The organism is Micromonospora sp. NPDC049274 (assembly GCF_040678875.1).
In the GTDB taxonomy this organism is placed as follows: domain Bacteria; phylum Actinomycetota; class Actinomycetes; order Mycobacteriales; family Micromonosporaceae; genus Micromonospora.
The window spans coordinates 229,999-311,469 of sequence record NZ_JBFAQS010000007.1; the positions used below are offsets into that span (position 1 = coordinate 229,999).

Sequence of the window (81,471 nt, forward strand, 5' to 3'; positions counted from 1 at the left end):
TGGAGTCGCTGGACGAGCTGGCGGCCGAGGTGGGCCGGCAGGCGCCTGTGTGGTCGGTCATGACCCGGAGCGCGGCGGGCGGCGCGGTTGCCGATCTCGCCGGCCGGCACGGGCTCCGGGAACGCAGTGAGCTGCCGCTGCTGGGCTGCATGGCGGACGAGTTGGTCTTCCGGGCCGACCCGGCGCGGCGCGAGTTGGTGCGGCGGGTCGGCGCGGCCGAGAGTGATCGGTACACGGACGTCCTCACCAGGGGGTTCGAGGTCCCGGACGGTCTGTTCGGATCGCTGATGGGCGGCGACGTGCTCGACGCCGAGCGCATCGTCGGTTACCTGTGCGAGGAGGCCGGTCAGCCGGTCGGGACCGGGCTCGGAATGTGGACCCGGGGTGTGGTCGGCGTGTTCAACATCGCCATCCTCCCCGGTGCGCGGGGTCGCGGTCTGGGTCGGGTGCTCACCGAGGAGGTGCTGCGTGACGGCGTCGCGGCCGGCGCGGATGCGGCGTACCTGCAGTCCAGCGCGCTCGGCCGGCCGTTGTACGAGTCGATGGGTTTCCGCCTCCTGGAGAACTGGACCGCCTTCCGTGCCTGACGGTGGGCGGAGGCAACCCGGGCCGCGGCGGGAACACCGCGCCGACGCGACCGGGCACGACGCACGAGAGGGCGCCATTCGTGAGCTTCAGTGACGACGTCCGTTCGGCCTTCCGGCGTGGTGAGACCGGCACGGTGGTGCGGATGAGCACCGCCGAGATCGAGCGGGCCCGGGCGGTCGGCGATGCGGCGGGCGAGGTGGAGGCCCGGTACAGCCTGGCCCGGGTGGCGATTCGTGGCGGTGACCTGCCGCTCGGTGAGACGCGGGCCCGGGAGGCACTCGACGTCGCGGTGCGCTCCGGTGATCGCGCCTTAGAGGAACGGCCGCGGCACGTGTTGGCCGCGGTGGCGCGGATGGCCGGCGACCTGGCGCGGGCGCGGGACCTGTACCGGGAGAGCATCGCGCTGAACGAGGCTCTGGGCCAGCCGGAGATCGTCAACTCGGAGACGCACAACCTGGCCTTCTGCGAGCTGGGTCTCGGCAACCTCGCCGAGGCGAGGAGGTTGTTCGGGGTCAGCCGTGCCCGCGTGTTCCTCCAGGGGTGGGACGATTTCGTGCCGTACGTCTGTGTGGCCGGCGCGGCCCTGGCCTCGGCAGAGGGTGATCACGCGCGGGCGGCGCGCATGGTCGGCCTCGCCGACGCGACGTTCGCGGCGCTCGGTCAGGTGCCGGACCCGGACGACGCGGCCGACCTCGCCGCCGTGCGGGACGCCGCGATCGAGGCGCTCGGCCCGGACGGTTTCACCGCCGAGCACGAGCGGGGCCACCGTCTCGATCCCCGTACCGCTTTCGACGACTGAGACATCCGGGCCCGGGCCGCGGCTGCGGGTGCGGGTGCTTCACTACCCGTGGGCCAGCGCCCTTCGCCGCAACCCCGGCCCCGCCGTGAATGGGGAGTTACTCGTCTAGCCGTTCGCGCCGGCTCGCGCGGTGGCGACGGCTCGGCCCCGCTCCGATGCGGGAAAGCGGTCGAGCATCGCGCGCACCTCGTCGGCGCTCACGTTCGCGCCGAACAATTCGCTGCCCGGTTCGAGTCGTACCCCCTCGGCCAGGGGTCCGGCGACGACCGGGTCGAAGCCGAGGGCGTCCACCAGGGACGCGACCGGGGCGAGGTCCGTCTCGTCGTCACCGGCGATCGCGATGGCCTTGCGGCCGGCCGCGCCGGGCGGCCGCGCCTCGTCCTCGAGGTCGTGGTAACCCATGTGGTTGAACGCCTTGACGACCCGCGAGCCGGACAGGAACGCCTGGACGATCTCGCTGGACGAGGTGCGCGGGTCGGTCAGGTCGTCGCGGATGCCGTCCACCTCCCACCAGTAGTTCATCGCGTCGACGACCAGCTTGCCGCGCAGCGCCTCGGCGGGGAGCGCCCGGTACTTGCCCAGCGGGAGGGCGAGGATGACGATGTCGGCCTCGGCCACGGCGTCCGTGGCGGTGGTCGCCACCGCCCCGGGCGTGAGCACCTCGATGGTCAGCGCGATCTTCGCCGGGTCACCCGAGCCGGCGACGAACACCCGGTAGCCGGCGGCGAGCGCGAGCCGGGCGAGTACGGTGCCCACCTTGCCGGCGCCGAGGATGGCGAGGGTCCGGGGTGGGTCGGTGGCGCTGTCGAACATGTCGTCCTTTCCAGGGTGGCGGCCGGCGGGTCAGCCGGCCAGGATGTCGCGGACCATGGGGATCACCCGGGAGCCGTACAGCTCCACGGCGCGCATGCGGGCGCTCACCGGCTGCGCGCCGGCGGTGTAGATGAGGTCGAACCGACCGACGCCCAGGCTGCGGATGGCCTTTGCCATCCGGCGGGCCACCGTCTCCGGCGAGCCGATGTAGAGCGAGCCGTGCTCGACCTCGGAGTCGAACTCCGTACGGCGGATCGGTGGCCAGCCCCGCAGCGCGCCGATCCGGTCCCGCATGACCCGGTAGTGCGGCCAGAACAGCTCCTTGGCCTCCTCGTCGGTGTCGGCGACGAAGCCGGGCGAGTGCATCCCGACCGGGTGCGCGGTGGTGCCGAGCTGGTCGGCCGCCCGGCGGTAGAGGTCGATGTAGGGCGCGAAACGCTCGGGAGCGCCGCCGATGATGGCGAGCATGAGCGGCAGGCCGTACCGGGCGGTGCGCACCACCGACTGTGGTGAGCCGCCCACGCCCACCCAGGTGGTGAGGTGCCCCGACTCCGTCTTTGGGAAGACGTCGGCGTCCTTGAGCGGCGCGCGGGTGGTGCCGCTCCAGGTGACCGGCTGCTCGTCGAGCAGCTTCGCGAACAGCTCGATCCGCTCCTCGAACAGCACGTCGTAGTCGGCCAGGTCGTAGCCGAACAGGGGGAAGGACTCGGTGAACGAGCCCCGGCCGAGGATGACCTCGGCCCGGCCGTGTGACAGGGCGTCGACGGTGGCGAAACGCTGGAACACCCGGATCGGATCGTCCGAGCTCAGCACCGTCACACCGGAGGACAGTCGGATCCGCGAGGTACGAGTGGCGATGCCCGCCAGCACCGTCTCCGGCGTCGACACCGAGTACTCCGGACGGTGGTGCTCGCCGAGGGCGATGACGTCGACGCCGAGGTCGTCGGCCAGCACCGCCTCGTCGACGACCTGCCGGATCGCGGCGGCGTGCGACACGGGCCTGCCGGAGTCGTCCTCCGGTACGTCACCGAAGGTGTCGAGGCCGAACACGAGATCAGACATTGGTGGGCTCCTTCGCCAACAGCTCCCGGACCCGCGGCGCGACCTCGCTGCCCAGCAGCTCGATGGTGCGCGCCCGTGCCTCGCGAGGCAGGTGCATGATGTCGTACTTCAGGTCGAACCGACTCAACCGCAGGTCACGGGCCATCGTGGCGATCTTGCGGGCGACCGTCTCCGGTGAGCCCACGAAAAGTGCCCCATGGTCGATCTCGGCCTCGTAGCGCGCGCGGTCCGGTTTGTAGAAGCCGCGCTCCTCGGCGAGCCGCGCCACGGTCGGTTGCCAGTACCGCCACCAGGTCTCCACCGCCTCCTCGTCGGTGTCCGCGACGAGGCCGAGCGAGTGCTGACCGACCGGTTGCGCCGGCTGCCCGAACTGTTCGAGCGCCTGGTGGTAGAGGTCGACGTGGCCGGCGAACCGCTGGGGACGCCCCCCGATGATCGCGAGCATGAGGGGAAGCCCGTGACGGGCGGCGCGGACCACCGAGTTGGGGCTCCCGCCGACGCCGATCCAGGTCGGAATTCCACCCGGTCGCATCCGTGGATGCAGTCGCTGGGCGACCAGGGGACTGCGCACCGTCCCGGACCAGGTGACCGTCTCCTCGCGCTGGAGCCGTAGGAAGAGGTCCAGCTTCTCCTCGAACAACCGCTCGTAGTCCGCCAGGTCGTAGCCGAACAGCGGGAACGACTCGGTGGCCGATGCCCGACCGAGGACCAGTTGGGCGCGGCCGTCGCTCACCGCGTCGAGGGTGGCGAACTCGTGGTAGAGCCGCACCGGATCGTTCGTGCTGAGCACCGTGACCGAGGTGCCGAGGCGGATCCGCTCGGTCGCCGTCGCGATCGCCGCGAGCAGGACGGGTGTGGCCGAGTCGTTGTGGCCCTCCCGGTAGTGCTCACCCAGGCTGAACACGTCGAGCCCGACCGACTCCGCGAGCCGGGCCTCGTCCACGAGCAATCTTACGGTCTCGGCGTCGCTCAGGGTCCGGTCGCCGTCGGTGGCCACCTCGCCGAACGAGTTGAGCCCCAGTTCGAAGCCTTCCGCCGTCATGTCTCCTCCTCGGCGATCCTCGCCGCCAACCACTGGGAAGCTCGGTTGACGTGTCAATCATGCTAACCTGCTGATTGACGCGTCAATTCCCCGGGAGATCCGCATGGCGAGCGCCACACCCGAGCGGCGGAGGGGCCGCCAGCTGCCGACCGCGGAGGAGCTGCGGATCTGGCGGGACTTCGTCGAGACGACGGAGGTGCTCACCTCCCGGGTCGCCGCACGCCTCCAGCTCGACTCTTCCCTCTCGTCGGGGGACTACGCCGTCCTGCTCGCACTCACCGAGGCGCCGGACCAGCGGATGCGCTCGTCCGCTCTGGCCGCACACATCGGCTGGGAACGGAGTCGGCTCTCGCACCACCTGGGGCGGATGGAACGGCGCGGGCTCATTCGTCGCGAGGAGTGCGCGACAGTGCCCCGTGGGGCGGAGGTGCACCTCACGCCGAGCGGGGCGGAGGCGTTCGCGCAGGCGACCTACCCGCACCTGCGCGCCATCCGCGAGCTGTTCGTCGACGCTCTTGCACCGGATCAGCTCCGCGCGGCCGGCGACATCGCGGCGGCGCTGCGCGAGCACCTCGGACCGCGTCCCGAGGAGTAGGCCGGGTCGGCATGCGACGCGGCACAGCGGGTACGCGGCTGCGGCCCCACACCCAGTGCCGCGCAGCCGGAGGAGCACCGACATGTCGATCGCGGGGCGGCCACGACTGCCACCGACCGTCTCCCTCGTGCTGCTCGCGTCGATCCTGGTGTCGTTCCTGGCCGCGTCGGCGGCGCCGACCCCGCTCTACGGGATCTACCAGGAGCGCTGGCACTTCTCGCCGGTCACGACGACCCTGGTGTTCGCGGTCTACGCGCTCGCGGTGCTGGCCTCGCTGCTCATCTTCGGCAGGTTGTCCGACCATGTCGGCAGGCGTCCGGTCCTGGCAGTCGCGATCGCCGTGCAGATCCTCTCGCTGGTCGTCTTCGTCCTCGCCAACGGCGTCCCCGCGCTGTTGGCCGCCCGCCTCGTGCAGGGGCTCGCGGCCGGGGCCGCCACGGGCGCCGTCGGCGCCGCCATGCTCGACATCGACCGTGCGCGCGGCACCCTGGCGAACTCGATCGCCCCCGGTCTCGGCACCGGCAGCGGCGCGCTGCTCTCGGCGCTGCTCATCCGATACCTGCCCGCGCCGACGAGGCTGGTGTACGTCGTCCTCATCGTGATCCTGCTGATCCAGGCCGTCGGGGTCACCCTGATGCCGGAGACGGTCACGCCGATGGCGGGCGCCCGACAGAGCCTGCGGCCGGAGGTCAGGCTGCCCCGCTCGGTACGCGGGCCGGTGCTGGTAGTCGTTCCGGTGCTGTTCGCGGTCTGGGCGCTGGCCGGTTTCTTCGGAGCGCTCGGCCCGGCGCTCGTGCGCAGCCTCATGGACACGTCGATCGTGGTCGCCGGTCTGGTCCTCTTCGTCTTCGCACTCTTCGGGTCGGTCGCCGTTCTGGTGCTGCGCAACACGGCGGCACGGACCGTGATCCTGACCGGGATCGTCGCCCTCATCCTGGGCATGGTCGTCACGGTCGTGTCGGTGATGGCCCAGTCCGTGCCCGGATTCTTCGTCGGCCTCGCGCTCGGCGGGGTCGGTTTCGGTGGGGGATTCCAGGGCAGCCTCAAGACGATCATGCCGCTGGTCGAGGCGCACGAACGCGCGAGCGTGCTGTCGCTGCTCTACGTCGTCTGCTACGTCGGCTTCGGCCTTCCCACCGTGATCGCCGGCTTCCTCGTGGTTTACGCCGGTGGCCTGCCGAGGACCGCCGACGAGTACTCCGTCGCCGTCATCCTCCTCGCCCTCGTCGCCCTGTTCGGGGTGCGCAGGGCGACGAGGGCGGCACCCCGCTGAAGCCGGAAACGCCGCACCCGGCGCCCGAGCGGCACGTAGCGTGGTGATCGCCGATGGCAAGTGCCGCACCCGATCCAGGAGGCCACGATGAGCCCGAAGGCTGGGCAGGGCGACGCGAGCGCCACGCCGCGTGTCGACAGCGTCGAGGGCGTGACGTCGTTCGCGTCCGCGAGCGACCTGGCGAGCGCGCTGCGCCGCGCGGCCGCCGCCCACGGCCAGCACGAGGAGCGCACCGGTGAGCGGGACGACAACTGGCCCGACTGGTACGCGACGTACCTGGTGAGCGAGCAGTCGGGGGCGACGCCACCCGAGTGAACGCGTCGACGGTCGCCTGATCGCCCCCGAGGCCGACGTGGTGGCACCCGCCTCGACTGTCGTGAGAATTCATCAGATGTATTGACGCCGTGCCGGTGGCGCTGCCTCCCTGCGCTCAGGTCGAGGCTGTGCCCGGAGTGGCCGGCACCCCTCATTCGTCTCCGCCAAGAGGCGTCCCCGCCGCCGGTGATCCTCCCGGCGATCGACCGTTGCCTATTGCGTGACACCGGAGTAATCTTCCCGAAACACATCGGACGTTTGGTCGTCTGAGGGTCTGCCAACGGCCTGCGCAGCGAGGTCGTACCACCGCGCGGATCCACCATCGGGGGTCGTCGTTGTCGCGCTTGGGTGGCCGGATCGGTCACCGTTTGGAGGATCGATGTCAGACCTGACCCGGCGGCAGGCCCTCAAGATCGGCGCAGCCGGTGCGGGTGGCGCCATGCTGCCCCTGCCCTGGACGGCGACCGCCCGAGCCGACTCGGTCGCGCCGCCGCAGGTGCTGGCCGCCGGTGACCTCGCCCTCTGGTACGACGAGGGCGCCGGCACCGACTGGCTGCGGGCCCTGCCGATCGGCAACGGCCGGCTCGGCGCCATGGTGTTCGGCAACGCCGACACGGAACGGCTTCAGCTCAACGAGGACACCGTGTGGGCCGGCGGTCCACACGACCCCAGTAACACCCGAGGCGCGGCGGCGCTGACCGAGATCCGGCGGCTGGTAAACGCAAACCAGTGGACGCAGGCCCAGGACCTCATCAACCAGACCATGATGGGCAACCCCGGCGGGCAACTGGCCTACCAGACCGTCGGCAACCTCCGGCTCGCCTTCGGATCCGCCAGCGGCGCGTCCCAGCACAACCGGACGCTCGACCTCACCACCGCCACGACCACCACGTCGTACGTCCTCAACGGGATCCGATACCAGCGCGAGGTCTTCGCCAGCGCGCCGGACCAGGTCATCGCGATGCGACTGACCGCCGACCGCAGCAACTCGATCAGCTTCACCGCCACCTTCGACAGCCCGCAGCGCACGACCGTGTCCAGCCCGGACGGTGCCACGATCGGCCTCGACGGTGTTTCCGGCAGCATGGAGGGTGTCACCGGGCAGGTCCGCTTCCTCGCGTTGGCCAACGCCACCGTCAGCGGGGGCACCGTGTCCAGCTCCGGCGGGACCCTGCGGGTCACCAACGCGACAAGCGTGACGGTGCTCGTCTCGATCGGCTCCAGCTACGTCAACTACCGCAACGTCGGCGGCGACTACGGGGGCATCGCCCGACAGCGTCTCAGCGTCGCCCGGGCCAGCAGCTACGACCAACTGCGCAGCCGGCACGTGGCCGACTACCAGGCGTTGTTCGGTCGGGTCACCCTCGACCTGGGCCGCACCTCGGCGGCCGACCAGACGACTGACGTCCGGATCGCGCAGCACAACAGCGTCAACGACCCGCAGTTCTCCGCGCTGCTGTTCCAGTTCGGCCGGTACCTGCTGATCTCGTCGTCGCGGCCCGGCACCCAGCCGGCGAACCTGCAGGGCATCTGGAACGACTCGCTGGCCCCCTCCTGGGACTCGAAGTACACGATCAACGCCAACCTGCCGATGAACTACTGGCCGGCCAACACGACCAACCTGGCCGAGTGCCACAACCCGGTCTTCGACCTGGTCAGAGACCTCGCCGTCACCGGGACGCGGACCGCCCAGGTGCAGTACGGGGCCGCCAGTGGCTGGGTCACCCACCACAACACCGACGCGTGGCGGGCCACCGCGGTGGTGGACGGCGCGTTCTGGGGCATGTGGCAGACCGGCGGCGCCTGGCTGTCCACGCTGATCTGGGACCACTACCTGTTCAACGGCGACATCGAGTTCCTGCGGACGAACTACCCGGCCATGAAGGGCGCGGCGCAGTTCTTCCTGAACACCCTGGTGACCGAGCCGACCCTCGGCTACCTGGTGACCAACCCGTCGAACTCGCCGGAGCTGAGCCACCACGCGAACGCCAGCGTGTGCGCCGGCCCCACGATGGACAGTCAGATCCTGCGGGACCTCTTCGACGCGTGTGCCCGGGCCAGCGAGATCCTCGACGTGGACAGCACCTTCCGGGCCCAGGTCCGGGCCACCAGGGACCGCCTCGCACCCATGAAGATCGGCTCGCGCGGCAACATCATGGAGTGGCTCTACGACTGGGTGGAGACCGAGCCCAACCACCGGCACATCTCCCATCTGTACGGGCTCGCTCCCAGCAACCAGATCACCAAGCGCGGCACGCCGCAGCTGTTCGAGGCCGCCCGCCGGACGCTGGCGCTGCGCGGCGACGACGGCACCGGCTGGTCGCTGGCCTGGAAAATCAACTTCTGGGCGCGGATGGAGGAGGGTAAGCGGGCCCACGACCTGATCCGCTACCTCGCCACCACCGCCCGGCTCGCGCCCAACATGTTCGACCTGCACCCGCCCTTCCAGATCGACGGCAACTTCGGCGCCACCGCCGGCATCGCCGAGATGCTGCTGCAGAGCCACATCGGGGAGCTGCACATCCTGCCCGCGCTGCCGCCGGCCTGGCCGAGCGGGCGGGTGACAGGCCTGCGGGGTCGCGGTGGGCACACGGTCGGCATCACCTGGGCGAGCGGTCAGGCGACCGAGGTGCTCGTCCGACCGGACCGCGCGGGCACCGTCCGCCTGCGGGCCCGGATCCTCACCGGCACCGTCACCGTCGTCGACACCGCCGACGGCACCTCGCCCCGGGTCACCCGGATCGAGTCCGACCTCATCGAGGTCGCCGTGCAGGCCGGACGCACCTACCGGGTCACCAGCACGGGCGTCGCCACGCCGACGTTGGAGCAGAGCTTCACCAACGCGGGCATCACCAACGACAGCAACACAAACGTCGGCAACTTCGACGGCAACGGGGCCAGTCTCTCCGCGCAGGCCCTCGCGCAGGCCGGCGCCAGCCCGGGCAGCACGGTGAGCCGCAACGGGGTGACCTTCCGCTGGCCCAACGTCAGCCCCGGCACGGCCGACAACGCCATCGCCTCGGGACAGACCATCGGCATCAGCGGCACCGGCAGCACCCTCGGCTTCCTACTGACCGGCACGTACGGCGCCGTGTCGGGCACCGGCACGGTGGTCTACGCGGACGGTACCCGCCAGACGTTCACGCTGAGCACGCCCGACTGGTACGGCGGCCCGGCGTCCGGTGCGACCGCCGCCATCGTCTCCGCGTACCAGAACCGGCCCAACAACGGGCGCCAGGCCACGGCGGCCTGCGTCTACTACGTGGGTGTCACGTTGCAGAGCAAGGCGGTGACCCAGGTCGTGCTGCCCAACATCAGCGCACGAGCCGCGGCCAACGTGCCGACGATGCACGTCTTCGCCATCGCGATCGGGGGCTGACGGCGACGGATCCCGCTCGGGGAGCGCGACCGGGCCCGCCCACGGGACGGGCCCGGTCGCGGCTCTCGGCCTGTCCGCTCAGCCAGGGTCGGCGCAGAGTTGGAAGGTCAAGGCGGTGCGAGCCCATTCTTCCCAGGTGTCCGGTGACCAGTCGCGGTCGCGGACGAAGATCAGGTAGAGCTGCGGGCTGAGCAGGCCGAACAGCAGGTCCGCCGCCATCTCGACGGACAGGCCGGGACGGGTGTCGGGCTTGCCGACCAGGGCTTCGGCCGCTGCGTACTGCACCGTGTAACGCGGGTCGGGGCCGTCGGGCCACTGTGCGGCGATCTCAGGGTCGGTGGCCGCGGCAGCCGCGATCAGCGGCATGATCGGGGCGACCCGGCCCAGGATCTCGCGGGTGCCGTGGACGTGCGCGCGCAATTGCCCGGCTGCGGTGGGTTCGGCGCACGCGGCGCGGAACCACTCACGTTCCATTGTGGCGATCGGCTCAGTGTCGCCGGCGATGGACGTGTCGACGACGTCCTTGAACAGCGTGCGCTTGTTGCGGAAGACGAAGTAGACCGTCTGGACGGCCACGCCCGCCCGGTCCGCGACCTCCTGCAGGCTCGTCGCCCCGTAACCCTGCGCGACGAACAGCTCGCGAGCCGCCTCGACGACCTTCTCACGGGTGCGGCGTGAGCGCTCGGCTCGCTTGTCCGGCCGCTTGACGGTGTCCATGTCGCGAGTCTAACTTTAGAGCGTACAACTAGAGTTGAACTCTATATTCTTGGAGGACGTCATGGGCCAGCCCAACGCCACCCAGAAGCCAGAACCGGACCCGGCCTCGGCGCAGCGACACCCGGAGGAGGAGGCCGTCCGCCGTGCGCTGGAGGGCTACTACCGCACCGGCAAGCCGCCGTGGGACACCGGCGTGACGCCACCCGAGCTGGTCGACCTGGTGGAGGGGCCCGAGGCGTTGCCGCCCGGCCGCGCCCTCGAACTCGGCTGCGGCACAGGGACCAACGCCACCTACCTGGCACGGCACGGCTGGGAGGTGGCGGCCGTCGACCTGATCGACCGCGCCGTCGACCAAGCCAGGGAGAAGGCCGCGGCGGCGGGAGTGACGGTGCGGGTGCTGCACGGAGACGCCACCCGCCTCGACGAGCTGGACGTGCCGGGCCCCTTCGACCTGTTCTTCGACCTGAGCTGCTACTGCGGGGTGCCGCTACACCGCCGCGACGCCTACGCCGCCGGGCTCACCCACCGCGCCGCTCCCGGAGCGCTGTTGCTGATGTTCGGCTATGGCCCCGAGCCGCTCGGCAATCCGACCCATGAAATCACGTCGTGGGCGGCAGGCGTCACAGCCGACGAGCTCCGCGTCAGGTTCCCCGGCTGGGAACTGCTCGACGTCACACCGGGCACGAACTCCGTGCCGACCTTCTGGTTCACGCTGCGCCGCGACGCCTAGCCCGCGTTGGCGATCATCGACGGCGCGGCGCGACAAGTCCCGACTCGTACGCCCACACGACGAGCTGGGCCCGGTCACGGCAGTGCAGCTTCGTCATCGCCCGGTTCACGTGCGTCTTGGCGGTCAACGGACTGATCACCATCCGCAGGGCGATCTCGTCGTTGGTCAGCCCTCGGGCGACCAGCTCGACGATCTCCTGTTCGCGGGCGGTCAGCACGTCACGGCCCGCCGCCGGTACGGCCGGCGGTGGGCCGGCCACGAACTCGCTGATCAGCGTACGGGTGACGGCCGGCGCGAGCAGCGCGTCGCCGCGTGCCACGACGGCGACGGCCTGCAACAGGTCGGCGGGGTCGGCGTCCTTGAGGAGGAAACCGCTCGCGCCCGCTCGGAGTGCGGCGAAGACGTACGAGTCGAGCCCGTAGTTCGTGAGGATGAGGATCCGGATCGTGGCGAGGTCGGGGTCCGTGGCGATGCGCCGGGTCGCTTCGATGCCGTCGAGGCCCGGCATCTGCACGTCCATCAGCACGACGTCGGGGCGCAGGCGTCGCGCGAGGTGCACGGCCGACGCGCCGTCGGTGGCCTCGCCGACGACCTCCAGGTCGTCCTCGGCCTCCAGCAGCGCCCGGAACCCGGCTCGCATCAGCGCCTGGTCGTCGGCGAGCAGAACCCGGATCATGCCGGCTCGTTCAGGGGGAACGTGGCCCGCACCCCGAACCCGTGGTCGTCGCGGGCGGCGGCGTGCAGGGTGCCGCCCAGTCCGGTGACTCGTTCCCGCATACCGCGCAGTCCCACTCCCGGTATCTGCGGCAGCGCCGGCGACGCCTGCCCGTCGTCGGTGACCGCGACGGTCAACCCGGCCGGGGCGTACTCGACGTGGACGTGCGCGCTCGCGGGGCCGGCATGGCGGGCCACGTTCGTCAACGCCTCCTGGATGACCCGGTAGCCGGCCTGGTCGACCTCGTCGGGCAGGTGCCGGGGCCGGCCGGTGACGGTGACCTGGACCGGCACGCCGACAGCTCGGGTCCGCTCGGCGAGCTCGTCCACCCGGGCCAGCCCGACGCGGTCGTCGTCGGGTGCGCGCAGGACGTCGAGGGTGGTGCGTAGTTCCCGCATCGCCGCGCTGCTGGCCTCCTGGATCGCCAGCAGCGTGGCCGACGGTTCGTCGCCGTGCTTGCGGGCCAGGTGCACGGCGATCCCGGCCTGCACCTTGATCACCGAGATGCTGTGGGTCAGGGAGTCGTGCAGGTCGCGGGCGATACGCAGACGTTCCTCCCCGGCTCGCCGCAACGCCATCTCCTCCCGGGTGCGTTCGGCCTCGATGGCCCGCTGTTCGACCTGCTCCAGGTACGCCCGGCGTTGCCGACCGACCAGCCCGGCGACGTTGGCCGCCACGAACCAGCCCAGCAACAGGGCCGTCCGCTCGACGATCAGCTGGTTGGGCCGGTCGACCGCCGCCACCGAGACGTCGCGGGCCAGGAAGCCACCGAGGAAGGCGAGGCTGGCCACGGCGGCGGCCGCTCGGCGACCCCGCCAGGCGGCGACGTAGACCACGCCGAGGACGGGAAAGGCGGCGGACACCCCGGAGTGCACCCGGATGTGCAGGGCCAGCATGGTGGCGGTCACCACGCCCAGCGCGACCACCGGGTACCGCCGGCACACCGCGAGGGCCGTGGCCATGGCGAGGACGAGGGCGACGTCGAGGGGCTCGACGGGCGCGGCGTCCGGCGCGAGCGCGGCGTTGCCGAGCAGGAGGCCGCCGAGGGCGAGGCCACTGAGGGCGTACGGCAGGTCGCGGCGCATGGTCGCACTGTAGAACGGCAGTCGTTCGTGGAGCATCCCGCGCGCGCGGTAGATCAGACGTACCACGGGCGTGGTATCGCGCCGGGGCAAGTGTCTGCGGCGGCACGACGTTTTGCCAGCCCGCCACGACAAGCATCGAGCCATGACATACCGCTTCTTCACCCCCGTCCCCCCGAAGGCGGCCACCGGGCGCACCGCGGAGGTCTACCAGCAGTCGCGGGACGACTTCCTCGGGCCGCTGCCCACCTTCCAGGTGCTCTCGGCCGTGCCGGAGGTGCTGGCCGCGACCTGGTCGCTGCTGCGCGAGGCCCTGCTTGCCGGGGACGCGTCCCGGGTCGAGCGTGAACTCGTCGCGGCGACCGTGTCCCGGGCCAACCGCTGCCAGTTCTGCGTCGACGCGCACGTGTTGCTGCTGCACGCCCTGGGCGAGCACGGGCTGGCCGAGGTCATCGCCCGGGGCGGGACACCAACCGACCCGAGGCACGCCGAACTCGCCCGCTGGGCCCAGGCGAGCCGCAGCCCGCGCGCCGCCGACTGGAGCAGCGCGTACGGCCCGGAGGTCACCGGCACCCTGCTCGCCTTCCATTTCATCAATCGGATCGTCTCGGCTCTGCTCGACCCCGACCTGCTCCCCGGCGGCCTGCAACGCTCCCCGCTGGTGCGTTCGGTCGGGGGCCGGCTGTACGCCAGGGCTGCCCGGGAGCGCAAGGAACCCGGACGTAGCCTCCCGCTCCTGGACGCCGATTCGACGCCGCCGCCGGCCTGGGCGGGGAACAGCCCGGTCGGTGTCGCCTACGCGTCGTTGCGAGCCGCCGCCACCCGGGGCGAGGACCTGCTGGGCGACGTGGCCCGCCAGACCGTGACGGCCACCGTGCGCTGGGAGGACGGGCGGTTTCCGGCCCGGCCCGCGGACTGGGCCGTCGACCTGGTCCGGGACGTGCCCGGCAGGGACCGCATCGGAACCCGGATCGCGTTGCTGGCGGCGTTCGCGCCCAGCGCGATAAGCGTGGGGGACGTCGCCCTCTGGCGACTGTCGCACCCCGCCGACGCCGACCTCGTCGCCCTGGTCGCCTACGGGGCGATCACGGCCACCGACCACGTCGCCCAGACCCTGGCCTCGGCGCACCTCAGGGGAGGTCACCATGCGTAAAGCATTCGTCGTCAGCGCCGCCCTGCTGCTCGTCGCGTTCGCCCTCCAGTTCGTCTTCGCCGCCGTCGGCGGGTTCACGAAGCCCTCAGGCGACGGCGCGTACGCCCTGCACAGCGTCAACGGCATGGCCGTCATCCCCGTCCTCACCCTGCTCACCGCCCTGTTCGCCGCGCTGGCGAGGGCGCCCGGCCGACTCGTCGGACTGGCGGTCCTGCCGCTCGGCCTCGTCGTCGTGCAGGCGCTGCTCGCCATGCTCGCCACCGCCTCCACCGACGCCGCGGGCGTCAGCACCGCGTTCGGCCTGACCCTCGGTGGCTTGCACGCGCTCAACGGCATCATCGCGGTGCACGTCGTGGTCGGCGTCCTGCGAGCCGCGCGCAGGCTGGGCGGTCCGGTGCCGGTGGGCGACACCCGCGAGGCCGTCCGGGAGGGGGAGCCGGCATGACCACCGGCTCGCTGCTCGTGGCGGACCTGGTGCTCGCGGTCCTCGCCGCCGGCGGATGGCTGGGCGGCGGCGCGGCGGCGGCCGCCGGGCGTCGTCCGCTCGCACGCGGGCTGGCCGCCGTCGCGCTGCTCGCCACGGTCGGCCGCGCGATAACTGTGGTCGCGCTCACCCGCGCCGGCTGGTGGTTCGCCGCGGAGAAGGTCCTCATCGCCGCGCCTCTGTCGCTCGCGGCGGTGGCCGTCGCCGGGCCGCGGCTGCTGCGGGCCGCGGGCGACATCCGGTCCGTCGCGCTCCCGCTCCTCTTCGCCGGGTACGCCGTGAGCGGCGCCCTGCTCGTGACGATCCTGCACGGCTATCCGGCGTCGGCGTCGGTGGGGCTGCTCGCGGTCGCCGGGGTCGGCACGGCGACGGCTGTCACGTGGCGCTTCCTCGACGCGCGCCCGTCCCGGACGGCGTCTCGGGCGGCGGTCGCGGTGACAGTCGCGGCGCTGTTGGCCGGAACCGGGCTGGCCGTCGCCCCGGGCGCCGCGCCCGCCGTACCGCATGATCATGGCTATCCGCAGGTCCGGACCTCCGACGAACCGACCCGGCGGTTCACCCTGACGGCCGGGACCGCCACGGTGCGCGTGGACGGCCGCGACGTCGCGGCGTGGGCGTTCAACGCGCAGGTACCCGGGCCGGAGCTGACCGCGACCGTCGGCGACGTCGTCGAGGTGACGTTGCGCAACCGGGACATCGGACGGGGCGTCACCCTGCACTGGCACGGGTACGACGTGCCGAACAGCCAGGACGGCGTACCCGGGGTGACGCAGGCGGCGGTGCTGCCGGGCCAGGAGTTCGTCTACCGGTTCCGTGCCGACCAGGCCGGGACGTACTGGTACCACACCCACGCGGTGTCCGACGTCGGTGTGCGGATGGGCCTCTACGGCGTCCTGGTGGTGCGCCCGGGGCCGCCGACCGGCGTCGACGTCACCGTGCCGGTGCACACCCTGGCGGGTGGTCCGCTGCCCGCGGCGAGAAGGGAGCGGGTCGAGGCCGGCGTGCCGGTACGGCTGCGCCTGATCAACACCGACAACACGACGCACCGCTACGCCCTGGCCGGGACCGCCTTCCAGGTCGCCGCGATCGACGGTTTCGATCTGCGGGGTCCGACGCCGCTCGCGGACACCGCCGTGCTGATCCCGGCCGGGGGCCGCTACGACCTGACGTTCAACGCGCCGGCCACGCCGGTGGCCCTGTTGGTCGACGGACGGATGGTCTACGCCACCGGGGAGGTGCCGACGGCGACCGGCGGGTGGCCCGTCCTGGACCCGCTCACCTACGGCGCGCCGGCGCCGCCGCCGTGGACCCGGTTCGACAGGGAGTTCACCCTCGTCCTCGATCGTGGCCTCGACCTGCACGGACTGCTTCCGCGCTACGCCCACACGGTGAACGGCGCGGCCGACCCGGACATCCCGCCGCAGGTCGTGCGCCGAGGCGACGTCGTCCGGTTCACTATCGTCAACCGGTCGCAGACCGTGCACCCGTGGCACCTGCACGGCCACCACGTCCTCGTGCTGTCCCGGACGCGGAGGGCGGCGGTCGGTAGTCCGTTGTGGCTGGACTCGTTCGACGTCCGGCCGGGAGAGGTGTGGGAGGTGGCGTTCCGGGCCGACAACCCGGGGATGTGGGCCAACCACTGCCACAACCTGGGGCACGCCGACGCCGGGATGACGCTGCACCTGATGTACTCGTGATGTCCCGCGCCGTCCCCGGTTTCGGCCCGGCCCGGGCGGGAACCCGTCGCGCCCGTGCAGCAGAGGCAGGCGACGAAGAGGTGGCTATGACCCTGGTCAACCCGGCTCCCGACTATTTCCGGCCCGAGGACGGCATGTTCCTGGCGACGCTGCTCATCGTCCGTGACATCGATCGGTCGCGGGAGTACTACGAGCGGGTGTTCGGGGCGACGTGCGTCCACGACGCCAACCCGTTGATCATGAGGTTCTTCAACAGCTACATCATCATCAACGTCGAGGGCGGCCCGACGGACGACAAGCCCACCGTCCAGGCCAAGGCCCCGGATGACTCCAACACCCTGAGCTGCGCGATGAATATCCGGGTCCGGGACATCCGCACGCTCTACAGCGAGTGGAAGGCGCGCGGCGCGGACTTCCTCACCGAGCCGAAGGACCACGGCACGGAGATCCGTTGCTACCTGCGCGACCCCGACGGCTATCTGGTGGAGGTCGGGCAGGGCCTGTAGCGCCGGCGGAGTCGTACCGCGAGCCGGATTGGGCCGGCACGGCACCCGGCCCCGCCGCGAGGCGGCGGGGCCGGGTGTCGGTGCGCGGGGTCGGTCGGGATCAGCCGGTGGTGCAGCTGATCGTCGGCCAGTTCCAGTTGCCGTTGGCCATGACGGTTATCCCGAAGTTGTTGCCGTTGCCGTTCGGCCGAGCGGTGACGGTGCCGCTGGTGCCGCTGACGGAGGCGTTCCAACTGTTCTGAATGCTCTGGCCGCCGCCGAGGCCGAGGCTGACGACCCAGTTGTTGGTGCCGCTGACCGCGACGTTGAGGTTGAAGCGGTCGCCCCACTGCTGACCGGCGGAGATCGTCGCGTTGCAGTTGCCGGTCCCGGGGTTGCCGGTGGTGGGCCCGGAGGTGGGCCCGGAGGTCGGGTTGCCACCGCTGCCCTCGCGGACGGTGACGTCGGAGCTGCCGCTGCTCTGGTAGCCCTCGGTCGCCATGATCTGGTAGGCGTGGTTGGTGCCGAGGTTCAGGCCGGCACGGGCCCAGGCGTCGAAGTGGTTGGCGGTGGTGATGGTGCCACTCGAACGCTTCTGCTGGCGGACGCTCCAGTACTGGTAGAACGTCTGGTTGCCGTCGATCGACGGGGCGTTGACCCGCTGGCTGCGCAGGATGTCGTAGGTGCCGCCGTCAGTGGTCACCGTGCCCATCCGCTGGGCGCCGTTGCTCGGGTTGTAGCTGCCGAAGTTCTCCACCACGTAGTACTCGATGAGCGGGTTGCGCGTCCATCCGTACAGGGCGAGGTAGGTGTTGTTGTTGCCCGGGTTGTAGGTGGCCGAGTAGCTGACCGTCCGGCGTGAGCCGGTGGCCCAGCCCTTGCCGCCGACCCAGTTGTTGGTGCTGCGGTCCCAGCTGCTGGAGTACCGGCCGTCGGCGCGCAGCGTCATGCTGGCGTTGCCGCCGTCCTTCCAGAAGGAGAAGTAGTAGCCGTTGTGGGTGCCGGTCAGGCTCGAGGTGAGCGTCCGATCGGCCTCGGCGTACGCGTTTGTCGCCGTCACCGTGCCGGCGACGGCGAGGACGGCGGCGCACGCGGCGCCCAGGAGCAACCGGATGCGGCCGCGCCTCCCTGGCCTGGTGGGGGTGTGGCTGGTGTCGGTCATGTGGGTGGTTCCTCCTCGTAACGGCCACGGCGTCGTGCCGCGTGGTGGTGGTTGGCCGGTCGTCCTGCACGACGACCGGAGGAGTGGGCCGTGGTGGCGGGTGGTGACGCCGATTGAGCGTCATCGATGGCGACCGTATTAACCCGGTCGTCGACTTGTCAACAATTTCCGGAAACACCGTGGCAACATCGCCCTCGCCCTCCGTCCGTACCGGGGGCGTGTCGAGCCAGGTCAGTAGTCACTCAGCTTTCCGTATCGTCATACCAATGCCCGCGCTCGCGGTCGCGCCCAAACGATGCGTGACCGAAATTTCCGAGGACTTTTCGGGGGGCGGTGGCTGCGGAGAGCGGGCCGGGGAGGGGTGCGCCGCCACCCCGGCGCGCCGGATCGAATGAAACTTGATTCGTTCCAGAAAAGTGAGCTAGTGTTCGTCGGGTGATGTCCGACTTCGAGGCGCAGCTGCGAGCCGCCTCGCTGCGCGTGACCCGGCCCCGACTGGCGGTGCTCGCGGCCCTGCGCGATCACCCCCACGTCGGCACCGACGCGGTGATCGCGTTGGTGCGGGCCGAACATCCCAGGGTTTCCCACCAGGCGGTGTACGACGTGCTGCGGGTGCTCACCGACGCCGGTCTGGTCCGCCGCATCCAGCCTGCCGGCGCCACCGCCCGCTACGAGTCCCGGGTCGCGGACAACCACCACCATGTCGTGTGCCGCTCCTGCGGCGCCATCGCCGACGTCGAGTGCGCCGTCGGTCACGCCCCCTGTCTCACCGCCTCGAACGACCACGGGTTCGTGGTCGACGAGGCGGAGGTCGTCTACTGGGGCACCTGCCCCGGTTGCGCGGCCGCCAGCACCTCCCAGTGATCCGCCAGTTCGGAAGGAAGTACATGAGCGACACCCAGGACAACGGTCCCACCAGCGCGCAGGGCGTGGACCAGAAGGCCGCGGCCGGCTGCCCGGTCGCGCACGACTCGGTGACCGCGCACGGCAGCGAGAGCGAGAACCCGGCGATCGACTCGCCGACCCCGAAGACCGGCGGTCGTCCGCGCACCAACCGGGACTGGTGGCCCAACCAGCTCGACCTCTCGGTGTTGCACGCCCACTCGTCGAAGGGCAACCCGCTGGGTGCGGACTTCAGCTACGCCAAGGAGTTCGCCAAGCTCGACGTCGAGGCCCTCAAGCGGGACATCACCGAGACCCTCACCACCTCGCAGGACTGGTGGCCGGCCGACTTCGGCCACTACGGCGGCCTGATGATCCGGATGAGCTGGCACGCCGCCGGCACGTACCGCATCGAGGACGGCCGCGGTGGCGCCGGCGACGGCGGTCAGCGGTTCGCCCCGCTCAACAGCTGGCCGGACAACGCCAACCTGGACAAGGCCCGTCGGCTGCTGTGGCCGGTCAAGCAGAAGTACGGCCAGCAGATCTCCTGGGCCGACCTGCTCGTGCTCGCCGGCAACGTGGCCCTGGAGTCGATGGGCTTCAAGACCTTCGGCTTCGGCTTCGGCCGCGAGGACGTGTGGGAGCCCGAGGAGATCTTCTGGGGCCCGGAGGACACCTGGCTCGGCGACGAGCGGTACGCCTCCGAGAAGGAGATGGCGGCCGGCGTCGGCTCGACCGAGATGGGTCTGATCTACGTCAACCCGGAGGGTCCGCGCGGTAACGCCGACCCGGCGGCGGCGGCGCACTTCATCCGCGAGACCTTCGGCCGGATGGCGATGAACGACGAGGAGACCGTCGCCCTCATCGCCGGTGGTCACACCTTCGGCAAGACCCACGGCGCCGCCGTGGCCGACAACCACGTGGGCCCGGAGCCCGAGGGCGCCCCGATCGAGGCGCAGGGCCTGGGCTGGCTGAGCACCCACGGCAGCGGCAAGGGCGGCGACACGATCACCAGCGGTCTCGAGGTGACGTGGACCGACGTGCCGACGCGGTGGAGCAACCGCTTCTTCGAGATCCTGTTCGGCTACGAGTGGGAGCTGACCACCAGCCCGGGCGGGGCGAAGCAGTGGGTCGCCAAGGACGCCGACGCGATCATCCCGGACCCGTTCGACCCGGCGAAGAAGCACCGGCCGACGATGCTCACGACCGACCTGTCGCTGCGCGTCGACCCGGCGTACGAGAAGATCTCCCGCCGCTTCCTGGAGAACCCCGACCAGTTCGCGCTGGCCTTCGCCAAGGCGTGGTACAAGCTGCTGCACCGCGACATGGGCCCGATCGAGCGCTTCCTCGGGCCGTGGGTGGCCGAGCCGCAGCTCTGGCAGGACCCGGTGCCGGCCGTCGACCACGAGCTGGTGGGTGACGCCGACATCGCCGCGCTCAAGTCGACGATCCTGAACTCCGGCATCCCGACCGACCAGCTGGTCTCCACCGCCTGGGCGTCCGCCGCGAGCTTCCGGCACACCGACAAGCGCGGTGGCGCCAACGGCGCCCGGATCCGCCTGGAGCCGCAGCGCAACTGGGAGGTCAACCAGCCCGATCAGCTCGCGTCGGTGCTGAGCACCCTGGAGGGCATCCAGCAGGAGTTCAACGCCGCCGGTGGTGCGAAGATCTCGCTCGCCGACCTGATCGTGCTGGCCGGCTCGGCCGCGGTCGAGAAGGCGGCGCGCGACGCGGGTGTCGAGGTGACCGTGCCGTTCCGGCCGGGCCGCACCGACGCCACCCAGGAGCAGACCGACGTCGAGTCCTTCCGGGTCCTCGAGCCGCGCGCGGACGGTTTCCGCAACTACCTGCGCGCCGGCGAGAAGACCCAGCCGGAGGTGCTGCTCGTCGACCGTGCGTACATGCTGAACCTGACCGCGCCCGAGATGACAGTGCTCATCGGCGGTCTGCGGTCGCTCGGGGCCAACACCGGCGGCAGCCGGCACGGCGTCCTCACCGACCGGCCCGGTGTGCTCACCAACGACTTCTTCGCCAACCTGCTCTCCCCGGGCACCCGGTGGAGCGCGTCGAAGTCCGAGGAGCACGTGTACGAGATCCGGGACCTGGGCACCGACGAGGTGAAGTGGACCGCCACCGCGGTCGACCTCATCTTCGGCTCCAACTCCCAGCTGCGCGCCCTCGCCGAGGTCTACGCCAGCCAGGACGCGCGCGACAAGTTCGTGCACGACTTCGTCGCGGCCTGGACGAAGGTCATGGAGCTCGACCGGTTCGACATCGCCTGATCCTGCGCACACCGACGAGCCCCGGCCGATCCGTTCGTGATCGACCGGGGCTCGTCCGCGCTCTGCCGCCGAGGACCCGAAGCCCGTTCAGGCCAGCCCGGCCAGGTACTCCCTGCGTCGCTGCGGCTCGAACTTCTCGATCGCGTACCGCAGCATGACGCGCGGCATGGCCCGGTGATGCCGGGCCAGGAACTCCTCCTCGGCCGCGCGGTCGCGGTTGCCCACCTCGCGCAGCATCCAGCCGACTGCCTTGCGGACCAGGTCGTGCGGGTCGTGCAGGAGCCGTTCGGCGAGGCGGAACGTCCAGTCGAAGTCACCGACCCGGATGAAGGCGAAGGTCGCCATGATGGCGATGCGCCGATCCCACACCAGGTCCGACGAGGCCAGGCGATCCAGGACGCTGCGGTCCCTGTCGATCAGCCACGGCCCGAGGATGTACGGGGCGGACGAGTCCACCAGGTCCCAGTTGTTGACGTGGTCGGTGTGGTCGAGGAGGAGGCGGACGACGCGGCCCCGTTCCTCCTGGTCGCCCCGGGCGAACTTGCGCACCAGGATGAACAGCGACGTCAGCCGCTCCTCGTGGACGCCGCTGGTCAACAGCTCGGCCGTGCCGGCGAGGGAGAGGTCGCGCCAGTACCGGGCAGCCACCCGGCGCTGGTCCGGCACGGTGACGCCGATCGCCCGGTCGCCCTCGCCGTAGCCACCGGGGACCAGCTGGAGGAACCGGCTCGATCCGGCCGCGCGGACCGGGTCGGCGAGGCTCGCGAGGTCGTGTCGGACGTCGGCGGGCGTGGCCACGTCTGTGCAACCTACCGGGTACGTCCGACGGTTCCGCCGTGTTCGGTGGCGTTCCGTCGGCGGCGCGCGGTTCGAGAGGCCGGTGAGTGTCGGGCGAGTTTGGGATGCTGTGGCCGTCTGTCTGCCGACAGCACCTGACGTGAAGGAGCACACCGCGATGGCGAAGGTCATCTCCACGCTGTTCATCTCGGCCGACGGCGTGGCCGAGATCGATCCCGACTGGCACTTCCCGTACTTCGACGACAACATGGGCCGCGCCGTCACCGAGGACTACGACACCTCCGACGTGCTGCTCATCGGCCGGGTGACCTACGACAGCTTCGCCGGCGCCTGGCCCGGCCGGGAGGCGGCGGGTGGCGAGGACGCCGGGTTCGCCAAGCAGCTCGGTGACGTACGCAAGGTGGTCGTCTCCCGCCAGCCGCTGGAGTTCTCCTGGCGCAACTCGGAGATCATCGACGGCGACCTCCCGGCGGCCGTCGCCGCGCTCAAGGCCGACGCCGGGATCAAGGGGATCCTCATCCCCGGGTCGATCTCCGTGGTGCAGCAGCTCCTGGCCGCCGGGCTCGTCGACGAGCTGCGCCTGCTGGTACACCCGGTGGCGGCGCGTAAGGGCCGCCGGCTGTTCGACGAGGGCGACACGGCGTACCACCTGCGGGTGACGGCGACCGAGGCGTTCCCGACGGGCGTGCTCCGCGTGATCTACGCGCCGACCGACGCGCCCGGGGCGGCCGGCTACGACGACGTCACGGAGCAGGTGCCCGCGGGCAGCTAGGGCACCCCTCCGCCGCCCGGCGACGGCGTGCGTCCCGCGCTAAGGGACGCACGCCTCGGGCGGAGCCGGCCTCGTCGCCGCCGCGAAACGAGGCCGGCTCGATCTGGCCCGGCCGATGGGACGGGTGCTGTCCCGGCCGGTCGTGGTCAGGCGATAGTGCAGGCCGACCCGTTGAGGGTGAACGAAGCCGGCCGGGCGGTGTCGCCGGTGTGTGTGGCCTGGAAGCCGATGCTCACCGATCCGTTCGGCCCGATGCCGGCGTTGTAGGCGACGTTCCTGGCCGTCACCTGCCCGGACGCGGGGGAGTAGGAGGCGTTCCAGCCCGAGGTGATGCTCTGCCCACCCGGCAGGGTGAAGACGAGCGACCAGCCGTTGACGGCACTGGACCCGGTGTTGGTGATGGTGAGGTTCTCGGTCAGGCCGGTGTTCCAGGCGTTGAGGCTGACGACCACCCGGCACGCGCCGGACCCCGGCGGCGGCGTGGGCGGTGTGGGCGTAGTGGTCGGGCTGGGCGTCGTGGTCGGGCTGGGCGTCGCCGTCGGTGTGGGTGTCGCCGTCGGGCTGGAGGTCGCGGGCGGCGCGGTCAGGCCGAAGAAGGCGATGGCGGCGGCGGCCATGCCGCCGGCGGGCAGGCTGTGCCCGGCGCCCTGGATGCTGTACGCCTCGACCTGGACGGTCCCGTTGGCGTCGGCGTACCGCCGCCGGTTCCAGTTGGTCTGCGGGGTGTCGGTGGAGGTGGGTGTCTGGCTGAGCCCGAACACGTTGGTCCACTGCTCGATCGTCTCCTGCAGCAGCGAGTACGGCACGAGGGTGTCGCTCGTGCCGTGCCACAACTGCACGCGCGGGCGGGGGCCGGAGTAGCCGGGGTAGGCCTGACGGACCGCGTCACCCCACTGCTGCGGGGTCCGGTTCATGTTCCCGCCGGTGCACTGGCTGCTGGTGGGTGGGTAGTCGGCCGCGTTGGCGAAGCAGTTGTAGGGGACCCCCATGAACGCCGCGCCGGCCTTGAACACGTCGGGGTAGAGGGCCAGCATGTGGTTGGTCATCATGCCGCCGGACGAGCTGCCGGTGGCGTACACCCGGTCGGGGTCGGCGCCGTACTGCTGTTGGGCGTAGCGGACCATCGAGACGATCGACACCGGGTCGCTGCCGCCGCCACGGCGCTTGGCGGCATCCGACCAGGTGTCGAAGCAGTTGCCGAATCCGGCCTGCTGGGTAGCGCTCGGGTAGATCACGATGAACCCGTACCGGTCGGCCTGGGCGGCGAACTCGCTGCCGGAGTAGAAGCCGGGGCCCGAGCCTCCGCAGCCGTGCATGGCCACCACGATCGCGGGCCTGGTCGGGCGGGTGTCGGGCACGTAGACGTGCATCCGCATCCGGCCCGGGTTGTCGCCGAAGGCGGTCACCTCGGTGAGCGACGCGGCGTACGCGGGCTGGAGCGTGGGTGCCACCAGGCCGACCGCCGCGAGCGACGTGACCAGGCCGAGCAGCAGTTTCCTTCGGATCTTCACGGGACGACTCCTTCGATCACCTGTGCGGGGGTTACGTGTGGTCGCGCGGCGCTCACGGGTGCGCCCGACTGCCCGTGGTGATCGCGCTTCGCCCACTACGTGTGCGTGCCCTGTTCCCGGCTCCGTACGGCGTCGCGTAGCAGATAGTGTTCCTCGCGGTCGTCGAAGTGTCAATCGACGTACCTCAATTGACTGCCTGGTCGTGACCGCCGCGGCGCGCCCGGCGGCCCGGCGGTCCGTCTACAGTCGGTGGACCGTCCCTGAGCCGAGCCGGGAGCGCCCGTGGCAAGCCCCTTCACCATCGAGGAGATCTATCCCGACGACGGGGACGAGGCGCCGCGGCTACCCCGACGACAGGCCGGCAGTTCGCCGCAGGATCTCGCGGTGACCCTGCTGGCCGACTACACCCTGCGCCACCGCGCGCGGATCCCGTCCGCCGCCCTCGTCGCGCTGCTCGCCGAGTCCGGGGTGAGCACCGCCGGCGCGCGGGCCGCGATCAGCCGCCTGGCCCGTCGCGGTGTGCTGGAGGGCAGCCGGGAGGGGCGGCGCAGCTCCTACCGGATCAGCCGCGCCGCCGCCGCGAACCTGTCCAGCGGAGGCAGCTGGATCCTGGCCGCGACGACCGAGGTGTCGGAGTGGGACGGCTGCTGGACGATCGTCGCCTTCTCGCTGCCCCAGGATCGCAGCACCCAGCGGCGGGCCCTGCGTGGTCAACTCCGCTGGCTCGGGTACGCGCCGCTGTACGACGGGTTGTGGATCTCGCCCTACGACCTGAGCGCGCAGGGCAGGGCGCAGCTCGCCCGGTTCACCCTCGGCGCCGTCACGGTGTTTCGCGGGCCGCAGGCCGCGCTCGATGTGATCGGCCAGCGCGCTCCGATCGACGCCTGGGACGTCGCGGCAATCGGTCGGCACTACGAGGAGTTCCTGCGCCGGTGGACGCCCCTGGTGCCGAAGCTGCGATCCGGGGGCGTCGACGGCGCGGCGGCGGTGCGGGCGCGTACCGAGGTGATGGACACCTTCCGGCGGTTTCCCACCCTCGACCCTCGGTTGCCGCTGGACCTGCTGCCGGCCGGATGGCTCCGACAGCCGGCCCGGGAGCTGTTCGAGGCCGTCTACGACGGCCTCGCCGAACCCGCCGCGCGCCACGTCCGGTCCGTCGTCGAGCGGTTCGCCGACGGCACGCAGCCCGGCATCCAGGCGCACACCACCGCCGACCTCCTCGCCGGCGTACGCGATGCGGAACCGGCTCCGGAGCCGGGCGGCGCGTCGCCGACGGTCGAGAGCTGCGCGACCTGAACGGGGGACGTCGGGGTCTGCCCACCGGCGGCGAGGTGTGTACCTTGTGGAGGACGCGCAGCGCTGGGAGGCCGGATGACGTTACATGATGCGAACCCCTCGGCGGCTGACCGGATCGACGCCTCCGTCGCGCACCCGGCCCGCAGGTACAACTACCTCTTGGGTGGCAAGGACAACTTCGCCGCCGACCGGGAGTCCGGCGACGCGCTCGCGGCCGCGATGCCCACCATCCGGCTCTCCGCCGTGGAGAACCGGATGTTCCTGCAACGCGCGGTGCGCTTCCTGGCGCAGCAGGGTGTCCGGCAGTTCCTGGACATCGGGACCGGCATCCCGACCGCCGACAACACCCACGAGGTCGCCCAGGCCATCGACCCGTCGGCACGGGTGGTCTACGTCGACAACGACCCGATCGTCCTGGCCCACGCCCGCGCGCTGTTGTCCAGCACCCCCGAGGGGCGGACGACCTACCTCGACGCGGACCTGCGGGCGCCGGACACGATCCTCGCCCATCCCGATCTGCGCACGACACTGGACCTGACCCAGCCCGTCGCGCTGATGCTGGTTGCCATCCTGCACTTCATCCGCGACGACGAGGACCCCAGGGGCATCCTCGATCGGCTCATCGCGGCGCTGCCGCCCGGCAGCTATGTGGTCGCCTCGCACGTGACCTGGGAATACCTGCCGCCCGCTGTCACCGCCCAGCTCGAAGCCAACAACCGCGACGGCCGGTTCCAGGCCCGGAGCACCGAGCAGTTCGCGGCGCTCCTCGACGGGTTGGAGCTCGTCGAGCCCGGCATCGTGTCGGTGGCGCGATGGCACGCCGACGACGCGCCGCAGCCGCGACCGTCCGTGCAGGACGTGTCGTTCAACGCCGCCGTCGCCCGGGTCCGGTGACGACGACCGCCACCGAAACCGGTGCGACGGTCGCTCAGCGAGTCTTTTTCGTCGGCCGTTTGCGCGGCGGCGTCAGCAGGTCGGCGATCGCCGCGATCGCCGACGGCACGATGCGGTAATACGCCCAGACGCCGCGCTTCTCGCGCTCGATCAGACCGGCCTCGGTGAGAATCCGCAGGTGATGGCTCACGGTCGGCTGAGAGAGGTTGAGTGGCGCGGTGAGGTCGGTGACCGAGGCCTCGCCCTCCGGGGCGGCCTGGATCAGGCTGAGCAGTCGCAGTCGGGCCGGATCGGCGAACGCCTTCAGCACCCCCGCGAGCCGCTCGGCATCCGCGCGTTTGATCGGCTCACCGGCGAGCGGTGAGATGGCAGGCATGGCAGTCTCGGCAGTTCCCACGACAGCCATCGTTCCACCTACCTGGGGAATAGAGCAGCGGAACCGGACAAATCCCCGAGCCGATGATGTGCTCATCACGACACCATCGACGCGTGTCACGGCCCCGACACGCCTCCGGCGCGCTCACCGGAGGCGCGGCGTGGACGACGAGCGGCGCCCCCGGCGAGCTGAGACCGGCTCCTCCTGGTCACGGTGCCCGGGATCGGGCCGGTCCGATCAGTGCCCGGCCGGCGCCGGGGAGACGGGTGCCGAGGCGGGACGTCGACGGCGAGACACCGCGCCGACCAGGACGTCGACGATGAGGAAGGCGAGCAGGCTGAGTCCGAACAGGGGCAGGGCCCAGCCGACCGCCGTCGTCATCACCACGCCGAGCAGGAGCGTCCAGAGTGGCAGCGCACGGACACCGCCACGGGCCGGTGGGGTGCCGGCGAGCGCCCGTCGATCGGTACGGGTCGGACGTCGCTGCCACCACATCCGGTAACCCCACACGATGACGCAGAGCAGCCCGAGAGCGAGCGCGGCGAGCAGGATCTGGTTGACCGGGCCGAAGAGCACGCCCATGTGGGCCTGGGTGCCGAGGCCGCTCAGCTGCGCGAGGAGGGGCCAGTCGGCGAAGTCGCTGCGGGCGGTGATCGTACCCCCGCTGCTGTCGACGGCGACCCGGTCCTTCGCGACCGGCCAGGTGTTGTCGGTCTGGGTGACGGTCCAGGCCGAACCCGGTTCCTGCGCGGGGGTGATCTCGACCGGCCCGGAGAGGTCGGCGCTACGGGCGGCCGTCAGGACCCGGTCGAAGGCCGCCGATTCGACGGCCCCGTCCGTGGAGGCGTCGCCGTGGTGGTGGCCACCGCCGGTCTCCGCCGCCGCGGCGGTGAGACTGGTGGAGATTTCGGGAGACCGCGCGTCGAGCGCGTCGAGGCCGGCGCCGAAGTTGGCTCCGGCATAGCGGGACCAGGTCAGTCCGGTCGCCGAGAGGAACAGCAGGCCGATGACCAACCAGATGCCTGTCGTCGCATGCCACCCCCGGGTACGACGGACACCCCTGGTGGTGGCCAGGTTCGGCACGAGCAGGTGCCGTGCGGCGGACCGGGAGGCGCTGCGTCGTCGCCACCACAGGATGACCCCGCCGAGGGCGAGTACCCAGAGCCAGCTCGCCGCGAGCTCCGAGTAGTGCCTACCCACCACGCCCAGGTGCAGGTTGCGGTGCAGGTCGTCAAGCCAGGTGGTGGCCGGGGTGGAGCCGAACCAGGTGGTCAGCTGGCCTCGAACCTGCGCGGTGTACGGGTCGACGTAGACGGTGTGTCGCTTCTCGCCGAGTTCGGGAAGGGAGAACGCCACCCGGGTGCTCCGGTCGCCGTCCCCCGGCGCGACGGTGGCGATGCTGCCGGAGGGGTGCGCGGTCCGGGCGGCGGCGACCTGCTCGGCGAGGGGGAGTGGACGGTCGCGGCCCGGGGCGACAGTCAACCGATCGCCGTACAGGGCGGCGTCCAGTTGCGGGGTGAGCGTGTAGGCGAGCCCGGTCAGCGCGGCCACCACCAGGAACGGCGCGACGAGGATGCCGGCGTAGAAGTGCAGCCGGAGCAGCAGCGCGCCCAACGGTGAGGGACGCCGGTTCGGCGGGGACGAGGGCGCCTCGGGGGTGCGGGGTTGCGGCAGCGGCGTGCCGGACAGCTCGGTGAGAGACATGTTTTTCCGATCGGGATTGTCGGGAGGTGCCCGAGGGTGCCTCCCGTACTGGCGATGTGCCCGGTGTGATCTGTCGTGGCCGCGGCCCTGTGAGGTAGTCGGGGCGTGACCCCGTGTGGTTCCCGCGACTTTCCGGACCCTATCGGGGCACGGCGGCGCGTACCGGCTGGTGAGCCGCGCCGCCGCGACGGCGGACGGGCGGCCGTCCGGGTGATCCCGGCGCCGCCCGTCCGTGTGGACCCGCTGTCAGGGCAGGTTGATCGTGTACTCGGCGGTGTGGACCTTCCCGTCGACCTGGAAGTCGAAGAATGCCCGGTACCGGCCGGAGCTGGGGACGGTCAGCCAGAACGCGACCGTCCCGTCGACGAGTTCCTGTTCCGGGTGGACGTGCACGTACCCGAGGTCACCCTCGCGGACCACGACCAGGTGCCCGTACGCGCCGAGGTACCGCTGCGGCTGGACCGGCCCGGCGGCGTCGGTGCGCGTGAGCTGGAAGCGCACCGGCGCCGTCACGCCGGCCGTGGGCGTTCCGGTCATCGACACAGTGAACGGCCCGACCGTCGCCTGCGGCTGGGCCGGCGGCAGGGCGGCCGGGGCGTACGCCCCTGGCACCTGGTGGTCGACGCCCAGCACGAGGGGCACCTGTCGACCGTCGGGAGCGGCGACGGAGAAGTCGGCGAAGACGCGGTAGCCGCCCGGCCGGGCCAGGGTCAGCGGGACGCTCCAGGTGCCGTCGGGCGCCATCGTCGGGTGCAGGTGTTGGTAGCCGCCCAGGTCGCGACCCACCACGATGAGGTGCAACGGCTTCTCGTGTACGACGGCGAAACGCGTCGCCGGCTGCCGGTCGGTTCCGACGATCCGGAACCGGTAGTCCGCGCGCACGCCCGGCGGTTGGGTCCGCTCCAGCGGCTGCAACGTGTAGCCACCGGCGCTGACCGTCGTCCCGGTCGCCAGGGTCTCACCCGCGCTGACGTCGCCCGGATGCGAGTGCGGCCCGGTTCCGGGCGCGTGGTCGTGCCCGGTGCCGGCCGACAGGGCCTCCCCGGAGCTGCTCGGTACGCCGCCGGGGGCCGCGGGTCGGCGTGCGTCACCGGTGGGCGACGCGTCGCCGGTGCCGATGCGGGCGAGCCCGAAGCCGGCCAGCAGGGCCAGCACCAACCCACCGACGAGCAGCGCCAGGTGGGTGTTGGTCAGCCGTGACCCGCGTACCGCTGTGGTGTCCTGCGTGTCGGGCTGCGACCGCTCGACGGGCGATGCGTCCTCCGGTGTGGCCAGGGCCTGCGCGGTCGGCGTCGGCCGTGGCGCGGACTCGACCGCGACCGAACTCCGGGTGCCGGCGAGCGCGCCGCTCCCACGTGCCGCGGGTACGACGACGCCTCGCTGCCGGCCGCCGGAACCGCCCGCCGCGCGACTGCCGCCGGTGGTCGCCGGGCTCTTGCCTGTGGTCGCCGGGCTCTTGCGGGTGGTCGCTGCGTTCCTGCCGGCGGCGGACTTGCGTGCCGAGGGTGCTCCGCGACCACCCCGGCCGGCCGGAGCCTTCGACGCGCGTGCCCGGCCAGTCGGTCGACCGGCGGGGGACGTGCGACGACGCCAGACGACGAGCCCCGCCACCGCCGCGAGGGCCGCGACCGCCCCGCCGATCCAGACCACCGCGCCCGGGCCGCTTCCCTCATCCGAGGGCACGGCGGGGGCCGCCTGCGGTGTGCCCGTCGGCCCGGCCGGTGCGGCCGAGGCCACCGGCTGCTGCCCCGAGGACGCGTGCTGGTCGATGGCGGCCAGAAGCGCGGGGTCGGGCTGCTGAGTCGGCGGTTGCCACCCCTGCGGCGCCTTGGTCGCCCGGCCGGTGTAGCGGAACGTCATGGTGCCGCGCACCGCGTCACCGTCGGAGGCCACCGACAGATAGCTCACCGAGTACTGGCCGGCCGCCGGCAGGTGCGCGACAGACACCACCGCCGGAAAGCCCGTCGTGTACTCACGAGGCTGGAACTGGCCGTCGACCAGGAAGTACTCCCGCACGGGCTTGGTCAGCGCCTTCGGCTCCCCGTACGTCCAGCCGTTGTCGACACGGACACCGTTCGGCGCGGTGACAGTGAAGTACGCGTTGGCGCCGACCTTCTCCGTGAAGTAGAGCGCCACCGACGTCAACGGCTCCCGCAGCGTGGCGCCGCTCTCCGGGGTGGACATCGCGAGCGTCCCGTGCGCTGCGGCGGGCTGGGCGGACGCGAGGAGAGTGACCGCCGTGGCGAGGGCGAGCGCGAGCAGGCCCGCGACCGGCCGGCCGAAACTCTGAGGGAGACGACGCATCTGAATATCCTCACCGGGGTGAGGCTTTGTTCACAAGAAGCTGATCTTTTTTCCTGAACGGCGAAAGTTGGCCGCGCTGCGCACAGCCGATGCCGCGAGAGGTCACTACCGTTGCTGCGGCCTCGACCCCGGGCCACACGACGCGTGGCCCGGGGTCGTCGCTCAGCAGGTCGCGGGTGGGATGCTCTGCTCGTACTGGAAGACGTTGTGCGGGTCGTACTTCGCCTTGATCTTGCGCAGTCGGTAGAAGTTGGACCCCCAGTAGGCCGACTCCCACTCCGCCATCCCGATGTTCGGCACGTTGACGTAGGCGCCGTCGACGTACGGCCGCAGGGCCTGGCTGAACTCGGCGATCCAGGTCTGGGCGACAGGCGTGAGGGCGTCCCCGCTGTCCGGCTCCCCGCGCGTGCCCCAGCCGACGCCGGGCTCGGAGTAGAAGAGCGCGTCGCGGTGCGGGAACGCGGAGCCGCCGCGGGGTTCGTGCGCCTGCTTCCCCCGGCCGAACGCCTGGAGGAAGAAGTTGCTGTCGTCCGTGGGCGCGTCCTCCATGAAGGCGCGGACCACGCTTATCGCCTTCCTCGGGAACGGCTGGTTGGAGAACTGCGAGAAGAACTTCCAGTTCGCGGGCTCGTCCGCGGTCGGGATCTGGAAGCCGTTGTAGATCTCGCCCCAGCCTCCGGTCTGCACGGTGACCTCGGGGTTGCCGATCGAGAGGATCGGCTCCAGCAGCTCCCTCGCCTCCGCCTCCGGGCCGTCGGCGAGCACCGCGAACAGCAGGATCGCAGACTTGTGGATCTCGACCTGGGTCCCCAGGCGGTAGTCGGTGAACGGAGCGATGCGCTGCCAGGTGTCGAAGATCTCCTCCAGGTCACCGAGGCTGTCCCAGGTCGCCTGGACGTAGGCGACGCTGCGCAGCGGTGTCACCCGATAGGTGAGCGAGGTGACGATTCCGAAGTTGCCGTTGCCCGCGCCGCGTAGGGCCCAGAGCAGGTCCTCGTGGTTGTGCAGGTCCACCTCGATGGCCTTCGCGCCGTTGCTGCCCCACGCGACGACGATCTCCGCCCCGATCAGGCTGTCGCAGGCCATGCCGAGGTAGCGGGTGAGGAACCCCAGACCGCCGCCGAGGGTCGCGCCGGACAGGCCCACGCTTCCCTCCGTGCCGGTCGTCACCGCGAGGTCGTGCTCGCCGAGCGCGGTGACCGCCTCCAGTTGATTGAGCCCGGCGCCCACCCGTGCGGTGCGGCTCGCGTAGTCGATGTGTGTCGACTTCAGCTCGCTCACGTCGATCACGATGCCGTTGTCGACGTTCGACCAGCCCTCGAGGCTGTGCCGGCCGCTGCGCACCCGCAGCGCTACGTCGTTCTGCCGCGCCCAGGTCAGGGCGTTGACCACGTCCTGGGTGTTCTGCGCGAAGACGATGACCAGCGGGTAGCGGACGAACAGCTCGTCCCAGCCGAGGCTCGCGTTCGCGTACCCGGGATCCTGGGGGCGGACGATGCGCCCGGTCAGCTCCGCCGGGGGACACTCGGCGGTGGAGGACGGACCCGGGCCGCCGTCGGCCGCGAATCCGGGGGTGCCGGCGCCCACGATGCCGGGGAACACGGCAGCCCCCGCGCCGACGGCCGCCGTCGCCTTGAGTACTTCGCGACGAGATAGGTCGCGCATGGTCCGATCCTCTCGAAGTGGGTGACGCCAGCGATCGACCAGAGTGGCTCTGGTTCGGTGGCACGAAACTCACGGTATTACGGGAGAGTTATTCGGAGATGAGCCTTTTTGTCCGAAAACCCGGTCGAGTGATCAGGGCGGCCTGCCGGCCGTCGACCGGGACGGGGGGTCGCTGCCGCCAGGGCTGGCGGTTCGGCCCTCCCCGTCGGCGGCCGCGTGCGCGGCGTTGACCTGCTTCGACTCGCGGCGCCGGCGGCGGCGGACGACCCGCCGAACCTCGATCGTCGGCGTCTGCCTGGTTTGGCGCTGTGGATCGGGGTACCGCCCCAGGTGGACAGCGGCGAGGCGAGGAGACGGCGATGGCGGATGCGACGGTGTCGGACCTGGTGGTGGCCCGGTTGGCGGACTGGGGTGTGGATCGTGTCTTCGGCTACTCCGGCGACGGCATCGACGGGGTGATGGGGGCGCTGCGCCGGGCCGGCCGGCCCGAGTTCGTGCAGGCCCGACACGAGGAGACGGCCGCGTTCATGGCCTGCGGTCACGCGAAGTACACCGGCGGCCTGGGGGTGTGCCTATCGACGCAGGGGCCGGGGGCGGTGCACCTGCTCAACGGCCTCTACGACGCGCGGCTGGACTCCCAGCCGGTGCTGGCCCTGGTCGGCCAGCAGGTGACCTCGGTGCTGGGCAGCGGATACCAGCAGGAGATCGACCTGGTCCGCCTGTACGGCGACGTGTGCGCGCAGTTCGTGCAGACCGCGTACACCCCTGAGCAGTTGCCCATGCTGCTGGACCGGGCGATCCGTACCGCCCTGGCGACCCGCAGCCCGACCTGCGTCATCCTGCCGCACGACGTGCAGACCGCCCCGGCCCCGGATCTCGGCGCGCACCAGCACGGAATCATGGTGACCAACCCCGGGCTGCCGGTGCCGGAGCTGCGGCCCCGCCCGGACGACCTACGTGCCGCCGCCGACCTGCTCGACGCCGGGCAGCGGGTGGCGATCCTGGTGGGGCAGGGCGCCCGCGCCGCCGCCGACGAGGTGGTCGAGCTTGCCGAGGCGCTGGGCGCGGGAGTGACCGCCTCGCTGCTGGGCAAGCCGGTGCTGGACGAGGCGTTGCCGTTCCACACCGGAGTGATGGGCCATCTGGGCAGCACCGCCAGCAGCGCGCTGATGAGCGAGTGCGACACCCTGCTCATCGTCGGCAGCAACGACCCCTGGTCGGAGTTCTATCCGGCGCCGGGGCAGGCCCGGGCGGTGCAGATCGACATCGACGGCCGGCGTCTCGGGATGCGCTACCCGGTGGAGGTGCCGCTGCTCGGCGACGCCGCCGAGACCATCCGGGCGCTGCTGCCGCTGCTCACGCCTCGCACCGACCGGAGCTGGCGGCAACGGGTCGAGGGCGAGGTGGCGCGCTGGCGGGACATCGCCCGCCGCCGGGCGACCGCCGAGGTCGAGCCGCTCAATCCGCAGTACGTCCTGCACGCTCTCACCGACCGGCTGCCCGGCGACGCCCAGGTGTCGGTGGACGTCGGGTCGGTCGTCTACTGGTACGCCCGGCACCTGCGCCTGCCCGTCGGCGTCGACGCGCACCTGTCCAGCACCCTGGCGTCGATGGGTTCGGCGCTGCCGTACGGGCTGGCCGCGAAACTCGCCGCGCCGCAGCGCCCGGTGGTGGCCCTCGCCGGGGACGGCGCGATGCAGATGAACGGGCTGGCCGAGCTGCTCACCGTCGCGCACCGGTGGCGGGACTGGGCGGACCCGCGCTTCGTGGTGCTGGTGCTGCACAACCGCGACCTGGCCGAGGTGAGCTGGGAGCAGCGGGAGATGGAGGGCGACCCGCGTTTCGTCGACTCGCAGCGCCTGCCCGACGCCCCGTACGCCCGCTGGGCGGAGCTGCTGGGTCTGCACGGCGTCCGGGTCACCACCCCGGGCGAGGTCGACGCTGCCTGGGACCGCGCGCTGTCGGCGGACCGACCGACGCTGATCGAGGCGGTGGTGGACCCGGCGATCCCGTTGCTGCCGCCCGCGCAGCCGTACGAGAAGGTCGCCAGCATGTACCGGGCGCTCGGCCGGGAGGACACCGACCTCAGCCGCCGGGCGCTGGCGCACCTGCGCCGCGAACGAGCCACCGAGGGCTTCGACGACCCGCGGTGACGGTCGGCAGGTGTGCGGATCGGGATCGCGGGGACATATCTCCCGAGTTCGGGCCCCGGGTCCGCCGCGGTGGGTAGTACCGGGGAGTCGTCGGAGGGAGCGCGTCGTGGTTGATCGGATCGCCGAGCCGTGGGGTGAGCGGACGCCGTACGGGCCGGGGGACGAGTGGCCGGTGCGGGTGGACCGCTATCTGGCCGACGGGCGTACCGAGGCCGACGTGGACCGGTGGGTGCAGTCGGCGTCGGTGCTGCACTCCAACGGCGACGCCATGGACATCGCGGTGGCCGACGGGCGGATCGTCGGCGTGCGGGGCCGGGCGGTGGACCGGATCAATCGGGGTCGGCTCGACCCCAAGGACCTGTACGGCTGGCAGGCCAACAACAGCCCGGACCGGCTGACCCGACCGTTGGTCCGCGACGGTGACCGTCTCGTCGAGACGGACTGGGACACCGCCATGGGCCGGATCGTGGCCCGCTCGCGGGACCTCCTCGACGCGCCGGGCGGGTGGGGACGCTTCGGCTTCTACACCTCGGGTCAGTTGTTCCTGGAGGAGTACTACACGCTTGGCGTGATCGGTAAGGCCGGGCTGGGCACACCGCACATGGACGGCAACACCCGGCTGTGCACCGCGACCGCGGCGGCGGCGATGAAGGCGAGCTTCGGTACCGACGGGCAGCCCGGGTCGTACACCGACGTGGACCACTGTGACGCGATCGCGCTGTGGGGCCACAATGTCGCCGAGACGCAGACGGTGCTGTGGATGCGGATGCTGGACCGGCGACGCGGGCCGAACGCTCCGGCGATGCTGGCCGTGGACCCCCGAGCCACCCCGGTCGCCCGGGAGGCCGACCTGCACCTCGCGGTCCGCAACGGCACGAACGTCGCCCTGCTGAACGGGTTGCTCCGCGAGATCATCAGACGTGGCTGGTACGACAGCGACTACGTCGACGGGCACACCATCGGCTTCGACGAGCTGTGCCGGATCGTCGACGGCTACCCACCGCACCGGGTCGCCGACATCTGCGACGTGCCGGCCGCCGACGTGGAGCGCGCCGCGGAGATGCTCGGCACGTCACAGCGGCTGCTGTCGACCGTGTTGCAGGGCTTCTACCAGTCGAACCAGGCCACCGCCGCCGCCTGCGCCGTCAACAACCTGCACCTGCTCCGAGGCATGATCGGCCGCCCCGGCGCCGGGATCTACCAGATGAACGGCCAGCCGACCGCGCAGAACACCCGCGAGACCGGCGCCGACGGCGACCTGCCCGGCCTGCGCAACTGGGCGAACACCAGCCACATCGAGGAGCTGGCCCGGCTGTGGAACGTCGAGGTCGACACCATCCCGCACTGGTCGCCGCCGACGCACGCCATGCAGATCTTCCGGTACGCCGAGCAGGGCTCGATCAAACTGCTGTGGATCAGCGCCACCAACCCGGCGGTGTCGTTGCCGGACCTGGCCCGGATCCGGCGGATCCTCGCCAAGCCGGACCTGTTCGTGGTGGTCCAGGACCTGTTCCTGACCGAGACCGCCGAACTGGCCGACGTGGTGCTGCCGGGTGCCACCTGGGGCGAGAAGACCGGCACGTTCACAAGCGTCGACCGGACGGTGCACATCTCCGACAAGGCCGTCGACCCGCCCGGCGAGGCGAGGTCCGACCTGGACATCTTCCTCGACTACGCGCGCCGGATGGACTTCCGTGACCGCGACGGGCAGCCGCTGATCCGGTGGACCGGCCCGGAGGAGGTGTTCGAGGCGTGGAAGGAGTGCTCGCGCGGCCGGCCGTGCGACTACACAGCCATCACCTACGCCAGGCTGCGCGGCGGATCCGGCATCCAGTGGCCCTGCACGGACGAGCACCCGGACGGCACCGAGCGGCTCTACACCGACGGGGTGTTCCACACCGACCCGGACTACTGCGAGACGTACGGCCAGGACCTCGCCACCGGCGCCGAGTTCACCGAGCCCGAGTACCGGGCCAAGGAACCGAACGGGCGGGCATTCCTGCACAGCGTCGACTACCAGCCCTCGCCCGAGGTGCCCGACGAGGACCACCCGATGCTGCTCACCACCGGGCGGACCGTCTACCAGTTCCACACCCGCACGAAGACCGGCCGCGCGCCGCAGCTCGACCGGGCGGCACCTGACGTGTGGGTGGAGCTCAACCCGGCCGACGCCGACCGGCTCGGCATCGCCGAGGGCGATCTGGTCGGCGTCTCCTCGGCGCGCGGCGGCATCCAGGCCCGTGCCCGGCTCTGCGGCATCCGCCCCGGCGTGGTGTTCCTGCCGTTCCACTACGGCTACTTCGATCAGGACCCCGCCGACTGGCTCCCGCGGGCGGCGAACGAGCTGACCATCACCGCCTGGGACCCGGTCTCCAAGCAGCCTCTCTTCAAGGTGGCCGCCGTCGCCGTGACGAAACTCGCCGACGGGCGGGGCGTACCCTCGCCGGCGCCGACGATCGGCGGCAGCGCGCCGCCTGCGGACGCCGACGTGCCCGCGACCGTCGGCGGGCCGACCGCCGAGGCCACCAGCGGGAAGGAGTGAGCCGTGCATCTCGCCCACTATCTCGGCCTGCTGCACCGCGCCCAGGTCACCCTCGCCGAGGCGTTCCGGCAGGTCGGCGACGCGCACGCCGAGGAGCCCGACGTCCACCACCTCTGCCATCAGCAGGCGAGGCGCTGTGCCGCGCACGCCGAACGCCTGCGCCCGTTCGCCGCCCGCTACTCCGAGGACGCGCCCGCCGAACCCGACCGGCTGCACTCGCAGTTGTTCACCGGCACCCGCACCGGCGGCATCGGTCTGCTCCGTGATCTGCAGGACCTCTACCTGATGGCCGCCGAGTGCGACATCACCTGGACCGTCGTGGGCCAGGCCGCCTACGGCGTCCGCGACGAGGACCTGCTCGCGGTGGTGCGCGACTGCGAGGGTGAGACCGCCATGCAGCTCACGTGGCTGCGGACGCGAATGAAGGCCGCCGCGCCACAGGCGCTGGTCGTGGCGGACTGATCGGGTCGCTGCTCAGGGAACGCTCGGCGGGCCGGGCGAGTACGGTAGGAGACCTGTAGCCCACGTTCGAGGTATCGGCGTGGCGAACCGGCGTCAAGAAACGGCGTGGGTCCCGGCTCCGCCACGGCGGGCGTCGTGCAGCGGCCCGCCCAGGCGAGCTGCCATTCGCGCGTCTGCCGAGCTGTTGCTGTGTCGCAGGGGCGCGCACCCGCCGTGAGGACCTGCCGTGGTGACCCACCCGATGTCGGACCCTACCGACGCCTTCACCGAACTCGGCCGCATCAATCTCGGCGAGGTCGGTCTCGACGATGTCCTGCAACGCGTCGCCGAACTCGCCAAGCGCGTCCTGCCCATGCCGGTGGAGGTGTCGGTCACGCTGGCCCGCAACGGCGTCGGGCACACCGCGGCGTCCACCGACGAGCTGACCCGGGATCTGGACGAGCGGCAGTACGCCCAGGGACGCGGCCCGTGTCTGGATGCCGCCGCCAGCGGCCACATCCTGCCCATACCCGACCTCCAGGCCGAGGATCGGTGGCCGGAGTGGGCCGAAGCGGGAGTGCGAGCCGGGTTCGGCAGCTCGTTGTCGATCGGCCTGCCGATCCAGGAAGCCGTCGTCGGAGCGCTCAACGCCTACGCCCGTACCCCGTACGCCTTCGACGAGGACACGGTGGTGATCCTGGAGACGTTCGCGGCGTACGCGGCGGTCGCCGTGGCCCACGCCCAGCTCTACGACAGCACCGCCAGCCTCGCCCGGCAGATGCGGGACTCGATGACCAACCGTGCGGTCATCGAGCAGGCCAAGGGCGTCGTCATGGCCGAGCGGCGGTGCACACCCGCCGACGCGTTCGCGGTCCTGGCGAGGGCGTCGCAGGACTCCAACCGTACGGTGCGCGACGTGGCCCAGGCCCTTGTCGACCGGGCAGCCGAGGTACAGGTTCCTTCCTGACCGGGCGTGGGGACGAGTGCGCCCGGCACGGAGCGCCGGACCCTGACGGATCCGGCGCCGCGCGGCGTGGTCGGTGGCTCAGACCGTGAGGGCGACCTTCAGCCAGCCCGGGTCCCGGTCCTGGAACTGGCGGTACGCCTCCAGCACGTCACCTATCGGTTCGTGCTTCGTCAACAGCCGCGCCGGGTCGACGGTGCCATTGATGACCAGTTGCAGCAGCTCAGGGATGTAGCGGCGGTGGTGGCAGTTGCCGCTGCGGATCGTCAGGTTCTTCATCATCGCCTCGCCGAACGGCCAGGTCGTGACGGTCTGCGGGTAGACGCCGATCACGCCGAGCGTGCCCGCCTTCGCCACGGCCTGCACCGCCCACCGCGCGGCGAGGCTCGGCGCGTCACCCGGCGCCCACGCCGGGTCGGTCTCCGGCGCGACCTGCTGGACCTCGCTGTCGAGCTGCTGGGCCTGCTCGTCGGTCTGCTCGGTGGCGGGACCCTCGGCGGGACGTTCGGCGTCCACGCCCACGGCGTCGATGACCTTGTCGACGCCGATCCCGCCGGTCATCTCGAGGATGGTCTGCACCGGGTCCTCGGCGTTGAAGTTCACCACCTCGGCGTGCTGGGCGCGGGCCATGGCGAGCCGGTCCTCCAGCCCGTCCACGGCGATGACCCGTCCGGCGCCCTGCAGGTACGCCGACAGGACGGCGAGCTGACCGACCGGTCCCGCGCCGAACACGGCCACGGTCTCGCCGGGGCGGACGTCGGCGAGGCGGGCGCCGAACCAGGCGGTGGGCCAGATGTCCGACAGCATGATCGCCTGCTCGTCGCCGACCTCGTCGGGGATCGGCACCAGGCCGACGTTGGCGTAGGGCACCCGGGCGTACTCGGCCTGCAGGCCGTCGAAACCGCCGGCGGCCTCGGGTCCGCCGAAGAACGCGGTGCCGGCGCGCTTGCCACCGGGGTTGGCGTTGTCGCACTGGGCGAAGTAGCCGGCGCGACAGTACGAGCAGTAGCCGCAGGCGATCGTCGATGGCACGATGACCCGGTCGCCGGGGGAGAGGTTGCGGACCCCGGACCCCACCTCGACGACCTCGCCGACGGCCTCGTGACCGAGGACGACGCCGGGGCGTAGGCCGGGCATCGTGCCCCGCACCATGTGCAGGTCGGTGCCACAGATCGCGCTGGTAGTGATCTTCACGATCGCGTCGGTCGGATCCTGGATCTTCGGATCGGGCACGTCGGAGAACCGGATGTCCCCGACGCCGTGCCACGTGACGGCCCTCATCGGATGTCCCTTCGTCGGCTTGCTGCACCGATCACGTACCCACCTGCGCTCGCCGAAACCACCCACGCCCGACTGGCGGTGGCGACCGTGCCGGCCCCACTCCACCGTGGACGTCGCCGTCCGACCCGCGTTCTCGGGCGCTCGGCCGACGCCGCCCGCTCCCGCCCTGCCAGCCGATCCACCTGCGCGTTCCGGGCCATGTCGGGCGGCGTCGTATAGTGATCAGGCAGCCGACGCCCGGTGCGTCGGCGAGTCAGCGTCCAGCAGCGGCGCGACCGGACTCGACCGACGAGTTCGGTGTGGCGCCCCGTGTCCACGGTGCGCCATCACCACGCGCGCTGCCGACGCCACCTCGCAACCGGTATGCGCCCCGGGCTCCGAGGGATCTTGACGTCATGGCACAGCGACCGGTTGATCCCGCCGAGGCGTTCTTCGAGCTTGGCCGGATCAAGCTCGGCGAGACCGACCTGTCCGGAGTGCTGACCCGGGTGTCCGAACTCGCGCAACGGACGATTCCCGGCGCCGAGGAGGTGTCGGTGACGCTGATGCGGCAGGAGGGGGCGCACACCGCCGCCTTCAGTGGCGAGATGGCGCTGCGACTCGACGAGCTGCAGTACGAGTACGACCAGGGCCCGTGTCTGGACGCGGCGAGGGAGTCCATCGTCGTGTCCGTTCCGAACATGTCCGTCGAGGAACGCTGGCCGCGCTGGGCGCCGCGAGCCGTCCTGGCCGGGGTCGGCAGCTCACTGTCGATAGGCCTGCCGATCCGGGAGTCGGTGCTCGGCGCGCTGAACATCTACGGTGACACGCCCGCCGCCTTCGACGACGACGCGCTCACCCTGGCCCAGACCTTCGCCGGGTACGCCTCCATCGCCCTGGCCAACGCGCACCTGTACGACAGCACCGTCACCCTTGCCGCGCAGATGCAGTCGGCGATGCAGAGCCGGGCCGTCATCGAACAGGCGAAGGGCATCATCATGGGCGAGCGGCGATGCACCGCCGACGAGGCCTTCGCCATCCTCGCGAAGGTCTCCCAGGACTCCAACCGGAAGCTGCGCGACGTGGCCGCCACTCTGGTGGAACGGGCTGCCCGTCCCGCGAGCCCGAGACGCGACCGCGGTGTTTCCGGTCACCTGCCATGAACGTACGGCCTGCCGACGAGTCGACTGGCGGCCAGCGGAAATCCTTATTACGGTGTCATTGGGTCAAGTCACGCGCCCGTCCTGTTCAGGATCCCCAACGGGAGGCGTGTGCCCATGACCGACCGCGTAGAGATGGCGCTCCAGCCTCCGCAGACGGCACCGACGACCCGGGCCGCTCGTCGCCACCCGGGTGGGTTCTGGGCTCCGGCCGTTCCGGAACGGCCCTTCTCGGTGGCTCGCTACACCGAGCCCACCGACTCGTCTGCCGCCTTCTCCGCCGACCGGCTGATCGTCGCCCCGGCGGGTTATGTCGACATGGACACCGCCCCGCTGCTGGCGGCGGCGCTCCACAACGCCCTGGACAGCCATCCCGACGTCTGCTGCGATCTCACCGCTGCCGACTTCTTCAGCGCCGCAGGGGTGCACGTCCTACTCCTGGCCGGCGACCGGGCGAAGCGGGGCGGATCCCGCTTCTCGATCCGAGGTGCCGCTGGCATCACGAGGCGTGTACTGCGGATCACCCAGGTGGAGCACCTGTTCGCCACGCTCGACGGGCCCGCGGAGGCGCCAGATCGGCCGGCTGCGCCGCAGGCAGGGCTCTCCGACATCTTTCGAAGGATCGAGTGAATCGTGATCATGGATGTCGCGCCGACACGGCAGAGGTGAGCCGCCGCGAAACTGCGTCCCCACCTGACGGCGTAGGCGGTCGCCGGATTTCCGCGCCGGTCCGTCCGCCCCCTGTCGCTGGGCGTCGGACAACGGCTCCGGTCCTGCGTGGCGCCCGGGCCGACGCCACGCAGGACGGCCGCGGTGTCAGCCGGCCGTGCAGGAGCGGATCTGCGGTCGGGCGCCGCTGTTGCCGTTGAACATCGTGGTGAAGCCGAACGTGTTGCCGCCGCCGTTCGGGCGTACGGTCATCACGTTGCCGCTGCTGTCCCAGCTGGCGGTGCCGTTCCAGATGGTGGAGACCTTCTGCGGCGCGGTGAGGGCGACGACCACGGTCCAGTTGCTGCTGCCGCTGACGGTGACCGAGGTGTTGTACCTGTCACCCCAGACGTTCGGCGTCGTCGCCGTGGCGGTGCAGCTGCCGCCGGACGGTGGCGGGGTCGTGCCGGTGGGCGGTGGAGTCGTGCCGGTGGGCGGCGGAGTCGTGCCGTCGGGTGCGACCGCGCGACCGGTGGACGGCGAGATCATGCCGGGGCAGAGGTTGCGGCTGGTCAGGTTGGCCACGATCTGGCCGATGGCGTCCCGGGTGTTCTGGATCCCGTCGTGCATGAGGATCACCTGGCCGGCCTGGAGACGGCTGGCGTTCGACACGATCTGGCTGACGCTCGCGCCGTTCCAGTCCTGCGAGTCGACATCCCAGATCACCTGCCGCATCCCGAGCGACGAGGCGACCGACTGGAGGGTCGAGTTCGTCTCCCCGTACGGCGGCCGGAACAGCTGCGGTCGGCTGCCGGTCGCCGACTGGATCGCCGAACTCGTCTGGGACAGGTCGGACTGCATCTGCGACTGACTCATCGACGTCATGTGGGCGTGACTCCAGCTGTGGTTGCCGACCCACATGCCGGCGGCGACCTGCGCCTGCGCCGCCGACCTGTTGTTCTGCGCGTTCTGCCCGATGTTGAACATCGTGGCCCGTACGCCGTTGGCGCGCAGCACGTTCAGCAGGGCGCTGGTGCTGCCGGTCGGACCGTCGTCGAAGGTGAGGCCGACGTAGCCGTTGCAGGTGGCGGCGCTCGACGGTGTCGCCGTGGCCACGACGACGACGCCGCATGTCGCGACGGCGGTGGCGAGGATGGACAGCACCGCACGGAGTCGCCTCGACCGTACGAGCGTGCCAGCGGAGACAGTGCTCATCTGTGCTCCTTCTACCGGCCCGGACGCGCCCGGTGTGCGCGGGCAGCCAGTCCGGTCCGGACGGGTGGGTGGTGGTGGGGAGATCGACCGAACTCGTCATGGCGGAGATCGCATCGATCGGAATGGATCGGAGTATTGCAGCGGGAATTCCGAGGCGTCAACAATTTCCGGAACCCCCGTCGATGGCCGTCGGCGGTTGCCCGCATGTCCGACCCGACGCGGAGCAGCCACGATGCCGCCACGACGATGCCCCAGCCTCCCGACGCAGAGGTCAGCCACCCTCCGATCCGGGTCAGTCATGCGGCCATGATCCGGAAATCCACCGAAAGTATCGGCCGGAGCCGGTGGATCGGCGACGGCAGCGTCATGGAAGAAGCAGTTGCCGAACAGAGGATCACAGCCGTGGCCAGGGTCGACGGGGCGCAAGCCGGGGCAGTGCCCGGCAAGCCGATCCGCGGTTTTTCCGGTAAACGTTGACAGTGTCCCGAGGTTCTCCCAATACTGTCGCCATCGACAGACCGGGACGGATGTCGATTCGGGTCGCTCGCGGCGACCTGGCCTGCCGGGCGGCGACGGCGGGCGGCCGGACCCCTGGCCGACGGTGTTTCGCAGGGCGAGCCGACCGCCGGCCGGGCCGCCCCGCACGGCGGTCCGGCCGGCGCGGGGATCACCGTGATCACGGCGTGCGGTGGCGGCGCGTCCTGTTCCGACCTCGGACGGTGACCCCGATGATCGGGTTTGTCCTCGATGGAGCGAGATCGTTGACAGGTGCCGCGACGCAATCTTTGATTGTCGATGTTGCTTCCTCGTCGGTCCGGTCGGACGCTGCGTCGTCCGGCGTGGGGTCGGGCCGTCCGATGCCCCGACCCTGGAGGACTGATGCGAAACCTCGCCCGAGTCAGACCACGACGCCTACTGTCGGCGCTTGCCGTGGCGGTGCTGCTGGCCGTGACGGTCGGCGTGCCGGCGTCGGCGGCGGGCCCGTCGACAGTCGTCGGTGTGGCGTCCGGTCGGTGCCTGGACGTGGTGGGCAACTCGCGCACCGCCGGCACCGGCATCAACATCTACGACTGCGTCGGTCAGGCCAACCAGGCGTGGACGTTCACCTCGGCCGGCGAGTTGCGGGTGTACGACGCGACGATGTGCCTGGACGTGGTCGGTCAGGACACCAGCGCGCCGGCCGCGCTACAGATCTATGGTTGCACCGGCGGCGCCAACCAGCGCTGGCGGATCAACGCCGACGGGAGCATCGTCGGTGTCCAGTCCGGCCTCTGCCTGGACGTGACCGGCGGCGGCACCGCAAACAGCACGACTGTCGGCCTCTGGACGTGCAACGGGCAGGCCAACCAGCGCTGGACGTCGTCGCTCGGCAGCACCGACAGCCAGCCACCCACGCCCCCGAGCAACCCCCGGGTGAGCGGGTTGACCTGCAACTCGGTGACGTTCGCGTGGAACGCCTCGACGGACAACGTCGCGGTGGCGTTCTACGACATCTACCACGACGGCCAGCTGATGACCTCGGTGAGCGGCAGCACCCTGTCCGCCGGCCTCACCGTCGTCCCCGGAGCCAGTTGGGGCCTGTACGTCAACGCGCGTGACGCCGCCGGAAACGTGTCGCAGGCCAGCTCCACCGTGACGATCACGCCGCCGCAGTGCCAGGCCGACACCGTGCCGCCGAGCACGCCGACGCAGCTCACCGGCACCGCTTCGGGGACGACTGTGACCCTGCGCTGGGCCGCGTCGAGCGACAACGTCGGAGTCCGGGCGTACGACGTCTACCGTGGTGGCGTCAAGATCGGCACCGTCACGGGCGCCCCGCCGGCCACCACCTTCACCGACAGCGGCCTGGCGGCGAACACCACCTACCAGTACCAGGTGGTCGCCCGCGACGGCCAGGACAACGCCTCGGCACGCAGCTCCACCGTCACGGTGAGCACCGGCGCCAGCTGCGCCAACCCGGTGTGCACGGTGCGGCAGGTCACCACCGACACCGACATCCCGTGGGGGCTGGTGACGCTGCCCGACGGCACCGTCCTCTACAACCGCCGCGACGCGCACGACATCATCCACCTCAACCCCGCCACGGGGGCGAAGACCACAGTTGGCACCGTGCCGAACGTGCAGAGCACCGACGGTGAGGGTGGCCTGCTGGGTCTGGCGATCTCGTCGAGCTTCGCCAGCGACCGGTGGCTCTACATCATGCACACGTCGCCCAGCGACAACCGGATCGTGCGGATCAAGATGGAGAACGACCGGCTCACCACCTCCACCGAGCAGGTCCTGCTCAGCGGGATCCGGCGCAACAAGTTCCACGACGGCGGTCGCCTGCGGTTCGGCCCGGACGGCAAGCTGTACGCCAGCACCGGCGACGCGCAGAACGGCGCCTACGCCCAGGACCGCTCCACCCTGGAGGGCAAGATCCTGCGCCTCAACCCGGACGGCAGCGTCCCGTCGGACAACCCGTTCGGCAACTACGTGTGGAGCTACGGTCACCGCAACCCGCAGGGACTCGCGTTCGACTCGCAGGGCCGGCTGTGGGAGCAGGAGTTCGGCAACTCGATCATGGATGAGACCAACCTGATCACGCGCGGCGGCAACTACGGCTGGCCGGCCTGCGAGGGCACCAGCGGCACCTGCGGCACCGCCGGCTACATCGCCCCGGCGCGCACCTACCCGACCGCCGAGGGCTCCTGCTCCGGCATCGCGATCGTGCGCGACGCGCTCTACGTCGCCTGCGCCCGCGGTACGCGGATGTACCGCGCCGTGATCAGCGGCAGCAGCCTGACGAACGTGCAGACGTACTTCAGCGGCACCTACGGCCGGCTGCGGACGGTGGAGCCGGCGCCCGACGGGGGGCTGTGGCTCACCACGACCACCACCGGTGACAAGGACAGCACCCCGAACAACAGCAACGAACGCGTCCTGCACGTCACCCTCGGCAACTAGGCCTTTCGCCGGCGGCCGCCGTCCGGCGGCCGCCGGCGAACTACCGCGGTGACGGCGCGCTGCCGTGGTGCGCGCACCTCTGAGGTTCGGCGAGCGTTCACACTCCGCTTGTGGCGAGGTCATCGTGCCGGGTGCCCTCCGACCTAGCCTCACCAGGGCATCTGCACCTGAAGAGCTGAGGTTTGCACCATGTCTCTGCGTCACGTCCTGGCGGGTCTTGCCGTTCTGCCCGCGCTCGCCGCTCCGGTGGCCGCGCACGCGTCAACGGTCGACAGCGCCAGCGCGCTGCACCCCCAGAAGACCCACTTCGACCTCCAAGCCCACCGCGGCGGCATCGGCATGACCACCGAGGAGTCGCTGGAGGGCTTCGGCAAGGCGATGCGCCTCGGTGTCACCACGCTGGAGCTGGACACCCAGATCACCAGGGACCGCAAGGTCGTCGTCAACCACGACCGCCAGGTCAGCGCCCAGAAGTGCGCCGACACCGCACCGGTCAAGGCCGGTGACCCGATGTTTCCGTACGTCGGCAAGTACATCAAGGACCTGACCCTCGCCCAGCTCAAGACCATGGACTGCGGCTACCAGCAGCTTCCGGGCTTCCCGGAGCAGGAGCAGGTCAAGGGCTTCCGCATGGTCGAGTTGAAGGACGTCCTCGGCCTGGTCAAGAGCTACCGGGCCAAGCAGCTCACCCTGAACATCGAGACCAAGGTCGAGGCGGGCGCGCCCGAGCAGACCGCGCCCCGTGAACTGTTCGTCCGGCGGGTCTTCGAGGAGATCCACGCTTCCGGCATCGAGAAGCAGGTCACCATCCAGTCGTTCGACTGGGGTGCGCTGAAGGTGATGCACCGCCTCGCGCCGAAGTGGCCGCTGGTGGCCCTGACCAACTACGACTTCCTCCAGGTCGGCCAGCCGGGCGCGTCCCCCTGGCTGGGTGGGATCGACGCCGACGACTACGACGGTGACTTCGTGAAGGCCGCTGCCGCCATCCCCGGCGTCACCGCCCTGTCGCCGAACTACGGGTTCCCACAGAACGGCACCATCAGCGACCCGACCTTCCGCTTCTACCCGGACGCGACAATGGTGGCCGAGGCGCACGCGCGGGGCCTGAAGATCATCCCGTGGACCTGCGACGACCCGGCCACCGTCTCCGCGCTCATGGACATGGGCGTCGACGGGATCATCACCAACTACCCCAACCGGGTCCGGGCGATCATGGCCGAGCGCGGCATGCGGCTGCCGAAGAGCTACCAACCCCGCCACTGACCCGTTCGCCCGATCCGAGATCGGCCCCGTGAGCTGCCTGGGCGTGCTTGCGGGGCCGCTCGGTGACCGGGCAGGAGAACGCGGCTTCGACGAGCGCGCCGCGCCGGTCAGGCCGGGTGCTCAATGAGCCTCCTCGGAATCCCCGTTCGCTGCGCCGGGACGCCGCCCGGGTGGTGGGCGGCGCCCAACTCGGTCGTCCACGGTCGGGTCTGCGCGGCCGGTGCCCGCCACCGGGTCACCCGTGCCCCCGGCTCGCCAGGCTTCCCGGCGCCGGACCCGGTGGGCTGCGTCTCGGTCTCCTCGCCGCCGGCCGGCGCGATGCCCAACTCCCGCATCCGCTCGACGTACGTGCGGTAGCGCCGCTGCGCCTCGCCGTGCCGTCCGGCCGCGCGCAGCACCTGCACCAACTCCAGGTGGGCGTCCTCGTCGTACGGGTCCCGGTGCACCAGCCGCATCAGGTAGACCAGCTTCTGGTCGGTGTCCGAGGCGTGCTGGGCCAGGGCCCGCAGCACGCTGGTGTGGGCGACCTGCGCCTCCTCCCGCAGCGGCTGCGCCCAGTCCTCGTACGGGTCGTCGGCGAGGAAGTCCCCGCCGTACAGCTCGTCGGCGCGGACCAGCGCACGGGCCGTGTCCGGGTGGCCGCCCCGCAGGGCTACCTGCGCCTCCTCGGCGGCGGTCAGGAACGTCTCCACGTCCACGTCGATCACGTCCAGGTCGATCGCCACCGACCCACGGTCGGCCAGTACCGCCCCCCGACCGCTGGTGCGGCGGCCGGTGCCCAGCACCCGGCGCAACGTGGACAGCAGCACCGACAGCCGGTTCGCGGTACGCGACGGCGACTCGTCGGGCCACAGCAACTCCATCAGCCGGGCCCGGGGCACGGCACGTCCCCGGTGCGCGACGAGGATCTTCAGCAGGTCCCGTGCCTTCTTCGACTGCCACTCCCCGTACGGGACGACGGCGCCGGCCCGGAACACCCGGAAGTCGCCCAGGGTGTGGATCACCACCGCCGGTACGCGCAGCGTGATCGCGGTGAGCCCGTCGGCGACGCCCGGGTCCAGGCGTACCCCGCAGCGGCGCAGCTTCTGCTCGGCACCCTCGGCGCCCCGGCGGGCCTGCCGCCCCTGCAATCGCGCGGCGATCAGCGCGACTGTGGCCTCCTCCGCCGGGTCGCCCAGTTCCCGGCAGAGCGCTGCGGCGTCGTCGAGCAGCCCGGCGGACGCGCGCGGGTCGTCCGCCGCGAGCACAGTGAGCTGGAGCGCCTCGACGAGGGTGGCGCGTCGCCGCCCGACGGTGGCGCCGGTGCGGGCCTCGGCGGCGTCGAAGTGGGCGGCGGCGGTGTCACCTCGCAGCAGCGCCACCCAGCCGCGAGCCAGCAGGGCGTACGGCCGTTCGGGCTCCCGGGCCATGGTGACCGCTCGTTCGGCCAGTTCCTGCGCGGCGCACAGGTCGTCGGCGGCGCGGATCCGCGCCAGCTCCGCCAGGACCCAGGCCGACGAGACGATGCGCGGCTGACCGCTGCCCACCGCGGCCAGGGCGCTCTCCAGCGCCTGCCGGGCCTGCCGGGGCTCCCGCCGGCGGCGGTGCACCATCCCGAGGGCGGCCAGCGAGATCGCCTCGTCGGCGGCGACCCCCGCCAGCTCCCGCAGGCGTTGACCGGCGGCGCCGTCGGCGAGCGCCTCCTCCAACCGACCGAGCTGACACTTCGCCACGGCGGCGAGAGTCAGCGCGTACGGCTCGTAGCCTGTGTCGCCTGCCACCTCGGTCAGTCGAACGGCCGCCTCGGCGTGCCGCAGCGCGTCGGCGGCGTCGCCGGCCCACAGCAGATGGCCGGCCAGATCCAGGTGGACCATCAACCGGAACAGGCCGGCATCCGCGCGACGCAGTCCGTCGGTCGCCTCCGCACGCCCGAGGGTCGCCGCCGCGTCGCCGGTGGCGGCGGCGAGCAGCACGACCATCCGGGCGTACGCCTGGTGGGCGGACGGGACACCGCACGCGTGGGCGGCGCGCGCGGCCTCCTCGACGTCGGCGCTGGCCCGCTCGAGGTCGTCGTCGAGCAGGTGGTGTACCGCCGCGTGGCAGTACATCTGCACGGCATGCGGGCCGGTCGCGCCGATCGGCGCGGTCGCCAGACGGGCCGCGGCCAGGTGCGGCTCCCCGGCGAGGTGGTGCCGCAGCGCCGCCCGCCAGATCTCCGCGACCGGGGCGTCGGCCGGGTCGGGTGTCGCGGCGAGCAGGTCGGGCTGGGTGGCGAGCCACAGGTGTGCGGCCGCGCGGTCACCGGCGGCGGCGAGGTGACGCAGCGCCCGCCCCGGGTCACCACCCGTACGGTGTTGTTCCGCGGTCGATGCCTCGCCCCCACCTTCGCTGCGAGCCGGCGTCGACGGGCGCCAGGCATGGTTGACATTGTCTCCGGACATGCACCGCTCCTGTGTTCTCTCGTGGAGGCTCAGGCGAGCGAAGAGACAACCGGGCACTACGAGTCGTCGCCCCCGGCGTGGCTTCCCCCCGGGCACGATCATTGTCTTCATCGAGCGGCATCGCCATAACCAAAAGAGTCGGTGTACTTACTGACTGCAATGCGCTATCGGCATAAAGGCGCACTCAGGTTTCCCTCAGATCGCCGCAACGGCACCCGAACGGCCCCTACAAGCAACTGGCACGGGTGCGGCCCAGACTTCCCGGCATTGCGTGTCACCCGCCGATCGGAGCTGAGATCCGATGACCGAACAGACAGTTTTCCCTGGCCTTTCCGCCTTTTGGGAACGACAGCTCACGGCCCTTCCGGAGCCGCCGGACCTGCCCTTCGCGCCGACCACCGAACCCGCCTGTGCCGCCCGTGCCGAGTTGCCGGGCGAGTCGGTGGAGCCGCAGGTCAGCGCGTTGGCCGGCGTGTTCGCGCTGCTGCGCCGCTGGACCGGCGGCCGGGACCTGCTCGCCGAGACGCCGGCTGCGTCGGCGGGCTCGGGACGTTGGCTGCCCGTGCGGGTCCGGTTGCCCGAGGATCCCACGTGGACCGAGCTGCGGGACCTGGTCCGAACGGCTCTGCGCGAGGCCCGGGAGCACGACGCGGAATTGCCCGAAACGGTTCCCCACTATCGGCCGGTGGTATCGATCAGTCCCGATCCGGCACTTTCCGGTTATCGGGGTGCGGTGCGGCTGCTGATCGACGACGCGGGCGAACGGCCGGCGGCCACGGTGAGCCACCACCCGCACGCGACGTCGATCGGGGCGGCGCTGGGCGTACTCCTCGCCCGGACGCAGGAGACCCCGGAGGCACGCCTGTCCGATCTGCCGGTGCTCGATCCGGCGATCGAGCGGCGGGTGCTTGTCGACTGGAACGCCACCGACACCGACTATCCGCGCGGAAAGTCGGTGCCGGACCTGTTCGCCCAGTGGGTTCGGCAGACCCCGGACGCGCCCGCGCTGCGTGCCGGCGACCGCGTCCTCGCCTACCGGGAGGTGGACCGGCGCGCCAACCACCTGGCGGGGCGCCTGCGTCGGCTGGGCATCGGTGCCGAGACGCTTGTCGGCATCTGCCTCGCCGACACCACCGACTGGGTGATAGCCGCGCTGGCGATTCTCAAGGTCGGCGCCGCGTACCTGCCGCTCGACCCCGGGTACCCGCCGGAGCGGCTGGCGCTGATGTGCCGCGACGCCACACCGGGAGCGATCCTGCACACCGCCGCGCTTGCCGACCGGCTCCCGGCCGACGACACGCCCCGGATCGTCGTGGACCGGCTCCCGGCCGACGACGGCCCGGCGGACCCGCCGGCGGTGACCGTCCACCCCGACCAGCTCGCGTACGTCATGTACACGTCGGGCTCCACCGGCCGCCCCAAGGGCACCGGCGTCAGCCACCGCAACATCGTCCGGCTGGTCCGCGACACCAACTTCGTCGACGTACGCCCCGACGACGTGATGGGCCAGGCCGCGACGATGTCCTTCGACGCGGCGACCCTGGAGGTCTGGGGCGCCCTGCTCAACGGCGCCTGCCTGGCGGACCTGGACATCAACGACGTGCTCGTGCCGGACCGGCTGCGCGCCCGGCTGCGCGACACCGGCGTGACGATGATGTTCCTGGCCACCTCCGTGGCCCGGCAGGTGGCGACCGACGCGCCGGACGCTCTGGCCGCGTTGCGCTACCTGACGTTCGGCGGTGAGCAGGCCGACCGGACGGCGGTGGACCGGCTGCGGGCGGCCTGCCCGGACACGACGCTCGTCAACGGGTACGGCCCGACCGAGGCCACCACCTACACCACCACGTACGACTGCGCCCGGCTCACCGCCGCGGACCCGATCGTGCCGATCGGCAGCCCGGTCGCCAACACCCGCGTGTACGTGCTGGACCGGCTCCTGCAACCGGTGCCGCCCGGCGTGCTCGGTGAGCTGTTCATCGGCGGGGACGGGGTGGCCCGCGGCTACCTCGGCCGCCCCGACGCGACAGCCGAGAGGTTCGTGCCCGACCCGTTCGGACCGCGCCCCGGTGGGCGGCTCTACCGCACCGGCGACATGGTCCGGCAACGCCCGGACGGGTTGGTCGAGTTCGTCGGCCGCTCCGACCACCAGGTCAAGATCCGCGGCTACCGGGTCGAGCCGGGCGAGGTGACCGAGGCGCTGCGCGGTGGCGGGCTGCTGCGGGACGCGATCGTGCGCGCCGACCGCGACGCCGCCGGCGACGCGAGGCTTGTCGCGTACGTCGTCCCCGAGACCGGGGTGCGCCTCGAGGCGATCCGGGAACGGGCTCGCGAGCAACTGCCCGACCACCTGGTGCCGGCCGTGTTCGTGGTGCTGCCGCGGCTGCCGCTCAACCGCAACGGCAAGGTGGACGTCGCGGCGCTGCCCGTGCCCGACGTTGCCGTCACCGGCGACGACGACGCCGCGCCGCAGACGCCTACCGAGCGAGCGGTGGCCGAGATCTGGCAGGACGTCCTCGGCGTGCCGGTGCGCCGCCGCGACGACGACTTCTTCGACCTCGGCGGACGGTCCCTGAAGGCGACCCGGGTCCGCTCCCGGCTCGCCGCCGCGATAGGCGCGGAGGTGCCGCTGCGGCTCATCTTCGACCACCCGACGGTGGCCGGGCTGGCCGCCGCCGCCGACGAGATCGGCGGGGCGCCGGTCGAGCCCACCGACGCGGCCGCGCCTGTCGCGCTGGACGGGCCGCCGCCCGCCGACCTCGCCGGGCTGCTCGACCAGCTCGAACAGGGGATCGCCCGATGATCGACGCCCTCACGCCCGGGCAGTTGCGCCAGCGCGTGGACGCCCTGCCGCCGGAGCGGAGGCGGGCGTTCCTCGCCGCGATCCGCGCCGACGGCGACCGGTACGGCATCCACCCGCTCACCGCCGCCCAGGAGTGGATGCTGCTGCTGGCGCAGCTGCGCCCGGACAGTCCCGCCTACCACGTGCCGTACCGCGTGGACCTGCGCGGCGACCTGGACGTGGCGGCGCTGCGCGGCGCGCTCGACGAGGTCGTGGCGCGGCACGAGGCGCTGCGTACGGTGTTCGTGCCGCTGGACGGGCAGTCGTACCAGATGGTCCTGCCGCCGGCCGGCCTGCCGCTGGCCGTCGAGGACGTCGCGCCGGAGCGGATCGACGAGTACGCCGCCGCCGAGGCGGTACGCCCGTTCGACCTGGCCCGAGGGCCGCTGGTGCGAGCCACCCTGTGCCGCACCGGCCCCGCCGACTTCGCGCTGCTGCTCTCCCTGCACCACGTGGTGTGCGACGGCTGGAGCATGGGTCTGCTGTTCGAGGAGCTGTCGACGGCGTACGCGGCAGTGCTCCAGGGGCGGTCTCCGACGCTGCCGCCGGCGCCCCGGGACGTACCCGCCGCGCTGGCCCAGGACCGACTGCTCGGTGCGGCCGAGCTGGCCCGACGCCTGGACTGGTGGCGCGACGCGCTGGCCGGCGCGCCGCCGGGGCTCGACCTGCCCACCGACCGGCCCCGCCCGGCCGAGCTGGAGGACGCCGGCCACGAGATCGAGTTCTCCTGGCCGCCCGAGCTGGCCGACCGGGTCGCCGAGGCGGGCCGCCGCACCGGCGCGACGCCGTACATGATCTTCGCGGCGGCCTGGGCGGCGTTGCTGCACCGCCGCAGCCAGCAGCCGGACCTGCTGATCGCCACGCCGGTGGCGAACCGGCAGACGCTCGACAGCGAGACCGCTGTCGGCTTCTTCGTCAACACGCTTGTGCTGCGCAGCCGGGTCGACGGTGGACTGACCTTCGCCGCGCTGCTTGACCGGCTGCGGGACTCGGCGCTTACCGCGCTTACCGACCCGGTGCCGTTCGACGCCCTGGTGCAGGAGCTGCGCCCGGTCCGCGACCCCGGCCGTCACCCCCTCGCCCAGGTGATGTTCGCCGTCGAGGACGGCTGGGAGCAGCGCCTGACCCTGCCCGGGGTGCGCGTGCTGGCCAGCGGTGAGACGCACACCGGCACGTCCATGTTCGACCTGACGCTGACCGTCATTCCGCAGGACTGCCGCATCGACGGGCGGGTCGAGTACCGGACGCGGCTCTTCGACGAGTCCACCGCCCGGGCGCTCGCCGACCAGCTCGACACCCTGCTCACCGCCGCGCTCGCCGCCCCGGACACCCCCGTGGACCGGCTGCCGCTGCTCGACTCCACCGCCGGCCGGGAGCTTGTCGACCGCTGGGCCGCCACCGCACCCGCGCCGTCGGGCCAGCCGACAGTGACCGAGCTGGTCGCCCGCCAGGCCGCGGCGGCACCGGAGACGGTCGCCCTGGCGTACCGCGATCAGGCCCTGACCTACCGGGAGCTGGACGAGCGGGCCGACCGTCTGGCCCGGACCCTCGCCGCGCGGGGCGTGCGGGCCGAGACGACAGTCGGGGTCTGCCTGCCCGCCGGCCCGGACTGGGTGGTCACGTTCCTCGCCGTACTCCGGGCGGGTGGGGTCTATCTGCCCCTGGACCCGCAGCTGCCGGCGGCACGGCTGGCGCACCTGCTCGCCGACTCCGCCGCCGCACTGGTGGTCACCACTGCCGACGCGGAGTTGGCGCTGCCCACCACAGGCGTGCCGCTGCTCCGCCTCGACGAGCAACCGCCGCCCGTCGACACCCCGCTCCCGACGACGATCCACCCCGACGCCGCCGCCTACCTCATCTACACGTCCGGCTCGACCGGGCTGCCCAAGGGCGTCGTCGGCACCCACCGGGGGCTGGCCAACCTCGCCGCGGCACAGGCCCGGCTGGTCGGCGTCCGAGCCGACGACCGGGTCCTGCAGTTCCACTCGATCAGCTTCGACGTGGCGCTGTCCGATGTGGTCACCGCCCTCACGGCCGGCGCCACGCTGCGCCTGCTCGGTCCGGACGAGCGCACCCCCGGCCCCGACCTTGCCGCCGCGCTCACCCGGCACCGCGTCACGGTGGCCGACCTGCCGCCGGTGGTCCTCGACGCGCTGGACCCCGCCGCCGTGCCCGACCTGCGGATCCTCACCGTCGGTGGGGAACCCTGCGCGCCGGACGTCGCCGCCGCCTGGTCGCGCCACCGGCTCCTGATCAACGGGTACGGCCCGACCGAGGCCACGGTCACCGCCACCGCCGCCCGCTGCACGCCCGACGACGCCGAGCTTCCGATCGGCCGGCCGCTGACCGGGGTCCGCGCCTACGTGCTCGACAGCGAGCTGCGGCCGGTGCCGCCCGGGGTGCCCGGCGAGCTGCACCTCGGCGGCGCCGGAGTGGCCCGCGGCTACCACGGCGACCCCGCGCTCACCGCCTGTCGGTTCCTGCCCGACCCGTACGCGCCGACGCCGGGGGAGCGGATGTACGCCACAGGCGACCTGGTCCGCTGGCGTGCCGACGGGCAGATGGTCTTCCTCGGCCGGGCCGACAACCAGGTCAAGATCAACGGTTATCGGATCGAGCTGGGTGAGGTGGAGGCCCAACTGCGACAGTGCCCGGGGGTGCGCCGGGCCGCCGCCGTGGTGCGGACCGACGCGCCCGGCGGTCGACGACTGGTCGGCTACCTCGTCGGCGACGGGCTGGCGATCGACGAACTGCGCCAGAGCCTGCTGCGGCGGTTGCCCCGCTATCTCGTGCCGAGCGCTTTCGTGGTGGTCCCCGACCTGCCGGTGACGGCCAGCGGCAAGCTCGACCCGTCCCGGTTGCCCGCCCCCACCGTGGCCCGCGCCGACCTCGGCGCCGCGTACGTGGCACCGAACGGCGCCGTCGAACGGGTTATCGCCGACACCTGGCGGCAGGTGCTCGGGCTCGACGACGTCGGCGCGGACGACAACTTCTTCGACCTGGGCGGCACGTCACTGCTGCTGGCGCGGGTGCAGGCCCGGCTCACCGAACGGCTCGGCCGACCGGTGCCGGCCGTCGAGCTGTTCCGCTACCCGACGATCGCGCTGCTGGCCCGGTTCCTCGACGGCGCCGACGCGGAAGTGCCGACGGCCCGGCCGACTGGGGACCCGGCCGCCGGCCGGCGACGAGACGAACGCAAGCAGGCGCTGGCCGACCGGGCCCGCCGGGCCCGCCCGGTGCCGGCGGGGGAGGGACGAGCGTGACCGACCAGGAGACCGGACTGGAGATCGCCATCGTCGGGATGGCCGGCCGCTTTCCCGGCGCCGCCGACGTCGACGAACTGTGGCAGCGGATCCTCGCCGGACAGGAGACCATCACCCGGTTCACCGACGCGGAGTTGGCTGCCGCCGGCCTCACCGAGCAGGAGCGGCAGCACCCCGACCTCGTGCCGGCGCACGGCGCGCTGCCGGACCTCGACCGGTTCGACGCCGGCTTCTTCGGCTACTCGCCCCGCGACGCCCGGCTGCTCGACCCGCAACAACGCCTCTTCCTGGAGACCGCCTGGGCCGCCCTGGAACGCGCCGGCCACCTCGCCGGGGATCCCGACCGCCTCGTCGGGGTGTACGCCGCCGCCGCGGCCAGCGGGTATCTGCTGCACCATCTGTTCCGCAACCCGCGGCTCGGCTCGGTCTCCGAGTACGAGCTGATGCTCGCCAACGACAAGGACTCGCTGCCCACCCGCGTGGCGTACCACCTGGACCTGCGCGGCCCCGCCGTGGCGGTGCAGACGGCCTGCTCCTCGTCGCTTGTCGCCGTGCACCTCGCCGCGCAGGCGCTGCTCGCCCGCGAGTGCGACGTCGCCCTCGCCGGCGCCGCGCACGTCCTGCTGCCCACCGGCACCGGGTATCGCCACGAGGCCTGCGGCATCATGTCCCGCGACGGGCACTGCCGCCCCTTCGACGTGCGCGCCACCGGCACCGTGGGAGGCGACGGCGCCGCCGTGGTCGTCCTGCGCCGGCTGGCGGACGCCCGCGACGACGGCGACACGGTGTACGCGGTGATCCGCGGCTCCGCGATCAACAACGACGGCCGGGTGAAGGTCGGCTTCACCGCGCCCGGCGTGGACGGTCAGGTCGCCGTGATCCGGGCCGCCCAGGAGGTTGCCGAGGTCGACTCCGCCACGATCGGCTACGTCGAGGCGCACGGCACCGGCACCGAGCTGGGCGACCAGATCGAGCTGCGCGCCCTGGCCGAGGCGTTCCGGGGCGCCGACGCCGGCCGGTGCGCGCTCGGCTCGGTCAAGTCGATACTCGGTCACCTCGACGTCGCCGCCGGAGTGACCGGGCTGATCAAGGCCGCGCTGGCGCTGCACCACCGGGTGGTGCCGCCCAGCCCGTACTGCACCGAGCCGCACCCCGAGCTGGCCGGCGACGGGCCGTTCCGGGTGCCCACCACGTCGCAGCCCTGGCCGGACCTGGGCACGCCGCCCCGGGCGGCGGTCAGCTCCTTCGGCATCGGCGGCACCAACGCCCACGTCGTGCTCCAGGCCGCCGAACCTACCGATCACGTCCCCGCCGACGACGGATCCGCACAGCTGCTGGTGCTCTCCGCCCGGGACGCCGACGCGCTCGACCGGGCCCGCGATCAGCTCGCCACCCACCTGGGCGAGCACCCCGCCGTGGCGCTGGCCGACGTCGCGTACACCCTGGCCCACACCCGACGGGAGTTCGGCCACCGGTTGGTCACCGTCGCGCGCGACGCCACGACCGCCGCCGCCCAGCTCGCCGACCGTGACTCGGCGCTCGTCCGCACCGGCGTCGCCAGTAGTACGCCGGCCGGGGTGGCGCTGCTCTTTCCCGGCCAGGGGGCGCAGTACGCCGGGATGGGCCGCACCCTCTACCGCACCGAACCGGTCTACCGGGCGGCCTTCGACAGCTGCGCCGACCTGCTGCGCCCGCACCTCGACGTGGACCTGCGGGCACTGCTCTGCCCACCCGGCGACGCCGTCCCCGCCGCACCCGAGCTGGACGAGACCCGGCTCACCCAGCCAGCCCTGTTCGCCGTCGAGTACGCCCTCGCCGACCTGCTGCGCCACCGGGGCGTACGCCCGGCCGCGATGGCGGGACACAGCCTCGGCGAGTACGTGGCCGCCTGCCTGGCCGGCGTCTTCACCCTGCCCGACGCGCTCGCCACAGTCGCCGTCCGTGGCCGGCTCATGCAGGCCCAGGCCCCCGGGTCGATGCTCTCGGTGGCCCTCGGCGTCGACGAGGTGACGGCGTTGCTGCCCGCCGGAGTGGAGGTGGCCGCCGCCAACGCGCCGCACCTCACCACCGTCTCCGGCGTGACCGCCGCCGTCGCCGCGCTCGCCGCCGACCTACGCGGACGCGGGGTGGCCTGCCGGGAGGTCCGCACCTCCCACGCGTTCCACTCGGCTCTGATGGACCCGGCCCTGGCCGGCTTCGCCGCCCACCTGCGCGAGATCCCACTGCGCCCGCCGACCGTGCCGATCGTGTCCAACGTGACAGGTCGCTGGCTCACCGACGACGAGGCCACCGACCCCGACTACTGGGTGCGGCAGCTGCGCCGCCCGGTCACCTTCACCGCCGCCGCCGACCTGCTGCTCGCCGAGCGGTACGCGCTGCTGGAGGTCGGCCCGGGACGCACCCTGGCCACCCTCGTCCGACAGCACGACGCCGCACGCGGTGTGCCGGTGCTGACCAGCCTGCCCGCCCATCGCACCCCGACCGGCGAGGACGACGCCGTCGCCCTGGCCGTCGGCCGGCTCTGGCTCGCCGGGGCGCCGGTGCGCCGGCCCGACGGCCGCGCCGAAGGACGACGGCGGGTACCCCTGCCCACGTACCCGTTCGCCCGCAAGCGGCACTGGGTCGACGCGTACCGGCCGGGACCCGTCGCCCCTGCCGAGGTCGCGCCGGCCGCCGCGCCACCGTCACCGGTCCCGGCGGAACCGGTGACGGCCGCGACGACTACCGCGCCGAGCGACGAGCCGTACGAGGTGGTGCGCCGCATCTGGATGGACCTGCTCGGCGTCGACGAGATCGGCCCCGACGACGACTTCTTCGAACTGGGCGGGCACTCGCTGCTCGGCACCCGTGTGGTGGCGCGACTGCGCGACGCGCTCGGCGTCGACCTGCCGCCCGCCGCGATCTTCGAGTCACCCACTCCCGCCGCGCTGGCCCGTACCGTCGCCGCGTTGGCGGTGCCGGCTCCCGCCGTACCCCCGGCGGTTTCCCCGCCCACGGACGGCGACCTCACCAACCTGCTCGCGGAGATCCGGGCGTTGTCCCCGGAGAGTCTCGCCCGCGAGCTGCACCTGGCCCGACACGAGGAAGGCAACCCCGATGGCTGACGAACACCGCGTGGTGGTCAACGACGAGGAGCAGTACGCCCTGTGGCCCCGGCACAAGGAGGTGCCGGACGGCTGGCGCGACGCCGGCTGCGCCGGCAGCCGCCAGGAGTGCCTGGATTTCGTGACGCGCACCTGGACCGACATGCGTCCCCGCAGCGTCCGCGAACACCTCGCCGCCGGCTGAGCGGTGGTTCACCGAATCGGCGAGTGACGTCGGCGGCGCACCGACGTGGCGCCCCGCGCCGGGGTCAGCGGCGGCGCAGGGCTGGGTCGAGCAGGGCGGGCGGGGTGTCGAACTTCTCGTGTGCGGCGAGGTCGACGCCCGGCGCGACGATCGCGTCGATCGCGTCCAGCACGTCGGCGGAGAGCACGGTGTCCGCGGCGGCGAGCTGGGAGCGCAGGTGGTCGACCGTGCGGGGGCCGATGATCGCGCTGGTCACGCCGGGGTGCGCGGTGACGAACCCGAGCGCGAGCTGGATCATGGTCAGGCCGGTCTCGTCGGCGAGCGTGGCCAACCGCTCGACGGCGTCCATCCTGGCCCGGTTGGCCGGCAGCGTGGTGTCGAAGCGCTCCGGCAGGATCGTCGACCGACTGGTGGTGATCTCCTGGCCCGCCCGGACCGCGCCGGAGAGCCAGCCCGAGGCGAGCGGGCTCCACGCCAGCACGCCGAGGCCGTACTGCTGGGTCACCGGCAGGACGTGGCTCTCGATCCCGCGTTGCAGGATCGAGTAGCTGGGCTGCTCGGTGACGTACCGGCTCAGGTGGTGTTCCCGCGCGGCCCACTCGGCCTGCACGATGCGGTACGCGGGGAAGGTCGACGAGCCGAAGTGGCGGATCTTGCCGGCCCGCTGCAGGTCGGTCAACGCCGACAGCGTCTCCTCGTCGCTCGTGGTCGGGTCCCACCTGTGGATCTGGTAGAGGTCGACGTGGTCGACGCCGAGGCGGCGCAGGCTGTTGTCCAGCTCGGTGACGAGCCAGCGGCGTGAGCTGCCCCGGTGGTCGCGCCTGTCGCCCATCGGCATGCCGGCCTTCGTGGCCAGGACGATGTCGTCGCGGCGGCCGGCGATCGCTCGGCCGACCATCTCCTCCGATTCGCCCTGGCTGTACATGTCGGCGGTGTCGATCAGGTTGATCCCGCCCTCCAGGGCGGCGTCGACGATCGCGGTGACCTCGTCCTGGCTGGTGCGTCCCAGCTTGCCGAAGTTCATGGCGCCCAGCACGAGTGTGCTGACCTGGACGCCGGTACGACCCAACGTGCGGTATTGCATGGCTGATCCTCCGTGCGCAAGGGGTGTGGCTGGTCGTGGCCCACCCGTTCTGGCATCCTGAACAAGTGGAACCGTGTTCCGCTAACCAATATACGGAACACGGTTCCGTTTTGCCAACACTGATCATGGGAGGTTGGGGCGCGGTGGCCGACATCGACGGCGGATCGACGGCAGCGGCGTCGCGGCGGGAGTCGACGCCGCGCAAGCGGGCGGACGCGCGGCGCAACGAGGCGACGCTCCTGGACGCCGCTGCCGCGGCCTTCGTGGCGTCCGGCGTCGACGTTCCCGTTCGCGAGATCGCCGCCAGGGCGGGCGTCGGTGTCGGCACGATCTACCGGCACTTCCCGACGCGCGCCGACCTGATCGTGGCCGTCTATCGGCATCAGGTGGAGGCCTGCGCCGAGGCCGGTCCGGCGCTGCTGGCCGCCGGTGGCACGCCGTACGCGGCCCTCGCGCAGTGGATCGACCTCTTCGTCGACTTCCTGGTCACCAAGCACGGTCTCGCCGAGGCGTTGCAGTCCGACAACGCCGCCTTCCAGACCCTGCACGCCTACTTCCTCGACCGCCTGGTACCGGTGTGCGCCCACCTGCTCGACGCGGCCGCCGCCGCGGGCGAGATCCGTACCGACCTGAGCGCCGTCGAGCTGCTGCGCGGCGTCGGCAACCTCTGCATCGGCGCGGCCGACCCCCGGTACGACGCGCGCCGCATGGTCGAGATCCTCATTGCCGGGCTGAGCGTCAGCTAGCCGCCCGCGTCGCCGGACTGTCAATGTAATGTTGACGAATGACGACGCCGCTGGCCGGCTTGGCCGAGGTCCGTGCCGCCCGTGCCCACCTGGACGAGCGGGAGGCGGAGCTGATCGACCGGGCGCGTCACGAGGGCGCGACCTGGGCGCAGATCGCGACCGCGCTGGGGCTCGGCAGTCGGCAGGCCGCCGAGCAACGCCGGCAGCGCCTCCTGGTCGCTCGGCGTGCGCGGCGGCACGACCTCGACCGTGACTACCCGAGGCAGATCGTGGCGGTGCGCGGCGCGGTGGCCGACCTGGGCCGCTGGATCGCGACGGACCGGCGGTGGGACTCGCGGTTCCACCGGGCGGCACTCGTGCGGAGCACTGTCGACGCCGCTCTGGACGCCGACCCGGGTTCGCTCTACGCGCTGGCCCTGCACCTCCGTGCCGACCTCGACGCCGCAGGCGACCGGTTGCCACCGCCGGTGCGATCGCTGGCGACGACGATGGGCACCGTGTTGTCAACGCCTCATTGACGTCGCCTGCCGGTATTGCCCCAGCCGGGCTCAAGAAACAGGATGTGAGTCACCTCGACTCAACCTGGAGGGCTCATGCGGCGCAACGCGGTTCTGCTCGTGGCGATCTCGGTCCTGTCCGGCTTCGGCAGCAGCGCCATGGCCCTCGTGTCCGGCATCTGGATCCTGGACCTCACCGGCTCCACCGCCCTGGCCGCCCTGGCCGGGCTCTGCGTGTACGCCCCGGTGCTCGCCGGGCCATGGCTGGGCGGCCTGCTCGACCGGACGCCCCGACGACCGCTGGTGATCGCCGTCAACCTCCTGCTGGCGACCGCGCTGCTGACGCTCCTCGCCGTCCGGGGTCCGGGTCAGACGTGGCTCGTCTTCGCCGTCTCGTGCGCCTACGGTGTCAGCTACGTGTTGATCGACGCGGGCGAGACGGCGCTGCTGCCGTCCGCGCTCTCGCCAACGGACCTCGGCGACGTGAACGGATGGCGCTCCAGCGCCCAGGAAGGCATGAAGCTCGTCGCCCCGGTGGTCGGCGCGGGCCTCTACGCCTGGCACGGGGGCCACGCGGTCGCGGTTCTCAGCGCGGCCATGCCGCTTGTGGTCGCCGTGTTGTACCTGGCGGTGCGCCTGAACCGGATCCCATTCGAACGGTCGACCCAGCGGCGCCAGGGTCCACGCGCCGGGGCGGCGGTCCTGTCCGGACAGCTCACGACCCGCGTACCGCTCGTGCTCGCGGCCGTGTCGATCGCCATGTCCGGCTTCACCACCGCGGCCGTCTACGCGATCGTCATCACCGATCTACGGCTGCCGAGCACGTTCCTGGGAGTCCTGGCCAGCGCGCAGGGTGCGGGCTCCATCCTCGGTGGACTGATCGTCGGACGGCTCCTCGCCCGACGGGGTCCGGCCGCCGTCGCCGTCGCCGGGGCCGTGCTGTTCGCCGTGGGTTGCGTGGCGCGCTGCCTGCCCTGGTGGCCGGCCACTGTCGCGGGCGCCGCGATCGCCGGCGTCGGGCTGCCGTGGACCCTTGTCGCGGCGGTGACCGCCGTGCAGACGCACACCCCGCCCGCGCTGCTCGGTCGGGTCGCCGCGACGGCGAACACAGTGATGTTCGGGCCTCTCGTGCTGACGATCCCGCTCGGCGCCGCCGCCGTCCACCTCGGTGGCCGTCCACCGCTGGTCGCCGCCGCCGCTCTCTGCCTGACCGCAGCGGCCACCCTGCCCCGGACCCGGCCCTCCCCACCGGAGCAGCCGCCGCCGCTGGTGATCGCTGGCAGCTGAGCAGTGCGACACGCCGGCCACACCACTGCTGCGCTGCCAACGATCAGTGCAGCGACACCATTCGCTTAAGAGAGGTCCGAGGCGAGCTGGTCGGGGGACTCCAGGGCCGCCTTCACGGCCTGCAGGAAGGCGACCGCCTCCCTCCCGTTGACCACGCGGTGGTCGTAGACGGCGCTGAGGTTGACGAACCGGCGCGTCACGACCCGGCCGTCGGTGTCCAGCGCCAACTCGTCCTGCGTGCCGCCGATCGCCACCACACAGGTCTGACCGGGGAAGACGATAGGCCCGGCGAGCACCACGTCGGGGTCGGTGTGCAGGGAGACGACGATGGTCCCGCCGGCCAGCTCACCCGCCCGGAAGCCCTCACCGCCGGCCCGGGAGCGGAAGTCCATCAGCGTCTCGGCGATCTCCGCGCAGGTCAGCTCCTCCACGTCCCGGACCACCGGTATGAACAGCCCCGTGCCGACGTCGATGGTGACGCCGACGTGGGCCGCCTCGGCCAGTCGTACGCTGCTGCCGTCGCCGGGTGAGGCGAAGAGCAACGGGTGGTGCTCGCGCAACCCGCCGATGGCCTTGACCAGCAGTTCCGGCAGGCCGACAAGGGTGCGGGTCGCGCGGGTCAGGTCACGGGCCACAGTGAGGGCGGCGTCGGCGCGGACCTTGATCACCGCGAGCGCCGCCGGCACCTCCCGGTGGGACTCGGTGACCACGGCGGCCACCGCGCGCTGGGCGCGGGAGAGGGTGTGCACCTGACGCGGATCGTCCGGCTCCGGGCCGTCGCCGGCCGCCAGCGCGGCGGCCGCGGCCACCACCACCGGCTCGGTCGTCGCGGCGGGCGCCGCCGACCGGTCGGCCAGCAGGCGCTCCACGTCGGTACGCCGCACGACCGCCTTGCCGAGGCCGCGCAGCTCGGCGTCGTCGAGCCCGTGCGCGGCGGCCAGCTCCCGGGCCGAGTCGGTGAGCACCGGCCCGCCGGGTTGAGTCTCGGGCGCCGGCCCGCTCGGTGTGACCGCCTCGGCCAGGAAGCGCTGCCGGGCCTCTTCGCTGTCGAAGACGTGGCCGATGACGTCGCCCGGGGCGCACTCCCGGTTGACCTCGACGAGCCGGTGCAGGACCCCGTCGCCGTCGCAGAGCAGCTCCTCGGCCGCCTTGGAGGTCTCCACCTCGGCGATCGGCTCGCCGGCGCGCACCTGCTCGCCGTCCCCGGCCAGCCAGTCGAGCAGGACGTACGTCGTGTCGTTGTTGTTGAGCTTGGGGACGACCAGGTCAGTCACCACTGACGACCTCCTTCACGGCCTGGCGGATGTCGGTGTCCTGCACCAGCACTGTGCGTTCGAGATGCGCGGCGGTCGGGATGACGCTGTCCGCGGAGTGCACCAGGCGTACCGGCGCCCGCAGCGCTCCCCAGAGCCGCCGGTGCACGACCTGCGCCAGCTCCGCGCCCCAGGTGCCACCGGCGGTGCTCTCCTCGGCCACCACCACCCGGCCGGCCCGCGCGATCGGCGGCAGCAGGGTGTCGGCGTCCAGGGGCCACAGCCGTGACGGCACCAGCACCTGGCAGACGATGTCGTCGCGCAGCAGCAGTTCCCGGGCCACCGCCACGGCCCGGGTGGCCAGGCCGCCGGGTACGACGAGCACGCAGTCGGCCTGCTCCTCCTCGTCCACCCGGACCCGGGCCACGTCGCCGGCCGGGCCGATCAGGTCGTAGCGGAACAGCTCGTCCACCACGCCGTCGGCGTACATCCGGCTGGTGTAGAGGACCTTGTCCTCGAAGAGCAGGCCCGGCCGGCCGGTGGCGAGCATGCCCGCGAGCACCGCCCGGTTGTCGTGGAACGGCGACACCTCGTGCAGGCTCAGCCCGGGAATGCCGACGAAGTGCTTCAGAGGGCTCTGGCTGTGCGTCGGACCGTACCCCCGGTTGCCGCCGCTGGGGCAGCGCACCACCAGCCGCATCGGCACCCGCCGGCCGTACATGGCCGTCGACTTGCTGGCGAAGTTGAGGATCTGGTCGAACGCCAGGGCCACGAAGTCGCTGAACATGATCTCGACGATGGCGCTCTGCCCGGCCAGGGCCAGCCCACCGGCCACGCCGACGATGCCGCCCTCGCTCAACGGGGTGGACAGCACCCGGTCCGGCCAGCGCGCCGACAGCCCCCGGGTCACCTTGAACGCCCCGCCGTACGGGTCGACCAGATCCTCCCCGAGCACGGTAAGCGCGGGGTCGTCGGCCAGCAGCGTGTGCAACGCCTGGTTGAGGTTCTCCACCACCCGCTCAGCCACGGTCGACCTCCGCCCAGTGGCTCGCCGGCCGGCCGGCGACGTCGGCGACGACCTGCGCCACGTACGTCCGTTGCCGCTCGTCGTGCACACCGAACTGCTCCGGGTACGCCTGCGCGTAGCGGGCGTACCAGTCGTGCGCCCGCGCGTGTGCGATCTCCTCCGGGCGACGGCTGTCGTCGCCCTTGCTGTGCGGTCCCACCCGGTGGGTGAGCAGCTCCACCACGTACGGCGTGGACCGCTCGCGGACCCGGCGCAGTACCGGCGTCAGCGCGGCCCGGACCACCTCGGTGTCGGTGGAGGTGACCCGCAGGTGGTCCACCCCGAACGCGCGTGCCCGGCCGCCGATGCTGCCGGCGAGCTGCGCGACGGTGGGCGTGGACTGGGCGATGCCGTTGTTCTCCACGACCAGCAGCAGCGGCAGGCCCCACAGCGCGGCCATGTTCAGCGCCTCGTAGACGGCGCCCTCGCCCCAGGTGCCGTCGCCCAGGTAGACGAGCGCCAGCCGGCCCGGCTCGGTGCGCTTGAGGTGCAGCGCCACCCCGGCGGCCACCGGCACGCTCTCGCCCTGCACCCCCGTCGACAGGTACCTGTCGCGCAGGATGTGCTGGCTGCCGCCGACGCCCTGGCACACCGCGCCCTCGCGGCCCATCACCTCGGCCAGCAGGCCGTGCGGGTCGGCGAACCGGGCCAGGTAGTGGCCGTGCCCCCGGTGGTTGCTGAACACGAAGTCGTCGTCGGTGAGCAGCGGGCGCAGCGCCACAGGCACGTACTCCTGGCCCAGGCAGGTGTGGGTGGTGCCGTGCAGCTCGCCCCTGCCGAACATGTCCAGCAGCGCCAGCTCGAAGTGCCGGATCAGCAGCAACAGGTCCAGGTCGGCGTCGGCGAGCCGGGTCGGCGCGATCGGCGGCGCCTCGGTGCGGGTGGCGGTCACCGGGTCACCCCGTCCAGCTCGCCGGCGACCAGGTCGACAAGCTCGCCGACCGCGGTCACCGCCAGGTACGCCCGCAGGTCCAGGCGTACGCCGAGGTCGTCCTCCAGCGCGGAGAGCAGACGCAGCGCCTCCAGGCTGGTCCAGTTGGCGAGCGACGCGAACCGGACGTCGGGCGAGATCTCCTCGGCCGGTACGTCCGCGACCTGCTCGATGAGGCCCGCGACGGTGGTGAACAGGTCAGGCACGGATGTCTCCCTCCTCCAGGGCGATCCACGCCGGCAGCAGCCGGGGCGGGGGGTGCAGCGGCAACACGTGCCGGGTGGTGCCGTCGTCGACGGAGCCCACGGTGAACCCGGCGGCGGGCCAGACGGCCCCGCCGGGCTTGTTGCGGGCGGTGGGGCGGAACAGGGCCTCCAGCCGGGTCGCGCCGGCGGCTCGGGCGAGCTCGGCCACGCGGTGCAGCGCCGCCTGCTCGACGCCCCGGGAGAAGACCCGGCAGCTGAGCACGAAGTTCTCGATCACCCAGGCGTCCGGGTCGTCCCGGTTCAGCCACAGGCCGCCCACCAGCCCTTCGGCGCCGAACCGGTCGGTCACCTCGACGGTGAGCACCAGGTGGTCGGGGGAGCCGGCGCGCGCCCGGGTCTGCGCCTCGGTGTGCGCGCGCTCGGTCATGGTGAACTGGTTGGTGCGCAGCCCGAGCTGCGCGACCCGGGGCAGGCTGTGCTCGTCGACCTTCCGGACGGTGACGCGCAGCTTCAGCTCGTGCAGGTAGTCGGCCGCCGAGTCGAACGTGGCGGCGAAGCTTTCCCGCCCGGCGCGGGCCCGGTACAGCTCGGTGCGTTCACGGTCGGTGGCCCCGGTGGCCAGCACGGTGAAGTGCCCCTCGGTGAGCAGCCTGGTGGGGAAGCCCGCCGGGTCGCCGGCCAGCTCCACCACCCGTACGGTCGGCAGCTCGCGGCGTACCAGCTCGCACTCGAAAGGGCTGTCGTCGGCGAACACGACGGCGTCCAGGCCCAGGTTGAGGGTGGTGGCGAGCTGGCGCAGGTTCTCGTCCTTGCGCCCCCAGTTCACCGCCTGGGCGACGAAGTCGTCGGCGCGCAGCAGCAGGTCGGGGTGCTGCGCGAACGCCTCGGTCACCAGGTCGGGGTCGTTCTTGCTGCACACCGCGAGCAGTACGCCCTGCCGGCGCAGCGCCAGGGCGCGGCGCTGCACGTCACGGTGGCAGTTGCCGGGATAGTCGGTGCCCAGCCGGATGCCGGTGAGCCCGTCGTCGCCGAGCACGCCCGCCCAGAGGGTGTTGTCCAGGTCCAGCGCGAGCACCTTCGCCGTCCGCCCGAGGACCGCGCGGCAGAAGGTGGCGGCCTCGTGGGCGTACCGACGTTCCACGGTGGACGTCCACGCCATGCTGGCGAACCGGTACAGGCGCTCGTCGCGCACCGGGCCGTCGTGGTCCACCAGCAGCGTCTCTAGATCCACCGTGTACGTCGTGTCGCGCTCGCCCAGCTCCAACAGTCGGGAGTTCAGCTCCCGCCAGATCCGCCCCAGCTCGGCCCGGCCGCGGAAGCTGACCAGGCCGCGGTGCTCGGGCGGCGACAGCGGCACGGTGTGCAGCAGCACCGCGCCCTCGGTGCGGGCCGCGTATCCGCGCAGCGCGGCGGCGAGCACGCCGGCCCGTTCGCCCAGCACGTCGGCGAGGCCGGCCAGGTCGCCGGGGTCCCACTCGCTCGGCAGGAACCAGCCGTCGTGCAGCAGGCAGAGCGTGACGTCGGGCCGGAACTCGGCGAGTGGTGAGCGGGGATCGCTGAGGTCGAGCACGAGCTGGTCGAAGCCGGAGACGTGGATCTCGGGGGCGATGCCGATGCGCAGCAGCGCCACCCGCAGCAGCGGTTCCAGCGTGCCCGGCGTGAACGTGCCGGTGACCGCTACCCGCAGCGGGCGCAGCGGAAAGTCGGGGCTGGTCAGCTTCTCGACGGGCACGTCGGCGAGCAGCCGACCGGCGGACGCGACGACGGTGACCGCCGCGTCGTCCAGGTGGACCAGGGCGGGCGCCAGCTCCGGGTCGGCGGCCGCGTCGGGTCGGCGCAGCCGGCGGATCCGGTGCAGGACCTCCTCGTCTCGCATGGTCGGTGTCCTTCCTCTCCCGCCGGGCGGGGTGGTCGTCGACGGGCCGGCACGGTGCTCCCGTCGCTGGGTGCGGCAGGTCAGACCCGCAGCAGGGTGCAGACCCAGTGCATGCCGCTGCCGGTGCTGGTCAGGGCGACCAGGTCGCCGTCGGTCAGCTCGCCGCTGTCCAGGTGGCGTTCGAGGCCGATGAGCTGGTCGGCGCAGCCGATGTGACCGTGGGCGAGAGCCAGCTCGACGTTCGTCCGTTCCAACTCCACGCCGAGGTCCTTGGCCAGCTCGGCGAACTGTCGGGCGTTGTCGTGGAAGTGCACGAACCGGCGGATGTCGGCAAGCGTCACGCCGGCCCGGCCGCACGCCGCCTCCACCACCTGCCGGTTGCGCTCCCGGATGGTCGCGACGAACCGGAACATCCGGCGTACGTCGCCTGCGAAGAACTCGTTGAGCCGGTCGGCCGGGTCGCCGACGCGGGGGGTTCCGCCGTCCGGGGTGAACGGCTGCGCCGCGCCACCGACGGGCATGCGCATGAAGCCCGCGTACCGGCCGTCGGTGATCGTCTTGGTGGCCAGCCAGCGGCACCTGTCGTGATCGCGCACCAGCACGGCCGCCGCCGCTCCGTCGGAGAAGACGCTGGTGTTGACCTCCATCCGGTTCCAGTACGGCTCGCACACCCGGTTCGCGCCGATCAGCAGCGCCGTCCGGTACTCAGGGTGGGTGGCGAACCGTCCGGCCACCGTGTCGAACGCGGCCACCCCACCGCCGCACGCCTGGTTGAGCAGCACCGCCTCGGCCCGGTGCGCGCCGAGGCGGGCCTGGGTGTGCGCGGCCGGATCCCAGTAGAGGTACTCGGCCAGGTCGGGGATCGCCAGCACCACCAGGTCCACGTCGGCGGCGGACAACCCGGCCCGGTCCAGGGCCGTGCCGCCGGCCACCACCGCCAGGTCGGTCACCCCCACGCCGGGGCCGGCGCGGTGGAAGGCGCGGTACTCCCAGGACCGCAGACGGTCCAGATCCTTGGTGTACGCGGTCGCGGCCGCCGCCACGTCGACGGGCTCCCCGAGCACGTGGGCCAGGGCGGCCACCCCGACGCCTACCGGCGGGCCGCTCATCGCCGCACCGCCGCGGCCCGGTCCGTCGTGGCCCGAACTGCCGTGGCCCGGTCCGTCGTGGCCCGGTCGGCCGTGGTGTCGTTGTCGGCGTCGGTGCGGGCGGCGCGTAGCCGGACCCGGGGGTCGGCGGGCGTGACACCGTCCAGCTCGGACAGGAAGCGCCGGGCGGTGCCGTTGCGGCCCGTGTCGGCAAAGCGGACCAGCACCTCGCCGACCTCGGCCGCGCCGGCACGCCGGGTCAGCTCCCGCAGCACCTCCGCCTCGACGCCCTTGCCGAGCACCGGGCAGGAGAGGGAGAAGACGTCGACTGTCCAGCGGTCGACGGACCGGTCCAGCGCCACGAGGCCCGCGGTGCCGTAGTCGCCGAGCCTGTCGCGTACCCGGATCGCCAGCAGGTCGGCGACCCGCGCGGCCAGCGCGGCGGCCGGTGGGGCGGGCGCCAGCGCGAAATCGTGCGCGCGGGCGACCACCTCGGCGACCTCGGCGACGCCGTCGGCTGCCACCGGCCGGTAGTCGACGTGCACGTCCAGGCCGGCCACGAAGTCGTCCAGGGACAGCTCGGTGGGCGCGACGGCGGGTCGGGACGTGCCGCCGCTCCACCGTCGGGCCGGGAGCCGGTCGGTCAGTCCCGCCGCCCGCAGCTCGTCCGACCAGCCGGCCGGGTCGGCACCGAGCGGTACGTGTCGCGGCGGCGACTGCGCCGGACCGGTGCCGGCCAGCACGAGCTGGGCCGGCGCGACGTCCAACTCGTCGGCGATTTCGGCGAGCTGGTCGGCCAGGGGCTGGTCGTCGGTGACCCAGCCGTCGAGCACGCTCAGCAGGTCCGTGGCGGCGGCGCTCGACCACCAGTCGACGCCGGTGGCCCGCAACGCCACCCGTACGCCGGAGGCGCGCAGGTCACGCAGCGCCGGCAGCAGGTGGACGGCGCCACCGGCCAGCCCGTCGCCGTCGAGGACCAGCGCGCGGCAACCCGCGCCGAACCACCAGGCCACCAGAGCGGCGGTGGCCGCGCCGAGCCGCGCGAAGACCTCCTCGGTGTACGGCACCTTCGCGAACCGGAACAGCGCCGGGTGGTACGCCCGCTCGTCTCCGACGGCCCGTACCGCCTCGTCGGCGTCGACCAGCAGCACCCACGGGTCGCCGGCCAGCCGATCGCGCAGCTGTTGCCGGACGGCTGTGGCGCCGGCGGTCACCCCGTCGGCGTGCAGCGCGTCGGCCGGCCCGTACGGGCGGGAGGCGGGGACGGGCGGCAGGACGTACACCAGCAGGGCGCCGTGGCGGCGCGCCGCGGTGACGGCCGCCTCCGCCCCGGCCAGCAGCTCCGTCGCCCACGCGTCGCCGGCCGAGCCGGGATCGCCGGCCTCCTCCAGGCGCTGCGCCACCACCAGCACGTCGGGTCGCGCCTCGGCGAGGAAGCCGTCGGTGGCGAGACACTGCTGGACGACCTGCTGGAACGGGCCGACGGCGAGCGTGGCGGGCAGGCCGGTGTCGTGCAGGCCCAGGCCGAGGTACGGCACCAGCGGGTCCACCGTGTAGCTGGCCAGCAGCGCCACGCGCAGGGTCGGCACCGACGGGTGGCGGGCGATGGCCTGCCAGCGGGTGCGGCGGGTGAACAACTCGGCGCTCATCGGGTCTCCGTGCCCTTGGCGCGCAGCACGGTCCGCAGCTCGCCGACGCTGCGGACGTCGCGGATCTCCTCGAAGGCGAAGGAGAGCCCGTAGACCTCCTCCAGGGTCACCACCAGTTGCAGGTGCCGCAGGCTGGTCCAGGTGCCGATGGTCTCCGGCCCGGACTCGTCGGTCACCTCGGCCGGGTCGACCTCCAGGACGCCGGCCACCACCTCGGTGAGCGTCACTTGGCCACCACCGCGCGGTCGTCGGTCAGCTCCTCGGTGCCGCTCGGCGACGGTAGCGGGGCGGGCGGGTCGGTGGGCTCGTCGTAGTCGGGCAGGTCGACCTCCATCCGGCGGATGCTCGGCGAGGCGAACCCGGCAGCGGCCACGCCGATGCCGAACAGGCCCACGATCACGAAGATCAGGCCCATTCCGGCGCCCGGCCCGCTGCCGACGAGCCAGCCGAAGTACGGCACCCCCGGCCCGCCGTCGCGCATCATCGGCTCGAACCAGCGGTCCGCGGCGATGCCGGCCAGGGCCGTGCCGCCGGGGTACGCCAGGTCCTCGATGAACTGGCGGGCGGCGAAGACCCGGCCCTGGTGCGACGGCTCGACCTTCTCCTGCCACACCGACTGGGCGTACCCGTCGATGAAGGGGATGGACAGGTGCAGGAAGAGCAGCGCGACCGACCAGACGATGATGCTGTCCCCGACGCCGTAGATGATCCGGCCGAGGACGCTGAAGACCAGGATGGCGATGAGCATCCGGCGGATCTTGTGGCGAGTGTTGGGTAGCAGGCCGAGCAGTAGCGCGCCTGCCACACCGCCCACCGCGCCGATGGTCTGCACCAGGCCTACCGCGTTGGTGCTGCTGTCGGTGCGGGCCAGGATCTGCGGCACCAGCAGGGCGAACCCGACCGCGGCGAGCACGTTGATGGCGAACATGATCGCCTCCAGCCCGGTGAACGCCCGACTGGCCAGGATGTAGCGGAAGCCGTAGACCGTGTCGTACCAGAAGCCGCCCTCGTCCTGCTGCGTCGAGCGGGGGATGGGCGGCAGCTTCACCAGCAGCACCGCGCCGATCGCCACCAGGTAGGACAGCGCGTCGACGAGCAGGATGACCTTGATGTCCATGAGGCCGAGCAGCGCGGCGGCGAAGCCGGGCGCGAAGATCACCGGGATGGTCCGGACCGCGAACATCATGGCATTGGCCCTCGGGTACTGGCCCTTCTCCATCATCACCGTGATGGTCGCCTGGTACGCCGGCAGCTGGAACGCGAGGAACGCGCCGGTGACCAGGTTGACCAGGTACAGGTGCCACACCTCGACCGAGCCGCTGAGGAACAGCAGCAGCACGGCGGCCGTGGTGATCGCCGAGCCGACGTCACTGAGCACGATCGTCAGTCGGCGTCCCCACCTGTCGACGAGCGCGCCGGCGATCGGGCTGAAGATCACTGTCGCGCCGAACGCGAACGCCATCAGCATGGTCAGGTCGAAGGCCCGGCCGGTGGCGTCCCACACCCAGATGCTCAGGGCGAAGTTCGTCATCCGGGTGCCGAGCGCCGACAGCAGCTGGCCGAACCAGATCGTGGTGAACCCGGCGAACCGGGACGGGCGTCGGAACGCCATGGGGTCTCCTCCTACTGCCGTGGCGGTTGCCCGTGGTGTCCGGCCAGCCGCAACAGGCTGGTCCGGATGCCGTCGAGCAGGTTCTCAGCGGTCTCCGGCCGGAAGGCCGGAGTGGCGTAGCTCAGATCGACGCGGAGCGCGGGGCCGGTGAGCGATCCCGTCACGTCGAAGGGGAAGGGCCAGTGCCCGTCGGGGTCCTCGGTCGGCCCGAACGGCGCCGCGCAGATGTCGAGGAGCTGGTTGGCCGGGGCGACGTCGTCGAATCCGAAGCCGCCCATGTAGTTGACGGCGACCAGCGGCGGCGGCGTCGCGGCCAGCCGGGCTCGGACGTCCTCGTCGGGGCACAGGTACCGCAGCAGGCCGTAGCCGATGCCGTTGTCCGGGACGCGGCCGAGCTGGCGGATCACCGAGCGGACCGAGCGGGCCGCGTCGGCGGTGGCGGGCAGCTCCAGCCGCAGGGGGTAGAGCACCTGGAACCAGCCCGTGGTGCGGCTGACGTCCACGTCGTCGAAGAGCGGTTCGCGGCCGTGGCCGGTCGTGGCGACGGTGACCGCGCCACCCGTTCGCCCCGCCACGGTGGCCACCACCGCCCACACGAGGAGGTCCCGCACACTGGCCCGCAGTCGCCGGGCGGCGGCGTGCAGTCCCCGGGTCGCCGCCTCGTCCAGCGTCACGGTCGCCAGGCCCAGGTCACCGAGGCGAAACGGCGTGGCGGTCGGCTCGTCGGCCAGCCGGGGCAGCACGCCGTCGTCGGCCTGCGCCAGCCAGAACGGCACCTGCTCGCGCAGCGCCGCGGAGCCCGCGTACTCGGCGAGCCGCCGCGCCCAGGCGCGGTACGACGTGGTCTTCGCCTGCAACGCCGGCTCGACCCCGCGTTCGAGCTGGTCGCAGAGCGTTTCCAGGTCGGCGAGGAGCACACCCCGGGAAACCGCGTCGACGACGAGGTGGTGGTTGACGAGCAGCAGCCGGTCGGGCAGCTCCGGGCCGAGCCGGAAGTGCGCCACCCGGGCCAGCGGGCCGACGGTGAGGTGCAGGGCGGTCTGCGCCTCGGCGCAGCGGGCCTCGACGGCGGCCTCCCGCTCGTCGACACCGAGCCCGGTCAGGTCGTGGCTGACGAACGGGACCGCGTCGGCGGGGTCGGCGTGGTGCTGACGCCAGCTCCCGTCCGGCTGACGGCTCAGGCGTAGCCGCAGCGCGTCGTGCTGGGCCACCAGCCGGCGGACCGCCTCGCGGACCAGCTCGGCCGGCAGCGGACGGGCCAACTGGAGGTAGTAGGGGTGGTTGAACAGGGCGGGCCGGCCCATGGTGGGGGCCACCAGGTCGGTGAACCAGCGCTGCGCGCCGGTCAACGGCGCGTCGCCGTGCACCGCGCCCTGCTCGGCGTCCAGCGTCACGGTTCCGCTCGGGGTCGACTCGCCGAGGCTGGCGGCCAGCTCGGCGACCGTGGGGTGGCGGACGAGCTGGCGCGGGGTGACCTGGATGCCGGCTGCCGCGCAGCGGGCGACGAGCTGCATCGCGAGCAGCGAGTCACCGCCGACGGCGAAGAAGTCGTCGTTGATGCCGAGCTGGCTGGTGCGCAGCAGCTCCGACCAGATCGCCACGAGTTGACGTTCCCGGTCGGTACGCGGCGCGGCGGCGGCCCGGTCGGCCGAGCGTCGGTACCCGTCGGTGACCGCGCCGCGCAGCGCCACCGCGTCGCCCAGTTCGGTGGCCACCTCGGCGAGCAGCCCGGCGGGAATCCGGTCGACAGGCGCGTCGACGGCCCCGGTGACGGCCGCATCGAGAGACCACAGGCCCCGTAGCACGTCCACCGGCCCGTGCGCCGGGTCGAAGGGCAGCGCCAGGGCGTCCGGTGGCGCGGGTTCGGCGACCGGGTGCAGGACCAGCGTGGCCGCGTCCGTGGGAGGGGTCGGGGCGTACCCGATGATCCCGGCGGTGACGAGCGCGGACAGCTGCGCGCCCTGCGGCGCCGTGGTGAGCAGCACCTCGCGCCCGGACCGGGCCTGGGCCGCGAGCAGCCCTGCCAGCTCGGCCTGCCGGTGCGTGGGCCCGGCCGGTACGACCAGCCGGCCCAGGGCCGGGTGCCGCACCGCCCGCCGCACCAGCAGCGTCGCGGTGACGGCCGCCAGCTCCGGTGACCAGGCGTCGCCGGTGAACAGCTCCGGCACCCGGTAGCGCCGCGCCCACGCCTCGACCGCGACGACGTCGACGTCCGGCCGGGCCTCGGCCAGCCGCGCGGTCAGCTCGGCGAAGACGGCGCTCCACGGTGACGTCCGGTACGGCGGCGACGGCGGGCACACCACTATCGTCAGCGCCGCCGCGCTGTGTCCCCGGTGGACGTCGAGTGCCGCCAGCAGCTCGGTGGAGAAGTCGCGCAGCCCGACGACGCCCGCGCCGAGCGGGCCGGGTGTGCGGCGGTCCTCCCAGCGCAGCATCAGCACGTTGTGGTCCCGTCGGCCGGTCGCCAGGCCGGCGGCCGGGTCGCGCAGCAGCCGCAGCAGCGCCCCGGGCGCGAGCTGTTCGAGGGCGTGCGGAAGGCCGAGCAGCCCGGTCCAGAAGCGGACGGTCGCCGCCAGCCCCGGCACCTCGACGGTCCCGCCGACGACCAGCCGGGGCGCCGGTGGCGCGAGGCGGCGGGGCGCTGGCGCAGGCCGTCCCCCGCCGAGCGGGGCGTCCGGTCGGCGCACCCCCTCGTCGAGCACCTTCGCGAGCCCGGTCAGTAGGCGGACCATCCGCTCGGGCAGGAACAGGTCGGCCCGGTACGCCAGGTCGGCATGCAGGTCGTCGCCCTGCCAGGTGACGCTGAGGAAGAGGTCGAAGTCGACGCCGACGCTCGGCACGTCGACAGGCGTGGCGGTCAGCCCCGCGAAGTCCGGCAACTCGTCGGGACCGTCGAGGACGTTGAGCACGCACTGGAACAGCGGGTGGTACGCGGCCTGCCGGGGCAGCCGCAGCGCCTCCACGATCGTCGCGAACGGCAGCCCCTGGTGCCGGTACGCCTCCCGCGCCGTGCGGTATGCCCGCGTCACCAACTGCCGGAAGGTGGGCCGGCCGCCCACGTCCATCCGCAGCGGCAGCAGATCGGCGAAGCAGCCGATCAGCGGGGCGAGTTCGGCGCGTTCCCGGCCCGCGGTGGGTGCGCCGAGCACCACGTCCGGTTGCCCGCTCTCGGTGTGCAGCAGGGCGGCGAAACCGGCCAGCAGCACGGCGAACGGGGTGACCCCCTCCGCCCGGGCCAGCTCCCGCACCGCCGCGCCGAGCCCGCTGCCCAGCCGCTGCGCCTGGTAGCCGGCGACGTCCGAGCGCTCCGCCGGGCGGGGGTGGTCGGTGGGCAGGTCCAGCAGCGGCGGCGCGTCGGCGAGCCGCCCCCGCCAGTACGTCAGATGCGGTTCGACGGCCGCCGACGCCAACCAGTCGCGCTGGTGTCGGGCGTAGTCGGCGAACTGCACAGGCAGCGGCGGCAGCGGCCTGTCGACGCCCGTGGCGTGGTGGGCGTACCGGGCGGCGACCTCGTCGAGCAGGATGCTCCACGAGGTGTTGTCGCAGACGATGTGGTGCATGCCGAGCAGCAGGTGCCAGCGCTGGTCCGGCAGCCGCAGCAGGCGGGCCCGCACCAGCGGACCGACCGCCAGGTCGTACCGGTGCGCGGCCAGCTCGGCGGCCGCCCGGCGCACCGCCCGGGCCTGCTTCGCCGCCGGCAGACCGGTCAGGTCCAGCGTCTCCAGCCACGGGTCGACGTGCGGACGGACGACGGGTTCCGGCTCGCCGCCCCGGTCGGCGAAAGTGGTCCGCAGCACGTCGTGCCGGGCCAGCACGTCGTCGAACGCCCGCCGCAGCGAGGTCGTGTCGAGGTCGCCGCGCAGCTCCGCGGCGGCCGTGGTGTTGTGCCGGACCACGTCGTCGCCGAGCTGGTCCAGGGCCCAGAGCCGCACCTGCGCCGAGGACGCCACCGCCGGTGTTCCCGGCGGGGCGGGCGTGAGCGGGGCAAGGGCGGTGGCGTCCGGGTCGGCGTCCAGCACGGCGGCGAGCCCGGCCACCGTCGGGTTGGTGAACAGGGTGTAGAGCGACACCTCCCGGCCGAACTCGGCCTGCACCTGCGACAGCAGGCCGGTGGCGAGCAGCGAGTGGCCGCCGAGGTGGAAGAAGTCGCTCGTCACGCCCACCTGCTCGACACCGAGTGCGGCGGCCCACAGACCGGCCAGCCGCTCCTCGGTAGGGGTGCGCGGCGCGACGACCTCCTCGTCGTCCGTGTCGACGCGCGCGGGGGCCGGGCGGCTGCGCTCGGCGATCGCCGCAGCGGTGCTCAACTCCTCGACCACGTACGCGGCCCGCTCGGCGCCGATCGTCGTCAGCAGCCCGCTCGCCCCGCTGGCCGGCACCGGCGCGGGCGGGTCCAGCGGCCAGACGTGGGCGAGCAGCCGACGCAGCTCGTCCCATCCGGCCGGCACGGCCAGCGCCAGCACGCCGGGGTACGCGTCGCGCAGCGCCGCGACGGCCTCCGCGTCGGTGTCGAGCACCACGGTCGTGGCCGGGTCTGCGGCGGCCAGCTCGCCGGCCGAGAACGCCCGCACGTCGTGACCGGGCAACGCGTCGGCGAGCCGGTCGACAGGCAGCCGCTCGCCGTCGACGAGCACGAGCCGGCGCGGCTGGCCGACGAGCCGCCGCAGCTCCCGCAGCACGATCGTGCCCAGCGCCGCGAAGTACTCACCCGTGTACGGCACGTGGCCCAACTCGTCCGCGCGCTCGTCGCTCACATGCGCCACCGGGTAGGCGTCGGCATGGTCGGCCGCCCAGACCGCGTGGACCCCCGGGGTGCGGGCGGCCAACGCGGCCAGCCGGTCGTCGAGCCGGCCGGACCGCTCGCCGTGCCGTTCCGCGGCGCGCGGCGACGCCGGGCAGACCACCAGCAGCAACGGGGCATCGGTGCGCCGCCGGTACGCGGCCACCGCCGCGTCCAGGTCGTCCATCGCCGCGTCCAGGGCCGCCTCGCCGGCGGTGTCGTCCTGCCGGCGCAGCCAGTCCTCCCACCGCAGCAGGCAGACCGTGGCGTCGGCCGCCGGCCCCGCCAGCAGGTGGGCCACCAACTGGCCGTACCCGGCCAGCTCTACCGACGCGGGTACGCGCAGAAAGCGCAGCCAGAACTCCACCGGGTCGCGCAGTGGGTCCACTGTGAACGTGGCCGCCAGGGCGATGCGGTGCCGGCGCAGCCCGGTCACCTCCGACAGCGGCCGGTGCGGGGCGTCCGCCATGGCGCGCAGCAGCTCCGGCAGGCGGCCCACAGTCGCGGCGATCGTCTCGTCGAGGTACAGGTCGGCGTTGAAGTCGACTGCACCCTCGATCCGGTCACCCTGGACGGTCAGGCTGACGAACAGGTCGAAGTCGGTGAGGCCGCTCTCCGCGGGCACCGGGCGGAAGGTGACTCCGGCGGCCTGCCGCTGCGGCACCCCGCCGTCGGTCATCGTGGCCAGCACCTGGAACAGCGGATTCACGCTGGGGTCGCGGACCGGGCGGACCTCCTCCACCACCCGCGCGTACGGGGCCTCCTGGTGCGCGTACGCCTCGCTGACCGTGCGGTGCACCCGCCGGACGAGGTCGCGCACGCTCGGGTCGCCACCGGTGTCCACCCGCAGCACCAGCATGGTGGCGAAGCAGCCGATGAGCGGCTCCAGGTCGGTGCTCGCCCGCCCGGCGGCGGGCATGCCGAGCAGCAGGTCGTCCTGGCCGGTGGCCTGCCGCAGCAGGGCTGTCAGCCCGGCGAGGACCACCGCGTTGACTGTCGCCCCGGCGCCCCGGGCCAGCCCGGCGAGAGCGCCGGTCACGTCGGCGTCGACGGTGAACGGCAGGCTGCGGCCACGGTGGGTCTGCACCGGCGGCCGGGGGCGGTCCGGTGGCAGCGTCGAGCGGGCCGGCGCCGAGGCGAGCCGCTCCCGCCAGTGCGCCAGGTGACCGGCCAGCTCCCGTTCGGCCTCCGGCCGGCGGCGGGCGGCGACGTGCGCGACGAACCGGGTGGGCAGCGCGGGCAGCCCGGCCGGCACGTCGGCGGCGAACTCGCCGTACCAGCTCACCAGCTCCTCCACGAACACGCCTGCCGACCAGGCGTCGAAGACGATGTGGTGCGCCGTCACCAACAGCAGGTGCTCGTCGGCGGCGAGGGCGAGCAGCCGTACGGCGAGCAGCGGCCCGCTGGTGAGGTCGAAGGTGACGGCCGCGTGCGCGGCGACCTCCCGGTCGACGGCGGCCTGCCGTTCCGACTGCGGCACCGCCGTCAGGTCGAGCACCGGCAGCGGCACCTCCAGGGCGTCCGACACCCGCTGGGTGACGACGCCGTCGACGGACGCGAACACGACGCGCAGCGCGTCGTGCCGGGCCACCACCGCGTTGACCGCCCGGTGCAACGCCGCGACGTCCAGGGGCCCGCTGATCCGCTCGGCGAAGGGCACGTTGTAGACAGGCGTGCCCGGCTCCAGCCGATCCAGGAACCAGAGCTGCTCCTGGGTGAAGGAGAGCGGATAGCTCGCGGCTGTCGGCGTCGGCGCGGCAGTGTCGGGTCGGTCGGCACGGGCCTGGCCGGCGCGGCCCTGGCGCAGACGCAGGGCCAGCAACTCCCGCTGCTCGGGGGTGAGGTCGGCGAGGTCCGGGTGCAGGTCCTGGGTCATCGGGTGGCCCCTTCGACGTACGCGCGGTCGGTGGCCGCCCCGCCGTCGAGCAGGCGGGACAGCGGGGGAGGGGAGTCGTGCAGGTAGAGGTGACCGCCGGGCACGACTGTCAGCGAGAAACCGGCGTCGGTGCAGGCCGCCCAGCCGGCGACCTCGTCCGGGCTGACCAGCGGATCGTCGGCCGCCGCCACCGCGTCCACCGGCAGCGGCAGCGGCGGCACGGTCGCCGGCCGGTACGACGCCACCACCGTCAGGTCGGCCCGCACGGTGGGCAGGATCAGCTCCAACAGGCCCGGGTCGGCGAGCACCTCGTCGGGGATCCCGCCCAGGTCGTGCAGCCACCGGGTCAGCGCCGCGTCGTCGAGGCGGTGGGCCGCGCCGAACGGCGCGGCGTCTCGCGGCGGACGGGCCGCCGACACCACCAAACGCCGCGGTACGGGGCCGCCCCGCGCGACCAGGCGCGCTGCCACCTCGTACCCGATCAGACCGCCCATGCTGTGGCCGAAGATCGCGAACGGCGCCGGCACCCGCGCGACGATCGCGTCGACAAGCGGGGGCGCCAGCTCGTCCATCGTGCTCAGCGGCGGGTCGGCCAACCGACGTTCACGGCCGGGCAACTGGGCGGTCCACACCTCCACGTCGTCGCCCAGCAGGCTGGCCCACGGCCGGTACGCGGCAGCGCCGGCGCCGGCGTACGGCAGGCACACCAGCCGCAGCCGGGCGGCCGAGCGGGGCGCGACGCAGCTCAACCAGGCTTCGGCGCGAGCCGCTCGGGTGGCGGTCGTCGGCACGGATACGTGTGGTGTCGCCATGCCCGCACACGCTAGGAACGGGCAGTGACAGCGGTCTTAGCGTCGGCTGAGGGATCCTCGGGGTGTCCACTGCGCGCGACCCGTGGGGGCGGTCCGCGTTGGTGTCCGCCGCTCACCTCACCGCGCTGTCTGGCGGCCGCTCTGGCCCGCCATGGTGGTACCGACTGTTCGTAGGCGCGTCCGATTGTGTACTCAGCCGGGATCCCGGTCATCTGAATTTCGGCAGCTAGCCGAGCCCGCCGATCCCACTACCAGCGCAGATAGGCGAAGTGACGTCGGAGTATTACAGGACTCTCGACAAGTCCTATTTACCCTGATCACTAGCCACTTCTGCGTTTTTAGCCCAATCCTTGAACACCCTGACGAAGGGCCGAGGCTAGAGCCTTATTCAAATCAGTCTCCAGGGTAGACAAATTTCACAAACTCTGGTAAAAGTTTCCTACCAATAATCATGGGTCGGTGGGCACCTTCACCGCGCGGCGGGGGCCCGAATCACCCCTGCTCTAAAACCCGGCAGAGGCGGTTTATCGGCAGAGTTTATCAGCCATCAAAACCTCGGTAGTGAATAAGGTCAGCGCCATTCACTCCAGTGCGCGAGAATCAGCCGAGGCAAGGCTCGCCATCGCCAACTGATTACAACGAGCTGATGGCAGGGCGTCGGCCGGCGCACTGCATCCACGAGCAACTAAAATGAAAGCGAATGAGTGAAACTCCGATCGGCGATTAGAACTGAAATGGCAGGAATCCAATCTAGGCTTGTCGCAGCCTCGATCACCGCTTCAGCAATACTGGTGGTCGGCGCTTTCGCGACTCCGGCACCAGCCAGCGCGGCAGACAATCCGAATCCAGCGAGAATTGCCTCTGCCTCCTGGTGGTTGATGGAAGAACTCCTGAAACTTCAAGAAGGCACGGAAAACGGCGGCATTTACGCCAACAAGTCGGGCTACCACAACACACGCGCCGCCAACGGGTCGAATGACTATTCTGTTCGCGACGATGAGGACAAGGGTGGCCCTTCGGACAAGGCCGCCGCTTACGACTGGACCTTCCCTGAAGCTCAAAGTCTCTCTTTGGCAACCCACCCGATCGACCCCCGAGCGGATCAGCAACTCCCTTCTGACGTAACGGCTGCGGCATCTAACTACACCAACATTTCTCGTTACTCAAACCGGCTCCTGGCGTCCGGCCGGGACTCGAATGATCCGCGCCTCAACGGATGGCGTGAGTTCTACGGTCAAGCCGACAATGACACCTCTGTCGAAGGCTACGACTTCCGCTACGACGGCACCGTAACCTCCGACAGCTCGCACCTCTGGCACATCCACCTGAGCGAGGACCGAGATAAGGTCGAGAGTCTCGACAACAAGCGAGCACTGCTCAGCGTCCTTCGTGGTGAGACGGTGGAGCAGTGGCAGGCGGGGTCCGGGAAAGCTGTGGCAGATTCCCAGAGCACGGACCTCGACGGTGACGGAGATGCAGACCTCCTTCGGTTCAATACCGACGGGACGGTTTCGGCATTCCGAAACAACGGGATCCTGGATGGCAACGCGTGGTCATCTCCGTCAGTAATCGCAGCCAGTCCCGGCACGACGGACCCGCTCCGCATGCGATTCGCCGATCTGAACAACGACGGTATGGCGGAATTCGTGCGGATCAACACGGACGGGACGCTCTCCGCATTCCGAAACAACGGGATCCTGGATGGCAACGCGTGGTCATCTCCGTCAGTAA

General features: G+C 72.2%; 61 protein-coding genes and 1 pseudogene (1 of these 62 only partly in view). 34 read left to right on the forward strand and 28 right to left on the reverse strand.

Features of this window, described 5'->3' with window-relative positions:
* Window positions 1-587: the 3' portion of a GNAT family N-acetyltransferase gene (locus AB0K10_RS16050; RefSeq protein WP_363684024.1), read on the forward strand. The gene continues 172 nt to the left of window position 1, outside the view; only the last 587 of its 759 coding nucleotides appear in the window; its start codon lies beyond the left edge, outside the window; it ends in the stop codon at window positions 585-587.
* A gap of 80 nt (window positions 588-667) precedes the next feature.
* The gene (locus AB0K10_RS16055) at window positions 668-1,387 is read left to right on the forward strand and encodes a tetratricopeptide repeat protein (RefSeq protein ID WP_363684025.1); all 720 of its coding nucleotides are present in this window, start codon (window positions 668-670) and stop codon (window positions 1,385-1,387) included.
* Between the two features lie 105 nt (window positions 1,388-1,492).
* On the opposite strand, the gene AB0K10_RS16060 is transcribed toward AB0K10_RS16055, so the two are convergent.
* From AB0K10_RS16060 to AB0K10_RS16070, 3 genes are read right to left on the reverse strand one after another with little or no spacing between them, the layout of a single operon-like run.
* Complete coding sequence (locus AB0K10_RS16060; protein WP_363684027.1) at window positions 1,493-2,200, reverse strand: NADPH-dependent F420 reductase; 708 nt, start codon at window positions 2,198-2,200, stop codon at window positions 1,493-1,495.
* Between the two features lie 30 nt (window positions 2,201-2,230).
* Window positions 2,231-3,262 (reverse strand): LLM class flavin-dependent oxidoreductase, encoded by a 1,032-nt coding sequence (locus AB0K10_RS16065; protein ID WP_363684029.1) that lies wholly within the window; start codon window positions 3,260-3,262, stop codon window positions 2,231-2,233.
* Entirely contained in the window at window positions 3,255-4,304 is a 1,050-nt protein-coding gene (locus AB0K10_RS16070) for an LLM class flavin-dependent oxidoreductase (RefSeq protein ID WP_363684031.1), read from the reverse strand. The genes AB0K10_RS16065 and AB0K10_RS16070 overlap by 8 nt, the downstream gene beginning before the upstream one ends.
* A gap of 103 nt (window positions 4,305-4,407) precedes the next feature.
* Between AB0K10_RS16070 and AB0K10_RS16075 the strand changes: the two genes are divergently transcribed.
* From AB0K10_RS16075 to AB0K10_RS16090, 4 genes are all read left to right on the forward strand, one after another.
* Window positions 4,408-4,899 (forward strand): MarR family transcriptional regulator, encoded by a 492-nt coding sequence (locus AB0K10_RS16075; protein ID WP_363684033.1) that lies wholly within the window; start codon window positions 4,408-4,410, stop codon window positions 4,897-4,899.
* A gap of 82 nt (window positions 4,900-4,981) precedes the next feature.
* Window positions 4,982-6,172: an MFS transporter gene (locus AB0K10_RS16080; RefSeq protein WP_363684035.1), complete on the forward strand. Its 1,191-nt coding sequence runs from the start codon at window positions 4,982-4,984 to the stop codon at window positions 6,170-6,172.
* Window positions 6,173-6,259: 87 nt separating this feature from the next.
* Window positions 6,260-6,487 carry a hypothetical protein gene (locus AB0K10_RS16085; RefSeq protein WP_363684037.1) on the forward strand — a complete coding sequence of 76 codons (228 nt, stop codon included), beginning with the start codon at window positions 6,260-6,262 and terminating at the stop codon, window positions 6,485-6,487.
* 379 nt (window positions 6,488-6,866) lie between these two features.
* The gene (locus AB0K10_RS16090; protein ID WP_363684039.1) at window positions 6,867-9,866 is read left to right on the forward strand and encodes a glycoside hydrolase family 95 protein; all 3,000 of its coding nucleotides are present in this window, start codon (window positions 6,867-6,869) and stop codon (window positions 9,864-9,866) included.
* A gap of 78 nt (window positions 9,867-9,944) precedes the next feature.
* Here AB0K10_RS16090 and AB0K10_RS16095 read toward each other — a convergent pair whose 3' ends face one another.
* A complete protein-coding gene (locus AB0K10_RS16095) occupies window positions 9,945-10,583 on the reverse strand; it encodes a helix-turn-helix domain-containing protein (protein ID WP_363684041.1) in 639 nt (212 codons plus the stop codon).
* A gap of 61 nt (window positions 10,584-10,644) precedes the next feature.
* On the opposite strand from AB0K10_RS16095, the gene AB0K10_RS16100 reads away from it, so the two are divergent.
* Window positions 10,645-11,313, forward strand: a complete 669-nt coding sequence (locus AB0K10_RS16100; RefSeq protein ID WP_363684043.1) for a class I SAM-dependent methyltransferase — start codon at window positions 10,645-10,647, stop codon at window positions 11,311-11,313.
* Window positions 11,314-11,326: 13 nt separating this feature from the next.
* Here AB0K10_RS16100 and AB0K10_RS16105 read toward each other — a convergent pair whose 3' ends face one another.
* Both AB0K10_RS16105 and AB0K10_RS16110 read right to left on the reverse strand, forming a co-directional pair.
* Entirely contained in the window at window positions 11,327-11,989 is a 663-nt protein-coding gene (locus AB0K10_RS16105) for a response regulator transcription factor (protein ID WP_363684045.1), read from the reverse strand.
* Complete coding sequence (locus AB0K10_RS16110) at window positions 11,986-13,113, reverse strand: sensor histidine kinase (RefSeq protein ID WP_363684047.1); 1,128 nt, start codon at window positions 13,111-13,113, stop codon at window positions 11,986-11,988. The genes AB0K10_RS16105 and AB0K10_RS16110 overlap by 4 nt, the downstream gene beginning before the upstream one ends.
* A 142-nt stretch (window positions 13,114-13,255) precedes the next feature.
* Here AB0K10_RS16110 and AB0K10_RS16115 point away from each other — a divergent pair, with 142 nt between their 5' ends.
* The 4 genes from AB0K10_RS16115 (at window position 13,256) to AB0K10_RS16130 (ending at window position 16,950) form a co-directional block, all read left to right on the forward strand.
* On the forward strand, window positions 13,256-14,263 hold the full coding sequence (locus AB0K10_RS16115; protein WP_363684049.1) for a carboxymuconolactone decarboxylase family protein: 1,008 nt from the start codon (window positions 13,256-13,258) through the stop codon (window positions 14,261-14,263).
* Entirely contained in the window at window positions 14,256-14,708 is a 453-nt protein-coding gene (locus tag AB0K10_RS16120) for a DUF6220 domain-containing protein (protein WP_363684051.1), read from the forward strand. The genes AB0K10_RS16115 and AB0K10_RS16120 overlap by 8 nt, the downstream gene beginning before the upstream one ends.
* Window positions 14,705-16,444: a multicopper oxidase family protein gene (locus AB0K10_RS16125; protein WP_363684053.1), complete on the forward strand. Its 1,740-nt coding sequence runs from the start codon at window positions 14,705-14,707 to the stop codon at window positions 16,442-16,444. Before AB0K10_RS16120 ends, AB0K10_RS16125 begins: the two co-directional genes overlap by 4 nt.
* A gap of 86 nt (window positions 16,445-16,530) precedes the next feature.
* The gene (locus AB0K10_RS16130) at window positions 16,531-16,950 is read left to right on the forward strand and encodes a VOC family protein (RefSeq protein ID WP_363684055.1); all 420 of its coding nucleotides are present in this window, start codon (window positions 16,531-16,533) and stop codon (window positions 16,948-16,950) included.
* 100 nt (window positions 16,951-17,050) lie between these two features.
* Here AB0K10_RS16130 and AB0K10_RS16135 read toward each other — a convergent pair whose 3' ends face one another.
* Window positions 17,051-18,091, reverse strand: coding sequence for a glycoside hydrolase family 11 protein (locus AB0K10_RS16135; protein WP_363684057.1), 1,041 nt, complete (start codon window positions 18,089-18,091; stop codon window positions 17,051-17,053).
* Between the two features lie 435 nt (window positions 18,092-18,526).
* Here AB0K10_RS16135 and AB0K10_RS16140 point away from each other — a divergent pair, with 435 nt between their 5' ends.
* The gene (locus AB0K10_RS16140; protein ID WP_363684058.1) at window positions 18,527-18,955 is read left to right on the forward strand and encodes a Fur family transcriptional regulator; all 429 of its coding nucleotides are present in this window, start codon (window positions 18,527-18,529) and stop codon (window positions 18,953-18,955) included.
* A 23-nt stretch (window positions 18,956-18,978) separates the two neighbouring features.
* The gene (gene katG / locus AB0K10_RS16145; protein WP_363684060.1) at window positions 18,979-21,255 is read left to right on the forward strand and encodes a catalase/peroxidase HPI; all 2,277 of its coding nucleotides are present in this window, start codon (window positions 18,979-18,981) and stop codon (window positions 21,253-21,255) included.
* 87 nt (window positions 21,256-21,342) lie between these two features.
* On the opposite strand, the gene AB0K10_RS16150 is transcribed toward katG, so the two are convergent.
* Window positions 21,343-22,053 carry a DNA alkylation repair protein gene (locus AB0K10_RS16150; protein ID WP_363684062.1) on the reverse strand — a complete coding sequence of 237 codons (711 nt, stop codon included), beginning with the start codon at window positions 22,051-22,053 and terminating at the stop codon, window positions 21,343-21,345.
* Window positions 22,054-22,210: 157 nt separating this feature from the next.
* Between AB0K10_RS16150 and AB0K10_RS16155 the strand changes: the two genes are divergently transcribed.
* A complete protein-coding gene (locus AB0K10_RS16155; protein WP_363684064.1) occupies window positions 22,211-22,825 on the forward strand; it encodes a dihydrofolate reductase family protein in 615 nt (204 codons plus the stop codon).
* Between the two features lie 146 nt (window positions 22,826-22,971).
* Here the strand turns inward: AB0K10_RS16155 and AB0K10_RS16160 are convergent, their stop codons facing one another.
* Window positions 22,972-24,336 (reverse strand): PHB depolymerase family esterase, encoded by a 1,365-nt coding sequence (locus AB0K10_RS16160; protein ID WP_363684066.1) that lies wholly within the window; start codon window positions 24,334-24,336, stop codon window positions 22,972-22,974.
* Between the two features lie 282 nt (window positions 24,337-24,618).
* On the opposite strand from AB0K10_RS16160, the gene AB0K10_RS16165 reads away from it, so the two are divergent.
* Both AB0K10_RS16165 and AB0K10_RS16170 read left to right on the forward strand, forming a co-directional pair.
* Complete coding sequence (locus tag AB0K10_RS16165; RefSeq protein WP_363684068.1) at window positions 24,619-25,632, forward strand: PaaX family transcriptional regulator C-terminal domain-containing protein; 1,014 nt, start codon at window positions 24,619-24,621, stop codon at window positions 25,630-25,632.
* Window positions 25,633-25,707: 75 nt separating this feature from the next.
* A complete protein-coding gene (locus AB0K10_RS16170; protein WP_363684070.1) occupies window positions 25,708-26,526 on the forward strand; it encodes an SAM-dependent methyltransferase in 819 nt (272 codons plus the stop codon).
* Between the two features lie 34 nt (window positions 26,527-26,560).
* Here the strand turns inward: AB0K10_RS16170 and AB0K10_RS16175 are convergent, their stop codons facing one another.
* From AB0K10_RS16175 to AB0K10_RS16190, 4 genes are all read right to left on the reverse strand, one after another.
* On the reverse strand, window positions 26,561-26,932 hold the full coding sequence (locus AB0K10_RS16175) for a metalloregulator ArsR/SmtB family transcription factor (protein WP_007461709.1): 372 nt from the start codon (window positions 26,930-26,932) through the stop codon (window positions 26,561-26,563).
* A 207-nt stretch (window positions 26,933-27,139) separates the two neighbouring features.
* On the reverse strand, window positions 27,140-28,606 hold the full coding sequence (locus AB0K10_RS16180; protein ID WP_363684072.1) for a PepSY domain-containing protein: 1,467 nt from the start codon (window positions 28,604-28,606) through the stop codon (window positions 27,140-27,142).
* Between the two features lie 246 nt (window positions 28,607-28,852).
* Entirely contained in the window at window positions 28,853-30,910 is a 2,058-nt protein-coding gene (locus tag AB0K10_RS16185) for a copper resistance protein CopC (RefSeq protein WP_363684074.1), read from the reverse strand.
* A gap of 162 nt (window positions 30,911-31,072) precedes the next feature.
* The gene (locus tag AB0K10_RS16190; RefSeq protein WP_363684076.1) at window positions 31,073-32,575 is read right to left on the reverse strand and encodes an FAD-binding oxidoreductase; all 1,503 of its coding nucleotides are present in this window, start codon (window positions 32,573-32,575) and stop codon (window positions 31,073-31,075) included.
* A gap of 359 nt (window positions 32,576-32,934) precedes the next feature.
* On the opposite strand from AB0K10_RS16190, the gene AB0K10_RS16195 reads away from it, so the two are divergent.
* From AB0K10_RS16195 to AB0K10_RS16210, 4 genes are all read left to right on the forward strand, one after another.
* A complete protein-coding gene (locus tag AB0K10_RS16195; protein ID WP_363684078.1) occupies window positions 32,935-34,728 on the forward strand; it encodes a thiamine pyrophosphate-requiring protein in 1,794 nt (597 codons plus the stop codon).
* 106 nt (window positions 34,729-34,834) lie between these two features.
* On the forward strand, window positions 34,835-37,270 hold the full coding sequence (locus tag AB0K10_RS16200; protein ID WP_363684080.1) for a molybdopterin oxidoreductase family protein: 2,436 nt from the start codon (window positions 34,835-34,837) through the stop codon (window positions 37,268-37,270).
* Between the two features lie 3 nt (window positions 37,271-37,273).
* The gene (locus AB0K10_RS16205; protein ID WP_363684082.1) at window positions 37,274-37,732 is read left to right on the forward strand and encodes a hypothetical protein; all 459 of its coding nucleotides are present in this window, start codon (window positions 37,274-37,276) and stop codon (window positions 37,730-37,732) included.
* 241 nt (window positions 37,733-37,973) lie between these two features.
* Entirely contained in the window at window positions 37,974-38,678 is a 705-nt protein-coding gene (locus AB0K10_RS16210) for a GAF and ANTAR domain-containing protein (RefSeq protein ID WP_363684084.1), read from the forward strand.
* Between the two features lie 78 nt (window positions 38,679-38,756).
* On the opposite strand, the gene AB0K10_RS16215 is transcribed toward AB0K10_RS16210, so the two are convergent.
* On the reverse strand, window positions 38,757-39,956 hold the full coding sequence (locus AB0K10_RS16215; protein WP_363684086.1) for a zinc-dependent alcohol dehydrogenase: 1,200 nt from the start codon (window positions 39,954-39,956) through the stop codon (window positions 38,757-38,759).
* Window positions 39,957-40,351: 395 nt separating this feature from the next.
* Here AB0K10_RS16215 and AB0K10_RS16220 point away from each other — a divergent pair, with 395 nt between their 5' ends.
* Both AB0K10_RS16220 and AB0K10_RS16225 read left to right on the forward strand, forming a co-directional pair.
* Window positions 40,352-41,098, forward strand: coding sequence for a GAF and ANTAR domain-containing protein (locus AB0K10_RS16220; protein ID WP_363684088.1), 747 nt, complete (start codon window positions 40,352-40,354; stop codon window positions 41,096-41,098).
* 114 nt (window positions 41,099-41,212) lie between these two features.
* Complete coding sequence (locus tag AB0K10_RS16225) at window positions 41,213-41,725, forward strand: STAS domain-containing protein (RefSeq protein ID WP_363684090.1); 513 nt, start codon at window positions 41,213-41,215, stop codon at window positions 41,723-41,725.
* Between the two features lie 186 nt (window positions 41,726-41,911).
* Here AB0K10_RS16225 and AB0K10_RS16230 read toward each other — a convergent pair whose 3' ends face one another.
* Entirely contained in the window at window positions 41,912-42,958 is a 1,047-nt protein-coding gene (locus AB0K10_RS16230) for a polysaccharide deacetylase family protein (RefSeq protein WP_363684092.1), read from the reverse strand.
* Window positions 42,959-43,162: 204 nt separating this feature from the next.
* On the opposite strand from AB0K10_RS16230, the gene AB0K10_RS16235 reads away from it, so the two are divergent.
* From AB0K10_RS16235 to AB0K10_RS16245, 3 genes are all read left to right on the forward strand, one after another.
* The gene (locus AB0K10_RS16235; protein ID WP_363684094.1) at window positions 43,163-43,435 is read left to right on the forward strand and encodes a hypothetical protein; all 273 of its coding nucleotides are present in this window, start codon (window positions 43,163-43,165) and stop codon (window positions 43,433-43,435) included.
* A gap of 402 nt (window positions 43,436-43,837) precedes the next feature.
* Complete coding sequence (locus AB0K10_RS16240; protein WP_363684096.1) at window positions 43,838-45,904, forward strand: PQQ-dependent sugar dehydrogenase; 2,067 nt, start codon at window positions 43,838-43,840, stop codon at window positions 45,902-45,904.
* Between the two features lie 189 nt (window positions 45,905-46,093).
* The gene (locus tag AB0K10_RS16245; protein ID WP_363684098.1) at window positions 46,094-47,167 is read left to right on the forward strand and encodes a glycerophosphodiester phosphodiesterase family protein; all 1,074 of its coding nucleotides are present in this window, start codon (window positions 46,094-46,096) and stop codon (window positions 47,165-47,167) included.
* 107 nt (window positions 47,168-47,274) lie between these two features.
* On the opposite strand, the gene AB0K10_RS16250 is transcribed toward AB0K10_RS16245, so the two are convergent.
* Window positions 47,275-49,587 carry a BTAD domain-containing putative transcriptional regulator gene (locus AB0K10_RS16250; protein ID WP_363684100.1) on the reverse strand — a complete coding sequence of 771 codons (2,313 nt, stop codon included), beginning with the start codon at window positions 49,585-49,587 and terminating at the stop codon, window positions 47,275-47,277.
* 301 nt (window positions 49,588-49,888) lie between these two features.
* Here AB0K10_RS16250 and AB0K10_RS16255 point away from each other — a divergent pair, with 301 nt between their 5' ends.
* The 4 genes from AB0K10_RS16255 to AB0K10_RS16270 are packed head-to-tail and all read left to right on the forward strand — an operon-like array spanning window position 49,889 to window position 58,977.
* Window positions 49,889-52,387 (forward strand): amino acid adenylation domain-containing protein, encoded by a 2,499-nt coding sequence (locus AB0K10_RS16255; RefSeq protein WP_363684102.1) that lies wholly within the window; start codon window positions 49,889-49,891, stop codon window positions 52,385-52,387.
* On the forward strand, window positions 52,384-55,689 hold the full coding sequence (locus AB0K10_RS16260) for an amino acid adenylation domain-containing protein (protein WP_363684104.1): 3,306 nt from the start codon (window positions 52,384-52,386) through the stop codon (window positions 55,687-55,689). Before AB0K10_RS16255 ends, AB0K10_RS16260 begins: the two co-directional genes overlap by 4 nt.
* Entirely contained in the window at window positions 55,686-58,793 is a 3,108-nt protein-coding gene (locus AB0K10_RS16265; RefSeq protein ID WP_363684106.1) for a beta-ketoacyl synthase N-terminal-like domain-containing protein, read from the forward strand. Before AB0K10_RS16260 ends, AB0K10_RS16265 begins: the two co-directional genes overlap by 4 nt.
* Window positions 58,786-58,977 (forward strand): MbtH family NRPS accessory protein, encoded by a 192-nt coding sequence (locus AB0K10_RS16270; RefSeq protein ID WP_007461660.1) that lies wholly within the window; start codon window positions 58,786-58,788, stop codon window positions 58,975-58,977. The genes AB0K10_RS16265 and AB0K10_RS16270 overlap by 8 nt, the downstream gene beginning before the upstream one ends.
* A 64-nt stretch (window positions 58,978-59,041) precedes the next feature.
* On the opposite strand, the gene AB0K10_RS16275 is transcribed toward AB0K10_RS16270, so the two are convergent.
* Window positions 59,042-60,061, reverse strand: coding sequence for an aldo/keto reductase (locus AB0K10_RS16275; protein WP_363684108.1), 1,020 nt, complete (start codon window positions 60,059-60,061; stop codon window positions 59,042-59,044).
* A gap of 125 nt (window positions 60,062-60,186) precedes the next feature.
* On the opposite strand from AB0K10_RS16275, the gene AB0K10_RS16280 reads away from it, so the two are divergent.
* The 3 genes from AB0K10_RS16280 to AB0K10_RS16290 all read left to right on the forward strand — a co-directional run bounded on the left by AB0K10_RS16280 (window position 60,187) and on the right by AB0K10_RS16290 (window position 62,591).
* Window positions 60,187-60,807 (forward strand): TetR/AcrR family transcriptional regulator, encoded by a 621-nt coding sequence (locus AB0K10_RS16280; protein ID WP_363684259.1) that lies wholly within the window; start codon window positions 60,187-60,189, stop codon window positions 60,805-60,807.
* 38 nt (window positions 60,808-60,845) lie between these two features.
* Entirely contained in the window at window positions 60,846-61,325 is a 480-nt protein-coding gene (locus AB0K10_RS16285; RefSeq protein ID WP_363684110.1) for a hypothetical protein, read from the forward strand.
* A 75-nt stretch (window positions 61,326-61,400) separates the two neighbouring features.
* Window positions 61,401-62,591, forward strand: a complete 1,191-nt coding sequence (locus AB0K10_RS16290; RefSeq protein WP_363684112.1) for an MFS transporter — start codon at window positions 61,401-61,403, stop codon at window positions 62,589-62,591.
* A 65-nt stretch (window positions 62,592-62,656) separates the two neighbouring features.
* On the opposite strand, the gene AB0K10_RS16295 is transcribed toward AB0K10_RS16290, so the two are convergent.
* The 11 genes from AB0K10_RS16295 to AB0K10_RS16345 form a co-directional block, all read right to left on the reverse strand.
* Window positions 62,657-63,865 carry a 2-oxo acid dehydrogenase subunit E2 gene (locus tag AB0K10_RS16295; protein WP_363684113.1) on the reverse strand — a complete coding sequence of 403 codons (1,209 nt, stop codon included), beginning with the start codon at window positions 63,863-63,865 and terminating at the stop codon, window positions 62,657-62,659.
* Window positions 63,858-64,871 carry a transketolase C-terminal domain-containing protein gene (locus AB0K10_RS16300; RefSeq protein WP_363684114.1) on the reverse strand — a complete coding sequence of 338 codons (1,014 nt, stop codon included), beginning with the start codon at window positions 64,869-64,871 and terminating at the stop codon, window positions 63,858-63,860. The genes AB0K10_RS16295 and AB0K10_RS16300 overlap by 8 nt, the downstream gene beginning before the upstream one ends.
* Window positions 64,864-65,802 (reverse strand): thiamine pyrophosphate-dependent dehydrogenase E1 component subunit alpha, encoded by a 939-nt coding sequence (locus AB0K10_RS16305; RefSeq protein ID WP_363684115.1) that lies wholly within the window; start codon window positions 65,800-65,802, stop codon window positions 64,864-64,866. Before AB0K10_RS16305 ends, AB0K10_RS16300 begins: the two co-directional genes overlap by 8 nt.
* On the reverse strand, window positions 65,799-66,047 hold the full coding sequence (locus tag AB0K10_RS16310) for an acyl carrier protein (RefSeq protein ID WP_363684116.1): 249 nt from the start codon (window positions 66,045-66,047) through the stop codon (window positions 65,799-65,801). The genes AB0K10_RS16305 and AB0K10_RS16310 overlap by 4 nt, the downstream gene beginning before the upstream one ends.
* Window positions 66,040-67,923: an HAD-IIIC family phosphatase gene (locus tag AB0K10_RS16315; protein WP_363684117.1), complete on the reverse strand. Its 1,884-nt coding sequence runs from the start codon at window positions 67,921-67,923 to the stop codon at window positions 66,040-66,042. Before AB0K10_RS16315 ends, AB0K10_RS16310 begins: the two co-directional genes overlap by 8 nt.
* Window positions 67,924-68,003: 80 nt before the next feature.
* Window positions 68,004-69,032, reverse strand: a complete 1,029-nt coding sequence (locus AB0K10_RS16320) for a 3-oxoacyl-[acyl-carrier-protein] synthase III C-terminal domain-containing protein (protein ID WP_363684118.1) — start codon at window positions 69,030-69,032, stop codon at window positions 68,004-68,006.
* Window positions 69,029-70,660: a hypothetical protein gene (locus AB0K10_RS16325; RefSeq protein WP_363684119.1), complete on the reverse strand. Its 1,632-nt coding sequence runs from the start codon at window positions 70,658-70,660 to the stop codon at window positions 69,029-69,031. The genes AB0K10_RS16320 and AB0K10_RS16325 overlap by 4 nt, the downstream gene beginning before the upstream one ends.
* Window positions 70,657-70,887, reverse strand: a complete 231-nt coding sequence (locus tag AB0K10_RS16330) for an acyl carrier protein (RefSeq protein WP_266243779.1) — start codon at window positions 70,885-70,887, stop codon at window positions 70,657-70,659. The genes AB0K10_RS16325 and AB0K10_RS16330 overlap by 4 nt, the downstream gene beginning before the upstream one ends.
* Complete coding sequence (locus tag AB0K10_RS16335; RefSeq protein ID WP_363684121.1) at window positions 70,884-72,272, reverse strand: MFS transporter; 1,389 nt, start codon at window positions 72,270-72,272, stop codon at window positions 70,884-70,886. Before AB0K10_RS16335 ends, AB0K10_RS16330 begins: the two co-directional genes overlap by 4 nt.
* Window positions 72,273-72,283: 11 nt before the next feature.
* Complete coding sequence (locus tag AB0K10_RS16340; RefSeq protein WP_363684123.1) at window positions 72,284-78,928, reverse strand: condensation domain-containing protein; 6,645 nt, start codon at window positions 78,926-78,928, stop codon at window positions 72,284-72,286.
* Window positions 78,925-79,740 carry an alpha/beta fold hydrolase gene (locus AB0K10_RS16345; RefSeq protein WP_363684125.1) on the reverse strand — a complete coding sequence of 272 codons (816 nt, stop codon included), beginning with the start codon at window positions 79,738-79,740 and terminating at the stop codon, window positions 78,925-78,927. Before AB0K10_RS16345 ends, AB0K10_RS16340 begins: the two co-directional genes overlap by 4 nt.
* A gap of 734 nt (window positions 79,741-80,474) precedes the next feature.
* Here AB0K10_RS16345 and AB0K10_RS16350 point away from each other — a divergent pair.
* Together AB0K10_RS16350 and AB0K10_RS16355 are read left to right on the forward strand one after the other, a co-directional pair.
* Window positions 80,475-81,155: pseudogene (locus tag AB0K10_RS16350) on the forward strand (hypothetical protein); the annotation flags it as partial.
* Window positions 81,156-81,173: 18 nt separating this feature from the next.
* The coding region (locus AB0K10_RS16355; RefSeq protein ID WP_363684261.1) for an FG-GAP-like repeat-containing protein at window positions 81,174-81,471 on the forward strand (298 nt) is incomplete at its 3' end.

Excerpts from the sequence above, each read along its gene's own strand:
- AB0K10_RS16240 (WP_363684096.1), top strand. The coding sequence starts at position 43,838 with ATGCGAAACCTCGCCCGAGTCAGACCACGACGCCTACTGTCGGCGCTT.
- AB0K10_RS16095 (WP_363684041.1), bottom strand. The coding sequence starts at position 10,583 with ATGGACACCGTCAAGCGGCCGGACAAGCGAGCCGAGCGCTCACGCCGC.
- AB0K10_RS16320 (WP_363684118.1), bottom strand. The coding sequence starts at position 69,032 with ATGAGCGGCCCGCCGGTAGGCGTCGGGGTGGCCGCCCTGGCCCACGTG.
- AB0K10_RS16080 (WP_363684035.1), top strand. The coding sequence starts at position 4,982 with ATGTCGATCGCGGGGCGGCCACGACTGCCACCGACCGTCTCCCTCGTG.
- AB0K10_RS16155 (WP_363684064.1), top strand. The coding sequence starts at position 22,211 with ATGGCGAAGGTCATCTCCACGCTGTTCATCTCGGCCGACGGCGTGGCC.
- AB0K10_RS16060 (WP_363684027.1), bottom strand. The coding sequence starts at position 2,200 with ATGTTCGACAGCGCCACCGACCCACCCCGGACCCTCGCCATCCTCGGC.
- AB0K10_RS16090 (WP_363684039.1), top strand. The coding sequence starts at position 6,867 with ATGTCAGACCTGACCCGGCGGCAGGCCCTCAAGATCGGCGCAGCCGGT.
- AB0K10_RS16235 (WP_363684094.1), top strand. The coding sequence starts at position 43,163 with ATGTCCGACCCGACGCGGAGCAGCCACGATGCCGCCACGACGATGCCC.
- AB0K10_RS16335 (WP_363684121.1), bottom strand. The coding sequence starts at position 72,272 with ATGGCGTTCCGACGCCCGTCCCGGTTCGCCGGGTTCACCACGATCTGG.
- AB0K10_RS16255 (WP_363684102.1), top strand. The coding sequence starts at position 49,889 with ATGACCGAACAGACAGTTTTCCCTGGCCTTTCCGCCTTTTGGGAACGA.
- AB0K10_RS16275 (WP_363684108.1), bottom strand. The coding sequence starts at position 60,061 with ATGCAATACCGCACGTTGGGTCGTACCGGCGTCCAGGTCAGCACACTC.
- AB0K10_RS16185 (WP_363684074.1), bottom strand. The coding sequence starts at position 30,910 with ATGCGTCGTCTCCCTCAGAGTTTCGGCCGGCCGGTCGCGGGCCTGCTC.
- katG (WP_363684060.1), top strand. The coding sequence starts at position 18,979 with ATGAGCGACACCCAGGACAACGGTCCCACCAGCGCGCAGGGCGTGGAC.
- AB0K10_RS16245 (WP_363684098.1), top strand. The coding sequence starts at position 46,094 with ATGTCTCTGCGTCACGTCCTGGCGGGTCTTGCCGTTCTGCCCGCGCTC.
- AB0K10_RS16180 (WP_363684072.1), bottom strand. The coding sequence starts at position 28,606 with ATGTCTCTCACCGAGCTGTCCGGCACGCCGCTGCCGCAACCCCGCACC.
- AB0K10_RS16130 (WP_363684055.1), top strand. The coding sequence starts at position 16,531 with ATGACCCTGGTCAACCCGGCTCCCGACTATTTCCGGCCCGAGGACGGC.
- AB0K10_RS16210 (WP_363684084.1), top strand. The coding sequence starts at position 37,974 with ATGTCGGACCCTACCGACGCCTTCACCGAACTCGGCCGCATCAATCTC.
- AB0K10_RS16085 (WP_363684037.1), top strand. The coding sequence starts at position 6,260 with ATGAGCCCGAAGGCTGGGCAGGGCGACGCGAGCGCCACGCCGCGTGTC.
- AB0K10_RS16195 (WP_363684078.1), top strand. The coding sequence starts at position 32,935 with ATGGCGGATGCGACGGTGTCGGACCTGGTGGTGGCCCGGTTGGCGGAC.
- AB0K10_RS16110 (WP_363684047.1), bottom strand. The coding sequence starts at position 13,113 with ATGCGCCGCGACCTGCCGTACGCCCTCAGTGGCCTCGCCCTCGGCGGC.
- AB0K10_RS16125 (WP_363684053.1), top strand. The coding sequence starts at position 14,705 with ATGACCACCGGCTCGCTGCTCGTGGCGGACCTGGTGCTCGCGGTCCTC.
- AB0K10_RS16225 (WP_363684090.1), top strand. The coding sequence starts at position 41,213 with ATGACCGACCGCGTAGAGATGGCGCTCCAGCCTCCGCAGACGGCACCG.
- AB0K10_RS16120 (WP_363684051.1), top strand. The coding sequence starts at position 14,256 with ATGCGTAAAGCATTCGTCGTCAGCGCCGCCCTGCTGCTCGTCGCGTTC.
- AB0K10_RS16100 (WP_363684043.1), top strand. The coding sequence starts at position 10,645 with ATGGGCCAGCCCAACGCCACCCAGAAGCCAGAACCGGACCCGGCCTCG.
- AB0K10_RS16325 (WP_363684119.1), bottom strand. The coding sequence starts at position 70,660 with ATGAGCGCCGAGTTGTTCACCCGCCGCACCCGCTGGCAGGCCATCGCC.
- AB0K10_RS16315 (WP_363684117.1), bottom strand. The coding sequence starts at position 67,923 with ATGCGAGACGAGGAGGTCCTGCACCGGATCCGCCGGCTGCGCCGACCC.
- AB0K10_RS16345 (WP_363684125.1), bottom strand. The coding sequence starts at position 79,740 with ATGGCGACACCACACGTATCCGTGCCGACGACCGCCACCCGAGCGGCT.
- AB0K10_RS16230 (WP_363684092.1), bottom strand. The coding sequence starts at position 42,958 with ATGAGCACTGTCTCCGCTGGCACGCTCGTACGGTCGAGGCGACTCCGT.
- AB0K10_RS16215 (WP_363684086.1), bottom strand. The coding sequence starts at position 39,956 with ATGAGGGCCGTCACGTGGCACGGCGTCGGGGACATCCGGTTCTCCGAC.
- AB0K10_RS16175 (WP_007461709.1), bottom strand. The coding sequence starts at position 26,932 with ATGGCTGTCGTGGGAACTGCCGAGACTGCCATGCCTGCCATCTCACCG.
- AB0K10_RS16260 (WP_363684104.1), top strand. The coding sequence starts at position 52,384 with ATGATCGACGCCCTCACGCCCGGGCAGTTGCGCCAGCGCGTGGACGCC.
- AB0K10_RS16170 (WP_363684070.1), top strand. The coding sequence starts at position 25,708 with ATGACGTTACATGATGCGAACCCCTCGGCGGCTGACCGGATCGACGCC.
- AB0K10_RS16065 (WP_363684029.1), bottom strand. The coding sequence starts at position 3,262 with ATGTCTGATCTCGTGTTCGGCCTCGACACCTTCGGTGACGTACCGGAG.
- AB0K10_RS16270 (WP_007461660.1), top strand. The coding sequence starts at position 58,786 with ATGGCTGACGAACACCGCGTGGTGGTCAACGACGAGGAGCAGTACGCC.
- AB0K10_RS16075 (WP_363684033.1), top strand. The coding sequence starts at position 4,408 with ATGGCGAGCGCCACACCCGAGCGGCGGAGGGGCCGCCAGCTGCCGACC.
- AB0K10_RS16340 (WP_363684123.1), bottom strand. The coding sequence starts at position 78,928 with ATGACCCAGGACCTGCACCCGGACCTCGCCGACCTCACCCCCGAGCAG.
- AB0K10_RS16220 (WP_363684088.1), top strand. The coding sequence starts at position 40,352 with ATGGCACAGCGACCGGTTGATCCCGCCGAGGCGTTCTTCGAGCTTGGC.
- AB0K10_RS16280 (WP_363684259.1), top strand. The coding sequence starts at position 60,187 with ATGGGAGGTTGGGGCGCGGTGGCCGACATCGACGGCGGATCGACGGCA.
- AB0K10_RS16070 (WP_363684031.1), bottom strand. The coding sequence starts at position 4,304 with ATGACGGCGGAAGGCTTCGAACTGGGGCTCAACTCGTTCGGCGAGGTG.
- AB0K10_RS16250 (WP_363684100.1), bottom strand. The coding sequence starts at position 49,587 with ATGTCCGGAGACAATGTCAACCATGCCTGGCGCCCGTCGACGCCGGCT.
- AB0K10_RS16105 (WP_363684045.1), bottom strand. The coding sequence starts at position 11,989 with ATGATCCGGGTTCTGCTCGCCGACGACCAGGCGCTGATGCGAGCCGGG.
- AB0K10_RS16135 (WP_363684057.1), bottom strand. The coding sequence starts at position 18,091 with ATGACCGACACCAGCCACACCCCCACCAGGCCAGGGAGGCGCGGCCGC.
- AB0K10_RS16190 (WP_363684076.1), bottom strand. The coding sequence starts at position 32,575 with ATGCGCGACCTATCTCGTCGCGAAGTACTCAAGGCGACGGCGGCCGTC.
- AB0K10_RS16290 (WP_363684112.1), top strand. The coding sequence starts at position 61,401 with ATGCGGCGCAACGCGGTTCTGCTCGTGGCGATCTCGGTCCTGTCCGGC.
- AB0K10_RS16285 (WP_363684110.1), top strand. The coding sequence starts at position 60,846 with ATGACGACGCCGCTGGCCGGCTTGGCCGAGGTCCGTGCCGCCCGTGCC.
- AB0K10_RS16115 (WP_363684049.1), top strand. The coding sequence starts at position 13,256 with ATGACATACCGCTTCTTCACCCCCGTCCCCCCGAAGGCGGCCACCGGG.